General features: G+C 60.7%; 107 protein-coding genes, 1 tRNA gene and 2 pseudogenes (1 of these 110 cut by a window edge). 63 read left to right on the forward strand and 47 right to left on the reverse strand.

Going from position 1 to position 106,831, the window contains the following annotated elements:
- Window positions 1–416, reverse strand: partial view of a LysR substrate-binding domain-containing protein gene (locus K5E37_RS10125; RefSeq protein ID WP_221533731.1) — the 5' end (the start) only. Its footprint begins 478 nt before the window's first position; 416 of the gene's 894 nt are visible here — the first part of the coding sequence; it begins with the start codon at window positions 414–416; the stop codon falls past the left edge of the window.
- A 112-nt stretch (window positions 417–528) separates the two neighbouring features.
- Between K5E37_RS10125 and K5E37_RS10130 the strand changes: the two genes are divergently transcribed.
- Genes K5E37_RS10130 through K5E37_RS10140 form a run of 3 tightly spaced genes read left to right on the forward strand, consistent with a single transcriptional unit; the run spans window position 529 to window position 2,781 of the window.
- Window positions 529–1,551 carry an aldo/keto reductase gene (locus K5E37_RS10130; protein ID WP_221533732.1) on the forward strand — a complete coding sequence of 341 codons (1,023 nt, stop codon included), beginning with the start codon at window positions 529–531 and terminating at the stop codon, window positions 1,549–1,551.
- Complete coding sequence (locus K5E37_RS10135) at window positions 1,548–2,345, forward strand: SDR family NAD(P)-dependent oxidoreductase (RefSeq protein ID WP_007952959.1); 798 nt, start codon at window positions 1,548–1,550, stop codon at window positions 2,343–2,345. The genes K5E37_RS10130 and K5E37_RS10135 overlap by 4 nt, the downstream gene beginning before the upstream one ends.
- A gap of 25 nt (window positions 2,346–2,370) precedes the next feature.
- Complete coding sequence (locus tag K5E37_RS10140) at window positions 2,371–2,781, forward strand: SRPBCC family protein (protein WP_221533733.1); 411 nt, start codon at window positions 2,371–2,373, stop codon at window positions 2,779–2,781.
- A gap of 129 nt (window positions 2,782–2,910) precedes the next feature.
- On the opposite strand, the gene K5E37_RS10145 is transcribed toward K5E37_RS10140, so the two are convergent.
- Both K5E37_RS10145 and K5E37_RS10150 read right to left on the reverse strand, forming a co-directional pair.
- Window positions 2,911–4,305: a HAMP domain-containing sensor histidine kinase gene (locus tag K5E37_RS10145; RefSeq protein WP_221533734.1), complete on the reverse strand. Its 1,395-nt coding sequence runs from the start codon at window positions 4,303–4,305 to the stop codon at window positions 2,911–2,913.
- Window positions 4,283–4,966, reverse strand: coding sequence for a response regulator transcription factor (locus K5E37_RS10150; RefSeq protein ID WP_007952956.1), 684 nt, complete (start codon window positions 4,964–4,966; stop codon window positions 4,283–4,285). Before K5E37_RS10150 ends, K5E37_RS10145 begins: the two co-directional genes overlap by 23 nt.
- Window positions 4,967–5,156: 190 nt before the next feature.
- On the opposite strand from K5E37_RS10150, the gene K5E37_RS10155 reads away from it, so the two are divergent.
- From K5E37_RS10155 to hcnC, 6 genes are all read left to right on the forward strand, one after another.
- Window positions 5,157–5,465: a hypothetical protein gene (locus K5E37_RS10155; protein ID WP_409348063.1), complete on the forward strand. Its 309-nt coding sequence runs from the start codon at window positions 5,157–5,159 to the stop codon at window positions 5,463–5,465.
- Between the two features lie 193 nt (window positions 5,466–5,658).
- On the forward strand, window positions 5,659–6,597 hold the full coding sequence (locus K5E37_RS10160) for a hypothetical protein (protein ID WP_085602646.1): 939 nt from the start codon (window positions 5,659–5,661) through the stop codon (window positions 6,595–6,597).
- 222 nt (window positions 6,598–6,819) lie between these two features.
- Entirely contained in the window at window positions 6,820–7,359 is a 540-nt protein-coding gene (locus K5E37_RS10165; RefSeq protein ID WP_085602650.1) for a hypothetical protein, read from the forward strand.
- Between the two features lie 245 nt (window positions 7,360–7,604).
- Window positions 7,605–7,919, forward strand: a complete 315-nt coding sequence (gene hcnA, locus K5E37_RS10170) for a (2Fe-2S)-binding protein (RefSeq protein ID WP_207983171.1) — start codon at window positions 7,605–7,607, stop codon at window positions 7,917–7,919.
- Window positions 7,916–9,325 carry a cyanide-forming glycine dehydrogenase subunit HcnB gene (gene hcnB, locus K5E37_RS10175; RefSeq protein WP_085602652.1) on the forward strand — a complete coding sequence of 470 codons (1,410 nt, stop codon included), beginning with the start codon at window positions 7,916–7,918 and terminating at the stop codon, window positions 9,323–9,325. The genes hcnA and hcnB overlap by 4 nt, the downstream gene beginning before the upstream one ends.
- Window positions 9,318–10,577, forward strand: a complete 1,260-nt coding sequence (gene hcnC / locus K5E37_RS10180; protein ID WP_221533736.1) for a cyanide-forming glycine dehydrogenase subunit HcnC — start codon at window positions 9,318–9,320, stop codon at window positions 10,575–10,577. Before hcnB ends, hcnC begins: the two co-directional genes overlap by 8 nt.
- Window positions 10,578–10,734: 157 nt before the next feature.
- Here the strand turns inward: hcnC and K5E37_RS10185 are convergent, their stop codons facing one another.
- On the reverse strand, window positions 10,735–12,543 hold the full coding sequence (locus tag K5E37_RS10185; RefSeq protein WP_179694481.1) for a monovalent cation:proton antiporter-2 (CPA2) family protein: 1,809 nt from the start codon (window positions 12,541–12,543) through the stop codon (window positions 10,735–10,737).
- Window positions 12,544–12,706: 163 nt separating this feature from the next.
- On the opposite strand from K5E37_RS10185, the gene K5E37_RS10190 reads away from it, so the two are divergent.
- Window positions 12,707–13,621 (forward strand): LysR family transcriptional regulator, encoded by a 915-nt coding sequence (locus tag K5E37_RS10190; protein ID WP_221533737.1) that lies wholly within the window; start codon window positions 12,707–12,709, stop codon window positions 13,619–13,621.
- Here the strand turns inward: K5E37_RS10190 and K5E37_RS10195 are convergent.
- The 5 genes from K5E37_RS10195 to K5E37_RS10215 all read right to left on the reverse strand — a co-directional run bounded on the left by K5E37_RS10195 (window position 13,611) and on the right by K5E37_RS10215 (window position 18,585).
- Entirely contained in the window at window positions 13,611–14,381 is a 771-nt protein-coding gene (locus tag K5E37_RS10195) for a substrate-binding domain-containing protein (protein WP_221533738.1), read from the reverse strand. The genes K5E37_RS10190 and K5E37_RS10195 overlap by 11 nt on opposite strands.
- 10 nt (window positions 14,382–14,391) lie before the next feature.
- Window positions 14,392–15,684: an MFS transporter gene (locus tag K5E37_RS10200; protein WP_197867573.1), complete on the reverse strand. Its 1,293-nt coding sequence runs from the start codon at window positions 15,682–15,684 to the stop codon at window positions 14,392–14,394.
- 143 nt (window positions 15,685–15,827) lie between these two features.
- Window positions 15,828–16,889: a M48 family metallopeptidase gene (locus K5E37_RS10205; protein ID WP_221533739.1), complete on the reverse strand. Its 1,062-nt coding sequence runs from the start codon at window positions 16,887–16,889 to the stop codon at window positions 15,828–15,830.
- Window positions 16,890–16,917: 28 nt separating this feature from the next.
- Window positions 16,918–17,964: a M48 family metallopeptidase gene (locus K5E37_RS10210; RefSeq protein ID WP_221533740.1), complete on the reverse strand. Its 1,047-nt coding sequence runs from the start codon at window positions 17,962–17,964 to the stop codon at window positions 16,918–16,920.
- 24 nt (window positions 17,965–17,988) lie between these two features.
- Window positions 17,989–18,585, reverse strand: coding sequence for a LemA family protein (locus K5E37_RS10215; protein WP_074688846.1), 597 nt, complete (start codon window positions 18,583–18,585; stop codon window positions 17,989–17,991).
- A 204-nt stretch (window positions 18,586–18,789) separates the two neighbouring features.
- Between K5E37_RS10215 and K5E37_RS10220 the strand changes: the two genes are divergently transcribed.
- Together K5E37_RS10220 and K5E37_RS10225 are read left to right on the forward strand one after the other, a co-directional pair.
- Window positions 18,790–19,098 carry an RcnB family protein gene (locus K5E37_RS10220; protein ID WP_221533741.1) on the forward strand — a complete coding sequence of 103 codons (309 nt, stop codon included), beginning with the start codon at window positions 18,790–18,792 and terminating at the stop codon, window positions 19,096–19,098.
- 100 nt (window positions 19,099–19,198) lie between these two features.
- Window positions 19,199–19,663, forward strand: coding sequence for a hypothetical protein (locus K5E37_RS10225; RefSeq protein ID WP_221533742.1), 465 nt, complete (start codon window positions 19,199–19,201; stop codon window positions 19,661–19,663).
- 3 nt (window positions 19,664–19,666) lie between these two features.
- On the opposite strand, the gene K5E37_RS10230 is transcribed toward K5E37_RS10225, so the two are convergent.
- Entirely contained in the window at window positions 19,667–20,743 is a 1,077-nt protein-coding gene (locus K5E37_RS10230) for a sensor domain-containing diguanylate cyclase (RefSeq protein WP_221533743.1), read from the reverse strand.
- Window positions 20,744–20,903: 160 nt separating this feature from the next.
- Between K5E37_RS10230 and K5E37_RS10235 the strand changes: the two genes are divergently transcribed.
- Window positions 20,904–21,242: an FKBP-type peptidyl-prolyl cis-trans isomerase gene (locus K5E37_RS10235; protein ID WP_007952931.1), complete on the forward strand. Its 339-nt coding sequence runs from the start codon at window positions 20,904–20,906 to the stop codon at window positions 21,240–21,242.
- A gap of 72 nt (window positions 21,243–21,314) precedes the next feature.
- On the opposite strand, the gene K5E37_RS10240 is transcribed toward K5E37_RS10235, so the two are convergent.
- The 5 genes from K5E37_RS10240 to K5E37_RS10260 form a co-directional block, all read right to left on the reverse strand.
- Window positions 21,315–21,623, reverse strand: coding sequence for a hypothetical protein (locus K5E37_RS10240; RefSeq protein WP_240664954.1), 309 nt, complete (start codon window positions 21,621–21,623; stop codon window positions 21,315–21,317).
- A 27-nt stretch (window positions 21,624–21,650) separates the two neighbouring features.
- Window positions 21,651–21,890 (reverse strand): pyocin S6 family toxin immunity protein, encoded by a 240-nt coding sequence (locus K5E37_RS10245; RefSeq protein WP_011334842.1) that lies wholly within the window; start codon window positions 21,888–21,890, stop codon window positions 21,651–21,653.
- A gap of 15 nt (window positions 21,891–21,905) precedes the next feature.
- Window positions 21,906–23,129: a colicin E3/pyocin S6 family cytotoxin gene (locus tag K5E37_RS10250; protein WP_221533744.1), complete on the reverse strand. Its 1,224-nt coding sequence runs from the start codon at window positions 23,127–23,129 to the stop codon at window positions 21,906–21,908.
- A 209-nt stretch (window positions 23,130–23,338) separates the two neighbouring features.
- Window positions 23,339–23,620 (reverse strand): hypothetical protein, encoded by a 282-nt coding sequence (locus K5E37_RS10255; RefSeq protein WP_221533745.1) that lies wholly within the window; start codon window positions 23,618–23,620, stop codon window positions 23,339–23,341.
- A 9-nt stretch (window positions 23,621–23,629) separates the two neighbouring features.
- Complete coding sequence (locus K5E37_RS10260) at window positions 23,630–24,001, reverse strand: DUF6124 family protein (RefSeq protein ID WP_221533746.1); 372 nt, start codon at window positions 23,999–24,001, stop codon at window positions 23,630–23,632.
- 585 nt (window positions 24,002–24,586) lie between these two features.
- On the opposite strand from K5E37_RS10260, the gene K5E37_RS10265 reads away from it, so the two are divergent.
- From K5E37_RS10265 to dmeF, 4 genes are all read left to right on the forward strand, one after another.
- Window positions 24,587–24,910, forward strand: coding sequence for a type II toxin-antitoxin system RelE/ParE family toxin (locus K5E37_RS10265; RefSeq protein ID WP_102687780.1), 324 nt, complete (start codon window positions 24,587–24,589; stop codon window positions 24,908–24,910).
- 3 nt (window positions 24,911–24,913) lie between these two features.
- Window positions 24,914–25,225, forward strand: a complete 312-nt coding sequence (locus K5E37_RS10270; protein ID WP_221533747.1) for a helix-turn-helix domain-containing protein — start codon at window positions 24,914–24,916, stop codon at window positions 25,223–25,225.
- Window positions 25,226–25,407: 182 nt separating this feature from the next.
- Entirely contained in the window at window positions 25,408–25,683 is a 276-nt protein-coding gene (locus K5E37_RS10275) for a metal/formaldehyde-sensitive transcriptional repressor (RefSeq protein WP_221533748.1), read from the forward strand.
- A gap of 11 nt (window positions 25,684–25,694) precedes the next feature.
- Entirely contained in the window at window positions 25,695–26,627 is a 933-nt protein-coding gene (dmeF, locus tag K5E37_RS10280) for a CDF family Co(II)/Ni(II) efflux transporter DmeF (RefSeq protein ID WP_127800933.1), read from the forward strand.
- On the opposite strand, the gene K5E37_RS10285 is transcribed toward dmeF, so the two are convergent.
- Window positions 26,624–27,724, reverse strand: a complete 1,101-nt coding sequence (locus K5E37_RS10285; RefSeq protein WP_221533749.1) for a cytochrome P450 — start codon at window positions 27,722–27,724, stop codon at window positions 26,624–26,626. The genes dmeF and K5E37_RS10285 overlap by 4 nt on opposite strands.
- A 79-nt stretch (window positions 27,725–27,803) precedes the next feature.
- On the opposite strand from K5E37_RS10285, the gene K5E37_RS10290 reads away from it, so the two are divergent.
- Entirely contained in the window at window positions 27,804–28,565 is a 762-nt protein-coding gene (locus K5E37_RS10290; protein WP_221533750.1) for a helix-turn-helix transcriptional regulator, read from the forward strand.
- Here the strand turns inward: K5E37_RS10290 and K5E37_RS10295 are convergent.
- Complete coding sequence (locus K5E37_RS10295; protein WP_221533751.1) at window positions 28,562–29,305, reverse strand: SDR family NAD(P)-dependent oxidoreductase; 744 nt, start codon at window positions 29,303–29,305, stop codon at window positions 28,562–28,564. The two genes, K5E37_RS10290 and K5E37_RS10295, sit on opposite strands and share 4 nt — an antisense overlap.
- A 262-nt stretch (window positions 29,306–29,567) precedes the next feature.
- Here K5E37_RS10295 and K5E37_RS10300 point away from each other — a divergent pair, with 262 nt between their 5' ends.
- From K5E37_RS10300 to K5E37_RS10310, 3 genes are all read left to right on the forward strand, one after another.
- Window positions 29,568–30,788: a putative DNA modification/repair radical SAM protein gene (locus K5E37_RS10300; protein WP_064597572.1), complete on the forward strand. Its 1,221-nt coding sequence runs from the start codon at window positions 29,568–29,570 to the stop codon at window positions 30,786–30,788.
- Window positions 30,785–31,624, forward strand: coding sequence for a TIGR03915 family putative DNA repair protein (locus tag K5E37_RS10305; RefSeq protein ID WP_221533752.1), 840 nt, complete (start codon window positions 30,785–30,787; stop codon window positions 31,622–31,624). Before K5E37_RS10300 ends, K5E37_RS10305 begins: the two co-directional genes overlap by 4 nt.
- A 97-nt stretch (window positions 31,625–31,721) precedes the next feature.
- Window positions 31,722–32,947, forward strand: a protein-coding gene (locus K5E37_RS10310) for an IS3 family transposase (protein ID WP_408980453.1) whose coding sequence is annotated in 2 segments (ribosomal slippage) — window positions 31,722–32,073 and window positions 32,073–32,947 — 1,227 coding nt in all. Because the reading frame shifts where the segments join, the coding sequence is not laid out codon by codon here.
- Window positions 32,948–33,046: 99 nt separating this feature from the next.
- Here K5E37_RS10310 and K5E37_RS10315 read toward each other — a convergent pair.
- Entirely contained in the window at window positions 33,047–33,373 is a 327-nt protein-coding gene (locus tag K5E37_RS10315; protein WP_003178899.1) for an Arc family DNA-binding protein, read from the reverse strand.
- A gap of 389 nt (window positions 33,374–33,762) precedes the next feature.
- On the opposite strand from K5E37_RS10315, the gene phnN reads away from it, so the two are divergent.
- Entirely contained in the window at window positions 33,763–34,332 is a 570-nt protein-coding gene (gene phnN, locus K5E37_RS10320; RefSeq protein WP_221533753.1) for a phosphonate metabolism protein/1,5-bisphosphokinase (PRPP-forming) PhnN, read from the forward strand.
- Here the strand turns inward: phnN and K5E37_RS10325 are convergent.
- On the reverse strand, window positions 34,307–34,486 hold the full coding sequence (locus K5E37_RS10325) for a PA3371 family protein (protein WP_007960291.1): 180 nt from the start codon (window positions 34,484–34,486) through the stop codon (window positions 34,307–34,309). The genes phnN and K5E37_RS10325 overlap by 26 nt on opposite strands.
- Before the next feature lie 20 nt (window positions 34,487–34,506).
- A complete protein-coding gene (locus K5E37_RS10330) occupies window positions 34,507–34,734 on the reverse strand; it encodes a hypothetical protein (protein WP_085701582.1) in 228 nt (75 codons plus the stop codon).
- A gap of 284 nt (window positions 34,735–35,018) precedes the next feature.
- On the opposite strand from K5E37_RS10330, the gene K5E37_RS10335 reads away from it, so the two are divergent.
- Window positions 35,019–35,095 (forward strand) — tRNA-Arg (locus K5E37_RS10335).
- A gap of 56 nt (window positions 35,096–35,151) precedes the next feature.
- Here the strand turns inward: K5E37_RS10335 and K5E37_RS29650 are convergent.
- Window positions 35,152–36,015 carry a methyl-accepting chemotaxis protein gene (locus K5E37_RS29650; protein ID WP_408980479.1) on the reverse strand — a complete coding sequence of 288 codons (864 nt, stop codon included), beginning with the start codon at window positions 36,013–36,015 and terminating at the stop codon, window positions 35,152–35,154.
- A pseudogene (locus tag K5E37_RS29655) lies at window positions 36,010–36,978 on the reverse strand (MCP four helix bundle domain-containing protein); the annotation flags it as partial. The gene K5E37_RS29650 and the pseudogene K5E37_RS29655, both read right to left, overlap by 6 nt.
- Before the next feature lie 178 nt (window positions 36,979–37,156).
- On the opposite strand from K5E37_RS29655, the gene K5E37_RS10345 reads away from it, so the two are divergent.
- Genes K5E37_RS10345 through K5E37_RS10355 form a run of 3 tightly spaced genes read left to right on the forward strand, consistent with a single transcriptional unit; the run spans window position 37,157 to window position 40,746 of the window.
- Window positions 37,157–38,557 carry a cytochrome c gene (locus K5E37_RS10345; protein ID WP_221533754.1) on the forward strand — a complete coding sequence of 467 codons (1,401 nt, stop codon included), beginning with the start codon at window positions 37,157–37,159 and terminating at the stop codon, window positions 38,555–38,557.
- Window positions 38,558–38,560: 3 nt separating this feature from the next.
- Window positions 38,561–39,115: a sugar dehydrogenase complex small subunit gene (locus K5E37_RS10350; RefSeq protein WP_127799415.1), complete on the forward strand. Its 555-nt coding sequence runs from the start codon at window positions 38,561–38,563 to the stop codon at window positions 39,113–39,115.
- Complete coding sequence (locus K5E37_RS10355) at window positions 39,112–40,746, forward strand: GMC family oxidoreductase (RefSeq protein ID WP_039772094.1); 1,635 nt, start codon at window positions 39,112–39,114, stop codon at window positions 40,744–40,746. Before K5E37_RS10350 ends, K5E37_RS10355 begins: the two co-directional genes overlap by 4 nt.
- A 75-nt stretch (window positions 40,747–40,821) precedes the next feature.
- Here K5E37_RS10355 and K5E37_RS10360 read toward each other — a convergent pair whose 3' ends face one another.
- A complete protein-coding gene (locus K5E37_RS10360) occupies window positions 40,822–42,192 on the reverse strand; it encodes a lysozyme inhibitor LprI family protein (protein ID WP_221533755.1) in 1,371 nt (456 codons plus the stop codon).
- Window positions 42,193–42,407: 215 nt separating this feature from the next.
- Between K5E37_RS10360 and K5E37_RS10365 the strand changes: the two genes are divergently transcribed.
- The 4 genes from K5E37_RS10365 (at window position 42,408) to K5E37_RS10380 (ending at window position 47,601) form a co-directional block, all read left to right on the forward strand.
- Complete coding sequence (locus K5E37_RS10365) at window positions 42,408–44,012, forward strand: tetratricopeptide repeat-containing response regulator (protein ID WP_085607434.1); 1,605 nt, start codon at window positions 42,408–42,410, stop codon at window positions 44,010–44,012.
- Window positions 44,009–44,701, forward strand: a complete 693-nt coding sequence (locus tag K5E37_RS10370; protein WP_085745115.1) for a sensor histidine kinase KdpD — start codon at window positions 44,009–44,011, stop codon at window positions 44,699–44,701. Before K5E37_RS10365 ends, K5E37_RS10370 begins: the two co-directional genes overlap by 4 nt.
- Window positions 44,702–44,920: 219 nt before the next feature.
- Window positions 44,921–46,162 carry a glutamine synthetase family protein gene (locus K5E37_RS10375; protein WP_221533771.1) on the forward strand — a complete coding sequence of 414 codons (1,242 nt, stop codon included), beginning with the start codon at window positions 44,921–44,923 and terminating at the stop codon, window positions 46,160–46,162.
- 68 nt (window positions 46,163–46,230) lie between these two features.
- Entirely contained in the window at window positions 46,231–47,601 is a 1,371-nt protein-coding gene (locus K5E37_RS10380; protein WP_085745113.1) for an MFS transporter, read from the forward strand.
- Window positions 47,602–47,659: 58 nt separating this feature from the next.
- Here the strand turns inward: K5E37_RS10380 and K5E37_RS10385 are convergent, their stop codons facing one another.
- The 4 genes from K5E37_RS10385 to flgA all read right to left on the reverse strand — a co-directional run bounded on the left by K5E37_RS10385 (window position 47,660) and on the right by flgA (window position 50,312).
- A complete protein-coding gene (locus K5E37_RS10385; RefSeq protein WP_085607428.1) occupies window positions 47,660–48,394 on the reverse strand; it encodes a flagellar brake protein in 735 nt (244 codons plus the stop codon).
- Window positions 48,395–48,489: 95 nt separating this feature from the next.
- Window positions 48,490–48,957: a flagella synthesis protein FlgN gene (locus K5E37_RS10390; RefSeq protein WP_007960323.1), complete on the reverse strand. Its 468-nt coding sequence runs from the start codon at window positions 48,955–48,957 to the stop codon at window positions 48,490–48,492.
- Between the two features lie 48 nt (window positions 48,958–49,005).
- Window positions 49,006–49,332 carry a flagellar biosynthesis anti-sigma factor FlgM gene (flgM, locus tag K5E37_RS10395; protein WP_007960324.1) on the reverse strand — a complete coding sequence of 109 codons (327 nt, stop codon included), beginning with the start codon at window positions 49,330–49,332 and terminating at the stop codon, window positions 49,006–49,008.
- Between the two features lie 218 nt (window positions 49,333–49,550).
- Window positions 49,551–50,312, reverse strand: a complete 762-nt coding sequence (gene flgA / locus K5E37_RS10400; protein ID WP_221533756.1) for a flagellar basal body P-ring formation chaperone FlgA — start codon at window positions 50,310–50,312, stop codon at window positions 49,551–49,553.
- An 82-nt stretch (window positions 50,313–50,394) separates the two neighbouring features.
- Here flgA and K5E37_RS10405 point away from each other — a divergent pair, with 82 nt between their 5' ends.
- From K5E37_RS10405 to flgE, 6 genes are all read left to right on the forward strand, one after another.
- A complete protein-coding gene (locus K5E37_RS10405) occupies window positions 50,395–51,327 on the forward strand; it encodes a chemotaxis protein CheV (protein ID WP_085607426.1) in 933 nt (310 codons plus the stop codon).
- A gap of 47 nt (window positions 51,328–51,374) precedes the next feature.
- On the forward strand, window positions 51,375–52,202 hold the full coding sequence (gene cheR / locus K5E37_RS10410; protein ID WP_085607424.1) for a protein-glutamate O-methyltransferase CheR: 828 nt from the start codon (window positions 51,375–51,377) through the stop codon (window positions 52,200–52,202).
- Window positions 52,203–52,443: 241 nt separating this feature from the next.
- On the forward strand, window positions 52,444–52,851 hold the full coding sequence (gene flgB, locus K5E37_RS10415; RefSeq protein ID WP_007960328.1) for a flagellar basal body rod protein FlgB: 408 nt from the start codon (window positions 52,444–52,446) through the stop codon (window positions 52,849–52,851).
- Window positions 52,852–52,854: 3 nt separating this feature from the next.
- Entirely contained in the window at window positions 52,855–53,298 is a 444-nt protein-coding gene (gene flgC, locus K5E37_RS10420; RefSeq protein WP_007960329.1) for a flagellar basal body rod protein FlgC, read from the forward strand.
- Between the two features lie 15 nt (window positions 53,299–53,313).
- Entirely contained in the window at window positions 53,314–54,042 is a 729-nt protein-coding gene (gene flgD, locus K5E37_RS10425; RefSeq protein ID WP_007960332.1) for a flagellar hook assembly protein FlgD, read from the forward strand.
- 30 nt (window positions 54,043–54,072) lie between these two features.
- Window positions 54,073–55,386, forward strand: coding sequence for a flagellar hook protein FlgE (flgE, locus tag K5E37_RS10430; RefSeq protein WP_221533757.1), 1,314 nt, complete (start codon window positions 54,073–54,075; stop codon window positions 55,384–55,386).
- A 647-nt stretch (window positions 55,387–56,033) separates the two neighbouring features.
- Here flgE and K5E37_RS10435 read toward each other — a convergent pair.
- A complete protein-coding gene (locus K5E37_RS10435) occupies window positions 56,034–58,928 on the reverse strand; it encodes a ribonucleoside-diphosphate reductase subunit alpha (RefSeq protein WP_179694063.1) in 2,895 nt (964 codons plus the stop codon).
- 735 nt (window positions 58,929–59,663) lie between these two features.
- Between K5E37_RS10435 and K5E37_RS10440 the strand changes: the two genes are divergently transcribed.
- On the forward strand, window positions 59,664–60,386 hold the full coding sequence (locus K5E37_RS10440) for a response regulator (protein ID WP_085745108.1): 723 nt from the start codon (window positions 59,664–59,666) through the stop codon (window positions 60,384–60,386).
- A complete protein-coding gene (locus tag K5E37_RS10445; protein WP_007957745.1) occupies window positions 60,383–61,993 on the forward strand; it encodes an ATP-binding protein in 1,611 nt (536 codons plus the stop codon). The genes K5E37_RS10440 and K5E37_RS10445 overlap by 4 nt, the downstream gene beginning before the upstream one ends.
- Before the next feature lie 115 nt (window positions 61,994–62,108).
- Here K5E37_RS10445 and K5E37_RS10450 read toward each other — a convergent pair whose 3' ends face one another.
- On the reverse strand, window positions 62,109–62,834 hold the full coding sequence (locus tag K5E37_RS10450; protein ID WP_221533758.1) for a 4'-phosphopantetheinyl transferase: 726 nt from the start codon (window positions 62,832–62,834) through the stop codon (window positions 62,109–62,111).
- A 216-nt stretch (window positions 62,835–63,050) separates the two neighbouring features.
- Window positions 63,051–63,842 carry a dienelactone hydrolase family protein gene (locus K5E37_RS10455; protein WP_007957749.1) on the reverse strand — a complete coding sequence of 264 codons (792 nt, stop codon included), beginning with the start codon at window positions 63,840–63,842 and terminating at the stop codon, window positions 63,051–63,053.
- Between the two features lie 140 nt (window positions 63,843–63,982).
- Here K5E37_RS10455 and K5E37_RS10460 point away from each other — a divergent pair, with 140 nt between their 5' ends.
- From K5E37_RS10460 to K5E37_RS10470, 3 genes are all read left to right on the forward strand, one after another.
- Complete coding sequence (locus tag K5E37_RS10460; protein WP_007957751.1) at window positions 63,983–64,588, forward strand: hypothetical protein; 606 nt, start codon at window positions 63,983–63,985, stop codon at window positions 64,586–64,588.
- Window positions 64,589–64,739: 151 nt separating this feature from the next.
- Entirely contained in the window at window positions 64,740–65,417 is a 678-nt protein-coding gene (locus K5E37_RS10465; RefSeq protein ID WP_011335499.1) for a response regulator transcription factor, read from the forward strand.
- Window positions 65,414–66,760, forward strand: coding sequence for an ATP-binding protein (locus tag K5E37_RS10470; protein ID WP_085607411.1), 1,347 nt, complete (start codon window positions 65,414–65,416; stop codon window positions 66,758–66,760). The genes K5E37_RS10465 and K5E37_RS10470 overlap by 4 nt, the downstream gene beginning before the upstream one ends.
- 4 nt (window positions 66,761–66,764) lie before the next feature.
- Here the strand turns inward: K5E37_RS10470 and K5E37_RS10475 are convergent, their stop codons facing one another.
- Complete coding sequence (locus K5E37_RS10475; RefSeq protein ID WP_221533759.1) at window positions 66,765–67,763, reverse strand: AraC family transcriptional regulator; 999 nt, start codon at window positions 67,761–67,763, stop codon at window positions 66,765–66,767.
- 353 nt (window positions 67,764–68,116) lie between these two features.
- On the opposite strand from K5E37_RS10475, the gene K5E37_RS10480 reads away from it, so the two are divergent.
- Both K5E37_RS10480 and K5E37_RS10485 read left to right on the forward strand, forming a co-directional pair.
- On the forward strand, window positions 68,117–69,451 hold the full coding sequence (locus K5E37_RS10480; protein WP_085607405.1) for a dicarboxylate/amino acid:cation symporter: 1,335 nt from the start codon (window positions 68,117–68,119) through the stop codon (window positions 69,449–69,451).
- Window positions 69,452–69,596: 145 nt separating this feature from the next.
- Window positions 69,597–70,778: a CaiB/BaiF CoA-transferase family protein gene (locus K5E37_RS10485; protein WP_221533760.1), complete on the forward strand. Its 1,182-nt coding sequence runs from the start codon at window positions 69,597–69,599 to the stop codon at window positions 70,776–70,778.
- 110 nt (window positions 70,779–70,888) lie between these two features.
- Here the strand turns inward: K5E37_RS10485 and K5E37_RS10490 are convergent, their stop codons facing one another.
- Together K5E37_RS10490 and K5E37_RS10495 are read right to left on the reverse strand one after the other, a co-directional pair.
- Window positions 70,889–71,383 carry a SprT family zinc-dependent metalloprotease gene (locus K5E37_RS10490; protein WP_007957760.1) on the reverse strand — a complete coding sequence of 165 codons (495 nt, stop codon included), beginning with the start codon at window positions 71,381–71,383 and terminating at the stop codon, window positions 70,889–70,891.
- A 159-nt stretch (window positions 71,384–71,542) separates the two neighbouring features.
- Window positions 71,543–72,145 carry a Yip1 family protein gene (locus K5E37_RS10495; RefSeq protein ID WP_007957761.1) on the reverse strand — a complete coding sequence of 201 codons (603 nt, stop codon included), beginning with the start codon at window positions 72,143–72,145 and terminating at the stop codon, window positions 71,543–71,545.
- A 289-nt stretch (window positions 72,146–72,434) separates the two neighbouring features.
- Here K5E37_RS10495 and ttcA point away from each other — a divergent pair, with 289 nt between their 5' ends.
- Window positions 72,435–73,259 (forward strand): tRNA 2-thiocytidine(32) synthetase TtcA, encoded by an 825-nt coding sequence (ttcA, locus tag K5E37_RS10500; protein WP_064598661.1) that lies wholly within the window; start codon window positions 72,435–72,437, stop codon window positions 73,257–73,259.
- 132 nt (window positions 73,260–73,391) lie between these two features.
- Complete coding sequence (locus K5E37_RS10505; protein WP_221533761.1) at window positions 73,392–74,066, forward strand: DNA-3-methyladenine glycosylase I; 675 nt, start codon at window positions 73,392–73,394, stop codon at window positions 74,064–74,066.
- A gap of 153 nt (window positions 74,067–74,219) precedes the next feature.
- Here the strand turns inward: K5E37_RS10505 and K5E37_RS10510 are convergent, their stop codons facing one another.
- From K5E37_RS10510 to arsC, 3 genes are read right to left on the reverse strand one after another with little or no spacing between them, the layout of a single operon-like run.
- A complete protein-coding gene (locus K5E37_RS10510; protein ID WP_221533762.1) occupies window positions 74,220–74,645 on the reverse strand; it encodes a DUF2069 domain-containing protein in 426 nt (141 codons plus the stop codon).
- Window position 74,646: 1 nt separating this feature from the next.
- A complete protein-coding gene (wrbA, locus tag K5E37_RS10515; protein ID WP_085607395.1) occupies window positions 74,647–75,243 on the reverse strand; it encodes an NAD(P)H:quinone oxidoreductase in 597 nt (198 codons plus the stop codon).
- Window positions 75,240–75,593 carry an arsenate reductase (glutaredoxin) gene (gene arsC, locus K5E37_RS10520; protein ID WP_011335489.1) on the reverse strand — a complete coding sequence of 118 codons (354 nt, stop codon included), beginning with the start codon at window positions 75,591–75,593 and terminating at the stop codon, window positions 75,240–75,242. Before arsC ends, wrbA begins: the two co-directional genes overlap by 4 nt.
- A 114-nt stretch (window positions 75,594–75,707) precedes the next feature.
- Between arsC and K5E37_RS10525 the strand changes: the two genes are divergently transcribed.
- Window positions 75,708–76,175, forward strand: coding sequence for a TlpA disulfide reductase family protein (locus tag K5E37_RS10525; protein WP_007957768.1), 468 nt, complete (start codon window positions 75,708–75,710; stop codon window positions 76,173–76,175).
- A 146-nt stretch (window positions 76,176–76,321) separates the two neighbouring features.
- On the opposite strand, the gene K5E37_RS10530 is transcribed toward K5E37_RS10525, so the two are convergent.
- Together K5E37_RS10530 and K5E37_RS10535 are read right to left on the reverse strand one after the other, a co-directional pair.
- The gene (locus tag K5E37_RS10530) at window positions 76,322–76,726 is read right to left on the reverse strand and encodes an META domain-containing protein (protein WP_007957769.1); all 405 of its coding nucleotides are present in this window, start codon (window positions 76,724–76,726) and stop codon (window positions 76,322–76,324) included.
- Window positions 76,726–77,160, reverse strand: coding sequence for a hypothetical protein (locus K5E37_RS10535; RefSeq protein ID WP_007957770.1), 435 nt, complete (start codon window positions 77,158–77,160; stop codon window positions 76,726–76,728). Before K5E37_RS10535 ends, K5E37_RS10530 begins: the two co-directional genes overlap by 1 nt.
- 133 nt (window positions 77,161–77,293) lie before the next feature.
- Between K5E37_RS10535 and K5E37_RS10540 the strand changes: the two genes are divergently transcribed.
- A complete protein-coding gene (locus K5E37_RS10540; protein WP_085607393.1) occupies window positions 77,294–77,734 on the forward strand; it encodes a hypothetical protein in 441 nt (146 codons plus the stop codon).
- 10 nt (window positions 77,735–77,744) lie between these two features.
- Here K5E37_RS10540 and K5E37_RS10545 read toward each other — a convergent pair whose 3' ends face one another.
- Window positions 77,745–78,734, reverse strand: a complete 990-nt coding sequence (locus tag K5E37_RS10545; RefSeq protein WP_085607391.1) for a 2-hydroxyacid dehydrogenase — start codon at window positions 78,732–78,734, stop codon at window positions 77,745–77,747.
- Between the two features lie 83 nt (window positions 78,735–78,817).
- On the reverse strand, window positions 78,818–81,571 hold the full coding sequence (locus tag K5E37_RS10550; RefSeq protein WP_007957774.1) for a response regulator: 2,754 nt from the start codon (window positions 81,569–81,571) through the stop codon (window positions 78,818–78,820).
- A gap of 216 nt (window positions 81,572–81,787) precedes the next feature.
- On the opposite strand from K5E37_RS10550, the gene K5E37_RS10555 reads away from it, so the two are divergent.
- The 7 genes from K5E37_RS10555 (at window position 81,788) to K5E37_RS10585 (ending at window position 90,121) form a co-directional block, all read left to right on the forward strand.
- Window positions 81,788–82,510 (forward strand): response regulator transcription factor, encoded by a 723-nt coding sequence (locus tag K5E37_RS10555; RefSeq protein WP_085607389.1) that lies wholly within the window; start codon window positions 81,788–81,790, stop codon window positions 82,508–82,510.
- Complete coding sequence (locus K5E37_RS10560) at window positions 82,497–83,921, forward strand: sensor histidine kinase (RefSeq protein WP_221533763.1); 1,425 nt, start codon at window positions 82,497–82,499, stop codon at window positions 83,919–83,921. Before K5E37_RS10555 ends, K5E37_RS10560 begins: the two co-directional genes overlap by 14 nt.
- A gap of 172 nt (window positions 83,922–84,093) precedes the next feature.
- Window positions 84,094–84,996 (forward strand): cysteine synthase CysM, encoded by a 903-nt coding sequence (cysM, locus tag K5E37_RS10565; RefSeq protein WP_045121847.1) that lies wholly within the window; start codon window positions 84,094–84,096, stop codon window positions 84,994–84,996.
- The gene (gene rlmD / locus K5E37_RS10570) at window positions 84,996–86,381 is read left to right on the forward strand and encodes a 23S rRNA (uracil(1939)-C(5))-methyltransferase RlmD (RefSeq protein WP_221533764.1); all 1,386 of its coding nucleotides are present in this window, start codon (window positions 84,996–84,998) and stop codon (window positions 86,379–86,381) included. The genes cysM and rlmD overlap by 1 nt, the downstream gene beginning before the upstream one ends.
- An 88-nt stretch (window positions 86,382–86,469) precedes the next feature.
- Window positions 86,470–88,713, forward strand: coding sequence for a GTP diphosphokinase (gene relA, locus K5E37_RS10575; protein ID WP_007957789.1), 2,244 nt, complete (start codon window positions 86,470–86,472; stop codon window positions 88,711–88,713).
- Window positions 88,714–88,718: 5 nt separating this feature from the next.
- On the forward strand, window positions 88,719–89,552 hold the full coding sequence (gene mazG, locus K5E37_RS10580) for a nucleoside triphosphate pyrophosphohydrolase (RefSeq protein WP_045121848.1): 834 nt from the start codon (window positions 88,719–88,721) through the stop codon (window positions 89,550–89,552).
- A gap of 26 nt (window positions 89,553–89,578) precedes the next feature.
- Window positions 89,579–90,121: a DUF2058 domain-containing protein gene (locus tag K5E37_RS10585; RefSeq protein WP_007957793.1), complete on the forward strand. Its 543-nt coding sequence runs from the start codon at window positions 89,579–89,581 to the stop codon at window positions 90,119–90,121.
- Window positions 90,122–90,218: 97 nt separating this feature from the next.
- On the opposite strand, the gene K5E37_RS10590 is transcribed toward K5E37_RS10585, so the two are convergent.
- The 6 genes from K5E37_RS10590 to K5E37_RS10615 all read right to left on the reverse strand — a co-directional run bounded on the left by K5E37_RS10590 (window position 90,219) and on the right by K5E37_RS10615 (window position 97,635).
- Window positions 90,219–90,407, reverse strand: coding sequence for a hypothetical protein (locus tag K5E37_RS10590; RefSeq protein ID WP_007957795.1), 189 nt, complete (start codon window positions 90,405–90,407; stop codon window positions 90,219–90,221).
- A gap of 278 nt (window positions 90,408–90,685) precedes the next feature.
- A complete protein-coding gene (gene fabB, locus K5E37_RS10595; protein WP_007957797.1) occupies window positions 90,686–91,906 on the reverse strand; it encodes a beta-ketoacyl-ACP synthase I in 1,221 nt (406 codons plus the stop codon).
- An 11-nt stretch (window positions 91,907–91,917) separates the two neighbouring features.
- Window positions 91,918–92,433, reverse strand: a complete 516-nt coding sequence (gene fabA / locus K5E37_RS10600; protein WP_003227150.1) for a 3-hydroxyacyl-[acyl-carrier-protein] dehydratase FabA — start codon at window positions 92,431–92,433, stop codon at window positions 91,918–91,920.
- A 247-nt stretch (window positions 92,434–92,680) separates the two neighbouring features.
- Window positions 92,681–94,582, reverse strand: a complete 1,902-nt coding sequence (locus K5E37_RS10605) for an ATP-binding protein (protein ID WP_221533765.1) — start codon at window positions 94,580–94,582, stop codon at window positions 92,681–92,683.
- Entirely contained in the window at window positions 94,579–95,511 is a 933-nt protein-coding gene (locus K5E37_RS10610; protein WP_221533766.1) for an ABC transporter substrate-binding protein, read from the reverse strand. The genes K5E37_RS10605 and K5E37_RS10610 overlap by 4 nt, the downstream gene beginning before the upstream one ends.
- Window positions 95,512–97,635: a TonB-dependent receptor domain-containing protein gene (locus K5E37_RS10615; protein WP_221533767.1), complete on the reverse strand. Its 2,124-nt coding sequence runs from the start codon at window positions 97,633–97,635 to the stop codon at window positions 95,512–95,514. It lies immediately after the preceding gene.
- Window positions 97,636–97,831: 196 nt separating this feature from the next.
- Here K5E37_RS10615 and K5E37_RS10620 point away from each other — a divergent pair, with 196 nt between their 5' ends.
- The 9 genes from K5E37_RS10620 (at window position 97,832) to K5E37_RS10660 (ending at window position 105,705) form a co-directional block, all read left to right on the forward strand.
- Window positions 97,832–98,857, forward strand: a complete 1,026-nt coding sequence (locus K5E37_RS10620; protein WP_007957803.1) for an NAD(P)H-dependent glycerol-3-phosphate dehydrogenase — start codon at window positions 97,832–97,834, stop codon at window positions 98,855–98,857.
- An 18-nt stretch (window positions 98,858–98,875) separates the two neighbouring features.
- Complete coding sequence (locus tag K5E37_RS10625; protein ID WP_007957804.1) at window positions 98,876–99,223, forward strand: DUF4389 domain-containing protein; 348 nt, start codon at window positions 98,876–98,878, stop codon at window positions 99,221–99,223.
- On the forward strand, window positions 99,220–99,672 hold the full coding sequence (gene sixA / locus K5E37_RS10630; RefSeq protein ID WP_007957806.1) for a phosphohistidine phosphatase SixA: 453 nt from the start codon (window positions 99,220–99,222) through the stop codon (window positions 99,670–99,672). Before K5E37_RS10625 ends, sixA begins: the two co-directional genes overlap by 4 nt.
- Before the next feature lie 81 nt (window positions 99,673–99,753).
- Window positions 99,754–101,409 (forward strand): AMP-binding protein, encoded by a 1,656-nt coding sequence (locus K5E37_RS10635; RefSeq protein WP_221533768.1) that lies wholly within the window; start codon window positions 99,754–99,756, stop codon window positions 101,407–101,409.
- A 31-nt stretch (window positions 101,410–101,440) separates the two neighbouring features.
- Window positions 101,441–101,884 carry a hotdog fold thioesterase gene (locus K5E37_RS10640; RefSeq protein WP_221533769.1) on the forward strand — a complete coding sequence of 148 codons (444 nt, stop codon included), beginning with the start codon at window positions 101,441–101,443 and terminating at the stop codon, window positions 101,882–101,884.
- 118 nt (window positions 101,885–102,002) lie between these two features.
- The gene (locus K5E37_RS10645) at window positions 102,003–102,809 is read left to right on the forward strand and encodes an alpha/beta fold hydrolase (RefSeq protein ID WP_085607375.1); all 807 of its coding nucleotides are present in this window, start codon (window positions 102,003–102,005) and stop codon (window positions 102,807–102,809) included.
- The gene (locus K5E37_RS10650; RefSeq protein WP_007957814.1) at window positions 102,806–103,660 is read left to right on the forward strand and encodes an alpha/beta hydrolase; all 855 of its coding nucleotides are present in this window, start codon (window positions 102,806–102,808) and stop codon (window positions 103,658–103,660) included. The genes K5E37_RS10645 and K5E37_RS10650 overlap by 4 nt, the downstream gene beginning before the upstream one ends.
- A gap of 127 nt (window positions 103,661–103,787) precedes the next feature.
- On the forward strand, window positions 103,788–104,594 hold the full coding sequence (locus tag K5E37_RS10655) for a DUF4892 domain-containing protein (protein WP_007957816.1): 807 nt from the start codon (window positions 103,788–103,790) through the stop codon (window positions 104,592–104,594).
- 70 nt (window positions 104,595–104,664) lie between these two features.
- Window positions 104,665–105,705: an AI-2E family transporter gene (locus K5E37_RS10660; protein ID WP_007957818.1), complete on the forward strand. Its 1,041-nt coding sequence runs from the start codon at window positions 104,665–104,667 to the stop codon at window positions 105,703–105,705.
- Between the two features lie 750 nt (window positions 105,706–106,455).
- Here K5E37_RS10660 and K5E37_RS10665 read toward each other — a convergent pair.
- Window positions 106,456–106,831 (reverse strand): annotated as a pseudogene (locus tag K5E37_RS10665) (histidine kinase); the annotation flags it as partial.

Below are 106,831 nucleotides of genomic sequence, written 5' to 3' on the forward strand. Positions count from 1 at the left end.
CGCAGGCCTTCGAGTTGTTCGGCGGAACTCAGGTTGTACAGCGCGACATGCACGTTGGGTCGATCCACTCGCAGCACGCGCAAGGCATTGGGCAAGACCCCGGCGTGCATCGCGTTTTCGATGTAGCCGATGCACAGGCCGCCTTCTTCGCCACGGCCCAGGCGTTTGCCGAGGGATTCCAGGCGATTGGCGTGGGTCAGCAGGGCGCGGGTTTCGGCGAGAAAGGTCTGGCCGTCGCGGGTCAGGCGGATGCGCTGCTGGCTGCGTTCGAACAGGGTCAGGCCCAAGCGCTCTTCGAGCTGGGCGATCTGCCGGCTCAGGGGCGACTGGGAAATGTGCAGGCGCTCGGCGGCGCGGCCGACGTGTTCTTCCTCGGCTACGGCGACGAAGTAGCGCAATTGGCGGATGTCGATCATGTCAGACCTTTTGGGACTCAAGTGCTGCTGATTATGTCTTGGACGGTCTGAGTGGCGCAATCTAGGATCTGCTCAACGGTCAACACCGACTACGAACTACGAGGACAGCATCATGAGCTTGAAAGACAAACTCCCCGGCCAACTCGGCTTCGGCACCGCGCCACTGGGCAACATGTTCCGCGCCATTCCTGAAGACGAAGCCCAGGCCACCGTGCATGCGGCGTGGGATGCCGGCGTGCGTTACTTCGACACCGCGCCGTTCTACGGCTCGGGCCTTTCGGAAATCCGCCTCGGCGAAGCACTGTCCCGCTACAAGCGCGACGACTATGTGCTGAGCACCAAGGTCGGCCGGGTGATTCTCGATGAAGTCGAAGACGCCGCCGCCCGGGATCTGGGCGAGAAAAGCGGGGTGTTCGAGCACGGCCGCCCGAACAAGATCGTCAACGATTACAGCGCCGACGTCACGCTGCGTTCGATCGAAGACAGCCTAAAGCGTTTGAAAACCGACCGCCTCGACATCGTCTGGGTCCACGACATCGCTCAGGATTTCTACGGCGACCAATGGCTGGAGTATTTCAATCAGGCCCGCACCGGCGCCTTCAAAGTCCTGACCCGTCTGCGTGAAGAAGGCGTGATCAAGGGCTGGGGCCTGGGCGTGAACAAGGTCGAGCCGTGCGAGTTGACGCTGGACCTGACCGAGGCGCAGCCTGACGGCTTCCTGTTGGCCGGCCGTTACACCTTGCTCGACCACGACCGCGCCTTGCAGCGCCTGATGGATTCGGCCCGGGCGCAGAACGTTGAAATCGTGGTCGGCGGCCCTTACAGCTCGGGGATCCTGGCCGGCGGTGCGCACTTCGAATACCAGAAGGCCAGTCCTGAAATCGTTGCCAGGGTCGAGCAGATCAAACGCATCGCCGCAGCCCACGGCGTCGATGTCAAAGCGGCTGCACTACAATTCTCGCTGGCCAATCCGGCCGTGGCGGCAGTGATTCCCGGTGCGAGCAAACCGGGGCGTATCGCTGAAGATGTGGCGGCGCTGTCGGCGGTCATTCCGGCCGGTTTCTGGCAGGCCATGCGTGAAGCGAAACTGGTGTCCGAACGTGCACCATTACCCATCGACGAGGTGAAAGCATGAAGATCGATCTGAGCGGAAAACTGGCGATTGTCAGCGGCAGCACGGCGGGCATCGGTTTGGGCATCAGCCAGTCGCTGGCCGAGGCGGGCGCCACGGTGGTGGTGATCGGTCGCGACGCGGCCAAGGTCGAACAGGCGCTGGCGAGCATTCGCGACAAGGTGCCGGGCGCGCAACTGCGCGGTCTGACGGCGGATCTGGGCACGGCCGAAGGCGCGCAGAAACTGTTCGCCGCCGAACCAAAAGCCGACATCCTGGTGAACAACCTCGGCATCTACAACGCCGTGGATTTCTTCGACGCACCGGACGATGAGTGGACCCGTTTCTATGAAATCAACGTGATCTCCGGCGTGCGCCTGTCGCGGCATTACGTGCCGGCGATGGTCGAGCAGGGCTGGGGCCGGGTGATCTTCCTGTCTTCGGAATCCGGCGTGGCCACCCCGGCGGACATGATCAACTACGGCGTGACCAAAAGCGCCAATCTCGCGGTGTCCCATGGCCTGGCCAAACGCCTGGCGGGCACCGGGGTTACGGTCAACGCGATCCTGCCGGGGCCGACCTTCACCGACGGTGTCGAGGAAATGCTCAAGGATGCCGCCGCCGAGTCTGGCCGCAGCCTGCGTGACGAAGCCGACGCCTTTGTGCGCCGGGCCCGTCCGAGCTCGATCATCCAGCGCGTCGCGGATGTCGAAGAAGTCGCGCACCTGGTTACCTACATCGCTTCACCGCTGTCTTCGGCCACCACCGGCGCCGCGTTGCGGGTCGATGGCGGCGTAGTCGACAGCCTGACAATCTGAATTTATCGAGAGAGACTTTTTATTTATGGCAACAGCATCAGCAACGATCGACATCCCGGCTTCGGCCGATCAGGTCTGGCAATTGATTGGCGGCTTCAACACCTTGCCGGACTGGCTGCCGTTCATTCCCAACAGCGAACTGAGCGAAGGCGGGCGCGTGCGCACTTTGCAAACCGCTGACGGTGCAGTGGTGGTCGAGCGTCTGGAAACGTTCGATAACGCGGGCAAAACCTACAGCTATTCGATTCTGCAGGCACCGTTTCCGGCCACCGATTATCTGGCGACGATTCGTGTGGAAGCCCAGGGGCAGGGCGCGAAGGTGACGTGGTCGGGACGCTTCACGGCCAAGGGCGTGAGCGATGAGGAAGTGGTGGCGCTGTTCAGCGGGATCTATCAGGGTGGCCTCGAGGCGCTGCGCGCTAACTACCCAACATAACCCGTAACTGATCGTTCCCACGCTCTGCGTGGGAATGCCTCAAGGGACGCTCCGCGTTCCAGCTCTGGAGGGGACGCGGAGCGTCCCGGGCTGCATTCCCACGCAGAGCGTGGGAACGATCTATGAAGGTCAGGACTGTGAAATCAGGCTCTGCCGACAATCCAGCACCAGCTTCGCCCCGCCCAGATCGCTGCGTCCCACCTCAAGACTGAACCCGTGCAGGTTGACGATCGCCGCGACGATCGACAGTCCCAGGCCAAAGCCATTCTGCAGTTGCCCGCCCTCGGCGCGATAGAAGCGCTGGAACACCGCCTCCCGTTCCGACTCGGGAATGCCCGGCCCGGAATCGTGCACTTCGATCCGCGTATGTCCCGCATCATTGACCCCGCGCAACACCACCGTGCCACCGGCCGGGGTGAACTTGATCGAGTTGCTCAACAGGTTCGCCAGCGCTTCAAACAACAGCGCCCGATCACCGTTCAGCATGGGTAGGGTTTCCGGCATGTTCAGCTCGAAACGCAGCTCGTCGTCTTCAGCCAGCGGCAGATAGAACTCGTGCAGTTCCTGCAGCAACAACACCGGATCGAGCTCGACAAACCCCGAACGCCGCTGACGATCCTCCAGTTCGGAAATCCTCAGCAACCCGCGAAACCGTGCCATCAGCGTGTCGGCCTCAGCCAGCACCAGATCCAGCTGCGCCGCTTCCGGCGAGCCTTCGCCAGCCTGCTGTTGCATGCGATACAACTGCGCGCGCAAACGGGTCAGCGGGGTGCGCAGATCATGGGCGATGTTGTCGCACACGCCTTTGACTTCGTTCATTAAACGTTCGATGCGATCGAGCATGGCGTTGACGATGGCGGCGAGCATGTCCAGTTCATCGCGGCGATTGGACAGCGGCAAACGGTGAGTCAGGTCGCCAGCGACAATCGACTGGGCGCTGGCCTGGATCGCCCGGATTCGCCGCAGCGGCCGACGACGCAGCAAATGCCAGCCGACGATTCCCGGCACAATCGTCAGCGAAACGCCCCAGAGCAAGGCATGCAGAATGATCTTCGTCACCGCGAACAGCGAGCCGTTGTCACGCAGCAACACCAGCCAGCGACCGTCGCGGGTCGGGGTGGCTACCGCGTCGCAGCTGTCGGTGGGCAGAGTCGGGTCGTCGGAGTCGGCGCATTCGCTGAGCATGTGGATCTTGCCGTCCAGCGGCAGGCCCTCGGGGATTTTCTGCAACGCGCCACCGAGGTAGCGGTGCTGGGCGTCAAACAGGCCGTAGGCGTCGATGCCGCGAATGTCGAAGGTCATGCTGGCGGCGAGCGCGTCTTCCAGCTGATCGCCGCGAAAGTGCGAAAACAGATGCTGACGTTGCATCAGCGAGTGTTTGGCCAAATTGTCGAGATAACCGGACACCTCGAAGTACATGACCCCCATGAGGATCGCACTCCAGGCCACGAACAACGAACTGTACAGCGCCAGCAAACGGCTGCTGGAAGAGCGCCAACCGTCAGACGGGTTCGGCAATGACATAACCCGAGCCTCGCACCGTGCGGATCAGCGGGACATTGCCCGGCGGGTCGATCTTCTTGCGCAGGCGGCCGATGTGCACGTCGATCAGGTTGGTGCCGGGGTCGAAGTGATAGCCCCAGACCTCTTCGAAAATCATCATCCGCGACAGGATCTGGCCGCTGTTGCGCATCAGGAATTCAAGCAACTTGTACTCGGTCGGCAACAGCGTCAGCACCTGCTCGGCGCGGCGGGCTTCGTGGCTGATCAGGTCGAGTTGCAGATCCGCCACCTGCAACGTGGTCGGCTGCGCGCCGTTGCTGTTCTGGCGGCGCAGCAACACTTCGACCCGGGCAGCCATTTCGTCGGTGGCGAACGGTTTGGTCAGGTAGTCATCGCCGCCGGCGCGCAAGCCGCGCACACGCTCGTCGACATCGGAGAGGGCGCTGATCATCAGGATCGGCGTCGCCACGCCCATGGTGCGCAGGGTGGTGACGATGGCCAGGCCATCAAGCTCCGGCAGCATGCGGTCGAGGGTAATCAGGTCGTAGTTGCCGCTGACAGCGCGGTCCAGGCCTTCACGGCCGTTGTCGACCCAGTCCACGTCGAGGCCGTGGCTGCTCAGTTCGGCGACAATTTCCCGGGCGGTCACGGCGTCGTCTTCGATGGTCAGGATGCGAGTCATGGTGGGCCTGCTGGTCTGTTCAAACGCAATGGCAGCATTTTGCCAAGATTTTGCGCGGGCGCTTTAAATTAACTTTCATGTTTTAGCCGTCATTAGTCGCAGTCGCCGAATTATTTTGTGAAACGTTGATATCATCTGGCCACATTTTTCAAGGAGTGAAGCCGTGAGCCGGTTGATTCGTGGTGGCTGGATGCCGATGGCCGGGATGTTGCTGGCGCTGCTGAGCGCTTCGGCACTGGCCGCCAACACCCCGTGTTCCGGGAAGAAGGGCGGCATCGATCGCTGCGACGGCGATCTGTTCCTGTGCAATGACGGCTCCATCAGTGGCTCGAAAAAGAGCTGCGCTGCCATGTTCGGCAGCCGCGAACAGGCGCGACCGCAACAATTTCTGCAAAGCAACGACGCCTGTGATTGCGGCACCGGCTCGTTCTGCACCGGGCCGCGCGGCGGCGTGTATTGCCTGACTCCGATTGGCAAGAAAAGCTACAAACGCAAATGACCGGGCTTTTGTGCCAATGCATAAAACCCGCTGTTATCGACCCGTTGTTGCAATTTGCATGGTCTTAGGAAGTTCAGACTTTTTAAGCGATTGAATTCAAACGATTTATTTAATGTTGGCGACTGGCACGGTCACTGCAATTCCTCTGATGACGAGTTGTAACACCATTTTTCATGCCTGGAGCACTACCACAATGAATAGATCCTCTGATGGGTTTTATCCTGCCTACGAAGGAGAGTCGAGCAACGTCTCAGGGGTGTCCTGGGGCGCGATCTTCGCAGGGGCTGCCGCTGCAGCGGCACTGTCGCTGATTCTGGTGCTGTTGGGTTTCGGTCTGGGCTTTTCCGCTGTTTCACCGTGGGCCGGGGAGGGCGTCAGCGCCAAGGGCCTGGGCATTTCAACGATCATCTGGCTGGCCGCCACACAAATCATCGCCTCGGGACTGGGTGGCTACATCGCCGGTCGCCTGCGGGTGAAATGGGCCAACATGCACGGTGACGAGGTGTATTTCCGCGACACCGCTCATGGCTTCCTCGCCTGGTGTGTGGCGACGCTGGTCACCGCGACGCTGGTGGTTGGCTCGGTCAGCAGCATCGTCAGCGGTGGTGTACAGGCCGGTGCAAGCGTTGCCGGTGGCGCAGCCAGTGCGATGACACAAGCAGCCGGCACTGCAGCGGCCAACACTGACAGCGATCAGTACGGCTACTTCGTCGACAGCCTGTTCCGCGACGATCGTCCCGCCGCCGTCAGCGATGACGCCGCTCGTGGCACCGTGACCCGAATCTTCGCCCAGAGCCTGGCGAACGGTCAGCTCAGCGCCGAAGACCGCACCTACCTAGCGCAACTGGTCGCTCAGCGTACCAACCTGACCCAGGCCGACGCCGAACGTCGGGTCGATGAAATCTACGCCCGCACCCAGAAGGCAATCGCCGACGCCAAGGTTAAAGCGCAACAAGCCGCCGACACTGCCGCCAAAGTCGCTGCCCTGACCTCGCTGTGGATGTTCATCGCGCTGCTGGCCGGTGCGTTCTTCGCCAGCCTCTCGGCCACCTTCGGCGGTCGCCGCCGGGATGCGGTCGAGTACGTAGAAGTCGAAACCTACACCACGACCACGCTGCCGCCAGTCCGTTAATCAAGGAGAACCACCATGCGCTCACTACTGCTGTTTTTCCTCGGCGTTCCAATCCCGATCATCATCCTGATCGCCCTGTTCGTGCACTGATTCCTTGAGGCACATGCCTTGGCCGCTTCCACCTTCGGGTTGAAGCGGCTTTTTGCTTTCTAAGAGGCCAGCGGCCAGAATCCGTGCGGGAAGTGGATCGGCCACTTCGAACCCTGTTTAAGGATGAAGACGTTGGACAAGAAGGAAATCAAACGCCAGCTGGATGAGATGCTCGATGCAGGACGCTCGAAAAACGAAACCTTCAAGGCGTTTTCCGGTGGAGCGGTCAAGGATCGGGTTCTGGCTTACTGGATAGGTTCGCGGATTGATCCCCAGTTGCGTCGGCAGCATGCGCGCAAGGTCACGATCCTGATCGTCCTGACCTGTATTCAGGCACTGCTCGGCGCGCTCGCCGGTTTTTTCATGGGGCTGGACATCGGTGTCGGATTTGCCCTGGTATTCACGCTGATCGCCGCCGGTATTCCGCTGCTGTTTGCCTGGGGCTTCTATAAATATTCCGCTCAGGCTTACACCATTTACGTGATCCTCACGCTCAGTCAGATTTCTCGCCTGTTCAAAGGCTATTCCGAGGATCCGGTATCCACCCTGATCGGTGCAGGCCTGACCTTGGCCATGGTGTTTTTTGTGGCGTGGCTGAAAACCAAACTGTTCCCCGACCTTGGTTTCATCGGGTCGAAAAAGATCAAGGGCCAGTTCGTCTTCTCCAACTGATCGGCGGCAGAACCGTACAGTCATTTCCATGGCCTGGATCAATATTCGTCGGCGCAATATCCCCTACCGTGAAATTTCCAGGCCCTTGCCGCTGGATCGACTACATTGCTTGCGCGCACTTTGCTGCGCGAGCGGAACCAACCTGCCGGCCCGATAGAGAGCGATAACCCCCACGAGCCGGCGAGGTGTAGTGCAGCAAGGAGCTGTTTCAACCTCACCTGAACTTTTCACGGATGATCATCGCAATGCACTGCCTAGAAAGAACCTTCGATATCCAGCCTTTGGCGCAGGCGGATATGACTGTCCACATCAACGGCCAGCCGGTCACCGCCGCCATCGGCGAAACCGTGCTCAGCGTCATTCAGTCCCTCGGCGTGCGCCAGGTCGCGCGCAACGATCACAACCAGGTCAGCGGTGCCTATTGCGGCATGGGCGTGTGCCAGTGCTGCCTGGTGAAAATCAACGGCCGGCACAAGCGCCGCGCCTGCCAGACCGTGGTGCGCGAGGGCATGCTGATCGAAACCCAGGTCAACCGTATTCACGGGCAGGAGGTGGTATGAGCCTGCATCCGGTGATCGTCGGCGGTGGCCCGGCGGGAATGGCCGCGGCCATCGAACTGGCCCTGCACGGGGTGCGCTGCACCTTGCTCGAAGAGGCCTCGCGTTTGGGTGGAGTGGTCTATCGCGGGCCGCTGCGTGACGGTGTGCAGCTGGATTATCTGGGGCCGCGCTATTCCGAGGCGTTGGGCAAACTGCACGGTGATTTCCAGGAGCAGTCCGGGCTGATCGACGTGCGCCTCAACCATCGCGTGGTCGGCGCCGAAGGCACGCGCTCGCTGGTGGTGCTGGACGGTGACGAGCGTCTGCACGAAATCGAATACCCGCAGTTGCTGCTGGCCGCCGGTTGCCACGAACGCAGCGTGCCGTTTCCCGGCTGGACCTTGCCCGGCGTGATCATGCTCGGCGGCCTGCAATTGCAGATCAAAAGTGGCGTGGTCAAACCGCAGGGACCGGTGGTGATTGCCGGCACCGGGCCGTTGTTGCCGCTGGTGGCGACCCAGTTGCATGCGTCGGGCGTGAGTGTGGCCGGGGTCTACGAGGCCTGCGCATTCGGCAAGATCGCCAAGGAAAGTCTGGCACTGCTGAACAAGCCGCAGCTGTTCCTCGATGGCTTGAGCATGCTCGCCTACCTGAAACTGCACGGCATCCCGATGAACTACGGCTGGGGCGTGGTCGAAGCGCACGGCGAAGGCGAACTGAAAAGCGTCAGCGTGGCGCCGTACTCGGCAACGTGGGAACCGGACATGAGCCGCGTCGAACGCTTCGAAGCAAAGACCCTCGCGGTCGGTTACGGCTTCATTCCGCGCACGCAACTGAGTCAGCAGATGGGCCTGGATCACGGCTTCAGCGACGACGGTTACCTGCGCGCCAACGCCAACATCTGGCAGCAAAGCAGCGAGCCCCACGTGCATCTGGCCGGTGACATGGGCGGGATTCGTGGCGGTGAAGCGGCGATGCTGGCCGGCAAGATCGCCGCCACTTCGATCCTGCTGCAACGCGGTGTGCTTGAAGAGGAACTGGCGCGCGTCCGTCGCGACCGTTACCTGGGCAAACTCAAAGCCATCGTGCGTTTCCGTGCGGCGGTGGACCGCTACACCGAACGCGGCGTCGGGCAAACCGCATTGCCGGCTGCCGACACAGTGATCTGTCGCTGCGAACACGCGACCCGCGCCGACATCGACCGCGCGCTGGAGCAGGGCGTGCAAGACATCGCCAGCCTGAAAATGCGCACTCGCGTGAGCATGGGCGACTGTCAGGGGCGGATGTGCGTCGGCTATTGCAGCGACCGCTTGCGACAGGCCACCGGGCGCAAGGATGTCGGCTGGCTGCGGCCGCGTTTCCCGATTGATCCGATTCCTTTTTCCGCGTTCCAGTCCCTCGGCACGGAGGCCGTTTCCCATGAGTAAGTTCTACGACGTGGTCATCGCCGGCGGCGGTGTGATTGGCGCGTCCATCGCCTATCAACTGTCCAAGCGCAAAGGGCTCAAGGTCGCGTTGATCGACGCCAAGCGCCCGGGCAACGCGACCCGCGCCTCGGCCGGTGGTCTATGGGCGATTGGCGAGTCGGTGGGCCTCGGTTGCGGGGTGATTTTCTTCCGCATGATGTCGGCCAACCGCAAGCGCGAAACCCAGGGCGCGGCGGTGGCGGTGGACTCCAGCACGCCGCACATCCTGCCGCCGTCATTCTTCGATTTTGCCTTGCAGTCCAACGCGCTGTACCCGGCGTTGCACCGTGAGCTGCGCGACAACCACGGGATGGATTTCAAGTTCGAAAAGACCGGGCTCAAATTCGTGATTTATGACGATGAAGACCGGTTGTACGCCGAGCATATCGTCGGCTGCATTCCGCACCTGGCCGATCAGGTTTGCTGGCTCGATCAGGCTGCATTGCGCGAGTCCGAGCCAAGCGTCAGCCATGAAGCGCGCGGCGCGCTGGAGTTTCTCTGCGACCATCAGGTCAGCCCGTTCCGCCTGGCCGACGCCTACACCGAAGGCGCCCGGCAGAATGGCGTGGACATGTACGTCAACACCAACATCACCGGAGTGCTGCATCACGGCACGCGGGTGACTGGCGTGCAAACGGCCGAAGCCGGGGTGTTTCACTGCAAGACCCTGATCAACGCCGCTGGCGCCTGGGCAGCGGACTTGAGCGAGTGGGCCACGGGCATCCGCATTCCGGTGAAACCGGTGAAAGGCCAGATCCTGCTGACCGAACGTTTGCCGAAAATCCTCAACGGTTGCCTGACCACCAGCGATTGCTACATGGCGCAGAAGGACAACGGCGAGATCCTGATCGGCAGCACCACCGAGGACAAGGGCTTCGACGTCACCACCACCTGGCCGGAAATCGCCGGGCTGGTGCAGGGCGCCGTGCGTTGCCTGCCGGAACTGGCGGACATCAACCTCAAGCGCACCTGGGCCGGGCTGCGGCCGGGCTCGCCGGATGAGCTGCCGATTCTCGGGCCGATGGCCGGGGTGGAGGGTTATCTCAACGCCTGCGGGCATTTCCGCACCGGCGTGCTGACGTCGGCGATCACCGGGGTGTTGCTGGACAAACTGGTCAACGATGAACCGCTGCCGCTGGACATCACGCCGTTTCTGGCGGACCGGTTTGAAGTGGCGCCCGTGCAGGAAGAGCGGGCGCTGGAGATGGCCTGAACCTGTGGGAGTTTCCCACCTGATCGTTCCCACGCTCTGCGTGGGAATGCCTCAAGGGACGCTCCGCGTTCCAGCTCCGGAACGGACGCGGAGCGTCCTGGGCTGCATTCCCACGCGGACGGTTCGACGCCTCGACGTGGGAACGATCAGCAAGAACTCAGGACTTGCCCGATTGTTCTTCCAGTTGATCCGACTCGAACAATCGGGCCAGTTCCGCCCGCGCTTCCTGAGCGGTCTGCAGCACTTTGGCCGCGTCGTCGTACACCGCGTGTTGAGCCTCGAGCACCTGTTCGTCATGGTGCTTGAAGCGCTTGATCCGCGCATCGGCCTGGGCCTGGGTCAGACCGAGGCCAACCAGCGTGCGGCGGCTCATTTCCAGACTTGAGTAATAGGTCTCCCGGATCGGATCGGCGCCGACATCCACCAACCGATGAACATGCTGCCGGTTACGCGCCCGGGCGATGATCTTCATGTGCGGGTAGAGCTTGCGCACGATCTCGGCGGTCTTGATGTTGGTCTCCGGATCGTCCGTGGCAATCACGAAATATTCCGCCTCACCGACCTTGGCCGCGCTTAGGATTTCCGGCCGCATCGGGTCACCGTAGAACACCGGCACACCACCGAAACTGCGCGACAGTTCAATGGTTTCCACCGAGGTGTCCAGCGCCACGAACTTGATGTTCTGCGCCCGCAGAATCCGCGCCACGATCTGACCCATCCGGCCCATGCCGGCAATCACCACCCGTGGGGTTTCGGTCTCGATCTGGCGGAATTTCTCCGGCACTTCCACCGGCTGCACCTTCGGGCTGACCAGTCGTGCGCAGATCAGCAGCAACAACGGCGTGACCGCCATCGACAGGGTGATGGTGAGTACCAGCAGGTCATACAGACGCGGTTCGAACAGGCCCTGATCGCGGCCGATCTTGAACACCACGAACGCAAATTCACCGCCCGCCGCCAGCACGATGCCGAGGCGAATTGCACTGACCTTGTTCAATCCACCGGCCAGACGCCCGACTACAAACAGCAGCGGCAACTTCAGGGCGATCAACAACAGCGTCAGTCCCAGCACCGTGATCGGCGCGCTGAGCAGCAGACTGAGGTTGGCGCCCATGCCGACGCTGATGAAAAACAGCCCCAGCAGCAGGCCCTTGAACGGCTCGATCTGCGCTTCCAGCTCATGGCGATATTCCGAATCCGCCAGCAGCAACCCGGCAAGAAACGCACCCAGCGCCATCGACACGCCAACCATATCCATCAGCCAAGCAGTACCGATCACCACCAGCAACGCGGTGGCGGTAGACACTTCCGGCAGACCGGTTTTCGCCACCACGCGGAACACCGGACGCAACAGATAACGTCCGCCAATCACCACCACGGCGATGCTGCCCAGCACCTGCAAACTGTGACGCACGTCGTCGGCGGTGCTGGTGTGGTGATCGACGCCCGCGAGCATCGGCACCAGGGCGATCAGCGGAATCGCCGCGATGTCCTGGAACAGCAGAATCGCAAACGCCAGACGACCGTGTGGGCTGGTCAGTTCCTTGCGCTCGGCGAGGCTTTGCAGTCCGAACGCGGTGGACGACAGCGCCAGGCCAAGCCCAAGCACAATCGCGCTGTTCAGCGGCTGGCCGAACACCGACAACGCCAGCACACCAATCACCGAACCGGTCAGCAGCACCTGCGCCAGACCCACGCCGAACACCGATTTGCGCATCACCCACAAGCGTCGCGGCGACAGTTCAAGGCCGATGATGAACAGCAACAACACCACGCCCAGTTCCGAAATGTGGCTGACACTTTGCGGATTGCCGATCAGGCCCAGCACCGACGGGCCGATGATGACCCCGGCAAACAGATAACCGAGCACCGCGCCCAGTTGCAGGCGCTTGGCCAGGGGAACGGTAAGCACGGCGGCCAGAAGAAAGACGACAGCGGCTTGCAACAGATTGCCTTCATGGGGCATGAGCGGAACTCCAGTAACGCGGTACGGCGGGGGGCGACAAGGATAAAGGCTGAAATGATTGCAGATCCAGCGCACAGCCTGCTTGAGCAGATGTGCTTCTGTAATAATTTGCATCAATTGGTTACATTTATAACCTCAACGAATCAATTCCCTCGAGTCTTCCATGGCCATCAACTTCGACCTCAACGACCTGCAAGCCTTTCGCGCCGTGGTCGAGCAGGGCAGTTTCCGCAAGGCCGCCGACACCGTGCGCCTGTCGCAACCGGCCCTGAGCCGGCGCATCGAAAAGCTCGAAGACGCCCTCGGCGTGAAGCTGTTCGAACGCACAACGCGCAAGGTCAGCCTGACCCAGGCCGGACGCGGTTTCATGCCCAGCGTCGAACGCTTGCTCGACGATCTGGACGTCGCGTTGCTCGGCATCAGTGAAGTCGCCTCTAATCGGCAGGGCCACGTAACCGTCGCTTGCGTGCCGTCGGCGGCGTATTACTTCATGCCGAGCGTAGTCGCCCGTTATCACCAGCAGTTCCCGCGAATCAAAGTCAAAGTCCTCGATTCCAGCGCCCACGACGTGCTGAGCGCGGTGGTCAATGGCGAGGCGGATTTCGGCCTGAGTTTCATGGGCACCCAAGAGGCGGGCGTGGATTTCGAACCGTTGGTGCAGGAGAGCTACGTGGTCGCCTGTCGTCGCGATCATCCGCTGGCCGGGCGCAGCAGCGTGACCTGGGACGAGTTCTACCGGCAGGATTACATCTCGCTCGACAAGACCTCGGGCAACCGGTTTCTGCTGGATCAGGCCCTGGCCAAAGTGGTGCCGCAGCGCCCGAGCATCTGCGAGACGCGGCATGTGACGACAATGATCGGCTTGGTGGAAGCGGGGTTGGGCGTGGCGGCGGTGCCATTGATGGCGATGCCGCCGGCGGATCATCCGATTCTGACGCGGGTGCCGCTGACCGATCCGCAAGTGATGCGCAGCGTCGGCATCATCAAACGCCGGGGTCGTACGCTGACCCCGGCGGCACTGGAACTGGAGCGGCTGGTGGTGGAAATGAAAGTCCAGCCGCCTACGGTCAGCGCTTGACCGAGTCCAGCCCGGTGGCCTGCACGTCAGCCTGGGCAGCGGGGGCGGCGAGATAAGCGAGCAGCGCCTTGGCTTCCTGCGGGTGCTGCGCACCCACCGGAATCCCTGCTGCAAACCGGGTCACGGACTGCACCGATTCCGGAATCTTCGCCACAAAACTCACCCCCGGCACCGGCAGCAATTCGCTGACCTGCTGGAAGCCCAGTTGATAGTCGCCAGTGGCAACCACCGAGCCCACCGGGATTTTCGGGATCATCTTCGCCTTGGGTTTCAGCTGATCTTCGATGCCGAGTTTCTTGAACAGTTGCTGCTCGATGTACACGCCACTGGCGCTGTCGGAGTAGGCAACCGATTGGGCGTCGAGCAGGGTTTTCTTCAGGGCATCGACGTTGCTGACGTCCGGTTTCGGCGCGCCTTCGCGCACCACCAGGCCGATTCGCGAGTCTGCCAGCTCCACCCGCGACGCCGGATCAACCTTGCCTTGCTTGATCAGATCATCGAGGGCGTAGCCGACCATGATCACCACGTCGGCCTTTTCACCACGGGCGAGGCGATTGGGGATCGCTTCCGGCGCCTTGCCCATCGACGGGCCGAGTTGGGTGTCCAGCGTGTTGCCGGTGGCGGCGGCGAATTTCGGCCCGAGGATCTTGTAGGCGGCGGTGAAGCCGCCGGAGGTCATGACTCGCAGTTCTTCGGCCTGGGCCGCAACGTTGAACGCAAGACCGGCGAGCAGGGCTGTAACGGTAAACAGTTTTTTCATGGTGATGTTCTCAGGCAGTAACAGGTTGCAGACGACCGCCGGCCCGGCGATACAGATAGAGCGTCGCGCCCAGTGCGCAGAGCGCGCCGATGCTCATCCAGTAACCCGGTGCGGCTTTGTCGCCGGTGTACTGGATCAGGAAGGTCGACATCGCTGGAGTGAATCCGCCGAACACGGCAGTGGCGAGGCTGTAAGCCAGGGAGAAACCGGCCACCCGCACTTCCACCGGCATGATCTCGGTCAGCGCGGGAATCATCGCGCCGTTGTACAGGCCGTAGATAAACGATAGCCACAACAGCGACAGCAACATGTGACTGAAGCTCGGCGCCTGCACCAGATACGATAGCGCCGGATACGTGGTGGCCAGGGCCAGCAGCGACATGGCGATCAACACCGGACGCCGCCCGATACGATCGGACAGCGCGCCGCCAATCGGCAGCCAGAAAAAGTTGGAAACGCCCACCAGCAGCGTCACCAGCAACGCATCGGACGTGCTCAGGTGCAGCACGGTTTTGCCGAAGGTCGGTGCGTATACAGTGATCAAGTAAAACGCGGTGGTGGTCAGGGCAACCATCAGCATTCCACCCAGCACCACACCCCAGTTCTGGCCGAGGGTGCGGAACACTTCCTTCATGCTCGGGCGATGTTTACGAGCGGCGAACTCCTCGGTTTCCGCGAGATTGCGCCGCAGAAAGAAAATGAACGGTACGATCATGCAGCCGACGAAAAACGGAATCCGCCAGCCCCAATCGGCGACCGCTTCCGGCGCCATCCACTGGTTCAAGCCATAACCCAGTGCGGCTGCGACGACGATGGCCACCTGCTGACTGGCCGACTGCCAGGCGGTGAAAAAGCCTTTGCGACCCGGCGTGGCGATCTCCGAGAGATACACCGAAACCCCGCCCAGCTCCGCACCGGCGGAGAAGCCTTGCAACAACCGCCCGATCAACACCAGCGCCGGGGCGAACAGGCCAATGGTTTCGTATCCGGGCACCAGCACAATCAAGATCGTGCCGCTGGCCATGATCGACAGGGTGACGATCAATCCTTTGCGCCGGCCCACATCATCGATGTACGCGCCGAGCACGATAGCCCCCAGCGGACGCATCAAAAAGCCTGCGCCGAACACCGCAAAAGTCATCATCAGGGACGCGAACTCACTGCTCGCCGGAAAGAACACCGCCGCGATCTGCGTGGCGTAGAAACCGAACAGAAAGAAGTCGAACTGTTCGAGGAAGTTACCCGAGGTCACCCGGAAAATGGCGCCGGCCCGCGAGCCGCCGTGTGGGATTGAGGCTGTCATCGAAAAATACTCCACCGCTTTTATGACGTGCGCGACGGGGAGGCGGCGCACGGTTCTTATTGGGGCGGATAGTGGCGCGCAGGGATCGATTTGTTAATTGCATTGTTGGCATGGATTGATGTGTCAAGCGGATCAATGGCGTGCTATGGCAGCTCCTTGGTCGGCGCTGCCCGCACGGTTCTGGCTACCATCGAGTCTTGCGCAGGTGCGGCGATGTTCACAAAAATCCCGTCCCAGTCAGGGTCTATCCTGCGAATGCGTTCACGCAGATCCGGATGACCCGAGAGCAGATGAGAGCTTGTAGTGCCAGGGCCGAAAAACAGGTGGCTGAACTCGGCGGCGCGGGCGGCCTTGAGGGTCGAGCCCATTTTGTACCCGCCGATTTTCTTCAGTGCCCCGGCGATACTGTCGGGGTTGCGGGTGTATTGCACGGCGGTCGCATCGGCCAGGAATTCGCGTTGCCGGCTGACCGCAGCCTTGATCAGGTTGCCGAAGAACGTCCCGGAGAATCCGACAATGCACAGCGCGGTGCCAAACATGCTGACCAGAATGGTCGGCTGCTTACGATTGGCAGATGGGTGTGGTGTGTCCTCAAGACCGCGCAAGAGATGGTTTCCCGCCAACCCGATCACCATGATCCCGTGAACGATCGCGACCAGTTGAGTGTTCAGGCGCATGTCGCCGTTATAGATGTGGCTGAATTCGTGGGCGATAACGCCTTGCAGTTCATCGCGTGACAACAGGCTTATCGCACCTTGAGTGACGCCGATCACTGCATCCTGAGGGGTGAAACCGGCGGCAAATGCATTGATGCCCTGATCCGGCAACAGATACACGCAAGGAACGGCGGTGCCAGACGCCAAGGCCATTTCCTCCACTACGTTGACCAAGCGACGCTCTTCCAGAGTCCGCGCGTCATGGTTGATCAGACGACCACCCAAACGGCGCGCGACCACTTTTCCGCCCCCTGTCAGTTCGACGTATTTGAACAGTCCGCCGAGCAACACAACAGCCGTTACCAGCGCTGCAATGATCGCGAAAAACTGCCAGTTTTCCGCCAGATCCTCGAGCGTTTTGCCGTACGAGATCGGCAGAATCAGGAGCATGAAGGACACGAGAATCAAGCCGAGTACGGCGAGAAACATCAAGATCACGAGCTGCACCGAGCGACGTTTGGCCCGGCACTGTTGTTCAAAGAAATTCATCTGACCATCCGTGGACGTGGAGGCTGAATCAATCCGCGGTTGCCGCCATCTGATCTGGCACCGGTTTGCCCGCTGCGGCAGCCGTCGTAAAACTCCCGTCCCACTGCGGATCGATCCGACGAATCCGCACGCTCAGATCAGGGTGGGTCGCAAACATCCGGCTCAGCCAACCTGATCCGCCCGTGCTGAAAAACAGATGACTGAACTCGGCGGCACGTGGGGAGTTGATGATGGAGCCTTGTTTATGGGCGCCGATTTTTTTCAGGGCGTCGACAATGCTTTGCGGATTGCGCGTGTATTGCACCGCGCTCGCATCGGCGAGGAATTCACGCTGACGACTGACAGCCGCCTTGATCAAATTGCCATAGAGATTTCCGATAAATCCGGCCACGCACAGTGCGAAACCGAGCGCAAAAACCACCAGCATCAACCGCACGTCGCGTTTGTCGCGCTTGAGCAGGCTGGCCATTATGTAAGTGCCAGCCAGCCCCAACACCAACAGGCCGTGCACCACTGCCACCAGTTGCGTGTTGAGGCGCATGTCACCGTTGAAGATGTGGCTGAATTCGTGAGCGATCACCCCTTGCAGTTCTTCCCGGGTCAGTAGTTTCACTGCGCCACGGGTCACACCAATGGCCGCGTCCTCCGGTTTAAATCCGGCTGCGAAGGCGTTGATGCTTTCGTCGGGTAACAGATACACCGCTGGCATGCAGGTGCCGGAGGCAATCGCCATTTCTTCGACGACGTTCATCAACCGCTGCTCGTCCAGGGTTCGCACATTGCCATTGAGCAGGCGACCACCCAGTTTCTCCGCGACGACTTTGCCGCCCGCGCGCAGTTGCCGGTATTTCAGCAGACCGCCAATCACCACGATGCTGCTGATGAACGATGCGATAACGGCCATCGCCAGAAACGCGTCCGCCAGCGTGCCAGTCCCGCTCAGGTAATCCTCAAAACCATTGAAGACGAAGGGCAGGCTGGTTATCCCGATCAGCATGACAATCGCCAGAATCATCATGCACACCAGCCGTTGCGTCTGGTTTCGGGCCTGGGTTTGTCGTTCGAAAAAGTTCATCGAGCCATCCATGGAGAGAAGAAGTCAGAAAGAAACGTTGGGCGCGGTCTTGATGGCCAGCGTATCGGCAAACTTCAACGGAACCGCATCCTCGCGATGGCCAAAACTGGCCGCCAGCAGCACCGCCGGAAAGCTCTGCTTGAGCGTGTTGTAGGTCATCACCGCGTCGTTGAACGCCTGCCGCGCGAAGCTCACCTTGTTTTCGGTGCTGCTCAGCTCTTCGCTCAGTTGTTGCATGTTCTGCGAAGCCTTGAGTTCCGGATAAGCCTCCAGCGTCAGGTTCAAGCGACCCACCGCGCTGCTGAGTGCGCTGTCCGCCAGCCCTAATTGCGCGATGTTCTGGGCGCTGCCCGGTTTCGCCTGTGCAGCTTCAAGTCCGGCCACGGCGGCATTGCGTGCGGCGATCACCGCTTCAAGGGTTTCGCGCTCATGGGCCAGATAACCCTTGGCGATGCTGACCAGATTGGGGATCAGGTCATAGCGGCGTTTAAGCTGCACTTCGACCTGGGCAAATGCGTTCTTGATCTCGTTGCGCCGGGCAACAAGTTTGTTGAAAAGACTGACAGCGTAGAGCCCCAGAAGCGCCAGCAACACCAGATTGACGATGAGATAGATTTTCACGGTGATGTCCTTGTTCACTCTGTGGGGGCGCGCGATCTTATCGCAAATGGATGCCGTTGACTGTATTCACCCGGTGGCGGGCGAGCCCGGATCGCGTTTCGGGGCACGGCTACAATCTCCGGTTCAGCATCATCAAAAAACAAGGAATGATTCCAGAACCCCGCAGTCGGAGTTCAGGTATCACAAATCTCAGGAGGTTCACCGATGAACAACAAGACCCTAATCGCCAGCCTGGCCCTCGTCGCCGGCATCGCCGGGATCAGCCCCCTCGTTCAAGCGGCGCAAACCTCGACCTCTACCGTCGAACAATCACCGACCGGCAACCGCGAACTGAACGTCAACGACCGCGCCCCGGATATCTACCAGCGCAGCGAAAAAGCCATCAAAAACTGGAAACAGAAAGGCCTCAAGCAGCCGGAACCGCAGGCGCAGTGGGTGCAGATCAATGACAAGTACGTAATGGTGATGATCACCAACGGGACGATTGTGGCGATTCAGCCGGTGGAGCGCTGACCTCAAGCAACAAATGGCCATGGACGGTTGATTGCATTCGAGCGCCGTTCCGGTAAAACGCGAGGGGCGTTTCGAGTGACTGGATGTCAGGAGCAATTCGTTGGACAAGAAACCCCTTTATCGCAAAGAAAACACCACCGCCCATAACGTTTGGCGCAATAACCCGGGCGGGCATTACCGGCATCAGCGAAACACCAAGGCTGAAATCCACAGCGAGGCTACTCGCGGTTCGATGCATGGCATCAAGCATCATGGCTACGATTACACGCCGTTGTTTCGCTTTCTGTTGTCGCGTGTCGGCGGTGATTGGGACGAGATTTTCAGTGAAGCGGTGTCGCGGCTGGATCGGCAAGAGCCGGTGTTCTGGATGGTCGCTCTGCATGAACATGAGCGAAGGGATGTGGTGGGGGTGGGTGAGTCCAGTATCTACAGCGGGTTATACGTCGATGAGAACAAGCGCCTGCAAATCGTCAATCCCGCCCTCAAAGCCGAAGACATGACGCCCAGTTGCCAGTGCTGCACGCATACCTTCAATGGCGTTGTATTCGGTACGCCCGAGCGCTGAAATTCAATCAGCCCGGCCATGACTGAGCGTCTGCCCGCCGCCCAATCGATACTGATTGTTCCCGCTGCGCTTGGCCTCATACATCGCCAGATCCGCAATGTGCAGGAGCCGATCCATGGTCGGCGCGTGGTCGGGGAAGACGGCGACGCCGAGGCTGGTGCCGATGTGGCGTTGTTCGTTGCCGATGGGAATTGGCGGGGACAGTTCGATGAAGATTTTCTGGCAGATGCTGCGGGCTTCGTCCTGCAGGTTCAGGCCGGGGGCGAGGCCTTGCAGGATGACCACGAATTCGTCGCCGCCGATCCGCGCGACGGTGTCGCTGACCCGCAGGATGCGTTTCAGGCGCGTGGCGGTGGTGATCAGAACGCGGTCGCCGGCGGCGTGACCGTAGCGGTCGTTGATCGCCTTGAAGCCGTTGAGATCGATAAATACCAGCGCCACCCGCGTCTCGGTCATGCGCGCATGTTCGAGTGCTTCCGATAGCCGCTCTTCCAGCACCAATCGATTGGGCAGGCCGGTCAACGGGTCGAAATGAGCGAGGTGCTGGAGGTAGCTGGCCGAGGCCTTTTCTTCGGTGATGTCGCGCACCACGCCCATCATCTTGATCACCGCGTCGTGATCGTTGCGCACCACATTGCCGGTTTCCCGCAGCCAACGAATCGTGCCATCGGGCCAGACCACGCGGTATTCCTCATCGTGGTTTTCACCGGTCTCCAGACAGCGCAATTCCCCGGCGCGCACCCGGGCGCGGTCGTCGGGGTGTACGCAGGAGCAGAACAGGGCGTAGGAGGGCGTCACTTCGCCGATCTTGAAGCCGAACATGCCGAAGATCGCGTCCGACCAGTAGAGCCGGTCAGTGTCGACCTCCCAGTCCCAGGTGCCGATCCGGGCGAAATACTGGCTGCGCTTGAAACGGTCAGCGTCACCATCCTGACGGATGTTCTGGCCCTCGGCGGCGCGGGTGAGCAATGCGCGATACTCGGCGAGTTGCTGACGAAGCTCGCGCACTCGGCGGATCAGAACGGCGATCACGACCATCAGCACGACGACAATGGCGAAGCTGATCCAGAGTTGAGTCATTCAAGCGTCGCTGTCATGGCGTATCGATCCGGGAGTGATGGCGTGTCGCTATCTTAATTCACGGCCAACGCCGGAAACAGCGGCAACCTTGGGTCAAACGGTTGCCAATGGCCGGCATTTCTGGGAAAACGGCGGCCAGCGGAACAATAGAGCGAATGTTATGAATGATGAACTGCAGATAATCGATCTTCAGCCCGGTGACGGAAAAGCCGCCGTCAAAGGCGCGTTGATCACCACCCAATACACCGGTTGGCTGGAAGACGGCACCGAATTCGATTCGTCCTGGAGCCGGGGCAAGCCGTTTCAGTGTGTGATCGGCACGGGCCGGGTTATCAAGGGTTGGGATCAAGGGATCATGGGCATGCAGGTGGGCGGCAAGCGCAAGCTGCTGGTGCCGGCGCATCTGGGTTACGGCGAGCGCACGATGGGCAAGATTCCGCCGAATTCGAATCTGGTGTTCGAGATTGAGTTGCTTGAGGTTTTGACGCGGGAGGATTGAAGCTCGTGGGGGAGTACGTTGTGATGAGGGGCGTTCCTGATCACAACGTCCTGCATGCAAGGGCCCGATGAATCAGGTAAATGCCTCAATGTCGTCAAGCGTGTCTGCGATCACGCCTTCCAGGGAGGGGAATCTTGTCTTTGCTTCTTCCAGGGCCGCGAAGGCAATGTCTTTGTCCAGTTTGCCGTGCCTTCGAGCAATGTGGCCCAAAGCGGTAATGGCAGATGCGACAACCGACTCATTGCTGCTGGCGAAATACTTCAGGCAGGTTTGCTGAGCCCAAATTCTGTCTGATTCGTTCAAGCCAATAGAAATCAATCCAGCGACAACATTCCTTTCCACGCCGCTTTCAAGAATCCTCACTGCTTCATCGTGGTTCACTGTTGGTTCTTGATAGAAAAGACTCAACTATTCCCGAACCCCGATAAAAAGATCTAGTTCAGTTGGTAGGTGTTCATTAAGGACTGACGCAATTTGCCGGACCTGACCGTCATTCAATAACCATTCTCCGGCCTCGCTTTCTTCCAGGCTTTCCCAACCCAGCAACGCTAAAACCGCAGCTTCTGCCTCAGGCTTCACCGTCAGTTCAAACTTCAAAGAGTCGTCCTCTTCATCACCTTTCAAAAAGCCACTTATCCATAAAAACATTAAAAGCCTCCTGTATTACTTCGGGGTAGATCTCTCGGGGTCTGCGGGATCTATTTGTTCACCGGTTTCGTGGTTGAATTCACCAAGGTGTTTGCCTTGTTTGTTGTAAAGCTCAATAGCGCCAGTCTTGCTATCCCATTCATATATTCGCCCCTTCCGGTCCTTCCAGCGGCTTCGCTTGCCTCCTCCACCCTGAACGCTGCTTTTTGATTTGACTGGTTGGGCATCCGGGAATGCGGGCAGTGTGCGTGGGGGCCTGTGGTATTTGATATCACCGCCCAGTGCTGGCCTGGAGAGCACAACATACAGAGGCTGCCCCCCGGAGTCAGCCGGAAACACAAGGATGAAATCCTCGTACTCCGGCGGATAGATCGGGTTGACGATGATTTTGTCTGCTTGCTCAGTCGGCGGATAAATCCAGATAGTCGGAGTTTGTGGGGCACCTTCCAGCGGTGGGATACCCGAGGTGCTGGATGAATCGACGGCAGGCGTCCAGGTCAACGTGACGCCATTGCCAAAGTCAGCCACTTGGCGAGAGCCTTGGGCTGTGAACTGCACAACCGGAATCATTTCCCAGTCAGGGCGCTTTTGAGTGTTGTACCCGTACCCTTTGAGACTGCCATCGGGCTGTTGCTCTACCTGTAGTCGAATACGTGTTCGGCCTTCCTTCAGCGATCTGAGCTGTTCTTCGGTATAGAGTGAACTGTCACCAAGATTGGATGGCCACAAAAGTGCAACCATGCCCGCCAAAGCACCTGCGGCAACACCGCCCGTGATTGCGCCCACACTGGATATGGCGCTTGTGCTGGTGCCAATAGAAGCCGAGCCTCCCAAGAGAAGCGTGCCTATAGCAGACGGTAACTTGGCACCACCTATTCTTTTGAGGGTGATATTTCCCGCCGCGTCTAATTCGCGGCCACCGAGCAAGGTGAATGCTCCAAAGTCAGCCAGTCGTTCGACCGGGATAAACCCTGCGGGGCTTTCATGGTTGATGACGCCGTCGGGGAGGTTGCAGCTCTTGGTAAATACACACCCTAGGGCGCTGTGTTGATTCGGTTGTTGAGACTGCCGAAGAAAGCGATCTTCGTAGTCTTGTTGCCTGGCCTGCATCTCGTCGTACTTTTTTTGTCTGGCGTTCTGCTCTGCCAGTTCGGTAGCAGTCATGTAGCGGGTAGTGATGTGGTGCCCGTCGCCTGAGGGGGGATTTTGTATTCGGGGAATATCTGATTTTCGAGCCATGAGCGTCCTTGTTCCAACTTTTAAAGCGTTGGGAACGCTATCTGAATGTGCATTTGAAAGATGTAGGACGGTTCTGAAGCTCAAGCGGTTGTTACAAAATGACGCTCTCGGCAAGATCCGTGGAGCGATTTCTTATGAGTTGTAAACACAAAACCCGCTGCCTCCCTCAACGGAGGCAGCGGGTTTTTTCTTGCCTTATGCCCCAGGTGTTACGCAGCCATCGCCATCTGATCCAGCGTCGCGGCGACCGTGCCGGTCAGGCTTGGAAACCTGCGTTTTACGCTGGTGAGTGCCGGCAGCAGGCGGTTGCGATCCAGTTCGCCATGGTCACGGGCGAGTTGGGTGAGGGCGGTGAGTGCGGCGCTGACGATGGATTTCCGTTCGCTCTCGAGCAGTAGCAGACAGGCCTTTTGGGCCCATTGGCTGTCTTTCTCATTGAGGCCGATGGAGATCAGGGCGGCGACGATGTGTGCATCGGATTTGCTTTCCATGGGTGTTCCTCAGGTCGTGGCATCGAGAGTGTCCAGCGCCCGGTTCACCGCAAGTTCGCCACACATCACCACTTGGGCGATGCCCAGCACGGTGCTGCGGTAGGGCGGGTCCAGCAGTGCGGCGAAGTCGCTGAGCATCACGCTGGCCGAAGTCATCGATTCGCAGGCGTGGGCCAGCAGGGCATGTTGATCCAGGTCGGGGGCGACGTGGAACATGCGGCCGGGGCAGTGTTGTTTCGGGGCGGTGGGTTTCAGGTAATGGTCGAGGGCGCGCTCGGCGGCTTCGTGGAGTTTTTTTGAGTCTGTTGTGGAGTAAGGAGAGGTTGGGTCGGACTCGTTGGGTACGTCAGTTTCGGGTGGATCGGGAACGTATTTGAACATTTGCTGGGTAACCTCAAAATGAGGCTGACACGTTCTTGCGACTAAACAATAGGTGGCAGCTGTACGCAGGTTAGTCGACCAGTACCCAAGCATTACCGGCGCACCCGAAGGCGCCCTGCGCACAGCTACCATTGAGTACAGGCGTAGAGATACCTGACTGAATGACAGTTTGCGAACTTGAGAAAAAGCACCGAGCGACTAAACCCGTTCACTGACCATTCAGTGATGCGAATCAAGTTACTGGCAGGCCCCAAGCTGCACAAGCCGGCGGATTCTGGCGTAGTTGTAGGCAAAGGCGCAAGGCGATGTAGCCTCTCGGATGAGGGCAAAATGATGCTTCATTTTTCAGTCCGCCATCGCGAGCAAGCTCGCTCCCACAAGGGTTCTGCGTCGGCATATCAGGTGCGCTGGCTCGCGAATTTCTACTTTGTGATACCAAATGTCAGATAAGCCAATTCAAACTTGATTTATATCGGTTTCGATATAGTCTGCTGGTATGTGATCGCTGCCATTCCTTGCAACACACCTGTGCAACACGATTCCGTCCGGGCTATTACGCTTTTCCTTCCAACACAGGAGAAGCCAATGCCAAGACACAAGGACGTGGTATTTGTCGGGAGTGCGCTAAAGGATCTGAGAGCTTTTCCCCTCGATGCTCGCAGAGCTGCCGGATTCCAATTGGATCTGTTGCAGCAGGGTGACGAACCCTTTGACTGGCGCCCCATGAAGACCGTCGGGCGGGGCGTCAATGAAATCCGAATCACCGAGGATTCAGGAGCGTATCGAGTGTTTTATGTGGTCAACCGGCCTGACGCGATTTATGTGCTGCACGCCCTGCAAAAGACCACGCGCAAAACCGAGACGCGAGACATAGAACTGGCACGGGCCAGATACCAGGAAATAGGTTGAACCATGACGGATCATCAAAACTCTTCCCAGCGTTTCGCAAGCGTCTGGGATGCACTGGAAGACACGCCGCAGGAAGCGGCCAACATGCGCCTGCGGGCCAAGCTGATGCGCACGTTGTGCGAAACGATTCGTGCCTGGGAGCTTCCGCAGAAGGAGGCGGCCAAGCGTCTAGGCATCACCCAGCCGCGCCTCAACGACGTACTCAACGGCAAAATCGACAAGTTCTCTCTGGATGCGCTGGTCAACCTGTCGGCTGCAGCGCAACTGGACATAGACCTCTGCTTCTCGTCGTCCTCGCCACTGCAATGGGCCTGACAGACGAGGGTTCCCAACGATCCTGCCTCTGAAACACCTTCCAGAGGCGGTTGCCGACTGACGCTCCGCCTCAATCCTTTCACGTCAAAAATTCAAGCTGCGACGGATGGTCGAAAACAGGCCTTGCCCCTCTCGATCGGAACAGCGACTATGCTCGCCATATAGGGATAGGGGGTATAGGTATGTCGCATACACACGAACACAAAGGCGAGTTGCTCAACCGGGTTCGGCGCATTGCCGGGCAGGTTCAGGCTGTTGAAAGAGCGCTGGAATCCGAGGCCGATTGTGCCAAGACGTTGCACCTGATGGCGGCAATTCGCGGCGCGGTCAATGGCTTGATGGAGCAGTTCATCGAGGCCCACACCCGCGAGCATGTCGCCCGTCCCGACCTCAGCGATGAAGCCCGCGCCCAGGGCGTGGAAGAGTTGCTGCTGGCCATCCGCCGATATTCCAAGTGAGCGCCGACATCATGACCCTCAAGGTTGATGACTTTTCCCACAACCACCAGTTTCTCGGTGCTTCGCACGATGAAAACGCCCGCCGCACCCTGTGGGTGGTGGCGCTGACCTTCGTGATGATGATCGGCGAAATTGCCGCCGGTTATCTCACCGGTTCCATGGCATTGCTGGCCGACGGTTTCCATATGGCGACCCACGCCGGCGCCTTGGGCATCGCGGCGGCAGCCTATGGTTTTGCCCGGCGTAACGCCAACAACCGACGCTACAGTTTCGGCACCGGCAAGGTCGGTGATCTGGCGGGTTTTGCCTCGGCGATGGTGTTGGGGCTGGTGTCGCTGGGGATTGCCGGGGAATCGGTTTTCCGTCTGTTCCAGCCAACCAGTGTGGCGTTCGGCGAAGCAACCTTGATTGCCGTGGTCGGCCTGGGCGTCAACCTGCTCAGCGCTTTTCTGCTGGCCGGTCACCACAGCCATCACGACCACGGCCATAGTCACGACCACAGCCACGATCATGGCCATCACCACCATCACGACAACAACCTGCGTTCAGCCTACGTGCACGTATTGGCGGACGCGTTGACGTCGGTGCTGGCGATTGCCGCGCTGCTGGCCGGGCGCTATCTGGGCTGGGTGTGGATGGACCCGGTGATGGGCATCGTCGGTTCCATCGTCATCGCCAAATGGGCCTGGAACCTGATGCGCGACAGCGCCGCCGTGTTGCTCGACACCACCGATGAACCCGTGGCCGAGGAGATCCGCGAACTGCTGGAAACCTCCGATGATGTGCGCATCAGCGATTTGCACGTCTGGCAGGTCGGCCCGCAGGCGCGGGCGGCGATTGTCAGTGTGGTCGCGGTGGGGGGCGTGACTGCCGACGCGATCCGTGAGCGCCTGGCGCCGGTGCATGAACTTTCGCACCTGACCATCGAATTGCGCAACGCTTAAGGCTGCACCTCGCTGAACATCGGAACTCGTCCATTCAGCGAAGGCCGGTAGTGCCACGCGAATCTTCCCGGATCAATGTTGCGGGCGAGGATTTCAGTGAGCGTGGCGCGGGCGATCGTCATCGCCAGCGTCTGTCCGGGACATTGATGCCGACCGCTGCCGAACGAGAAGCTGCGGCGGTTCGGGCGATCCGGCATGAAGCGATCCGGGTTTTCATTTAGAGCCGGGTCTCGATTGGCCGACGCCAGCAACACCAGAATCACATCGCCGGCTTCCAGCCGCACGCCGTCGATTTCACAGCTGTTCGCCACAAATCGACGGGTGTTCTGTACCGAAGGATCGAAGCGCTGGACTTCAGCCAGCAACGAATCCACTGACGCCGCGCGTAATTCAGTCTGACGCTGCAACGCCACCAGAGCATTACCGATAAGCCCGGCGGTGGCCTCGTACGTCTGCGAACAGAGGCCGATCAGGTTGGCGAGCAGCACGTCCTCATCGCCGACGAATCGCTGTTGGATGTCGGCGAGAAACGGGTTCGGATCCGCCAGCAATTCAATGAAGTATCCGCGCAATTGCTCCGCCGCCCGATGGGCTGCCGCCAGCTGCAGTTCATTGCTCAGCGGCGACAGGCATGCTGCGAAATCCGCCGTCAGTTCACTGATGACCCGCGCCTGTGCCGGGGTGAACCCGAGCAGCGAGGCGACCACGCACACCGGGCCGCGAAACATGGCTTTATAGAGGCCGTCGGCGTCGTTCGTTATCAGCCGCGCGGACACCAAAGCGCCGACTTCTTCCCGATCAAACAGCCCCAACGGCGGCTCGATGGCCGAACGTGGGCAGCGCTGAGCTTCGCCATCGTTCATGCGCATCAATTGGCCAAACACCTTGCCCGCCATTCCAGCGACGATAGCTTTGGGCACCGGCTCCTGCACCGGACGCACCCGGCAATCCGGATGCGCCAGCACCGCGCAGACCGCGCGGGCGCTACTGGCAACCCACAGTTTCAGTTCTTGGTGAAAGGTCAGCCCACCCGCCGCGCGCAGTTCGGCGTAGTAGGGGTAGGGATCGGCGTGAGTCGCAGCGATGATCGGGTCCATGGATCGCAACCTTGTCGGTGGGGAAAGTGTTGCTACTATCTCCAGTCCTTGAGGGCGATGATTCGTCCGGGAGCGAAATATGCACGCAGAACATCAAGACATCGGCGTCTCGCAAGTGGCCGCCGCCATCGCGGAACCGGCGCGAACCAAAATGCTGTGCTCGCTGATGGACGGCCACGCCCGCACCGCCACGGAGCTGGCGACCCTCGCCGACGTCAGCGCCTCGACCGCCAGCGCGCACCTGGCCAAGCTCAAGGATTTGGCGCTGGTGCGCCTGCATGTGCAGGGTCGCCACCGTTATTACAGCCTCGCCGACAAACGCGTGGCCCAGGCGCTGGAAGCGCTGATGGTGATCGGCCAGAACCCCGCGCCGACCTTCAAGCCGCACACGCCGGATCGCCTGCAATTCGCCCGCACCTGCTACGACCATATGGCCGGGACGCTCGCGGTGTTGCTGCATGACCGCCTGCTGGAGAGCGGTTGGCTGGTGGAAACCGACGAGCAGGTTTATCGCCTCAGTGACAGCGGCGAGGCGTTTTTTGAGGGGCTGGGCATTGAGGTCAAGGATCTGTCGACGATGCGCCGACGGTTCGCCTGCCCGTGTCTGGACTGGAGCATGCGTCGGCCGCATCTGGGCGGTTCGCTCGGGGCGGCGTTGTTGCAGGCGGCGTTGAAGCGCAAATGGGTGACGCAGGATCTGGACAGCCGCGCGCTGACATTCACGGTGCAAGGGCGCCGAGAACTGGCGTCTCGATGGGGTCTGGTTGTGCCCGAGTCCGGGCGGGATTCGTCAGGTCGCCAGCTGACGGATTCCGCGCCCGGAGCGCTGCATGCGCGTTAGCTCAGGGTGTATCCGCTATCGACCACCCAATCCTGACCGATGACGCCGCGTGCGCCATTGCCCAGCTGGAAAAGAATGACGTCGGCCACTGCCGCAGGTTCGAGAAACTGCCCGCTCAAAAGACGTTTGTTGACGCCTTGGGCGACGTCCCCGAGCGCTTCGTCACTCAGGCCCAATGTCGACCAGATCGGCGTTGCCGTCGGGCCTGGGGAGACGCAATTGATGCGCACGCCATGGGGTGCCAGCTCGACCGCGAGGGTCCGGGCATGGGCGATCAACGCCGCTTTTGATGCGATGTAGGCGGCCAGCCCCGCGAAACTGATTTGGGCCAGAAAAGTACCGATGAACACCACCGAAGCGCTGTCTGCAAGGTGCGGGCGCAGGGCGGCCAAGGTGTTCAGGGCACTTGCGCCGTTCACCGCCCATTGGCGATCGAACGCCGAGCTGTCGAGCCCGTCGGCGAGTTCTGCGATACCGGCATTGGGCACCACGAAACTCGCTGGGCCCAGACTCGCAGCCTGCTCGGCCAAGGAGGCAAGGTCAGAGGCTTGAGTGACATCGCCGGGATGCCAGACCAGTTGTTGCGGATACCGCTCAAGCAGTTCGGCCAGTGCGCCGAGTTTTCGCGACATGGCCAATACGCGCGCGCCTTGATCGAGCAGGCGCTCGGTAGCGGCCAGGCCTATGCCTGAACTGGCACCGGTGATGACGGCAAGCTTGCCCTGAAAAACATGATCCATGTTCGACTCCCGTTTTTGGTCTTCAGCCAAATGGCTACGGGGAGTCAGTCAATTTTCGGGCCATGCCGGACAGCCTTTAATATCAAGGGGTGCGCAGGGTTGATAGTCATTATGACGCTTGTGTAATCGAGTCAATCTGACTGCCTTTGAGTCAAATTGACCTGACTGCTGCGGCGCGACATTCCGACGAAGAGCGGCATTGCGCCTTGTGTGAGCCAATCGCTGTCTATACTGTATATGCGAACAGTATCGAGTCCGTGCCATGCAAATCATCGACAAGCTCAGCATCCTCGCCGACGCCGCCAAGTACGACGCCTCCTGCGCCAGCAGCGGCGCGCCCAAGCGCAGCTCCGAGGGCAAAAGCGGGCTGGGATCGACCGATGGCATGGGCATTTGCCACAGCTACACGCCGGACGGCCGTTGCGTGTCACTGCTCAAGGTCCTGCTGACCAATTTCTGCCTCTACGACTGCCAATACTGCGTCAACCGCCGCTCCAGCGACGTGCCGCGTGCGCGTTTCACGCCCGAGGAAGTGGTGACGCTGACGCTGGATTTCTACCGGCGCAATTGCGTCAGCGGGTTGTTCCTCAGTTCGGGGATCATCCGTTCGGCGGACTACACCATGGAGCAACTGGTGCGTGTCGCGAAGCTGTTACGCGAAGAGCATGAATTCCGTGGCTACATTCACCTCAAGACCATTCCCGATGCGGATCCTGCGCTGATCGAAGAGGCCGGACGTTATGCCGATCGTTTGAGCGTCAACATCGAATTGCCCACCGATGCCAGCCTGCAAACCCTGGCGCCGGAGAAGCACATCGGTTCGATCAAGCAGGCGATGAACACCATCTACACCGGTGTGCAGACCGTGCTCAACGAACCCCGCGCACCAAAGTTCGCCCCGGCCGGGCAGAGTACGCAGATGATTGTGGGTGCCGATGACACCGACGACAGCACCATCCTGCACAGCGCGCAGGCGCTTTACGGCAACTTCCGTCTGCGCCGGGTCTATTACTCGGCCTTCAGCCCGATTCCCGACAGCCCGAAAAGCGTGCCGCTGGCCGCACCACCACTGATGCGCGAGCACCGCTTGTATCAGGCGGATTTTCTGTTGCGCGGTTATGGCTATACCGCTGGTGAATTGCTTCAGGGGCCGGGCAATCTGGCGCTGGACATCGACCCGAAACTGGCCTGGGCGCTGCAGAATCGTGAGGTGTTTCCGCTGGACCTCAATCGCGCTGAACCGGCGCTGATCTCACGTATCCCCGGCATCGGCCTGCGCACCACCGAACGTTTGGTGGAGCTGCGTCGGCAGCGGCGCATTCGCTACGAGGACGTGGCCCGCATGCGCTGTGTGCTGGCCAAGGCCAAGCCGTTCATCATCACCAGCGATTACCACCCGCAGCAGGCCGAGGTCACCAGCCAGATGCTCTATCAGCAGTTGCGCGACCGGCCGATGCCACAGCAGATGGGGCTGTGGGGATGATCAATCTCGATTGCGACGACCTGTTCGACAGCTGGCGCCAACAGGCGCGCTGGCTGCTCAGCCATGAAGTCGATCCGAGTCTGGTGAGCTGGGCGTCGGAAGGGGTGAGTGATCTGTTTGCCAGTGATGTGTCGGTGCCCGAAGGGCAGGGGCCGTTTCAGGCGCGCATCCCGCGTGCGTTGCTCGACACCCTGGAACAAGCGTCGCGATACCGAGGCGATCAGCGCTGGAGTCTGCTGTATGAAGTGCTGTGGCGAGTCAGCCATGGCGATCGCACGGCAATGATGGCCGGCGACAGACTGGGCAGCGAGTTGCAGCGGCGGATCAAGCAGGTGCAGCGCGAAGCACATCATCTGCATGCGTTCGTGCGTTTCATCGAGCGCCCGCCAGAGTTGCCGGGCCCGCAATACGTCGCGTGGCACGAACCGGCCCACGACATCCTGCACAGCGCCAGCGAACACTTCATCGGGCGCATGGGTCGGCATCGCTGGCTGATCGCTACGCCCCGCGACGGGGTTTATTACGATGGCGAGCAATTGATCCATCAGCGTCAGTGCCCGGTGGAATGGCAGCAACTGGCGCAGAACGTCGATGATCCCCACGGTGATTTATGGCTGACGTACTACAGCCACATCTTCAACCCGGCGCGTTTGAACGAGAAAGTCATGCAAGGGCATTTGCCGACGCGGTTCTGGAAGAACCTGCCGGAGGGGGAACTGATTCCCGGATTGATTACCCAGGCACGAATGGGCAAGCAGCAGAACGGGCAGGCGAGCGGGATTGCCAGTCGTGCGGGCAAGCGGATTGCCATGAAGGCCAGTGATCGAGGCGAATAAAAAAGCCCCCATCGATTTCTCGATGGGGGCTTTTGTATTTCTGGTGTCTCGTCCTGAATAAGGTTTACACCTTCTGGCTTCTTATCAGGAGTGTGCAATGGATTCGGGCGCAAAACGCAGTCAACGCGATTACACGCTGACTTTTAAATTGTCGGTTGTCGACCAAGTCGAAAAAGGCGAGTTGAGTTATAAAGAGGCTCAACGGCGCTACGGAATTCAGGGTCGATCGACGGTGTTGGTTTGGTTACGCAAGCATGGTCGGCAAGACTGGAGCCAAGGCGCCTCCATTCGTTCCCAAAGGACCCGACCGATGGACGAGCCCACTTTGCCCTTAACACCCGAGCAGAGAATCAAAGAACTTGAGGAGCAGTTGGCGCTGGCGAATCAGAAAGCCAAGTTTTTTGAAGACGTGGTGGATGTACTGAAGAACGACTACGGCGTCTCTGTCGTAAAAAAGCGGCCCGGCAAGTCGTTGCGCAAACCCAAACCCTGAGTGTCAGCAGGGCTTGCCAGTTTATGGGGATCAGTCGCCAAGCCTTTTACAAACGTAATCGCGTCTATCGGGCTCGCATCGAGCAAGATCAGAAACTCATCCAGTTTGTGCAGACAATCCGAGTACGCCAACCCTGCATTGGCGCCCGCAAATTGCACTCGTTGATGCACGCGGAGCGTGAGAAACAGGAGCTGCATGTCGGCCGCGATCGGTTATTGGCGGTCTTGCGTGATTACCGCCAACTGGTCCGCAGGAAGCGGGCTTATCACAAAACGACCGACAGTCATCATCACTTCCGCTGCCATCCCAATCTGCTCAAACCAGGCCCGTCGCAAGTTGTCGCTACCGGTCCGGAACAGGTTTGGGTGGCCGATATCACTTATCTGTCCACCAAACGTGATGATCCGGTCTATTTGAGTCTGGTGACGGATGCCTTCTCAAGAAAGATCGTCGGCTATCACGTGCATGGCAGCTTGCATGCCGACTCAGTGGCTCAAGCCTTGCGTATGGCCTTGAAGACGCGTCGAACACGCCAGAAACTGGTTCATCACTCGGATCGAGGTGTGCAGTACTGCTCGGCGCTATATCAAAAGCTCCATGTCAAACATGGCATCACGTGCTCAATGACTGATGGCTACGACTGCTACCAAAACGCCTTGGCAGAGCGAGTCAATGGCATCTTGAAGACAGAGCTCTTGCTCCACCGACCGACAGACTTGGCGCAAGCGGAGCAAATGGTGCGGGAGGCGATCTTGATCTACAACCAGGAGCGCCCGCACCTGTCCTTAAAATACAAAACGCCCGATGCGGTGCATCGGGCGTTAGGGTGAAACAGGTGTAAACCTATTTCAGGACTAGACACTTGGAAAACTCAAATTGCAGGCAAAAAAAAGCCAGCATTCATGCTGGCTTGAGATGTTCGGTTTGACTCAGGATGCGTCTGCGGCCATTTCGGCGTCGTGGGCGATCAGAGAAACCAGCGCGTTCTGCTGGCGGTGGGAGAGCTGGCGGAAGCGTTGCAGCAGCTCGCGTTCGTGCAGCGACAGCTCCGGGCTGTCCAGGCGCATGCTCAGCTCTTCGCCCAGTGCACCTTCCTGAATAAGACTCTGCTCAAGGCGCGCAATGATCTCGGAGTTCATGCTGCGATGATGATTGCGAGCCACCTCGGCAATGCGTTCACGCATTCCGTCTGGCAGACGTACGACGAACTTGTCAGCCGTACGGCTGGAATAAATTGCCTGTTTCAATGGGCGCATATATTTAACCGGTTAGTTCAGGGGAGCGGTTCTCGGGATTGGCCGCAGGATGTGTGGTAGGACAAGCATCCGCGCCAAATGGTTCAACCTGAATTGTTAAGAGGCGCGCATCATGCCTCAAAATTGCCAGATCATTGGCGTCAATTCTGTGACAAATATTGATCCGGGTAAAGGCGTAATGCCAGCACCAATTATCAGAAATGCGGACTGGTTTGAAAAGAAAGCATCGGTCCATATCGCTGACCGCGTCCTGAAACACGTCGACTGATGCCCGAAGGCGTCAGAACGTGCATGCTATGCGGGTTGAATCGTTGTTCCTTACCTTGTACAGGATAGTGGCAAATGGCCGATTTACTAGGGGCAAATGCCCGCCGGAGGGCGTTTTCAGGATGGATGGCAGGCTGATTTACCTGATGGGACCTTCCGGCTCAGGCAAGGACAGTCTGATCGAGGCTGCGCGGGAACCCTTGCGGGCGTTGAACTGCGAAATCATCAGACGAGTGATCACCCGTTCGGCCGAATCCGTGGGTGAGGATGCGATCGGCGTGACGCCCCAGGAGTTCGAGCAGCGTCAGCGCGCCGGCGAGTTTGCACTGGCGTGGGAGGCCAATGGTCTCGCCTACGGGATTCCGGTGGAAATGGACCAATGGTTGAAAGCTGGTAAACACGTCTTGGTGAACGGCTCTCGGGCGAACCTCCGGCAGGCGCTGGAAAGCTATCCGACACTGGTGCCGGTGTTGCTGACGGTTCGAGATAACGTCTTGCGTGAGCGCCTGCTCCGGCGTGGCCGGGAGACGCTTGAGCAGATCGATGCGAGGCTGGCCCGCAACACGCTATTCAAGGACAGGCGATCAACCGATAGCCCTGTGTATCTGATCGACAACTCGGGCGACCTGGCCGACGCCGTCCATCATCTGCTGGAGCTGGTCAGGCTTAGCGCAATACCGGATCAAACTTGATCTTGCGACCGGCCACCAGCGCCAATACGAACAGCGCCGAGAAGACGCCGCAACCGATCAGCGGCAGGGATATTTCGGTTTCCTCGAACAGCGAAAAATGCCCGAGGCCACTCAATAAGGCGAGGATCAGAAATCCTGCAGCTGACTTGGACATGCTGTACTCCTGAAGATATTTCAAAACACCAGACGTTCAGTCGAATGCGCCGGCAACGCCTGTTCAGACTCGCTGACCGCTTGCGGGGCGAAGCTCTGATCGCTCAACACCGCCCATTGCGGCGCCTTCTGCACTTGCAGGTAATGCGGCATGCGCCCGGCCACTTTCTCGTTGTCCTCGGGGACGAAGTGAAAGCCCACCAGGACGGCCAGTGCGATTGCGTTTGCGAACACGAGGGCGCTGTTCATGAGACGAGTCTCCGATTGTTCTTGTATAAGAACCGGTAAAGCAGCCGTCGTGCCAATAGTCTAACCGCTGTTAAGTCCTTTAAAAACAAGCATTTAACAGGGTTTTTCGGAGAGGGCGCATTGCATTCTGCAATGATGGCTTTTTGCGGTGATGCAAATTGCACGGTAAAACATCCGGCCCCCTTGCGAGGCGCCTGCCTACACTTAAAAAGCCCTGCGGACGACATGACAAATCAGGGCCCGGCCGTTAACATGCACGCCGTCTGTCGCACTGACAGTCCTGTGTCCCAGTAGCTCAATTGGATAGAGCATCCCCCTCCTAAGGGGAAGGTTGGCAGTTCGAACCTGCCCTGGGACACCATCTATTGAAAAGCCCCGCGCAGAGTGATCTGCGCGGGGCTTTTTGTTTTCACGAATTTATAAGCGGAAGCGACTGACCATTGTGTTGAACGACGCCGCCAGGTTGGAGAGTTCCTGAGTCGAGGCGCTGGTCTGATGCGCGCCTGCCGCTGTCTGGGTGGAAAGATCCTGAATGTTGACCAGATTTCGGTCCACTTCACGAGCAACGTGTGCCTGTTCTTCCGAGGCTGTCGCGATGACGAGGTTGCGGTCATTGATCTGCGAGATGCCGTCGGCAATCAGCTCCAGGGCCTGGCCGGTCGCTTGCGCCAGTGACTGGGTTTCGCTGACCAGTGCCTGACTTTTCCCCATGGCGCCAACGGCTTCGTCTGCACTGTTGCGAACGTCGTTGATCATGCCTTCGATTTCCCCCGTCGAAGCCTGGGTTCTCGCCGCCAGGGCTCTTACCTCGTCGGCAACGACGGCAAAACCTCGACCTTGCTCACCCGCGCGTGCAGCCTCGATGGCGGCGTTAAGCGCCAGCAGATTGGTTTGCTCTGCTATCCCCCTGATGACATCCAGAACCTTGCCGATGTCCCGTACTTTCTCTGCCAGATCCTTGACCATGGTCGTGGAGGTAGCGATTTCCGTGGTTGCATGGTTGATCGCGGCAACGGCGTTTCGCGCCTGGTCGCGGCCGTTGCTGGCTTCCCGGCTGGTGGTCTGGGAGGCCTCGGAAGTGGATACCGCGTTGCGCGCAACCTCCTCCACAGCGGAGGTCATCTCCGTGACGGCGGTCGCAGCCTGCTGGATCTCGTCATTCTGACGTATCAAGCCACGGCTTCCATTGTCAGTGACGGCGGTGAGTTCTTCTGCAGCTGAAGCCAGTTGATCTGCCGCGCTGGCGATCTGCTGGATAGTGCTTTTCAGACTGCCCTGCATCTCGGCCAGGGCCGTGAGCAACTGGCCGGCCTCGTCGCGGCCGGTGCTGACGATCTGCTGAGTCAGGTCGCCCCCAGCGATGCTTCGGGCGCTTTCAACGGCTTTGGAGATGGGGCGGCTGATCAGTCGGCTGATGAACAGGCCAAGCAAAATCGCAGCGACGAAGGCCAGCACGATGCCAATGTACAGCGACGTCTTGGCGGAAGACTCCGTCAGAACCGATCGTTTTGCGGCTTCGCTGACTTGCATATCGTTGGAGTTGGTCATGATGGTCAATTCGTCCATGACGACGCGGTAGTTTTTCTGCAGGTCGCCGAGCAGCAATTCGCGGCCGTTTTCCAGGTCCCCGGCCTTCATCAGGGCCAGATACCTTTGCACGATCGCCTGGTAAACGGGCCAGGCTTTTTCCATTCGGTCACCGGCCGCACGTTCGTCGTCGGCAAGCTCGGTTTTTCGGTATTCGGCAAAGGCTTTTTCGCTCGCCAACTGGTTGGCGCTCATCGAGGCGAGGAATTCGTCCTTGGTGCTCTGTGGCAGGTTGGCGGCTGTGGCGACGTAAAGCCGATACATGTCACGGGTCTGTCCGACAGCCTTGATTTTGGTCTGCGCAATGTTGGCGACGGCGACCAGGTTGTTGCCGAACACCGATCTGAGGCTCGTCGAAAGCTCGGTCACTCCCCGGCTTCCCAGCAGGCCCACCCCCAAAGTAATGAAGGCGCACGCCGCGAAGGCCGTGATCAATTTCGTGGAAAGTCTTGCGTCATTCAACCAACTCATAAGGGGCATCCTGCTGACATGTGGGGGCGGGTCAATATCGAGCGCAGCTCGTAGGTAAATGGCGTGTCGTCGTACATCTTTCGGCTGCGGAGTCCACAACTGTAGGGTTACTAGTTGTTTCTCATCTAAATATATTCTGCATAAAACCCCTTGTAACCATTGGTTTAGAGCATTCAGCACATACATACAAAAGATGGCACTTGGCCTTTTCTATTTATTGCAAAGTGTTACATTATGTGGAATATTCCAAAAATACGTACGACATCGTACCTCTTCGTCCTCGGCTTACGAGATGGCGAGGATGCCGTGTTCGTGCTTGCCGGAACCGTGAAAAAAAAGAACGAAGCAGCCTAGGGTAGGACTCATGTCGCGTCGCATTGATAAAGGGAAACGCAGGGGGTACGCCTTTGCCGGATTGGTTACGCTGTTGATCGCCGCGGCTGGAACTGCGCATGGCGAGGCGCTCGACAGCACCGCGTCGGTGGGCAAGCGTCTGGCGGTAGCGGCTGACTGTGTGGCTTGCCACACGGCGCCAGGCGGCAAGGCTTTTGCGGGCGGCTATCCGCTCGGCTCACCGATGGGCACCATTTATTCGACCAATATCACGCCTTCGAAAACGGCCGGTATCGGCAATTACACGTCAGAGCAATTCGCCCGTGCGGTGCGTGACGGGGTGGCGGCCGATGGCACTCGGCTTTACCCGGCGATGCCCTACACCTCTTATTCGAAGATGACCGACAGCGACATTGCTGCGCTCTACGACTACTTCATGCATGAGGTGACGCCGGTCGATACGCCGAACCAGAAAACCGCTCTGGATTTCCCGTTCAATATCCGTGCATCGATGATTGGCTGGAACGCGCTGTTCCACAGCAAAACACGCTTCACACCGGATCCGGCCAAGTCCGCCGAGGTCAATCGTGGCGACTATCTGGTCAACGGCCTGGCTCACTGCGACACCTGTCATACACCGCGCAATGTCCTGATGGCGGCCGACAGCGCAAAGCCGTTGGCCGGCGGATCGCTGGGCAGTTGGTATGCCCCCAATATCACTTCCGACAAAGTCAGCGGCATCGGTGCCTGGTCGAGCGACGAGATCGTGGCCTATCTGCGTACCGGTCACGTCGAGGGCAAGGCCCAGGCAGCGGGGCCGATGGCCGAGGCGGTGGAGAACAGCCTGCAGCATCTGAGCGATGTGGATCTCAAGGCCATCGCGGCCTATCTGTTGCAGACCGCGCCGATCAAGACCGGGGAGAGCAAGGCCCGGCACGAGTACGGTCAGGCTTCGGTCGATGAATTGACGCTGCGCGGAGGCAAACCGGGGGACAACCCGGGCTGGCACATTTTCAGTGGCACTTGCGCCAACTGTCACCAGCCTGACGGTCAAGGCACGCGGGAATATCCATCGCTGTTTCACAACACCGCCACCAGTCGCAGCGACAACCTGATTGCGGCCATCGTGTATGGCGTGCACCGCGAAGTCGACGGTGTGGCCATCGACATGCCGGCATTCGGCCCGGACGCGCTGTTCACCGACCGCCTGAACGACCAGCAGATTGCCGACGTCAGCAACTACGTGCTGTCGCGCTACGGCAATGCCGACACGATTGTCACCGCCGCCGATGTGGCGCAGGTACGGGAAGGTGGTCCCAAGGCACCGCTGGCAGTGATGGCGAAGTTTACGATCCCGGTCATCATTCTCGTGTGCTTGTTGATCGGCCTGGGCGCATGGGCCTTGATTGCACGTCGGCGCAAGGAGGCCTGAGCAATGGACACTTCAATGACGCACAAACACGTAAAAACTCAAACCGAAGGCTCGACGGGGCTCACTCGCCGCAACCTGTTGCGCGGTTCCGTGACACTGGGGCTGGCGGCGATGATCGGTGGTGCGCTGCCCTGGCAGTCTGTGCTGGCAGCCCAGGTTTCCAGCGACGATTTCATTGCGCTTTCCCGGTTTCTGGTCAGTCGTGCGGTCAATCCGGTTCTGGCCGGTCGTTACTACGCCGCACTGGACAAGCGCGCGCCGAATTTCTCGACCAATGTAATTGCCCTGAAGCAATTGATCGGCGCACAGGGGTACAGGCATGTCGACGAATACCTGGCGCAGCCGAATCCGGATCCATCGCTGCGAGCCACGGCCACCAGCATCATTTCCGCCTGGTATCTGGGCATTGTCGGTGAGCCGGCGGATGCCGAGCTGATCAGCTATTCCCTCGCCATGATGTATCAGCCCACTCACGGCATTCTCATCATTCCAACCTACGGTGGCGGCCCGGATTCATGGGGTCCCAAACCAGCAGTCAATCAGGACTCGACAGTATGAGCAGCGATCAATTCGATGCCGATGTGGTGATCATCGGCTCCGGTGTCATGGGCGGCCTGATCGCCACGGGCCTGGCCAAAGCGAACAAGTCGGTGATCGTGCTCGAGGCCGGTCCTCGGGTGAATCGCCGTGATGTGGTGGAAACGTTCCGCAATGCTCCGGTGAAACTCTCGCTGGCCAATGCGAAGCTGCAGGGTGCCGGGTCGCCTTATCCGAGCCTGCCCCATGCGCCCTCTACCTATGGCGACTATCTGCAGCAGGTAGGGCCGGTGAAATACAACACCTCTTATCTGCGTGTGGTGGGCGGCACCACCTGGCATTTCGGGTCATCGCTGTGGCGCATGCTGCCCAACGATTTTCGTCTCAAGTCGTTGTATGGCCGTGGTCGTGACTGGCCCATCAGTTATGACGAACTGGAACCGTATTACGCTCGAGCTGAAATCGAACTGGGCGTTTCCGGCGTCGACGGCCAGGACGAAAGCGGGCAGGGCGGAGACGCCTATCCACCGCGCTCGATTCCCTATCCGATGGAAGGCCTGAAACCGAGCTACATGTTCAAGCGCCTTTCCGAATTGCTCAGCAAGGGCGGGTATAACCCGATCCTCGAGCCGAATGGCCGGGCAACCCGCCCCTATGGCAAACGGCCTCCCTGCGCCGGCAACAACAACTGCAACCCGGTGTGCCCGATCGCGGCGAAGTACGACGGTTCGATGCATATCGATGAAGCCGAGCGTCATGGCGCCAAGGTGCTGGACAACTCCGTGGTCTACAAGATCGAGGCGGGCGACGATGGAAAGATCACCGCGATCTGGTACATGCGCCCCGACAAGTCCAAACACAAACTGACCGCACGGGCCTTTGTGCTGGCGGCTTACGGTATCGAGTCGCCGAAGCTGCTCTTGATGTCGACCTCGGAAAAGTATCCGAACGGGATTGCCAACTCGTCGGATCAGGTCGGGCGCAACCTGATGGATCACACCGGCATCAGCATGAACGTCATGACCAAGGAAGACATGTGGCCGGGCGAAGGGCCGACGCAATTGCTGGTTTATCTGAACAGCCGCGATGGCGCGTTTCGCAACGATTATCCGAGCTACAAGATCAAGGTGCGCAACACCGTGCCGACGTCGCAGATCACTTCGAACCTAATTGCCAAAGGCGTGCTGGGCTCGAAGCTCGATGAGCAGATCCGGCTGCAATCGGCGCGCTCCCTGAACTGGGCTGTCGACTTCGAAACCTTGCCACTGCCGGAAAACCGGGTCACCCCGAGCAAGACCAAGTTCGACGCAATCGGTCTGCCGGTTCCCGAGATCTACTACAGCGTTCCCGACTACTGGCACGCCGGCAAAGAGAAGGCTCTGGAGGACTTCAAACAGTTTGCGAAACTGCTCGACGCCGACATCCTCAGCACCGACACGGGCTTCCAGAATCGGCAGCACATCATGGGCACCACCATCATGGGCGATGACCCGAAAGACTCCGTGGTGGACCGCGATTGCCGCAGTCACGACCATTCCAATCTGTTCATCGCGGGCACGAGCGTCATGCCATCGTCCTCCTGCGTGAACCCGACGCTGACAGGTGCGGCGTTGAGTATCCGGATTGCCGATGTGTTGGTGGCGGAGGTCTGAGAAGCGCCCTGAATTGAAAAGCCCCATGCAGAGAAAACTGGTGGGGCTTTTTTGTATTTCGAAGGGCGCGAAGCTTTAGAGACTTTCAGCTCCGCCTTTGGTTTTGCCGACTGATGTGCTGACCTGGGTGATATGTCGGCGCCCGTTCACTGAATAACTGCGCTGCGGATCTTCGGACTCCGGCTTGCGCATCAACAGTAACGCAGGAAGACCGTTTTTTTCGTCGTAGGTACCGAACCAGTTGATCAGTCTTGCGACATAACAATCATCACCAATGATCACGGGGAAGTCGGCGACAGGTTCGACCGCGTAGTAGCTCGCACCATAGCCGTAGTACTCCTCAATGTCCTTGGCGGATTGGGGGATGGGGCAGAGCGGCTTTTTCTGCTGTCCCGTCATCCCCGCATTTGCGTCCAGACCGGTCACAGCTTTGGCGAGCACCTTCTGCAGGGACGGTTCCAGTTCGTAGGCTTTATCGCTGTCCTCGATGTACTGAGTGTGTGGAACCGTCAGTTGGTAGTCATAGCGCACGCTGACCGTCGGCACCTGCCTGTTGATCTTCAGGGGATTGAGCAGGTAGACCTGATCTTCGCCGTAGCTGCCGTTTTGGTAGGCGAAATAGATTTTTCCGTGAGTGCCGATCAAGTATGCGGACTGATTGGCACCGCGGTCATTGGTATAGAAAAGGACGCTGTCGTTACTGTTCTGAGAGGAAAACTCAGCAGTTCTCCTGATAAATCTGCTGTCGCTCCGACGCCAGGTTTCCGTGTAATGAAACATCCCGGTTCCGCCGGCGTAGGTTTCCACGATGAGGTCGCGCTGGCCGTCACCATCCAGATCCATCAGGGTGTACGAGGTTTGGCCGGACTCTGCGGCTCCCTTGATGTCGGATGCTTGCAGTGCTTTCCACTCGTCTTGCGTGACTTCTTTGGGGATGGTCGTGGGGAAGAGCGGTTGCTCATCTTCATCCAGCTCGGCTGAAAACGAGCTGCCGACGTAGCCAAGGGTCATAGAATTCAGCGCCCGCTCCAGCGCAAACTCCGGATTCTCCTTGCTCATCTCCCGAATCCGCTGCTGCAGATCCTCCATGACCTGTTTATCGATCTCGTCCGGTTTGTAGGCCACTGCGTCGATCCACTGCGCGTGCAACACCTGCAAACGATCCTGATAACGCTGGCTCAGACAACTGACCTCCTCACCACACCGATCACGCTCCTTCAGCCACTGACGCTGAGCCTTTTTCACTTCGGCCTGCGCCGGTGCAGCCTTCATCAACTTCCGGTAGGCCGCCCCCATCCGCGCATCCAGCTCATACAACGGCTTGTCCGCGCAAATCGCCTTCTCCACAACACTCGCCGCCTTTGTACAGTCCATTCCGCTCGCCAGTGCCTGCTGAAAAAACAGCAGAGCACAGGTCGACACGATGTAGCGTCCCTTGATGTACACGATGAATCCTTTGCCGTTGGAAGGTGAGAACCGCCGCGCAGGGTAATCCTTGCGCAACGAATCTTGAACCCTCGCTTCAAGAGAACCGCTGATCCGGCCGATAACCCATTCGGTGACTTCAGAGTCGCGCGAAATCGCTTGATAGCATTTGGCCGGCAGCTATCATCTGCGCGCCTGGAAATGGTCCATCCTCTTCAATTGCCTGGAAATCCTCGATGCTGTCGTATCACCAAAAGAGTTTTCTGATCGTCGATGATTTCTCGGATTTCCGCAGTTCCGTGCGTTCGATGTTGCGCGAGTTGGGCGTCAAGGATGTGGATACCGCCGACACCGGTGAGCAGGCGCTGAAAATGTGTGCGCAGAAGTCCTACGATTTCATCCTCCAGGACTTCCACCTCGGTGACGGCAAGAAGAACGGTCAGCAGGTGCTGGAAGACCTGATGATGGAGAAGCTGATCAGCCACGAAGCGGTGTTCGTGATGGTCACGGCCGAGACCAGTCAGGCGATGGTGCTCAGTGCCCTGGAGCACGAGCCGGACGCGTACCTGACCAAACCGTTCAACCGCTCCGGCCTCGCTCAGCGGCTGGAGCGTCTGGAGCAGCGCAAGACCCTGCTCAAGCCGATTCTGCAAGCTCTCGACCGTGGCAAACCGGTCGAAGTGCTCAACGCCTGCATCGCCCTGTGCAAACAGGACATCCGCTATTCGCCGCTGTGCCTGCGCTATCGCGCCGATGCGCTGCGCGACATGAACCAGAACGAAGCGCTCGAGCGCCTATACGACGGCATCATCGCCGACCGGCCGTTGCCGTGGGCGTTTGCCGGGTTGGGCAAATTGCTGTTCAAGCGCGGGCAGGTCAGTCAGGCCAAAGGCGTTTACGAAAAAGCCCTGAAGGTCTTCCCGATGATGCCGGCGCTGTATGACGGCATGGCTGACGTGCTGGTCGCCGAAGGCGATACCAAAGGCGCGCAGCAAGTGCTGGAGGAGGCGATTCGCCTGTCGCCGCTGGCCGTGCGCCGTCAGGCGTTGCTGGGCAAGCTGGCGATGGCCAACGAAGATTTCGACACCGCCTCCCGGGCTTATCGCCAGGCAGTGAATCAGGGCGCGCAATCGCGCTTCAAGGATCCAGAAAGCAATCTCGGCCTGGCTCACGCGCTGATCAGCAAGGGCAGCGAACGCGGGCTCGACACCCGCACGCGTCTGGAGATCAACACCACACTGAGTGCGGTGGCGAAAGAAAACCCGACCGATCCGGGCCTGCAGATTCGGGCGCGCCTGATGAAGGCCACGAGCCTGTTGCTCAACGATGCCGAGACCGCCGAGAAGCTCACCGAACAAGCGCTGATGCGCCTCGACGGCATGGAACAGTTCATGAGCCCCGAGGCCGCGTTGCTGGTCGCCAAGCAATTGCAGATGCTCGGCCAGGCCGAGGCGGGCACTTCGATGCTCAAGAGCTGTGCGGAAATCTACGGCGATGACCCGACGGTGATGAAAGACATCGCCAAGCTGACCGACGACCCGACTATTCTCAGCTCCAGCAACGCCGCCGCCGACCTCAACCGGCAGGGCGTGCGCGTGTACAAGACCGGCAACCTGGTGGAGGCCCGCGAGGTGTTCCGCAAGGCGCTGAAGATGCAACCGAAGAACATCAGTATCGCGCTGAACATGGCCCAGTCGCTGCTGCACGGCACCGACACCAATGTGCCGTCGGCGGAGCTGGAAGAATGTCGGGCCTGCCTGAAACTGGTGGGCATGATGCCCGATACCGACGCGCGTTATCCGCGTTATCAGAAGCTGAAAAGCAAGGCGTTTGGCGAATGAACCAAGACGAGCAGGCACTGGATTTTTCCACGGTGATCGCCTCCACCGTGCACGACATGAAGAACTCTCTGGCGATGCTGATGCAGGCCCACAGCCAATGGCTGGCGCGTCTGCCCGAGACGCAGCGCCAAGGGGCGGAGCAGGGCGTGATCGACTTCGAGTTCGCCCACCTCAACGGCATGCTGGTGCAGTTGCTCGGGCTGTACAAGCTTGGGGTGAATCAGATGCCGTTGCAGCCGGCCTATCACGAGCTGGACGATTTCATCGAAGCGCAACTGGCGGCGCATCAGGAAGTGTTCGCCAGTCGTGGAATCATCGCCACTTACGAAGTCGATCCGCTCAGTCCGCTGGGTTTCTTTGATCGCGAACTGATCGCCTCTGTGCTGGGCAACTGCATCAACAATGCGATCCGTTACGCCCGTGAATCGCTGCTGATCACCGTCAGCGACGAAGCCGGGCAACTGGTGCTGAGCATCAATGACGACGGCGACGGTTACCCGGCCGAAATGCTCGAGCGTCAGTCCGATTACGTGCAGGGCATCAATCACAGCAGTGGCAGCACCGGCCTCGGTCTGTACTTCGCCGGGCGCATTGCCGCGCTGCATCAGCGCAACGGTGTTGGCGGCCGGACCGAGATTCGTAATGGCGGCCCGCTGGGCGGCGGCGTGTTCAGTATTTACCTGCCCTGAATCACTGATTCATTGACCGGAATTCTTTTTGTTGGCTGCTGCTTGATATTCCGAACAGCCGAAGCCTATTTTGTCCGGGTCGCCGTTCGCGGCTCGCACAATAACAAGGATTGCGTCATGACAACCGATGGCCAGCGTTCACTCGCGCAGCGATTGACGGGCATTGATGAGATTGAATGTGTCACGCCGGATTTGAACGGTGTGCCACGTGGCAAGGTAATGACCGCCGAGGGCTTCCTCGAAGGGCGGCGTTTGCAGTTGGCCCGGGGGGTGCTGCTGCAATGCATCATGGGCGGTTATCCCGCCGCGAAATTCTATGGCAGCGATGACGGCGATCTGGCGCTGGTGGCCGATCCTGCGCAGATCCATCCGTTGCCATGGAGCGAAGAACCGCGGGCCTTTGCAATCTGTGATGCCGACGAGTTGACCGGCGAAAGCTCCAACCTGTCGACCCGTGGTCAGCTCAAGAAAGTCATTGCCCGCTACGCAGCTCTCGGTCTGGCGCCGGTGGTAGCGACCGAACTCGAATTCTTTGTGTTCGCCCCGAACACCGACCCGACCCAGCCGTTCCAGCCGCCAGTCGGTTTCGACGGCCGTCGCGAGGACGGTCATTCGGCGTTCAGCGTCAGCTCCAATAACGGTCTGCGGCCGTTCTTCAGTGAAGTCTATAAATGCATGGCGGCTCTGGGCCTGCCACGCGATACCTTCATGCACGAAATGGGCGTCAGCCAGTTCGAGATTAACCTGCTGCACGGTGATCCGCTGTTGCTGGCCGACCAGACCTTTCTGTTCAAGCACCTGCTCAAGGAAGTCGCGCTCAAGCACGGCCTGACCGTTGTGTGCATGGCCAAGCCGCTGGCGCACACGCCGGGCAGTTCGATGCACATTCACCAGAGCATCGTCGAAATCGGCAGCGGCAAGAATGTGTTCAGCGATGCGGACGGTCAGCCGACTGCGATGTTCCGCCACTTCATCGGCGGGCAGCAGGCGGGCATGGCTGACTTCACCGCGCTGTTCGCGCCGAACGTCAATTCCTACCAGCGCCTGTGCCATCCGTTTGCGTCGCCGAACAATGCCTGCTGGTCCCACGACAATCGCGCCGCCGGGCTGCGCATTCCGGCCAGTTCGCCGGTTGCGCGTCGGGTCGAGAACCGCTTGCCGGGCGCCGATGCGAACCCGTATCTGGCCATCGCTGCGAGCCTTGCCGCCGGCTTGTACGGCATCGAGCATGAGCTGGAGCCAAGCGAAGCGATTCAGGGCGAGTTCGACGTGCCGGACCATCTTTCGCTGCCGTGTACCTTGCACGCGGCGCTCGAACGTCTGAAACGCAGCCAGCTTGCAAAGGAACTGTTCGGCACGGAGTTCATCGAAGGCTACATCGCTTCGAAGACCATGGAGTTGACCAGTTTCTTTGATGAAATCACTCCCTGGGAACGCCGTGTTCTAGCAGCCCAGGCCTGACGACATGTCGCCGTCGGGCTATCGTTTGATAGCCCGATACTTACCGCAAGGAGCCGCTCGGAACGCCGATGCGCCAAATCTGGAAATCCTTTCGAGCGCTGTATTTCGCCTCGCTGATGATGTTGATCGGCTCGGGCCTTCTTTCTACTTATCTGGCTTTGCGTCTGGCTGCCGACCATGTCGACGGGTTGTGGGTCGGTGCGTTGATGGCGGCCAACTATTTCGGTCTGGTGCTGGGCGGCAAGATCGGTCACCGCCTGATCGCCCGGGTCGGGCATATCCGCGCCTACTCGGCGTGTGCCGGGATCGTCGGTGCGGCGGTGCTCGGTCATGGGCTGGTGGACTGGCTGCCGGCCTGGCTGGTGCTGCGGACCATCGTCGGCCTCGGCATGATGTGCCAATACATGGTCATCGAGAGCTGGCTGAACGAGCAGGCTGACGCCAATCAGCGCGGTCTGGTGTTCAGCGGCTACATGATCGCGTCGTACCTGGGGCTGGTGCTCGGTCAGCTGATTCTGGTCATGCACCCGGGCCTTGGCCTGGAACTGCTGATGCTGGTCGCGCTGTGCTTCGCCCTGTGTCTGGTGCCGGTGGCGCTGACCCGACGGATTCACCCGGCGCCGCTGCACCCGGCGCCGATGGAGCCGCGCTTCTTTATCAAGCGTGTGCCGCAGTCGCTGAGCACGGTGCTCGGGGCGGGGCTGATCATCGGTTCGTTCTACGGTCTGGCGCCGCTGTATGCCTCGCAGCAGGGGCTGTCCACCGAGCAGGTCGGTCTGTTCATGGGTAGCTGCATTTTTGCCGGGCTGGTGGTGCAATGGCCGCTGGGCTGGTTGTCCGACCGCTATGACCGGGCGCTGCTGATTCGCTGCTTTGCGTTGTTCCTCGCGATTGCCGCGTTGCCGCTGGCGATCCTGCCGCAAGTGCCGTTGGAGGTGCTGTTCGTGGTCGGCTTCCTCTGCTCGCTGGTGCAGTTTTGCCTGTACCCGTTGGCGGTGGCGTTCTCCAACGACCACGTCGAAGGCGAGCGCCGGGTGTCGCTGACGGCGATGCTGCTGGTGACTTACGGCGTAGGCGCCAGTATCGGGCCACTGGCGGCCGGGGTGCTGATGAAGCTGTTCGGGCCGCAGAGCCTGTATGCGTTCTTCACCTTTTTCGCGTTGGTGCTGGTGTGGCGGATCCGCCCGAAAGCCGTGACCAATCTGCACCAGGTCGACGATGCACCGCTGCATCACGTGGCGATGCCGGACAGCATGTCCAGTTCGCCGCTGGTAGCAGCGCTTGATCCGCGGGTTGACGAGCAGGTGGTGCAGGAGCAGATGCAGAATACGGTCGCTCCTGAACCGGAGCCAGAACCTGAACCAGAGCCAGAATCTGCCGCGCCCACCGACTCGACAGTCGAAGACGAGGGGCCGGACATCACTCCCGCCAAGCCGTGATCCGGGCATAAAAAACGGGCAGTCACCGCAGTGACTGCCCGTTTTTTATGCCTGCCGATCAGAGATCGTCTTTATCGAACCGACGCGCTTCGCGCTGCAGTTGATAAACGAAACGCTCGACGTTGCGGGCCGCCGGGCCGCTGATGTTGTGAAAGCGCAGGCCGGCGAAGGTGATGTTGAGCTTTTCTTCGAAGTGCAGGTAACGCAGCTCGACCGATACCGGTTGGTTGCCGAACAGCGGCGCGGCGATCAGGCGATCATAGACCTGGCCCAGTTGCAGGCGGTCAGTGATGTCGCCTTCGAAACGCAGCTTGCAACCGGTGGCAGAGATATCCAGCAGTTTGCCGCCGATCGGCGACTTGAGCTTTTCGCCACCCAGTTCGACGCTGACCAGGTCGGTCAGCTTCAGGGCGGCGCGAAAGGCATTGCGGCGCTGGTGATAAACCACTTCGGTGGGCAGGTCGCCGGTGTAGAAGCGGTCGCCGTCGGAATCCTTGATGCTCAGCGTTCCTGTACATTCCCAGGCGATGCGCACGCCATCATGAAAGCCCTCAACCTTGAACGGTTCGCCTGCTTCCAGAAAACGTTCGCCGTCGCGCGGGATCATTTCATCAAGCTTGATCGAACCGTTTTCGCGATCGACTTCAATCAGGTAGCTCTGGAAGCGCTGGCTACGCTCGTGGAAGGTGATGATCAGCGGATCGTGGCTCTCTTGCAGCTGGCGCAGATTGCTGGAGATCTCCAGGGGCGTGGTGAGCACCTTTGGGGGCTGCGGAGCGTCATCGTTGGACACGTTAAATCAATCTCCAGACAAAATTTGACTACGGCTGGCCAGTATTTTGCCAGCATGTTTCGCACGTTGATAGGGCGCAAGCATAGAAGAAAGCATCACGCCTGGCTGAGCGCGCGCGGTTTCTGCAGTTTGGAGAAGGTGCCACTGGCATCGTAGAGCGCGGGAGGCTCGCCGCCGGTGAGGATTTTCAGTTGATTGGCCGTGGCGGCCTGCTGCATGATGATCGACTGGCCGTTCTTGACGTTGGCTGCCTGGCACTGGGCAATCAGGTCGGTCAGGACATCGCTCTGGCTCAGCAACTGGTCGCCGATGCTCGACTGGCTGGCCAGTTGTTCCAGACCTGCGCGGTCGAGGGACAGGTTGAGACTGGCGAGGATTTCGCTGCGCTTGCGGCCATGCTGTTCGAGCAGAATGATCAATGCCTGTTTGCGCGCCAGAATTTCTTCCAGCAGAGGCATGTCGCGACCGTGCAAGGCGAGGGACTCGGTTTGCAGTAACTCCAGCAATTGTTGAGCTGGAGCAAAGTCGTCGGTGATCAGTTGCAATAAATTAGTGTCGTGCATGGCTGGCCTTGGGTTTTAAGCGTCCAAAAGCCTGGCGCTGACCGAGGCCTAGCGCTGGGCTTCGAAATTGAGCAGTTTGCTGGCTACACGGTTGCTGTCGACTTTGTAGCTGCCATCGGCAATCGCTGCTTTCAACTCGGCCACGCGGGCTTTATCGACGGCAGGCTGATCGCGCAGCTTGTCAGTGACCTTCTGCAACTGTTGAGCCTCATTGCTGAGGTGTACCGATTCCCCGCTTTTTGCGGTACTGGCCTGTTCGGCCGGGGTATTCAGCGGCGCGGAGGTGCCGGTTTCGGCGGTTTCCTTGGCGTTGCTGGTACGCGTACTGCCCGTAAGTGACGAGGAGCTGTTCAAACGGCTGAAATCGATGACCATGTTAAAAACCTCTGGGAATTTGGACGCTTGCCATGTTCTCGGCCATCCCCTGGAAAACTTTAGGCTCATTTAGCAATGAGCTTGCATGCGCCGTTGCAGAACCTGCTGCGGCACAGTTTAGGGAACAGCTCTGGTCAGCGCCAGTTTTCTGCTTGAGTACTCAGGGGCTTTTCAAATATCCGTTCATACAGCCGCTCACATCACCGCTACATGGCCGTTCACATGGCAACTTCCACCTGGCCGGGCGCGATAACCTGCGCCTTGATAACCCGTTGGGAATTGAGGTTTTTCACCCGAATCTGTTCTTTCAGGCCACCGTTCGACAGGGCTTCGCCCGGCATGCGGACGGCGAGGGTGCCGCTGCGGGCGGTGATCACCACTTGATCGCCCTTGCGAACCACTTCCGCCTGTTCCAGATGCACCAGGGTGATGACTTGATCGGCTACCGTTGGTCGGGTCAATTTCTGCCCGATGGCTTCATCCACCGACGTCAGAAAACCCTGATTGATCGTGCTGACGTCGCGCTCGCGCAAGGTCACGTCCTGAGGCTCGATGATGCCGGCGCGTTTGAGTGGCCGCGTGGTGGTGACAATCTCGCGAAACAGGCGGACTTGAGCGGGCACGAACACCGTCCAGGGGGAGGCGCCTTCGCAGCGGACCTTGACCGTGACACGGCCCAGAGGGCGTGCCGGACTCTCCAGTGTCGCTGTCAATTCCTTGTCGCACATAGGCATGCGCATGCGGGGATCGAGCTGGTTGACCTCGATTTCATAACGGCCTTCCGTTTGACTGGTAGCCAGATAGTCTTCTACGGTGAATTCAAGAAAGCCCTGAGTGACGCCGATAAGCATGTCAGGCAAGGTAACCGCATCAGCACCGGCAGGGCTGCCAGCGAAAAAAAGGCAAACGGCGGACATCGCGCAAAGCCCTCTGTGGAGGGGAGATGTCAGGCGTCGGAAAAATGTCGTTTGAGCGTTCATACGAGTTAAAAAGCAAGCGCCGTGCCGTTTAGCAATGAATGTGCGTCGCAACAACACTTGGCGTTGGTGTAGGAGTCTGGGCATGGCTGGTGTAATGGATTCGGTGAACCAGCGCACGCAACTGGTGGGGCAGAATCGCCTGGAGCTGTTGTTGTTCCGTCTCGACGGCCAGCAGCTCTACGGGATCAACGTGTTCAAGGTTCGGGAAGTGCTGCAATGCCCGCAACTGACGGTGATGCCCAAGTCCAGTCCTGTCGTGTGCGGGGTGGCGAATATCCGGGGGGCGACCATTCCGATCCTTGATCTGGCGATGGCGACCGGCTCCGGTGCTTTGAAAGACAAGAACAGTCCGTTCGTGATCATCACGGAATACAACACCAAGACCCAGGGTTTCCTGGTGCGCTCGGTGGAACGTATCGTGAACATGAACTGGGAAGAGATCCATCCGCCGCCCAAGGGCACCGGGCGCGATCATTACCTGACCGCTGTGACTCGGGTCGACAATCAGTTAGTCGAAATCATCGACGTCGAGAAGGTGCTGGCGGAAGTTGCGCCGACCCCGGAAGCGATTTCGGTCGGCGTGGTGGATGTCGAGACCCAGAGCAAGGCGTTGTCGCTGCGGGTGCTGACGGTCGATGACTCGTCGGTGGCGCGCAAGCAGGTGACGCGTTGCCTGCAGACGGTCGGTGTCGAAGTGGTGGCGTTGAACGACGGCAAGCAGGCGCTGGATTACCTGCGCAAGCTGGTCGACGAGGGCAAGAAGCCAGAAGAAGAGTTCCTGATGATGATCTCCGACATCGAAATGCCGGAGATGGACGGGTACACCCTGACGGCCGAGATCCGCAGCGACCCTCGCATGCAAAAGCTTCATATCATCCTGCATACTTCGTTGTCGGGTGTGTTCAATCAGGCGATGGTCAAGAAAGTCGGTGCCGATGACTTCCTGGCCAAGTTCCGTCCTGATGACCTGGCATCCCGGGTAGTCGACCGGATCAAAGCAGCAGATATCAGCTAAGGGCCTTCTGCCCCTGGCGTTCAACACGATTTAAGAGGCGGCATCATTTGTCTACGGGTAATTTGGATTTCGAACAGTTCCGGGTCTTCCTGGAAAAAGCCTGTGGCATTTTGCTCGGTGAAAACAAGCAGTACCTGGTGTCGAGCCGTCTCAACAAACTGATGGAGCAGCAAGGCATCAAGTCCCTGGGTGAGCTGGTACAGCGCATCCAGACCCAGCCGCGCAGCGGTTTGCGCGAGCAGGTGGTCGATGCCATGACGACCAACGAAACCCTGTGGTTTCGTGACACCTATCCGTTTGAAGTCTTGAAGAACAAGGTGCTGCCCGAGGCCATCAAGGCCGCTCCCAACCAGCGTCTGCGGATCTGGTCGGCGGCCTGCTCGTCGGGTCAGGAACCCTATTCGCTATCGATGTCGATCGACGAGTTCGAGCGGACCAACATCGGCCAGTTGAAGATGGGCGTGCAGATCGTTGCCACGGATCTGTCCGGCAGCATGCTGACCAACTGCAAGACCGGCGAGTACGACAGCCTGGCGATCGGTCGCGGTCTGTCCGCCGATCGTCTGCAGCGCTACTTCGACCCGAAAGGGCCGGGGCGCTGGGTGATCAAGGCGCCGATCAAGAACCGGGTGGAATTTCGCTCGTTTAACCTGCTCGACAGCTATGCAGCGCTGGGCAAGTTCGACATCGTGTTCTGCCGCAACGTGCTGATCTACTTCTCCGCCGAGGTGAAGAAGGACATCCTGTTGCGCATTCACAGCACGCTGAAGCCGGGCGGTTATCTGTTCCTTGGCGCTTCCGAGGCGCTGAACGGTCTGCCGGATCATTACCAGATGGTTCAGTGCAGCCCGGGGATCATCTACCAGGCGAAGTGATCAAGACCGGCAACACAAGAAACGGGAGTCCTCAGGGGCTCCCGTTTTTTTATGCCTGAAGGTTTTGCCGGTGGCAGGTGGCGGCAGAAAAGCGGCATCCGGCGGAAACCGGTTGCCGCTTTTCTGGCATTGCCGCGTTGCCGGTTCCGCGCAAAGCCCCGTAATCCGGGGGTTTCTCAAACTGGCACGCCGCTTGCTATAACCCTGTTACGAAAAATCCGGTCACCTGAAGGTTCCCGACATGAGCATCAGCTTCGATAAAGCGCTCGGCATTCACGAAAAGGCTCTGGGCTTCCGCGCCCAACGCGCCGAAGTGCTGGCCAACAACATCGCCAACGCCGACACCCCGAACTACAAGGCGCGGGATCTGGAGTTCTCCAAAGTGCTCGAAGCACAGAGCCAGAAGAACGCCAACGGCACCATCGCCCTGAACATGACCAACAGCCGTCACATCGAAGCTGAAGGCCTGGGCAATGGCGACGAGTCGCTGATGTATCGCACGCCGATGCAGCCGTCGATCGACCAGAACACCGTGGACGCCCAGCTGGAACAGTCGAACTACGCGGAAAACGCGGTCGGCTTCCAGGCCAGCTTCACCCTGCTCAACAGCAAATTCAAAGGGCTGGTCTCAGCCCTGCGCGGAGAGTAATCCATGTCCCTGTCCAGCGTTTTCAACATTGCCGGCAGCGGCATGAGCGCCCAGACCACCCGTCTCAACACCGTGGCGTCGAACATCGCCAACGCCGAGACCGTCTCGTCGAGCATCGACCAGACCTACCGCGCCCGTCACCCGGTATTCGCCACCATGTTCCAGGGCGGCCAGAGCGGCGGCAGCAATTCGCTGTTCCAGAACCAGGACGCAGCCGGCCAGGGCGTGCAGGTCATGGGCGTGGTCGAAGACCAGAGCAACCTCGAAGCGCGCTACGAGCCGAACCATCCGGCGGCCGACGCCAAAGGCTACGTCTACTACCCGAACGTCAACGTGGTGGAAGAAATGGCTGACATGATTTCCGCGAGTCGGTCGTTCCAGACCAACGCCGAAATGATGAACACCGCCAAAACCATGATGCAGAAGGTACTGACCCTCGGTCAGTAATAAGGGGCGACTGCCATGAGTGTTACCGATACCACCAGCAGCCTGACGATGAACGACATACTGGCCAACTCTTCGAAGAAGACCAGTAGCACGACCACCGGCGGCATCGCTTCGGCCACCAACAGCTCGACCGGCGGCCAGGCCCTGGGCAAGGACGCGTTCCTGCAACTGCTGGTCACCCAGCTGAAAAACCAGAACCCGCTCGACCCGCAGGACAATAGCGCATTCGTTGCCCAGTTGGCACAGTTCAGCAGCCTTGAGGGGATCACCACTCTCAACAGCACCGTCAGCTCACTGGCCGGCAACTACAACTCGTCGCAAGCCCTGCAGGCTTCGTCGCTGGTTGGCCGCAACGTGATCGTGCAGACCAACACGGTTCAGCTGGACGATCCGAGCAAAGGCATGACCGGTTCGGTCACTGTTCCTTCGTCGATTGCCGGCGGCACCGTCTCCATCACCGACAGCAGCGGCACCGTTGTTCGCACCATCGATCTGGGCAGTCGCGCCGCAGGCGACGCGAGCTTCACCTGGGACGGCAAGGACAAGGACGGCAACTTGGTGAAAACCGGTACCTACACCGTTAAGGCCAACGCCTCGATCAACGGCACCGCGACCGACCTGGCGACCTACCTGCCAGCCACGGTCACCAGCGTGACGATCAGCCAGACCGGTGGCGAGCTGATGCTCAACCTGTCCGGCAAGGGCACCGTTGCCCTGTCCAAAGTACAAACCATTGGTATATAGAGCCGACTAACCGGCACAAAGGAGTGGAATATGTCTTTCAATATCGGCCTTAGCGGTCTCTATGCAGCCAACAAGCAACTGGACGTGACCGGCAACAACATCGCCAACGTCGCGACCGCCGGTTTCAAATCGTCCCGTGCAGAATTCGAAGACGTCTACTCGGCCACTCGCCTGGGTAGCGGCAGCAAGGTCATCGGTAACGGTGTGCGCCTGGCCAACGTTTCCCAGCAGTTCACCCAGGGCGACATCAACAACACCGGCAACGTGCTGGACATGGGCATCAACGGTTCGGGCTTCTTCACCCTGAGCAACAACGGCTCGATCTCCTACACCCGTGCCGGTACGTTCAAGGTCGACAAGGACGGCTTCATCACCAACACCGACTACACCTCGCGTCTGCAAGGCTACGGTGTGGACTCCAACGGCAAGGTCATCAACGGCGTGTTGACCGATCTGAAGATCGACACCTCGAACCTGGCGCCGAAGTCCACCTCGCTGGTGACCTCGACCATCAACCTGAACTCGACCGCTCCGGTGATCGACGACACAGTGGCGGCCGGCAAGTTCGACCCTAGCAAGACCGAGACTTACACCAAGTCGTTCAGCACCCCGATCTATGACAGCCAGGGTAACGCCCACGTCATGGACCAGTACATGGTGAAAACCGGTGCCAACACCTGGAAGGTCTACACCCTGGTGGACGGTCGTAACCCGGATGCTACCGGTAGCGATCCGAAAGTCACCGCACCTGTTGCTTCGACCATGACCTTCGACTCCACCGGTCAACTGACTCAGGTCAGCACGCCGCCTGCCGTGATCAGCAGCGACCTGAAACTCACTGGCTGGGTGCCGGGCACTGTTACCAACGGCGTGTGGAAGGCCAACGGCGCTTCGGCGAACCCGGCTGGCATCACCATTTCGATGGCCAAGACCACTCAGTTCAACGCTGACACCGCGCGTTCGATCCCGACTCAGGATGGTTACGCTACTGGCCAGATCACCAACCTGACCATCGACGGTACCGGTACGCTGTTTGCCAACTTCAGCAACAACCAGAGCAAGGCCATCGGCCAGGTTGCGCTGGCGAGCTTCACCAACGAGCAGGGTCTGCAGCCGATTGGTGGTACCAGCTGGAAAGAGACTTACGCTTCGGGTATTCCGGGCTACGATGCGCCGGAGACCGGTACGTTGGGTTCGGTTGTTTCGAACTCGCTGGAGGAGTCGAACGTTAACCTGACCAATGAGCTGGTTGATCTGATCAAGGGTCAGAGCAACTATCAGGCGAACGCCAAGACCATTTCGACTCAGAGCACTATCATGCAGACCATTATTCAGATGACCTGATTTCTGGGTTTTGGCTGGTTAAGGAGCCCCTCTTTTTGAGGGGCTTTTTTTTGGCTTGGGTTTGGGGGTGGATCCGTTGCTTCGGGTGTTGCGGATTATGGTTCCGCCCTTACGGCGGGTCACTTTGGCAAACGCCCCAAAGTAACCAAAGGTCTGGACCCCGGCGTTCGGCCCCTCGCTTTGGCTCGGTGTTCCTTCGTTCCGGGATTCATCCGGGGGCATCGCCTACGGTTTGCTTCGCTGCACCTCCTCTCGATGCATGCGGCTTCGCCGCACGGTCGCTGCGCTCCCACCCCCGGATAAATCCCTCCACTCAGCCTTCCGATGGGGCCGGCACGTCAAAAGCGGTACTCGAGCTAACGCTCATCGTGTTGAGTGGTGGGAAGCCAAAGCCAAAGCAGAAGAAGCAGCAGGAGTCGAGTTGCATGCTTTTTAAAACCCGAGTTCAAATCGGTATTTCACGTCGGCGTACCTCCCCAAAACACCTCGGTCAGTTCCCTCTCCCTCTGGGCGGTCCGACGTTTCGGGAGGGTTAGGGTGAGGGCGGCTTTTGCTTTTTGCGCGGGCAAAAGAAAACCCCCGACAAACCAGAAGTCTGTCGGGGGTTTCTCGGGTCAGGCGTTTTGCAACGCCCGATTCAGCTCAGCTTATTGGCAAGCTTCGCAATCCGGCTCGTCGATGGCGCAAGCCTTCGGTACTGGAGCAGGGCCGGCAGGGGCTGCCAGGACCGAGTCGTCGCCGTGGTTGCCGCCGCTGGATACAGCGTTCAGCTTGCCGGTGTTGATGGTCGACTTCTCGGTGCTGGTCGCGGCCAGGGCACGGAGGTAGTAGGTGGTTTTCAGACCACGGTACCAGGCCATGCGGTAGGTCACGTCCAGCTTCTTGCCCGATGCGCCGGCGATGTACAGGTTCAGCGACTGGGCCTGGTCGATCCACTTCTGACGACGACTGGCGGCGTCAACGATCCACTTGGTGTCCACTTCGAACGCGGTCGCATAGAGCTCTTTGAGTTCTTGCGGGATGCGCTCGATCTGCTGAACCGAACCGTCGTAGTACTTCAGGTCGTTGATCATGACCGAGTCCCACAGACCGCGAGCCTTCAGGTCGCGAACCAGGTACGGGTTGATCACGGTGAATTCGCCCGACAGGTTCGATTTCACATACAGGTTCTGGTAGGTCGGTTCGATCGACTGCGATACGCCGGTGATGTTGGCGATGGTTGCGGTCGGTGCGATGGCCATGATGTTCGAGTTACGGATGCCTTTCTGTACACGGGCGCGAACCGGTGCCCAGTCCAGGGACTCGGTCAGGTCGACGTCGATGTACTTCTGGCCACGTGCTTCGATCAGGATCTGTTGCGAATCCAGCGGCAGTACGCCTTTGGACCACAGCGAACCCTGGAACGTCTCGTACGAGCCGCGCTCGTCAGCCAGGTCGCAGGAAGCCTGGATCGCGTAGTAGCTGACCGCTTCCATCGACTTGTCGGCGAACTCGACGGCAGCGTCGGAGCCGTAAGGAATGTGCTGCAGGTACAGCGCGTCCTGGAAGCCCATGATGCCCAGGCCGACCGGACGGTGGCGGAAGTTGGAGTTCTTCGCCTGCGGTACCGAGTAGTAGTTGATGTCGATCACGTTGTCGAGCATGCGCACGGCTACATCGATGGTGCGCTTGAGCTTGGCGGTGTCCAGCTTGCCGTCGACGATGTGGTTCGGCAGGTTGATCGAGCCCAGGTTGCAGACCGCGATCTCGTCCTTGTTGGTGTTCAAGGTGATCTCGGTGCACAGGTTCGAGCTGTGAACAACGCCGACGTGCTGCTGCGGGCTGCGCAAGTTGCACGGATCCTTGAAAGTCAGCCATGGGTGGCCGGTTTCGAACAGCATCGACAGCATCTTGCGCCACAGGTCTTTGGCCTGGATGGTCTTGAACAGTTTGACCTTGCCTGGGTACTCGGTCAGGGCTTCGTAGTACTCGTAGCGCTCTTCGAAGGCCTTGCCGGTCAGGTCGTGCAGGTCCGGTACTTCGGACGGCGAGAACAGGGTCCACTTGCCGTCATCGAAGACGCGCTTCATGAACAGGTCAGGGATCCAGTTGGCAGTGTTCATGTCGTGGGTACGACGACGGTCATCACCGGTGTTCTTGCGGAGTTCGATGAACTCCTCGATGTCCATGTGCCAGGTTTCCAGGTAGGCACACACAGCGCCTTTGCGCTTGCCACCCTGGTTAACGGCAACGGCGGTGTCGTTCACCACTTTCAGGAACGGAACCACGCCTTGCGACTTGCCGTTGGTGCCCTTGATGTAAGAACCCAGTGCACGCACCGGAGTCCAGTCGTTGCCCAGGCCGCCAGCGAATTTCGACAGCATGGCGTTGTCGTGGATCGCGTGGTAGATGCCCGACAGGTCATCCGGCACGGTGGTCAGGTAGCAGCTCGACAGCTGTGGACGCAGGGTACCGGCGTTGAACAGGGTCGGGGTCGAAGCCATGTAGTCGAACGAGGACAGCAGGTTGTAGAACTCGATCGCACGGTCTTCTTTCTGCTTCTCTTCGATCGCCAGGCCCATGGCCACGCGCATGAAGAAGATCTGCGGCAGTTCGAAGCGCACGCCATCCTTGTGGATGAAGTAACGGTCGTACAGGGTCTGCAGGCCCAGGTAGGTGAATTGCTGGTCGCGCTCGTGGTTGATCGCCTTGCCCAGTTTTTCCAGGTCGAAGGAGGCCAGCACAGGGTTCAGCAGTTCGAACTCGATACCTTTGGCGACGTAGGCCGGCAGGGCCTTGGCGTACAGGTCGGCCATTTCGTGGTGAGTGGCGCTCTCGGCCACGCCCAGGAAGCCCAGGCCTTCGGCACGCAGGGTGTCCATCAGCAGGCGGGCGGTCACGAACGAGTAGTTCGGCTCGCGCTCGACCAGGGTACGCGCGGTCATTACCAGCGCGGTGTTGACGTCGTTCAGGGCCACGCCGTCGTACAGGTTCTTCAGGGTTTCGCGCTGGATCAGGTCGCCGTCGACTTCAGCCAGGCCTTCGCAGGCTTCGGTGACGATGGTGTTCAGGCGGCCCATGTCGAGCGGCGCGAGAGTGCCGTCGGCGCGGGTGATGCGGATCGACGGGTGAGCGTTGACTGCGGCTTCGGCCGGAGCGTGGGCAGCGCGTTCTTTCGAACGACCGTCACGGTAGATCACGTAGTCGCGAGCGACTTTTTGCTCGCCGGCACGCATCAGGGCCAGTTCGACCTGGTCCTGGATTTCTTCGATGTGGATGGTGCCGCCCGACGGCATGCGACGCTTGAAGGTCGCGGTGACCTGTTCGGTCAGACGGGCAACGGTGTCGTGGATTCGCGACGAAGCGGCAGCGGTGCCGCCCTCAACTGCGAGAAACGCTTTGGTGATAGCGACGGTGATCTTGTCATCGGTGTAAGGAACGACAGTGCCATTACGCTTGATCACACGCAGTTGGCCAGGCGCGGTGGCAGCCAGATCCGAATTCGAATCGGCGGCCTGCGGCAAGGTGCCCTGCGGGTTCTCGCGAGTTGTGTCGGTTTGCATGGGTGTCTCCACGTTCTCTATGTTTGTTTGGGCACCATCACGGTGCCCACCGTTCCGTCCTGAAGCACTACGACCGGCAGTTGCCGGGTAACGACTTCGGGACAGTTCAGGAAGGGGGCCTTGTGGGCGCCGCTTCCATGCCGAAGTCTTCGGTTCGCGCGATACGCGTGAAACCGCATTCCTTTCGGGGAGCAGTTTGGGACTGCAACACCCGTACCGTTTACGCCGTGATCGGCTGAAAAACGGTAGCCATCCGCAGGCGCGGTTTGGGCTTCTGAAAATACGTTTGGTTCAACCCGACAATGGCAATAAAAAGCCTTGAATTCACTGTCCGGTTTGTGTTTGGTTTTTTGGCCTCAACCCCTACATGTAGGGTTTTTTCAAGCGCGGGCTACAAGATAATGCGTTTTGGGGGAGGATTGCAACGGACAGCCTGTGGATAACCCTGTGCGTAAATTGTGTGCGAAATGTCGAATTCACGTGTAGGCCGCGAACCTGCTGAGCTAGACCGTTTGTCACTGTTTTCCACCGCAAAAAAATGCCGCGGCGGAATTTTGAGGGCGCGAACCCTATCACAAAAATCCGCCTTGTCCGAACGCATTTACCGACTTGTGTTCTGGCTGTACGCCGTTTATACAATCGGCCCATGCGCACGCATTCTTATCCTCCTAAAAGATGACAAAAAGACGGGAGGATCCTTCCTTTATAAGCAGCATCGGCAAGCAGAGGTCACCCGTGGAGCAAGAAGCCTGGCAGGTATTGATAGTCGAGGACGACCAGCGTCTGGCCGAACTGACCCGTGAATACCTGCAAGCCAACGGATTGCGCGTGGAGATCGAAGGCAACGGGGCGCTGGCGGCGGCGCGGATCATCAAGGAACAGCCGGACCTGGTGATCCTCGACCTGATGCTCCCCGGCGAAGACGGCCTGAGCATCTGCCGCAAGGTCCGTGACCGTTACGACGGGCCGATCCTGATGCTCACCGCGCGCACCGATGACGCCGACCAGATCCTCGGCCTGGATCTCGGCGCCGACGACTATGTCTGCAAACCGGTGCGCCCGCGACTGTTGCTGGCGCGTATCCAGGCGCTGCTGCGACGCAGTGACACACCGGAGGCGCCGGCCGGCAATCCGCGTCGGCTGCAATTCGGCCCGCTGGTGGTGGACAACGCGTTGCGCGAAGCCTGGCTCAGCGACAGTGGCATCGAGCTGACCAGCGCCGAATTCGATCTGCTCTGGCTGTTGGTGTCCAACGCCGGACGGATCCTGTCCCGGGAAGAAATCTTCACCGCACTGCGCGGCATCGGTTACGACGGCCAGGATCGCTCGATCGATGTACGCATCTCGCGCATCCGCCCGAAAATCGGCGATGACCCCGATCACCCGCGCCTGATCAAGACCGTGCGCAGCAAAGGTTATCTGTTCGTGCCGGAAGCCTGCGTAGAACTGCCGCTGTGAATTCGATCTTCCTGCGCATCTATGGCGGCATGTGCGCGGCGCTGATTCTGGTGGCGGTGCTCGGCGTGCTGGCGCTGCACCTGCTCAACCAGGTGCGCAGCGAGCAATACCGCGAGCGTCTGGCCCACGGCACGTTTTCGCTGATGGCCGACAACCTGCAACCGATGAACGAAACCGAGCGTCATCGCGCCTTGCTGGTGTGGGAGCGCCTGCTCGGGATTCCGCTGGCGCTGAAGACCTTTGCCCAGACCGATCTCGACCTGACCCAGCGCACCCGGGTGCAGCGCGGCCAGGCGCTGGTCGAACAGACCGGCCCGCACGCGGCCAAGGTCTATCGGCTGGTCAGCGACAAGGATCAACTGGTGCTGGTAGGCGAGGTGCAGCAGATCAGCGAGCAGCTGGCCCGGGCGACCATTTACCTGTTGGCCGATGAACTGGTGCGGGTGCCCGTGGGCGAGCAGCCCAAACGACTGGCGCAGTTGAAAGAAGACAAAGGCTTCGGCTTCGATTTGCGGCTGGTCACGGTCAGCGATGCCGACATGGACGAAGACCAGAGCCGTCGGGTGTCCGAGGGCGATACGGTGATGGCGCTGGGCAAGGGCGGCGATTCGATCCGGGTGTTCGCCGGCATGGTCGGCACGCCGTGGGTGCTGGAAATCGGGCCGCTGTATCAGATGAACCCGTACCCGCCGGAATGGCTGGTGCTGATCGCCGCCCTCGGCCTGACTCTGATCGGCCTGATTGTCTATCTATTGGTGCGTCAGCTCGAACGGCGTTTGCGCGGGCTCGAAGCCGCCGCCACGCGCATCGCCAAAGGCAGCCTGGAAACCCGGGTGCCGGCCCGTGGTGCCGACTCGGTGGGCAAGCTGGCGGCGGCGTTCAACGGCATGGCCGAGCACTTGCAGCAGTTGCTCGCGATCCAGCGTGAACTGGTGCGCGCGGTGTCCCACGAATTGCGCACGCCGGTGGCGCGCCTGCGTTTCGGTCTGGAGATGATCGGCTCGGCCACCACCCCGCAGGCGCTGGAAAAATACCGCGAGGGCATGGACCACGACATCGAGGACCTCGACAAGCTCGTTGATGAAATGCTCACGTACGCCCGGCTGGAGCAGGGCTCGCCGGCGCTGACCTTCCAGCGCATCGATCTGGATGCACTGGTCAATCAGGTGATCGAAGAGCTGGCGCCTCTGCGCGCCGAAGTCACGGTACAGCGCGGTCTGTGCCTGTCGGCGGCGGATTGCGATGACGCCTGGGTCGAGGCCGAGCCGCGTTACCTGCACCGGGCCCTGCAGAACCTGGTGAGCAACGCCATGCGCCATGCACGCTCGAAGGTCACGGTCAGTTATCAGGTCGGGCAGATGCGTTGCCGGGTGGATGTTGAGGACGACGGCCCCGGCGTGCCGGAAACCGCCTGGGAGAAAATCTTTACGCCGTTCCTGCGCCTGGACGACAGTCGCACCCGGGCGTCCGGCGGGCACGGGCTGGGCCTGTCGATCGTGCGGCGGATCATCCACTGGCACGACGGCCGGGCGCTGATCGGCAAGAGCAAGAGTCTGGGCGGAGCGTGCTTCAGCCTGAGCTGGCCGAGGAATCAGGAGCGGCGCTGATCTCGCATTGCTCAATGCTGACCCATTCGCGAGCAAGCTCGCTCCCACCCGCAAGCGCGCAGACCTGTGGGAGCGAGCTTGCTCGCGATAGGGCCATTCCAAACAGTACAAACCTTCAGGCAGGAATGCTGACCAGACTCAGCAACTGCCCGTCCTGCACGCCGAATTGCGCATCGAGCTCCGTGCCGTTGCGCCATTCGCTGGACAGGTCCGTCAGCAACCGCAGCCGTACCTGACCCTGTTCATTCCACTCCAGCACCTCGGCGTGTTCGAAGTAGAAGCGCTGCTGCACGATCGGGTACAGCGCCTTGAACAGGCTTTCTTTCACCGAAAAGGTCAGGGTCACCCAGAGCGCGATCTGATCCCGGGAACCGGCGGCCATGCGCTGCATTTCCGGCGGGGTCAGGATTTCTCCGGCCAGCCGCTCGGCGCGTTCGGCGTTGAGCAGGTTTTCCAGATCCATGCCCAGCCCGCGCCAGTGCTGTTTGTTGGCGACAATCGCTGCCGCACGGCCGGTGCTGTGGGTGATCGAGCCGCAGATGTGCGCCGGCCAAATGGGCGCGCGATCCTCGCCAATCGCCGGAACAGTGCTCGAGCCTTCCAGCTGCTGCAACGCCGCCCGGGCACAAATCCGCCCGGCAAGGAATTCCGCCTGCCGCTTGGCCACCGAACGCTGAATGCTCGGCGGCGTCTCGATGGCGCTGCGCCGGAAGTCATCGCCCAGCAGTAGCGACGGATCGAAATGGGTGCTCAGAAACACGGTGTCGGGCAACACCGTCGGCAGCGGCCAATGGGCATCGAGCGGGGTACAGCAGGCGGGGAGGAAAGGGCTGGCAGTCATGTCGGGCATTTTGCCGGGTTGTCTTCGGGCTGGATAGTGCAGAGGAAGTGATCGTTCCCACGCCGAAGCCTCGATCCATGATCGTTCCCACGCTCCGCGTGGGAATGCATACAGTGACGCTCCGCGTCACACAGCGAAGGGACGCGGAGCGTCCCGGGCTGCATTCCCACGCGGAGCGTGGGAACGATCAGCATCAGCGCGAGGGGGCGACCGGGTTCAGCCAAAGATCTTCTTGAAGAACGCCTGCATGTCCGCCCAGGATTTTTCATCGGCAGCCTTGTTGTAGCCGATATCCGGGCCACCGTGATCGCCGTGGCTCAAGCGATCCGCGTCAGGATTGCTGAACCCGTGCTTGGCACCGTCGAGGCTGACGAATTGATAGTCGGCGCCGGCCTTGTCCATTTCCGACTTGAACGCCGTGACGTTGTCCGGGGTGACCATGCTGTCCAGCGCGCCGTGTTCGACGAGGACTTTCGCCTTCACGCTGCCCGGCGTAGCCGGAGTCTTGGTGGCCAGCGCACCGTGAAAACTCACCACGCCGGCCAGCGGCACACCCTGACGTGCCGCATTCAGCACCACGCCACCGCCGAAGCAGTAACCGATGGCGGCGATTTTATCCTTGTCGGTCTGCGGCTGTTTCTTCAACAGATCCAGCCCGGCCTGAAAGCGTTTGCTGGCCGCATCGGCGTTCTGCGTGGCGGCTTGCATGAACGCCATCGCGTCTTTCGGGTGCTCGGTGTTCTTGCCTTCACCGTACATGTCGATGGCGAGCGCGCTGTAACCGAGCCCGGCGAGATCCCGGGCGCGGCGCTTGGCGTAGTCGTTCAGGCCCCACCATTCATGCACCACCACCACGCCGGGGCGCGGGCCCTTGATCGCGTCGTCGTAGGCGTAGTAACCGATCAGCTTCGTGCCGTCGGCACTCTGATAGGGAATTTCCTCGGTCTTGATCGCAGCCTGGCTGAGGCCGCTGAAGACAAGGAGGGCGAGGGTTAGAAGCAGGCGCATGATCGGGTCTCCGGACAATAAGGGGTCAAAACAGCCTAGTTCATTTCATTCAGGCGAGGTTCAGAGAGCGTTCAGGGGCGGTACAGGGGAGGGTCAGTAACCTTGCGCCATACCCGAAGAGCACAACTGAGGAACACTCAATGACTCGTTTGAACAAACTGCTGCTGGCTTTCACCGTCATGAGCGCAAGCATCGCCGCCCATGCCGACACCACCACCAACTTCGCCGGCCTGACCTTCGGCCAGACCAGCGACAAGATCAAGAAATCCAACGCCCTGAACGACAACCTCGGCCACCCGGACGCCACCGCGGCCATCGACGGCAACAACACCTACGGCCTGCGCCTGGGTCAGCAAAACAGCCAGGGTCGCTACTACGCCACCTACGACAACGTGTCCGGCTCGCACAATGGCATTAAACTGCGCCAGGAAAACCTGCTGGGCAGCTACGATCTGTTCTACCCGGTGGGCAGCAGCACCAAGCTGTTCGGTGGCGCCACGGCCGGTCTGACCAAGTTGACCCAGGATTCGCCAAGCTACAGCCGCGACAGTGACATCGGTTACGCCGTCGGCGGCCAGTTCGGTGTGCTGCAGCAAGTCTCGCAGAACACCTCGGTAGAACTCGGTTACCGTTACCTGCGCAGCAACGCCAGCACCGAGATGAAAGAGAGCGGCGGCAGCAAGCAAGGCTCGCTGGATTTGACCAGCAGCGCCCAGACTTACCTGTCGGCCAACTACGCTTTCTAAAGCACGGCTTGCACTAGCCCCTGTGGGAGCGGGCTTGCTCGCGAAAGCGGTCTGTCAGTCGACAACAATGTTGGCTGATACATCGCCTTCGCGAGCAAGCCCGCTCCCACAGGTGGTTGTCTGGAGATTTCGTTTTACCCGGGAGAAGGTTATGAAACTGTTGGTCGTCGAAGATGAAGCGCTGTTGCGCCATCACCTGCAAACCCGCCTGACGGAGAGCGGTCACGTGGTCGAGTCCGTGGCCAATGCCGAAGAGGCGTTGTACCAGACCGGGCAATTCAACTTTGACCTGGCGGTGATCGACCTTGGCCTGCCGGGCATGAGTGGCCTTGATCTGATCCGCCAGCTGCGCTCGGGCGGCAAGACGTTTCCGATCCTGATCCTCACCGCGCGCGGCAACTGGCAGGACAAGGTCGAAGGTCTGGCAGCCGGGGCTGACGATTATCTGGTCAAACCGTTCCAGTTCGAAGAACTCGAAGCGCGGCTCAATGCCTTGCTGCGCCGCTCCAGCGGTTTTACCCAGTCGACCATCGTCGCCGGCCCGCTGTTGCTGGACCTCAATCGCAAGCAGGCGACCCTCGACGAGCAACCGCTGGCGCTGACCGCCTACGAGTACCGGATCCTCGAATACCTCATGCGCCATCACCAGCAGGTGGTGCCCAAGGATCGGTTGATGGAGCAGCTGTACCCGGATGACGACGAGCGCGATCCGAACGTGATCGAAGTGCTGGTCGGCCGTCTGCGCCGCAAGCTCGAAGGCCCGGCCGGGTTCAAGCCGATCGACACCGTGCGCGGCCTCGGCTACCTGTTCAATGAGCGCTGCACTTGATCCGTTCCCTTCGCGTCCGGCTGATGCTCGCCGCCACCACCCTGGCGGTGTTGTTCATGCTCGCGTTGCTCCCGGCGATGCAGGGCGCGTTCAGCCTGGCGTTGCAGGACTCGATCGAGCAGCGGCTGGCGTCCGACGTCACCACGCTGATCTCCGCCGCGCGGGTTGAAAACAACCGCTTGATGATGCCGGCACAGTTGCCCGACGAGCGCTTCAACCTCACGGACAATCGCCTGCTCGGCTACATCTATGACCGCGAAGGGCATCTGGTCTGGCGCTCGAAGGGCACCCAGGAAGAGAAGATCAACTACACGCCGCGCTACGACGGCCTCGGCAACGAGTTCGCGCGGATCCGCGAAGCCAACGGGCAGGAATTCTTCGTCTATGACGTCGAAGTCAAACTGCTCGGCGGCAAAAGCGCAGCCTTCAGTATCGTGGCCCTGCAACCGGTGCGCGAATACGAAACCACCCTCGAAGGCCTGCGGGAAAATCTCTACCTCGGTTTCGGTGCGGCGTTGCTGGTGCTGCTGGCGCTGCTGTGGATCGGCCTGACCTGGGGCCTGAAAGCCTTGCGCCGGCTCAGCCAGGAACTCGACGAAATCGAAGGCGGAACCCTCGAAAGCCTCAGCGAACAGCACCCGCGTGAACTGTTGCGCCTGACCGGTTCCCTCAACCGCCTGCTGCACAGCGAGCGCCAGCAGCGCAGCCGTTACCGCGACTCCCTCGACGATCTGGCCCACAGCCTGAAAACCCCGCTGGCGGTATTGCAAGGCGTCAGCGAAGACATGGCCCAGCGCCCCGAAGACCGCGATCAAGCCTGGGTGCTGCAAACCCAGATCGAACGCATGAGCCAGCAGATCGGCTACCAGTTACAGCGCGCCAGCCTGCGCAAAAGCGGTCTGGTGCGCCATCAGGTACGCCTGCGCCCGGTGCTGCAAAGCCTGTGCGACACGCTGGACAAGGTTTACCGCGACAAACACGTGCGCGTCGCCTTCGATCTGCCGGAGCACTGTTACGTGCCGATCGAGCAGGGCGCCTTGCTGGAAATGATGGGCAACCTGCTGGAAAACGCCTATCGCCTGTGCCTGGGCGAAGTGCGCATCAGCGTGCGCGAAGGCCTGGACGGAATTGAACTGTGCATCGAAGACGACGGCCCCGGCGTACCACCGGATCAGCGCGCACGGATTCTCGAACGCGGCGAACGCCTCGACCGCCAGCACCCGGGGCAGGGCATCGGGCTGGCAGTGGTCAAGGACATCATCGAGAGCTACAGCGCCAAGCTGACTTTGGGGGATTCGCCGATGGGCGGGGCGGCGTTCAGAATTCATTTTCCGGCGGTGTGACGGTCTACTGCTCCTGCGCCCGATAAGCCCCCGGCGTCAGCCCCGTCCATTTCTTGAACGCTCGATGAAACGCCGACGGCTCGGAGAACCCGAGCTGTTCGGCGATCTGTTGCAACGACAGATCGGCCCGCCCCAGGTGATAAATCGCGATGTCCCGCCGCAGCTGATCCTTCAATTCCTGAAAACTGGTGCCTTCCTCGCGCAAATGCCGGCGCAGGGTTTGCGGGCTGATGTGCAGGTGCGCGGCCACCGCTTCCAGGTCCGGCCAGCGTGCGCTGTCATGACTAAGCAAACGACGTAGCCGGCTGCTCAGGCTGTTGCCGTCGTCCGGACGGGACAGCAGGTCGGCGGGGGAACGTTCGAGGAAGTGCTTGAGGGTGCGTTCGTCCTGCAACAGCGGCATGTGCAGATAACGGCTGTGAAATACCAGGCTGCTTTGCTTTGCAGAAAATTCCAGCGGACAGGAAAACAGCAGGTCGTATTCCGCCCCGTGCGCCGGTTTCGGGTAGCTGAAGCTGGCCTGTTCCAAGCGAATCCGCTGGCCGATCAGCCAGCTGCCGAGGCGATGCCAGATCACCAGCAGGCTCTCGCTGAGAAAGTGATCCGGGTCCCACAATTGCGCATCGTCGAGGCTCAGGCGCACCCATTCGTCTTCATGGGTCAGGGTCAGGCGCGGGGCTTCGGGGAATAGGCTATAAAACAATAAGCCGCGTTGCAGAGCCTTCTCCAGGCTGCGGCAATGAATGATGGCATGGCACATCATGGCGAAGCTGCCGGGTTTGCTCGGAGCGTTGCCAAAACCCAGGTATTCGTCGTCCAGGGCCAGCCACAGGTTCTGGATCAGTTGGGTGAATTGCTCCGGGGCGATCCGCGCGCGCGGCTCGTCAAGCAGTTCGGGGCTGATGCCCAGTTGCTGCAGCAGGTCCGAATAGTCGTAACCCGAGCGCCGCGCGCCACCGAGGGCGGCGCGGGCAAAGTGACTGGCGATGGTGCGTTCGCGCATGAGCGGCAGATCCTTCCTCTGGCGACCGATGGTAGCGGCTGCCTTTGATCGGTAACAAGGCGGATTTCCGCCAAATTGTAGGACGAGGTCGGGCGAGTTGGCGGAAATCCGCCACACTTGAGTAACCGAACGGTGACACGGAAAAAGCCGTATCCCCTGATATCAAAAGGCTTGCAGCGATTTGCACCAAAGTGGCACGACGTTTGCGATAAGAGCGACAGAAGCGTGCGCCGAGCCGGTCCGGAAAAGCGCCGTTCGACACAACAAATCCCTCCAGTGCAGGAGGGTTCGCAATTCAAGTGTCGCGTACAACAGATGGATGTTGCCACGCGGGACTCTTGAGGAACTTTGCAATGACGACTCGTCAGCCACTGTACAAATCCCTGTATTTCCAGGTGATCGTCGCAATCGCCATCGGCATCCTGCTCGGTCACTTCTACCCTCAGACCGGTGTGGCGCTCAAGCCACTGGGTGACGGGTTCATCAAACTGATCAAAATGGTCATTGCGCCGATCATCTTCTGTACCGTTGTCAGCGGCATCGCCGGCATGCAGAACATGAAATCCGTGGGCAAGACCGGCGGCTACGCGCTGCTGTACTTCGAAATCGTTTCTACCATTGCCCTGCTGATCGGTCTGGTCGTGGTCAACGTTGTGCAGCCGGGCGCCGGCATGCACATCGACGTCACCACCCTGGACGCCTCGAAAATCGCCACCTATGTGACGGCCAGTAAAGACCAGAGCATCGTTGGCTTCCTCCTCAACGTGATCCCGAACACCATCGTCGGCGCGTTTGCCACCGGTGACATTCTGCAAGTGTTGATGTTCTCGGTGATCTTCGGCTATGCACTGCATCGCCTGGGTTCGTACGGTCGTCCGCTGCTGGACCTGATCGATCGTTTCGCCCATGTCATGTTCAACATCATCAACATGATCATGAAACTGGCGCCGCTGGGTGCGCTGGGTGCCATGGCCTTCACCATCGGTGCCTACGGTGTCGGCTCGCTGGTGCAGTTGGGCCAGTTGATGATCTGCTTCTACATCACCTGCATCCTGTTCGTGCTGGTGGTCCTGGGCGGGATCTGCCGGGCCCACGGTTTCAGCGTACTGAAGCTGGTGCGCTACATCCGTGAAGAACTGTTGATCGTACTGGGTACGTCCTCGTCCGAATCGGCGCTGCCACGCATGCTGATCAAGATGGAGCGTCTGGGCGCGAAGAAATCGGTGGTGGGTCTGGTCATCCCGACCGGCTACTCGTTCAACCTCGACGGTACTTCGATCTACCTGACCATGGCGGCCGTGTTCATCGCTCAGGCGACCGACACCCACATGGACATCACCCATCAGATCACCCTGCTGCTGGTGCTGCTGCTGTCCTCCAAAGGCGCAGCCGGTGTGACCGGTTCGGGCTTCATCGTACTGGCGGCCACCCTGTCGGCCGTAGGTCACCTGCCGGTGGCCGGTCTGGCACTGATCCTGGGTATCGACCGCTTCATGTCCGAAGCCCGTGCCCTGACCAACCTGGTCGGCAACGCCGTTGCCACCATCGTTGTGGCCAAGTGGGTCAAGGAGCTGGACACCGATGTGCTGCAATCCGAGCTGGCCTCGGGCGGTCGCGGTATCTCCGACGAGCGTGAAGAAGATGACCTGGGCGTGGCCGAAGGCCCGACCCCGAGCAATGTGAAGTAAGCATCGCTTGAATGGAAAAACCCGCTTCGGCGGGTTTTTTCTTGCCTGCTGTTTGAGCGCAACGGTCAGCGCAACTGATGGATCCGGTAATTGCCCCATCGCCGCTGGCTGCCTAGGCTGCATGCATCGTTGATGGAGATCGCCCATGTCTGCACCGCTGGCCTCACTGAAGATTCTGGATTTCTCGACCCTGCTGCCGGGGCCGTTCGCCTCGCTGCTGCTGGCGGACATGGGCGCCGAAGTGCTGCGCATCGAATCGCCGACCCGTCTCGACCTGTTGCGGGTGTTGCCGCCGCACGATCACGGCGTCTCGGCCAGTCACGCTTATCTCAATCGCAATAAACGCAGTCTGGCGCTGGACCTCAAGCGGCCCGAGGCGCTGGAGCTGGTCAAGCAATTGCTGGCGGATTACGACATCGTGCTGGAACAGTTTCGCCCCGGTGTGATGGAGCGGCTGGGGTTGGGTTACGAGGCGCTGAAGGCGATCAATCCGAAGCTGATTTATGTGTCGATCACCGGTTACGGTCAGACCGGACCGTACAAGGATCGCGCCGGCCACGACATCAACTATCTGGCGCTGGCCGGGCTCTCCAGCTACACCGGGCGCGCCGACAGCGGGCCGTTGCCGCTGGGCATGCAGGTGGCGGATATCGCGGGTGGCTCGTTGCACGGGGTGATCGGCCTGTTGGCGGCGGTGATTTCCCGCCAGCAGACCGGGCAGGGCACCCATCTGGACGTGAGCATGACCGACTGTGCATTCAGCCTGAATGCCATGGCCGGTGCCGGGTATCTGGCCTGTGGCGAGGAGCCGGGCTGGGAAGAGCAGATGCTCAATGGCGGCAGCTTCTACGATTACTACCGCTCCCGCGACGGGCGCTGGATGTCGGTGGGCAGTCTGGAACCGGCCTTTATGCAGCAACTGTGTGCGGCGCTGGGTCGGCCGGAACTGGCGGCGCAGGGCTTGTCACCCAGACCCGAGCAACAGCGGGCGCTCAAGGACGCCTTGAAGGTCGAGTTCGAGAAGCATGATTTTGGCGAATTGTGCGAGCTGTTCGCCGGGATCGATGCCTGTGTCGAACCGGTGTTGAACCTGGGCGAGGCTGTGCGGCATCCGCAATTGCAGGCGCGGGAACTGGTGACGCAAGTGCCGCGTGGGGATGGCTCGGCGCAGGCGCAGATCGCTTGCCCGCTGAAGTTTTCCGAAGCGTTGCCGGCGCCGCGACATGTTGGCGCGGCGCTGGGGCAGCATACGGATCAGGTGTTGGCGGAGTTGGGGTTGAGCCCTGAGCGAATTGCCGAGCTGCGTGCCGCGAAAGTGGTTTTGTAACTCGTTCCCACGCTCTGCGTGGGAATGCCGCCATGGACGCTCCGCGTCCACTGTGACGCAGAGCGTCACGGGATACATTCCCACGCAGAGCGTGGGAACGAGATGGGGACTTACTCGACCCGCATCTCGCCACTGAACACCAATGTGTTGCGGCATCGGCGGCACAGATAGCGCCGCCCCTGCCTGACCAGGCTATGGCGCTGGGCCGAAAACGGAAAATCGCTATCCGCACACGGGCATTTATAGATGTAGCGGGTCACGCTGCGCCGTTTGACTTCATAGGTATGGCAACGGTCCGGCGGCAATTCGTAAACGCCGCGCATGATCAGTTGCCACTCCTCGCCGTGGGGCTGGATGCGGTCGCCGAAGAGTTGATGGGCGATCAGGTGCGCGACTTCGTGGGCCACGGTCTGCTTGAGGAAATGTTCGGTGTTTTCCCGGTACAGCTGCGGATTGAAGCGCAGCAGGTTCTCGTGCAGATGCGCGACCCCGGCTTTTTGCCCGCGCAGCTTGAGGCTCACCACGGGGCGTTTGAAGGGACGTTTGAAAAAGGATTCAGCGAGTTGGAAACAGTCTTCGACGCGGGTATTGAGTTGCTCGGGCATGCTTGATGGATCTCCAGAGGCGTCGAGTATGCCGCAACGCCGGGACGTTGCGAATCGTCGAGCTGCCGAATGGTCGTCGCTCTTTTTCAACCGGCACGAGAAGGCCGCCTCGCGGCGGCCTGTGTTGGCGGATCTTGTTCTTCTCGGCCTTGCGGCTATCTAATTCGTGTAGACGGGCCCCACGCCCAGACCCCAGACAATCACGGTAAACGCCATGATGGCGACCAGCACCACCAGACCCACCGCCAGTACCGAGCTGGAAAACAGGAAACCCTCGTCGGACGGAATGTTCATGAAGGTCGGCAGCCCCACATACAACAGGTACACCGTGTAGCAGATGGCCGCCGTGCCGACGATCATCCCCAGCCACATGTGCGGATAGAGCGCCGCCAGCCCGCCGACGAACAACGGTGTCGCGGTGTAGGTGGCAAATGCCACGCAACGGGCCAGGCTCGGGTTGGCGTCATAAGTGCGGGCCATCCAGTGCACGAAGGCACCCATGACCGCGACCCCGCCGAGCATTGCCAGATAAGACATGATCGTCATCCACAACGCGCTTTCGACGGTGAGCATCACCGGTGCGCGGTTGCCGATCACCCAGCCGACCTGAGTCGTGCCGATAAATGCCGAAACAGCGGGGATCGCCGCCAGAATCAGCGTGTGCGTCAGGTACATGTGGCTGATGCTTTCTTCCTGGTCGCCACGGATTTCCTTCCATTCCTGATCGGGGTGGGTAAAAAGTCCCACTACGTGATGGATCATGCCAGTCACTCCTCTCGTTATTGCCATCGCCCCCCAGCGGAGCGCCTACGGGCCAATGCGGCCGAGCAAATACAGGTCTTCAGATTGTGTGCGACCTTATGTCGCAGTATAGAAAGGTCTTAACCGCACAGGTGATAGGGGCTTAGAGCAAATCGCGCTGTAAAACCTCGGGGTAATCGCGTCGGGGTCTGTGCAGACGGGCGCTGCAAGCGGCGACAACCTGTGGCCACAAGCCAAGTGTTTTTGCGTAAAATGCCCGCCTTTCGTCACACCTCACGGATTTCGCGTCATGGGCACTCTTACGGTCAACCAGAACAAACTGCAAAAGCGCCTGCGCCGCCTGGCCGGCGAAGCCGTCACCGACTTCAACATGATCGAAGACGGCGACAAGGTCATGGTCTGCCTGTCCGGGGGCAAGGACAGCTACACCATGCTCGACGTGCTGATGCACCTGCAGAAGGTTGCACCGATCAAGTTCGAGATCGTCGCCGTGAACATGGACCAGAAGCAACCGGGCTTCCCCGAGCACGTGCTGCCTGCTTACCTGAAAGAGCTTGGCATCGAGTACCACATCGTCGAGAAGGACACCTACTCGGTGGTGAAGGAGCTGATCCCGGAAGGCAAGACCACCTGCTCGCTGTGCTCGCGCCTGCGTCGCGGCACGCTGTACACCTTCGCCGACGAAATCGGCGCGACCAAAATGGCCCTCGGTCATCACCGCGACGACATCGTCGAGACGTTCTTCCTCAACATGTTCTTCAACGGCAGCCTCAAGGCCATGCCGCCGAAGCTGCGCGCCGACGACGGCCGCAACGTGGTGATCCGTCCACTGGCCTACTGCAACGAGAAAGACATCCAGGCCTACTCGGACTTCAAGCAATTCCCGATCATCCCGTGCAACCTCTGCGGTTCCCAGGAAAACCTGCAGCGTCAGGTGGTCAAGGAAATGCTGGTGGACTGGGAGCGCAAGACCCCGGGCCGTACCGAAAGCATCTTCCGCAGCCTGCAGAACGTGATCCCGTCGCAACTGGCTGACCGTAACCTGTTTGACTTCACCAGCCTGAAGATTGATGAGACCGCCGCTTCGCGATTCGTCAACGTCGTAAACCTGTAAACACAATCCAAGTGGGAGCGGGCTTGCTCGCGAAGGCGGCGTACCAGTCGATGCATGAGTCGACTGACACTCAGTCTTCGCGAGCAAGCCCGCTCCCACATTGGTTTTTCGTTTCATTCAAAAGGAGAGGGCATGCGCGACTACAAGTGGCTGCACGAATACTGTCTGAACCGCTTCGGTTCGGCGGCTGAACTGGAAGCCCATCTGCCCGTTCCCAAGACCCCGGCGCAACTGCGCAAGATCAGCGACGACCGTTACCTCTCGACCATGGCCCTGCGGGTGTTCCGTGCCGGGCTCAAGCACAGCCTGGTGGATGCCAAGTGGCTGGCCTTCGAGGAAGTGTTTTTCAAGTTCGACCCGGAAAAGGTCGTGCTGATGAGCGCCGAACACCTTGAGCGGCTGATGCAGGATGCGCGGATCATCCGTCACCTGGGCAAGCTCAAGAGCGTGCCGCGCAATGCGCAGTTCATTCTGGACGTCGAGAAAGAGAAGGGCAGTTTCGGCGCGTTGATTGCCGATTGGCCGGTGACCGATATCGTCGGTTTGTGGACCTATCTGAAAAAGCACGGGCATCAATTGGGCGGGCTGTCGGCGCCACGGTTCTTGCGGATGGTTGGCAAGGATACGTTCGTGCCGAGCTACGACGTGGTCGCGGCGTTGAATGCACAGAAGATCGTCGACAAGGTGCCGAGCAGTCTGCGGGATCTGGCGACGGTGCAGAACGCGTTCAACCAGTGGCATGAAGAGAGTGGCGGACGGCCGATGAGCCAGATTTCGATGATGCTGGCGTATACCGTCAACCATTGAGCCTAGGGTGATCGTTCCCACGCTCTGCGTGGGAATGCCGCCCGGGACGCTCTGCGTCCCTGAGACGCGGAGCGTCTCTTTATGCATTCCCACGCAGAGCGTGGGAACGATCCCGAAACCTGTGGGAGCTGGCTTGCCAGCGATAGCGGTCTGTCAGGCGACGGAGACTTCGCCTTCGCCCGCCAGTTTGCGATTCAACTGATACCGCCACCGCACATACAGCAAAGCCGAACAGAACACCGCCAGACTGGCGATCATCTCCAGCACACCGAACAGCTGCCGGCTCGGGTCATACGCCGCCAGTGCGCCCTTGATGAAATACAGATTCACCACAAAGCACATCCATGAATGCCCGCGTGCGCTGCCCATGATCATGCCCGGTGCGAGCACGATCCACGGGATCAGCTCGATCAGCAGAATCACCCACGGCCGCGCGCCGTGCAGGTCGGCGAACACCAGGTAATACGCGGCGAGCAGTCCGGCCAGGCCCCAAAAGCACAGCAGACTGATCACCCGCATCGCCCGCACCCGTGGCTCGAGCCATTCGACGGCGGGCAGGACTTTCGGCTTTCTGGCCATCTCAGTTCCCCAGTTTCTGGGCCGTCTTGGCCAGGCGTGCGCCGAGGGCGCGGCACAGCGCCACTTCGTGTTGATCGAGACCGCTTTTACCGTCGGCCCCGGCGTGATGGCTGGCGCCGTACGGCGTGCCGCCGCCCTGGGTTTCCAGCAGCGCCGATTCGCTGTAAGGCAGGCCGGTGATCAGCATGCCGTGGTGCAGCAGCGGCAGCATCATCGACAGCAGGGTAGTTTCCTGACCGCCGTGCAGGCTGGCGGTGGACGTGAACACCCCGGCCGGTTTGCCGACCAGCGCGCCGGTCAGCCACAGGTTGCTGGTGCCGTCGAGGAAGTACTTGAGCGGCGCGGCCATGTTGCCGAAACGGGTCGGGCTGCCGAGGGCCAGGCCGGCGCAGTTCTTCAGGTCATCCAGCGTGGCGTACAGCGCTCCTTCATCAGGAATGTCCGGCGCCACGGCTTCGCACTCGGTGGAGATCGCCGGCACGGTGCGCAGTCGCGCTTCGAGGCCGGCCTGCTCGACGCCACGGGCGATCTGCCGGGCCATCTCGTTGGTCGAACCGCTGCGGCTGTAATACAGAACCAGAATGTACGGCGTACTCACGGCAACAGCTCCAGGATCTGCTCCGGTGGACGGCCGATGACGGCTTTGTCGCCGGCTTCGAGAATCGGTCGCTCCATCAACTTCGGATGCGCCGCGATCGCTTCGATCAATTGTTTCTCGGTGAGACTGGCATCGGCCAGGTTCAGCGTCTTGTACTCGTCTTCGCCGGTGCGCAGCAGTTGCCGTGCACTGATTCCCAGCTTGCCGAGCAAGGCCTTGATCTGCGCGGCGTCCAGCGGGGTTTCGAGGTAGCGCACCACGTTCGGCGTCAGGCCACGGGCTTCGAGCAGTTCGAGCGCACCGCGGGATTTCGAGCAGCGCGGGTTGTGATAAAGCGTCAGATCGGTCATGGGCGGGTCGCTTCTTGCGTAGAGTGGCGGCTATTCTAACTGTGCAGCGCGCAATCCAGAACCTTGAGAGGCGATGGGTCGCAGGCGCATTCAATTTTTCACAAGGAACACGACATGACACGGGCACTGGCAGCGGCATTGACGATCATCGGGGCGTTGATGCTGGGGGGCTGCGGTAACGACTACGGCATCGACCAGAACGGGCAGAAAGTGGCGTCCGAGCGCCTCGACAAACAATGGGTCGTGCTCAACTACTGGGCCGAATGGTGCGGCCCGTGCCGCACGGAAATCCCGGAACTCAATCACCTGGCCGACGAGCTCAAGGGCAAGAAGATCGGCGTGTTCGGGGTCAACTTCGACAACGTGCAGGGTGAAGAGCTGAAGAGCGCCAGCGAAAAACTGGGCATCAAGTTCACCGTGCTGGCGCAGGATCCGTCGGAATTGTTCGAACTGCCGCGCAGTGAAGCCTTGCCGGTGACTTACATCATCGACAACAAGGGCAAGGTGCGGGAACAGTTGATGGGCGAGCAGACGGCGGCAGGGGTGATGGCGAAGCTTGAGGCGTTGCAGGCTACCAACTGATTCGCCTTGGCTGATCGTTCCCACGCTCTGCGTGGGAATGCATCCCGTGACGCTCTGCGTCACAGCGGACGCGGAGCGTCCGGGGCGGCGTTACCACGCAGAGCGTGGGAACGATCACGCGCTGTGCGTGGGAACGATTCGAAGGATCAACCTTCTTCCAGCCACCAGCGCAACGGCTTGCCTTCAGCAGGCCAGAAGCGCATCTGCTCGATCGGCGAGATGTCCCAGCGTTCCACGTGTTCCAGGGCCTGGAGGAAGCGTTGCTCCTGCTCCATCAGCGCCGGGGCACACAGTTTGCGGGTCTTGCCGATCTTGCCGAAGCTCAGCTTGTCGCCTTCCAAAGTGTAAGGCGCGAACCAGTGGTTGCAGCCGCCATTACCATAGGCCCGGCCATCATCGCCGAGGGTCACGGTCAGGTGGCTGTAGTCCATCAGCGGACGCTCGCCGATCCATTCCAGAATGTAACTGCGGTTCTGTTGCAGTTGCACAGGCTCCGCGGCGCAACCCATCAGGCCGGCGCCGACAGCGGCGGTCAGGGCCAGGTGTTTCATCACGCCGGCTCCTGGCATTTCGGGCACAGGTGCTTGTCGCCGACGGCTTTCCAGCCCAGTTCAGCAATACGTGCGGTGGCGGCCGGTTTTTCAGCAGGCTTGCCCAGCTTGGCGTCCACCGCGAATTCGAAGCTCAGCTCCTTGGCGCAGCTGTCGCAGTTGACCTGCCAGGTGTGGATCGCCAGTTCACCGAACACCGGGCCGGTGGTCATGGCAGTCCATTGACCCGGCGGGTTGATCAGGTGGCGGACGGTGTCGACGGTCAGGCGCATGGACAAGTCCTTGCTGCCTTTGAGGGTCACGACCAGCACGTCGCCGATGCGGATCGAGCCACCGTTGCCGGTGACCTGATAACGGCCCGGAACCAGGGCGCGGCATTCGGTGAGGGTGTGTTGCGGGTTCATCAGGGTGTAGCGGAAATCGTGTTCGACCATGGGTCCTCCAAATATGCGCGACATGCTAGCACGGGCTTGATTGCAGAATGATGCGCGCGTGCGACCTTCGATCAGGTTCAAATCGACACCGCAGTCGTGGCAAACTGCCGCCTTCATTTTCAAGGAACGGAACATGGCGCTGATCGAATGTTATGAATGCAAGCGGAGCATCAGCTCCGAAGCCACGGCGTGCATTCATTGCGGGGCTCCGCTGGCAGATGCACAGGCTCCTCACGCCGAAAAGGGCGCGTCGACGATTTCCTTTGGCAGCCTGCCGCGTAACAAGGCAGTGCCCGAGGCCTTCGTTCCGCCGCCGGCTCCCGAGCGGCCGAAGATCATGCCGGCCGCGGCGGGGCGACGCCGTCGTTCGCAGCCTGTCGAACCGGTGTTGAACCCGGACGGTTCGCGCCCGGTGGAAGGCTGGCTGAAGATCATGGCGTTTCTGATGCCGCTGGTGTTTGTCTGGTTCCTGCTGCGCAGCGGCCACTCCCTCAAGCAACGTTTGCTGGGGTTCGGCTGGCTGGCGCTGTTGATCCTGTGCGTGGCGATTACCCCGACGCCGCCCCCGGTCTGAGTCCGATCCCTCAGCCTTCGACCTGGTTCTGCGGCGTACCTGCCGCCCAGGTCGCGATGTTGTGCAAGGTGGTCGCGGCAATCGCGCCCAGCGCCTCATGGGTCAGGAATGCCTGATGCGCAGTGACGATCACATTCGGGAACGTCAGCAGCCGCGCCAGCACGTCGTCCTGTAGCGGCAGATCGGAGCGATCTTCGAAGAACAGCTGCGCCTCCTCTTCATATACATCCAGTCCCAGATAACCGAGCTGGCCGTCCTTCAGGGCGTCGATGAGCGCCGGCGTGTCCACCAGACCGCCGCGCCCGGTGTTGATCAGCATTGCCCCCGGTTGCATGTGCGCCAGCGAATCGCGGTTGATCAGGTGACGGCTCTGTTCGTTGAGCGGGCAGTGCAGGCTGATGATACGTGCTTGCGCCAGCAGGTCCGGCAGGCTCAGGTAGCGCGCGCCCAACGCTTCGACGGCAGGGTTCGGATAAGGGTCGTAAGCCAGCAGTTCACAGCCGAAACCGTGCATGATCTTCGCAAAGGTCGCGCCGATCTGTCCGGTGCCGACGATGCCGACCGTTTTGCCCACCAGATCGAAACCAGTAAGCCCGTGCAGGCTGAAATCGCCTTCGCGGGTGCGGTTGTAGGCGCGGTGCAAGCGACGGTTGAGGGCGAGGATCAACGCCACCGCATGTTCGGCCACCGCATGGGGCGAGTAGGCCGGTACGCGCACGACAGCCAGCCCCAGACGTTTGGCGACGGCCAGATCCACATGGTTGTAGCCGGCCGAACGCAAGGCGATCAGGCGTGTGCCGCCAGCGGCCAGACGTTCCAGCACCGGCGCGCTCAGGTCATCGTTGATGAACGCGCAGACCACTTCGTGATGTTCGGCCAGCGCTGCGGTATCGAGGCTGAGCCGGGCTGACTGGAAGTGCAGTTCGATCCCGGCCGGGCAGTCGGCGGCGAGGAAACTGTCGCGGTCGTAGGTCTGGCTGCTGAAAACGATCGTGCGCATGAAATCCTCCTGGAGCATCGACGCGGGCGCAAATCACCCGCGACAACTTTAGCTGCGTCGGCGTTGACCGGCATTGCCGTGGATCAGGCGCTGATCTTCGCCTGGGCCGCCAGACGATTGATCGCCCGTTCCAGCTCGTCCAGCGCGGTCGAGGCTTTGGGATCCTGTTGCTTGAGCAGGGTTTCGCTGCGCTGGCAGGCGGCGCGCAATTGCGGCACACCGCAGTAACGCGTGGCGCCGTGCAGGCGGTGCACCCGTTCGAGCAGACTGTTCTGATCCTGATTGTCGCGGGCCGTGCGGATGGCTTCGCGATCGGCCTCGAGGGAGGCCAGCAGCATCGCCAGCATGTCCGCCGCCAGATCCGCCTTGCCGGCGGCCAGGCGCAGACCTTCCTCGTGATCGAGAATCGGCAGTTCCTGATTACCCAGCAGACTTTCGCCGCCACGGTCCGGCGCCTGATTGCGCAACGCCAGCCCAGTCCACTTCAGCACCACCTGCGCCAGTTGCCGCTCGCTGATCGGCTTGGTCAGGTAGTCGTCCATGCCGCTTTGCAGCAGCGCGCGTTTTTCATTGGCCATGGCGTGGGCGGTGAGGGCGACGATCGGCAACGGCGTGCAGTGCCGCTCGCTTTCCCACTGGCGAATCGTTTCGGTGCTCTGGCGTCCGTCCATGCCGGGCATCTGCACGTCCATCAGCACCAGATCGAAGGTTTCGTTCTGCACCGCTTTGACCGCCGCGTAACCGCTTTCCACGGCCAGCACCTTGGCGCCCATGTCTTCGAGCAGCGTCTGCACCAGCAACAGGTTGGCCGGATTGTCATCGACGCACAGCACTTTCGGCGCGCGGCTCGACAACGGTTCGCCCGGTTCGCTGCGCGGCTGGCGCGGGTTGACCATGTCCGACAAGGCCCGGCGCAGTTTGCGGGTGCAGGCCGGTTTCGATTGCAGCTGACTGTGAGGGTTGGGCACCGACAGGTGATACAGCGTCAGCTCGGTGGTCGGGCACAACACCAGCACCCGGCAACCGAGGTGTTCAAGGTCCCAGATGTGCTGGTTGAGGCGTTCCGGCGGCATGTCGTTGCTGGTGATACCGAGCACGGCCAGATCGATGGCCTGTTCGGTCTGATGGGCGCCAGTAACGCCATTGGTCAGGCTTTCCAGGGTATTGAACGGCGTGACGTCGAGGCCGCAGTCTTCCAGTTGATGCTGCAGGGCCTGACGCGCCAGTTCGTGGTTTTCCAGCACCGCCACCCGGCGCCCGAGCAACGGCGCGGAAGGCAGGTCTTCGGCGTCGTCGCGGGTCTTGGGCAGGTTCAGGCTGATCCAGAATTCCGAGCCTTCCCCCGGCGTGCTGTCGACGCCGATCTCGCCGCCCATCTGCTCGATCAGACGCTTGGAAATCACCAGCCCCAGACCGGTGCCGCCGGGTTGGCGCGACAGCGAGTTGTCGGCCTGGCTGAACGCCTGGAACAACGCGCGCACGTCCTGGTTCGACAAACCGATGCCGGTGTCCTGAATGCTGATGCGCAACTGCACGCTGTCGTCGTTTTCTTCTTCGAGCATGGCGCGGGCGACGATGGTGCCTTCGCGGGTGAACTTGATCGCGTTGCTCACCAGGTTGGTCAGGATCTGCTTGAGCCGCAGCGGATCGCCGACCAGCGACAACGGCGTGTCGCGGTACACCAGACTCACCAGTTCCAGCTGCTTGGCGTGGGCAGCGGGGGCGAGGATGGTCAGGGTGTCCTGCAACAGGTCGCGCAGGTTGAACGGGATATGGTCGAGCACCAGTTTGCCGGCCTCGATCTTCGAGAAATCGAGGATCTCGTTGATGATTCCCAGCAGGCTGTCGGCGGATTTTTCGATGGTGCCCAGGTAGTCGAGCTGGCGCGGGGTCAGCTCGCTTTTCTGCAACAGATGGGTGAAACCGAGAATGCCGTTGAGCGGCGTGCGGATTTCATGGCTCATGTTGGCGAGGAATTCGGATTTGATCCGGCTCGCTTCCAGCGCTTCCTTGCGGGCCAGGTCCAGCTCGATGTTCTGGATCTCGATGGTTTCCAGGTTCTGGCGCACGTCTTCGGTGGCCTGATCGACGCTGTGCTGCAATTCTTCGCGGGCGTTTTGCAGGGTGCCGGCCATGCGGTTGATGCCGGACGCAAGTTCATCCAGTTCCTGACTGCCCAGCGGTGGCAGACGGGTTTCCAGGTGACCGTCCTTGAGCTGCGCGACGGCCTGTTTGATCTGGCTCAGCGGGCGGTTGATCGTGCGGCCCATGCGCAAGGCCAGCAACGCGGCGCCGGCCAGTCCCGCGCCGATCAGCAGCAGGCTGGCGAACAGGCTTCGATAGCCGCGCAACAACATGCCGTTGTGCGACAGCTCCAGTTCGACCCAGCCGAGCAGGCGGTCGGACTCTTGCGGGATCAGCTCGCCGGCAAGGTTGCGGTGTTTGCCGAAGACCGGCAGCAGATAGCGCGTGGCATCGTTGCCGCTGCGTCGCAGCAAGTGCGCGCTGTCGCCGCTCGGCGCCTGATTGAGCATGGTCGGGCCGGCGTGGGCGAGGGGAGTGCGGTCGGGCGCGAGGAAGGTGACGGCGCGCACGTCCGGTTGTTCGAGGGACTGGGTGGCGATGCGCTCAAGCAGTTCGGCATCGCCGTGGCCCATGGCCGGTGCCACCAGCGGAGCCAGTTGCTCGGCGATCATTTCGCCGCGCTGCATCAGTTGGGTTTGCAGGTCGGACTGCTGCGTCCAGGTGAAATACCCGCCCAGCACCAGTGCCATCAGGCTGGTCGGCAACAGGGTCAGCAACAATACGCGACCTTTGATTCCCAGTTTCTTGAGCACGCCTTTCTCCTGCATCCCGCTGATCGTTGACTCACACGTGCGTCCGGCACGCGGTATCGGCGCAGTGTAGCGATTTGCTTGCGGGCAATCTTGGGAAAAATGATGTCGTCGTCCTTCGCTTGGGGAGCGGTCATCTGTCCGACAGGTCAAGCTTGGGTTGCCGGGCGCCGGGCAATCTTGAATAATCGCCCAACTGAGAATTATTTGCAGATAGTCATGACTCCTGTCTCTATTGGCCAGCCCCGCATTCTTTCCATCGAAGACGATCCCGTCCTCGGTGCCTATGTCCATGAGCAACTGGGCCGCAGCGGCTTCCAGGTCACCTGGTGCCAGAACGGCAGTGAAGGCCTGAGCATCGCCCGGCGCCAGCCGTTCGACGTGGTGTTGATGGACATTCTGTTGCCGGGGCTCGACGGATTGAATGTCCTGACCCAACTGCGTCAGAGCCATTCCACGCCGGTGTTGCTGATGTCAGCCCTCGGTGCCGAAGCCGACCGCATCAGCGGGTTCCGCCTCGGCGCCGACGACTACCTGCCCAAACCCTTCAGCATGGCCGAGCTGCATGTGCGGATCGAAGCGATCCTGCGCCGGGTCGCCCTCGACCGTCGTCCGGCTGCCGTCACCCCGGTAGTGCCGGTCGGCGGGCTGCGTTTCGACGACGAGCAGTGCGACGTGTTCTACCTCGACCAGCCCGCCGGCCTGACTCGCAGCGAATACCGTCTGCTGGAAACCCTCAATCGCAACGACGAGGAAGTGCTGAGCAAGGCCTTCCTTTATCAGCACGTTCTTCAGCGCGGTTATGCGGCCCATGACCGCAGCCTCGACATGCACATCAGCCAGATCCGTCGCAAACTCAAGTCGGTCGGCTACACCGAGCGGGAAGTGCGCACGGTGTGGGGCAAGGGTTACGTCCTGAGTGCCGTCGATGAAAGTGTCTGACCTGCCGGGCCGGCACTCGCTGTTCTGGAAACTCGCTTGTCTGCTGGTGGCGTTCTGTCTGCTGATGATCTGGCTGAGCTGGTCCTGGGGCCGTTACATGGAACAGCGCAACCAGTTCCTCTCCGACGACGCCCGTCGCACCCTGAGCCGTTATGCCGCCGAGGCCGAGCGCGCCTGGCAGCAGGGCGAGCGTGACGGCATCGATAGCTGGTTGCAGAGCATGGAGTTGCGCGAGGCCGGCTGGGTCGGCGTGATCGGCGGCAATCTGCAGTCGCTGGGCAGCCAGCCGTTGAATGCTCAGGAGCTTCAGCACCTGACCTTCCTGCGAGGCCTCGACTGGCCGATTCACAAAAAGGGCCGGCCGTGGTTGCGCGTACCGTTCCCCATTGACCCGACGGCCGGCAGTCTGGTCATCGAGTTGCCTGAGCGATTCCTGCCAGGCAAATACCGGGTGTTCTGGCGGGTCATCACCAACGGTGTGATTCCCGGTCTGTTCACCTTGCTGCTGTGCGTCGGCCTGTATCGCCTGCTGGTGGTGCCGCTGAACAATCTGCGCGAGCAGGCCAATGCCTGGCGCGCCGATCAATTGAATGTGCGGTTGTCGAGCGGCATCACCCAGCGCCCCGATGAACTCGGTGAACTGGCCCGTGCCTTCGACTCGATGTCCGAACGCCTGCAATCCACTGTGGCCCTGCAACAGCAACTGCTGCGCGACCTGTCCCACGAACTGCGCACGCCTCTGAGCCGGTTGCGGGTCGCCAGCGAAAGCGAGCAGCAACTGCAACCGTTGCGCGAGCGCATCGGTCGCGAAGTCGACGTGATGCAGCGATTGGTGGAAGACACCCTGCAACTGGCCTGGCTCGACACCGAACGCGCACCGTTGCCGGACGAAGCGATCCAGGTTCAGGCGCTGTGGGAAATGCTCACCGAAAACGCCTGCTACGAAAGCTGTTGTCCGGTCGGGCAGTTGCAGTGCGGGGTGGAAGCTTCCTGCTGGGTACGCGGCAATCTCAACACCCTGGCCCAGGCCCTGGAAAACATCCTGCGCAACGCCATTCGCCATTCGCCACCCGGCGGCATCGTGCGGCTCGACGGTCGGCGAGATGGCGATTACTGGCACCTGTGGCTGGAGGACGAGGGCGGCGGCGTGGCCGAGGCGGATCTGGAACGGATCTTCTCGCCCTTCATCCGCCTCGACGGCTCGCGGCCGGGGGACGGTGGATTTGGTCTGGGACTGAGCATCGCGAGGAACGCGGTGCAACGCCAGGGCGGAACCCTGTGGGCCGAGAACGGACCGTCGGGATTGCGACTGAATCTGCGGTTGGTGGCGGATGACAGTGCTGCCAGTCCCGACGTCTTCGCTGGCAAGCCAGCTCCCACCGTGGACATGAGCCGCCCGCAGATTGTGTGAGCGGCACAGGAAAGTGTCAGCACTGCTGACACTCTTTTAAAAAAGTCTCACCACTGGTGAGACTTTTACTGCTTATTCCAAGAAACCATAAGCACCACACTTTGCGTGATATGGCCTGCGCAGGTTTGCCGGTATGATAGGCGCCCCCGCAGTCCGGATTGCGAAAAACGCCATGACCTTGCAGTACCCAACCATCGCCGATTGCGTCGGCAACACGCCGCTGGTGCGTTTGCAGCGCCTGCCCGGTGTCACCAGCAACACCCTTTTGCTCAAGCTCGAAGGGAACAACCCGGCGGGTTCGGTCAAGGATCGTCCGGCGCTGTCGATGATCACCCGTGCCGAGTTGCGCGGGCAGATCCACGAAGGCGATACGCTGATCGAAGCGACCTCGGGCAACACCGGGATCGCCCTGGCGATGGCCGCCGCGATCAAGGGTTACAAGATGATCCTGATCATGCCGGACAATTCCAGCGCCGAGCGTAAAGCGGCGATGACCGCGTACGGCGCGGAGCTGATTCTGGTCAGTCAGGAAGAGGGCATGGAAGGCGCTCGTGATCTCGCCCAGCGGATGGAAGCCGAAGGCCGTGGCAAGGTGCTGGATCAGTTCGCCAACGGCGACAATCCTGAAGCGCACTACACCACCACCGGCCCGGAAATCTGGCGTCAGACCCAGGGCTCCATCACCCATTTCGTCAGCTCCATGGGCACCACCGGCACCATCATGGGCGTGTCGCGCTACCTCAAGGAGCAGAACGACAACGTGCAGATCGTCGGCCTGCAACCGATGGAAGGCTCGGCCATTCCCGGCATTCGCCGTTGGCCGCAGGAATACCTGCCGAAGATCTATCAGGCCGAGCGCGTCGACCGCATCGTCGACATGGCGCAAAGCGAAGCCGAAGACGTCACCCGGCGTCTGGCCCGCGAAGAAGGCATCTTTTGTGGCGTGTCCTCGGGCGGTGCAGTGGCAGCGATGCTGCGCCTGTCCAAAGAGGTTGAAAACGCGGTGATCGTCGCGATCATCTGCGACCGTGGCGACCGTTACCTGTCGACCGGCATTTTCGACGCGCCCAACTGATGGCCAAGCACGAGAGAGGCCTGCGCTTCCAGCCCACCGGCGGCAGCAAGGCCCCGCAAATCCCGACCGGCAAAAAGCAGCGCTTGAGCATCGAGCGCCTGGCCAATGACGGTCGTGGCATCGCGTTTTTTGAAGGCAAAACCTGGTTCGTCCTCGGCGCCCTCGCCGGTGAAGAGGTCGAGGCGCGGGTGCTCGGCGCCCACGGCAAAGTGGTCGAGGCGCGCACCGAGCGCGTATTTACCGCCAGTGAATTGCGCCGTCCAGCACCTTGCCAGCACGCCGGCCGCTGCGGCGGTTGCAGCGTTCAGCATCTGCCCCACAACGAACAGCTTGCCCTGAAACAGCGCATGCTCGCCGAGCAGTTGTCGCGAGTCGCCGGTGCCGAACCCGAGGCGTGGGCGGCGCCGTTGACCGGTCCCGAATTCGGCTACCGTCGCCGCGCCCGGATCGCCGTGCGCTGGGACAGCAAAGCCAAAAAGCTTGAGGTCGGTTTCCGTGCCGCCGGCAGCCAGGACATCGTCGCGATCAGCGAATGCCCGGTGCTGGTACAGCCCTTGCAGCCGATCATGACCCGCTTGCCGGAGATGCTTCGTCGCTTGAGCAAACCTCAGGCGCTGGGGCATGTCGAATTGTTCAGTGGCTCGTCACTTGCCGTTCTGCTGCGTCACATGGCGCCGCTGTCCGAAGCTGATCTGACGATCCTCAAGGATTTCTGCGCGTTCCATGAAGCGCAACTCTGGCTGCATGGCGAAGGCGAACCGCAGCCGGTGGATGATGCACAGTCGCTCGGTTACCGCCTGGAACAATGGGATCTGCAACTGGCCTACCGGCCGGGGGATTTCATTCAGGTCAACGCCGGGGTCAACGAGGCCATGGTCGCGCAAGCGCTGGACTGGTTGAAACCGACGAGCGATGAACGCGTGCTCGACCTGTTTTGCGGTCTGGGCAACTTCGCACTGCCGCTGGCGAAAGCTGCGCGTGAAGTGGTGGCGGTCGAAGGTGTGCAGACCATGGTCGATCGCGCGGCGGCGAATGCCGCTAGCAACAATTTGCATAACACAAAGTTTTTTCAGGCCGATTTATCCCAGCCTTTGACCGATGCTCAGTGGATCGGAAACGGCTTTTCTGCGGTACTCTTGGACCCACCGCGCGACGGTGCTTTCGAGGTGGTGCGCAAGCTGGCGACCCTGGGCGCCAAACGGTTGGTGTACGTGTCGTGCAACCCTGCAACTCTGGCGCGCGACACGGTCGAATTGATCAAGCAGGGCTACCGGTTAAAACGTGCCGGGATTCTCGATATGTTTCCTCAGACGGCACATGTCGAGGCCATGGCGTTATTTGAAGCGAGCCAGGATGGCTCGTCTGATCCGACTGGTCGTCCGTAGCGCTCGCATTGGCCCCGCGAGCGCGAACGGGCATTGAAGGTCAGTGATTTGACGCATTGAATCTGCGTCGTAGGGAAGGTAAAGCAAGATGGTACAGGTGAGAGCACACCAGCCGATCAACACTGACGGCAGTATCAATCTCGAGGCTTGGCTCGATCATGCGGTCAGTGTCGATCTGGCACTGGATCGCGAAGCCTTGAAAGAGGCCTGCGAGTACGCTCGCCAGGCCGAGCAACAATCCAATGCGGCGAAGAATCTCTGGTCCGAAGGCAGCGGCAGTTTCAGCACGGGCCTTGAGATCGCCGAGATCCTCGCCGACCTCAAGCTCGATCAGGATTCGCTGGTGGCTGCGGTTCTCTATCGCGGCGTGCGCGAAGGCCAGATCGAACTCGCGGCGGTCAGCCAGCGCTTCGGCCCGGTGGTCGCCAAGCTGATCGACGGCGTGCTGCGCATGGCGGCGATCAGTGCCAGCCTCAGCCCTCGCCAGTCGATGGTCCTCGGCACCCAGGGCCAGGTGGAAAACCTGCGCAAGATGCTGGTGGCGATGGTCGACGACGTGCGTGTCGCGCTGATCAAACTCGCCGAACGCACCTGCGCGATCCGCGCGGTGAAAACCGCCGACGACGAAAAACGTAACCGGGTCGCCCGGGAAGTGTTCGACATCTATGCGCCGCTCGCGCATCGACTCGGCATCGGTCATATCAAATGGGAACTGGAGGACTTGTCCTTCCGTTACCTGGAACCCGATCAGTACAAACAGATCGCCAAGCTGCTGCACGAGCGGCGGCTGGATCGCGAGCGTTTCATCGCCGACGTGATGACCCAGCTCAAGGACGAATTGCAGGCCACCGGCGTCGAAGCCGACATCAGCGGCCGGGCCAAACACATCTATTCGATCTGGCGCAAAATGCAGCGCAAGGGTCTGGAATTCAGCCAGATCTATGACGTGCGTGCGGTGCGCGTGCTGGTGCCGGAAATGCGCGACTGCTACACCGCGCTCGGCATCGTCCACACCCTGTGGCGGCACATCCCGAAAGAGTTCGACGACTACATCGCCAACCCGAAAGAGAACGGCTACCGCTCGCTGCACACGGCGGTGATCGGTCCGGAAGGCAAGGTGCTGGAAGTCCAGATCCGTACCCATTCGATGCACGAAGAGGCCGAGCTCGGCGTCTGCGCGCACTGGCGCTACAAGGGCACCGACGTCAAGTCCGGCTCGAACCACTACGAAGAGAAAATCTCCTGGCTGCGTCAGGTCCTCGAGTGGCACGAAGAGCTGGGCGACATCGGTGGTCTCGCCGAACAGCTGCGAGTCGATATCGAGCCGGACCGGGTCTACATCTTCACCCCGGACGGTCACGCCATCGACTTGCCGAAAGGCGCGACGCCGCTGGACTTCGCCTACCGCGTGCACACCGAAATCGGTCACAACTGCCGTGGCGCGAAGATCAACGGGCGCATCGTCCCGCTCAACTACAGCCTGCAGACCGGCGAGCAGGTCGAGATCATCACCAGCAAGCACGGCACCCCGAGCCGCGACTGGCTGAACCCGAACCTGGGCTACGTCACCACGTCCCGGGCGCGGGCGAAGATCGTGCACTGGTTCAAGTTGCAGGCGCGCGACCAGAACGTCGCGGCGGGCAAGACCCTGCTCGAACGCGAACTCAATCGCCTCGGTCTGCCGGCGGTGGATTTCGACAAGCTGGCCGACAAGGCCAACATGAAAACCGCCGAAGACATGTTCGCCGCCCTCGGGGCTGGCGACCTGCGTCTGGCGCAACTGGTCAACCTGGCGCAACAGCTGGTCGAGCCGGAACGCGGCAACGAACAGCTGGAACTGATTCCGCGCAAGGCCACCGGCTACAAACCGGGCAAGCGCGGCGACATTCAGATCCAGGGTGTCGGCAACCTGATGACCCAGATGGCCGGCTGCTGCCAGCCGTTGCCGGGCGATGCGATCGTCGGCTACATCACCCAGGGCCGTGGCGTGAGCATTCACCGTCAGGACTGCGCCTCGGTGCTGCAACTGGCCGGGCGCGAGCCGGAGCGGATCATCCAGGTCAGCTGGGGCCCGGTGCCGGTGCTCACCTATCCGGTGGACATCGTCATCCGCGCCTACGACCGTTCCGGTCTGCTGCGTGACGTTTCGCAGGTGCTGCTCAACGAGCGGATCAACGTGCTGGCGGTCAACACCCGCTCGAACAAGGAGGACAACACTGCGCTGATGTCCCTGACCATCGAGATTCCGGGTCTGGACGCGCTGGGGCGGTTGCTGGGGCGGATTTCCCAGTTGCCGAACATCATCGAAACGCGGCGTAACCGGACTCCATGAAACCGATCTACAGCCTTGAAGACCTGCTGCACCTGATGAACCGTCTGCGCGACCCGCAGTACGGTTGCCCGTGGGACATCAAGCAGACTTACGCGACCATCGTCCCGCACACCCTTGAAGAGGCCTACGAAGTCGCCGACGCCATCGAGCGCGGCGACTTCGACCACTTGCAGGGCGAGTTGGGCGATCTGCTGTTTCAGGTGGTGTATTACAGCCAGCTGGCGCGGGAGGAGGGGCGGTTCGAATTCGCCGGCGTGGTCGACAGCATCACCCGCAAACTGATTCGTCGTCATCCGCACGTGTTCCCCACCGGCGATCTGTATGCGCCGCTGGACGTGCCGCGTCTGAACGAAGAGCAGGTCAAGCAGCGCTGGGAGGAGATCAAGGCCGAAGAGCGCGCCGAGAAATCCGCCGAGCCGCAGCAACTGTCACTGCTCGACGATGTGCCGGCTGCATTGCCGGCCCTGTCCCGCTCGGCCAAGTTGCAGAAGCGCGCCGGGCAGGTCGGTTTCGACTGGCCGGATGCCTTGCCGGTGCTGGACAAGGTCCGTGAAGAGCTCGATGAAGTGCTCGAAGCCATGTCCGAAAATGACCCGCAAGCGGTGGCCGACGAGATCGGCGATCTGCTGTTTTCCGTGGTCAATCTGGCCCGGCATCTGAAGGTCGATCCGGAAACCGCGTTGCGTGGCGCCAACGGCAAGTTCGAACGACGTTTCCGTTTTATCGAACAGGCATTGCGCGACACCCACCGACCCATAGAAGATTGCACCCTCGAAGAGTTGGACGCCCTGTGGGGCGAAGCCAAACGTCAGGAAAAGAATTTGCCCAGCTGCGGCTGAGCCGTTGCCTAAGTGAGTAAGCATCAATGAGCCTTTCCCTTCGCGACCAGTTGCTCAAAGCAGGGCTGGTCAACCAAAAGCAGGCCAAGCAGGTCAGCAAAGACAAACAGAAACAACAGCGCCTGGCCCACAAGGGTCAGATCGAGCTGGACGACTCCCAGCAGCGTGCTGCCCAGGAAGCCCAGGCCGAGAAGGTCAAGCGCGACCAGGAGCTGAACCGTCAGCAGCAGGAGAAGGCGGAAGCCAAGGCCCGCGCTGCACAGGTCAAGCAGTTGATCGAAGTCTCGCGTCTGCCGAAGCTGACGACCGAGGACTACTACAACTTTGTCGACGACAAGAAGGTCAAGCGCATCTCGGTCAACACGCTGATGCGCAACAAGCTCAGCAGCGGTTCGTTGGCGATCGTGCACCACGCTGGCGGTTACGAAGTGATTCCTCGTGAGGCGGCCCTGAAGATCCAGGAGCGCGATCCACAGCGCATCGTGCAGCTCAACGAGAAGGTCGAAGAGGTCAATGCCGAGGACGATCCGTACGCGGCCTATGTGATCCCTGATGATCTGATGTGGTAATCGGGTCTCGCCGGGCTGCGAAGCGGCCCTGAAGCAGCCAACAACGACAAACCCCGCTCATGGCGGGGTTTGTCGTTTTCAATGCTGTGGTATTGATTCAGGCGGATTTCAGATCCCGCTGGCGTTCTTGCAGTTCCAGTTCGGCCTTGTAGTTGTGGGCGTCGATCTCGTTGTGGAACATGCCGACCAGTAAGTCTTGTTGGTGCACATCCCAGATCCGTACGCCGGCGGCTACGCCTTCATGGGACATGTGTGAATCGTCGCGTTCAGTTACTTTTACAGTCATCTGCTAGCTCCAAATCTCAAGTTATCTGCAGCAAGGCGTGTGCAGGACTCTGTTATAAATTTTGTTAGCCTGCTAAGTAAACGCTCGATTTGTGCAATGTATTCTTGCGAAATCTGCAACAGCGCTGGAGCCCGCTGAATCCGCGACATTCAGTCGCAGGGCGGTAAGTTGCATGACAAACGTTTCATCTTGGCGCCGCTGAAAATGCTTTTCTCCAGGCGAAAAAAAACGCCCCGAACCAGTCGGGGCGTTTTCATGTGCGGCTCAGCGGGAGGGAATTACTTGCCTTCCCAGCGCTTCAGCACGAGGGTGGCGTTGGTGCCACCGAAGCCGAAGCTGTTGCTCATCACGGTGTTGATGGTGGCGTTCTCGCGGGTCTTGGTCAGCACCGGCAGATCGGCCACTTCAGGGTCCAGTTCGTCGATGTTGGCGGAACCGGCGATGAAGTTGCCTTCCATCATCAGCATGCAGTAGATCGCTTCGTGAACGCCGGCGGCGCCCAGGGAGTGACCCGACAGGCTCTTGGTGGAGCTGATGGCCGGGGCCTTGTCGCCGAACACTTCACGCACACCTTTCATTTCCGCGACGTCGCCGACCGGAGTCGAAGTGCCGTGGGTGTTCAGGTAGTCGATCGGGGTGTCGACGGTGGACAGCGCCTGCTGCATGCAGCGGATTGCGCCTTCGCCGCTTGGTGCCACCATGTCGTAGCCGTCGGAAGTCGCGCCGTAGCCAACGATTTCCGCGTAGATCTTCGCGCCACGGGCCAGAGCGTGTTCCAGCTCCTCGACCACCACCATGCCGCCACCGCCGGCGATGACGAAACCGTCACGGTCGGCGTCGTAGGCGCGGGAGGCTTGCTCAGGGGTGTCGTTGCGCTTGCTGGACAGGGCGCCCATCGCGTCGAACAGGAACGACTGGCTCCAGTGCTCCTCTTCACCGCCACCGGCGAAAACGATGTCCTGCTTGCCCATCTGGATCTGTTCCATGGCGGTACCGATGCAGTGAGCACTGGTGGCGCAGGCAGAAGCGATGGAGTAGTTCAGGCCCTTGATCTTGAACGGTGTGGCCAGGCAAGCCGAAACGGTGCTGCTCATGGTCCGCGTTACACGGTATGGGCCGACGCGCTTGACGCCTTTCTCGCGCAGGATGTCCAGCGCTTCCATCTGGTTCAGGGTCGACGCGCCGCCGGAACCTGCGATCAGGCCGGTACGCGGGTTGGACACCTGCTCTTCGGTCAGACCGGAGTCAGCGATGGCGTCTTTCATGGCCAGGTAGGCGTAAGCCGCTGCGTGGCCGACGAAGCGATAGATCTTGCGATCGATCAGCTCTTCAAGGTTGAGGTCGATGGAGCCGGAAACCTGGCTACGCAGACCCATTTCGGCGTATTCCGGGTTGAACCGGATGCCAGGGCGGCTTGCACGCAGGTTAGCGGAGACGGTCTCTTTGTCATTGCCCAGGCACGAAACAATGCCCAGACCAGTGATAACGACGCGGCGCATGCGAATAACCCTTAGAAGTTGTCAGTGGAGGTGAACACGCCGACGCGAAGGCCTTCGGCGGTGTAGATTTCGCGACCGTCGACAGTCACCGAACCGTCGGCGATGGCCAGGTTCAGCTTGCCCTTGAGGACGCGCTTGATATGAATGTTGTAGGTGACTTTCTTGGCGGTCGGCAGGACCTGGCCGAAGAATTTCACTTCGCCCGAACCCAGCGCACGGCCACGGCCCGGCAGGCCTTGCCAGCCCAGGAAGAAACCGACCAGTTGCCACATGGCGTCCAGACCCAGGCAGCCCGGCATCACCGGATCGCCTTCGAAGTGGCACGCGAAGAACCACAGGTCAGGGTTGATATCCAGCTCGGCGACCAATTCACCTTTGCCGTACTTGCCGCCTTCTTCGCTGATCAGGGTGATGCGATCCACCATCAGCATGTTCGGGGCGGGCAGTTGCGCGTTACCTGGGCCGAACAGCTCACCGCGACTGCAGCGCAGCAGGTCTTCCCGAGTAAAGGCGTTTTGTTTGGTCATGCGAGCTCCTCAATAATCCCATGCGGCAGGTGGGGCAAATCTTCCCGGCCGATCGACGCGTTTATGCCTCGAACCGGCAGCCTACTCATAGACTATTGCGTTGTGGTGAAAGTCACAGCACCAAGGACATGAATGTACACTTGTGCACTGAAATTTTTAATCAAGCCCCTTTTGAGGCCCGTTCGGGTGCCTAAGACTGCCGCACTTTCGCTTTTCACGCCAGTCGCAGATGCTCGAAAGGGCCCCGTTACTGCACCCAGCGCTGCAGAATCTGCTGCAGATCATTGCGTTTGAATGGCTTGGCCAGGTAATCGTTCATGCCCGCCGACAGGCAGTTTTCCCGGTCGCCCTGCAATGCATTGGCGGTCAGGGCGATGATCGGCACATGGCCGCAACCGGGCAGGCGGCGGATCTGGCGGGTCGCCTCGTATCCGTCGATGAGCGGCAGGCGGCAATCCATCAGGATCGCTTCGAAACGGCTGTCCCCGGCGCTGCGTACCGCCTGCACGCCATCGGTGGCGACGCTGACGGTAAAGCCGAGGCTGCGCAACATGGCTTCGATCACCGTCTGGTTGACCGGGTTGTCCTCCACCAGCAGCACATTGCGCCCTTCGCCGTGACCGTCGCCGTTCAACGTGCGCGGTGCCGCCAGCGCGGGCAGGGCCTGCTTATATAAAGCCAGCGGTATTTCCAGGGTGAAGACCGATCCGCGACCTTCTTCGCTCTGAGCGCGCAAAGTACCGCCCATCCGTTCGGCGAGGGTGCGGGCAATCGGCAGGCCCAGGCCGGTGCCGCCATAACGACGGGAAATCGAGCTGTCGGCCTGCTGGAACGCGTTGAACATAAGCTCCAGGCTCTCCGGCGAAATGCCGATGCCGCTGTCACGTACCGCGCAGGTGAACCACAGCAACTCGTGATCCAGCGACTGCCACTGCGCCTCGATGCTGACGCGCCCCTGTTCGGTGAACTTCAGCGCATTGCCGACCAGGTTGACCAGAATTTGCCGGATCCGCGTCGGATCGCCCTGTACCTGCAAGTCGCGCATGTCTTCGGGGATTCGCAGTTGTAGGGCCAGCCCGCGTTGCGCCGCGCTGTGCTGGAACGACTGGGCGCAGGCGCCGATCACTTCGGCGAGGTTGAACGGAATGTGCTCCAGCTCCAGTTCCGAACGCTCGATGCGCGAAAAATCCAGAATGTCGTTGATCACCTTGAGCAAATGCTCGGTGGACTCGGAAGCCAGCGCCGCATACTCGACCTGCTCCTCGGTCATGTCGGTGGTTTCCAGCAATTGCAGCATGCCCAGCACGCCGTTCATCGGGGTGCGCAGTTCATGGCTCATCATCGCCAGGAAATCCGATTTGGCGTTGTTGGCCTTCTCCGCCTCTTCGCGGGTCTGGATCAGTTGCGCCATCGCCTGATGCTGTTCGCGGCTGGCCTGTTCCAGCGCCTGGGCCAGGTTGTTGATGTGCTGGGACAGGGCGCCCAGCTCGGTGTCATCGACAATCGGCAGCGGGGTCTTGTAGTCGCCGTCCTGAATCGCCTTGACCGCATTGCCGATGTCGCGGATCGGCTGCGAAAGGCTGCCGGCCAGTCGCCGCGCCAGCACAAACGTGAAGAGCAGGGCGAACAACGCCAGAATCCCGGCCTTGAGCAAAATCTCCTGTTGGCGCTGGCTGAAGGCGTCATTCGACAGCCCGACGATCACCCGCCCCAGATAATCCTCGCTGGCCACGCCGGGGCTGCTTTTACCGTCCTGAAAGAAATCGTTGTGCAGGGCAATGCGTTGCAGTCGCACCGGCGCCTGGAACACCTCGACCTGATGCGGACGGTTGTGCGCATCCGCCGGCTGTTCGACGTAGGCCAGAATCCGGTTGGCGCTGTCCTGCACTTCCAGAAACCGCACGTTCGGCGTGGCCAGCGTGGCCTTGAGGAGGCTTTCCAGCACTTCGTTGTTGCCGGAAATCACCCCGTACTCGGTGGCCGGTGCGAGCTGGTTGGCGATCAACTGGCCGGTGTGGTTCAGCTCCTGACGCAAATCCTGAATGCGCACGAAGGTGAAAAAGCTGATCAGCAGCAAGGTCAGCAACAGCGCAGGGCCCAGGCTGATCAACTGGGTGCGGGTGTTGATGTCCCAACGGCGGAAAATCATGGGCGGCGCTCTCCTTCGGCCAGCTCTGCGGCGACAGACGCTTCATTCATCGGTTCTATCCCTAAGGAACGAGCCACCTGCGCATTACTTGAGACTTTAAAACGCCCGGGGTAGAGCGTGCGTGGCCAGGTGCTCGGTGGCCGGTCCAGCAACTCGTCGAGGACGGCCAGCCAGTCGTTCTGATCGCTGTAGGTACTGGCCAGACTGCCGGCACGGACGAAAGCGACATTCGGCCCGACCAGCGCCAGTTGCCGAGAGTAACTGCTGAGCAACAGGTTCTTCGCGGTTTTCGGGTTGTACAGGTCAGGGTCGTCGAGGCCCAGCAGCACGTCGCTGTTTTTCAGCACGGTCTGCAAGGGGCGGCCGTCGTGGGTGTTGTCCCAGCGTTGCGGGACGATTTGCAGATTCAGCGGCTGGGCGGCCGATTGCAGTTCCTTGAGCAGGAACTCGCTGTGCTGATCGAACAGCACGCCGACTCGCCCGGCCTGGGGCAGGATCCGGCGGATCAGTTGCAACTGACGACTCAGCGGCGGATCGGCCCAGAGCAGACTCAAGTGGGGCGGTTGCGCGTCGCCGAAGCGTTGCCGGGCTTGCAGGCGGCTGATGCGCAGGACCAACGTCGCCGGGCCCTGGCTTTCCTGCATGCGCCAGTCGAGGCTCGGCAGATCCAGCAGAATCAGGCGCAGGCTCGACGGCAACTTGCCCGGCGCCGGCAAACTGGCCAGCGGCTGGAAATGCACGCGGTCGGTCGGGCGCAGTTCGCTCAGGGCCTGAACGAAGGACTGCACGCCGGGACTTTCTTCCGCGCCGGTCAGCAAAATGTCGGCCGCCTGCACCGCCACGCCATGCAGCCACGCTGTCAGGAACAGACACAGCCCGGCCAGCCATTGGCCGAGTGTTGGCATCTTCCGTGACATGGCGTAGCGCATCTAGAACTCCAGCTCGGCGCTGAAATACACCACGCGGCGTTCGTCGTAATTGTTGTCGACGAAGGTGGTCGGCTCATGGTCGAGGCGTTGTTGCAGCACGCCGGCCAGTTGCAGTTGGGCCTTGCCCAGGGCGATGCGTTTGGCGATGCGCGTGTCGACCCGCTCGAAGCGGTAACCGTTGAGCGCGTTGTCACCGTAATAGAAGAGGGCGCTGTTCCAGCCGTGGCCCCAATCGCGCAGCCAGCCCGCCGAACCGCTGTTGCGCGCGGTGAATTGCTGGTCCAGCGGATTGCTCGCCTCGGCGTCGACGAAGGCGTAGGTCAGGCGCAGGCGGTCGGCCGCACTCAGGCGCCAGTCCAGTTGCGTCTCGGTGCCGCGAAAGCGCGAATCGTTGGCGTTGCTGGCGATGTACTGATTGTTGCGCAGCGGCTCGCTGATCATCCCGGTGATTTCGTCGTAGAACAGCTTCACGTCCAGCGCCAGGCCCCATTCCGGAAAATAGCCGTTGTAGCCCAGTTCCCGCGAGCGCATGTGCTCCTGGTCCAGATCGCCGGGGCCCCGGGTCTTGACGAAGTAGCGGGCCGAAGACTGGCCATAGGCGGCGGGCCGCAGGTTGGTCACCTGATAACTCCAGTTGACGTTGTTCTCGAACATATCCGGCGAACGGATGGCTTCCGAATACACCGCGCGCAGGCTGTGGCGCGGATTGAACAGGTAGTTGACCGCAAACCGGGGCGTCAGCGAGCTGCCGATCAATTGCGTGTCTTCGAACATGGCGCCGCCCTGCAACAACCAGTGTTCGCTGGCGCGCCATTCCAGTTGGCCGAATGCGCGCCAGGTGGTGTCGTCGAGCGTGCCGTTGAAATAGGTCTCGGAATCGGCACGGTCGTAACGATAGTTCAGGCCGCTGACCAGACGCAGGCTATCGGACAGGCTGAGGGTGTCCTGCAACTCCAGGTCGTAGCGCGATTCCCGGGCACTCTGGTCGATGTCGCCGCACAGGGTCTGGCGCGCACCGTTGCGCCACTGGTCCAGCACCTGATTGGCCAGGGCCATTTCCTGCGGCGTGCCGGCGGGTGCGCCGGGGCCGGTGAACATTGTCATGTTGCGGGCCAGGCGTTCGGTGTAGTTCGGGTTGAGCTGCCACAGTTCCGTCAATTGCGGGCTGAACGAGACTTCGGCGTCACAGGCGCGCCAGGTCTGCTGGCGGTCCCAGTGTTGCGCCGAGCCTTGCACATAAAGGCTGTGATCGGGATTGAGGTCGAGGTTCCAGCGCACCGAACCGGCGTAGTCCTTGGCAACCACGTCGGAATTGTTCCCGGCAGCGGTAATCCCGGAGAACACCGGTCGGTAGGTGTAAGGTCGCTGATTGGTCCCGTCCTTGGCATTGACCTGCCAGTCCAGGCTCTGGTTGTCGCTCAGGGTCTGGCTGACGGAGAGACTGAAGCGGTTCAAGCGGCGGCTATCGCGGTAGTCGGCGCCGGTGCGGTCGCTGTCAAAGCCGTCGTCTTCCTGGCCGGACAGCGACAGACGCAGGTCGCCGCCATTCCAGCCGGTGCTCTGGCTGGCATAGAAGTCGTTGATGCCGCGTTGGCCGCGCGTCAGCTTCAGCCGTGTGCCGTGGCTGTCCGCCGGGTTGCGGGTGATGATGTTGACCACCGCCATCAACGCGTTGGCGCCGTAGCTGACGGTGTTCGGGCCGCGAAAGACTTCGATGCGCTCGATGTCTTCCATCGCCACCGGGATGTCACTCCAGTCCACGGTCGCGAGACCGGCGCGGTACACCGAACGGCCGTCGATCAGCACCTGCATGCGCCGGGCTTCAGTGGCGTTGGTCCCGTGATAATTCACCACGGCCTGATTGCCGCTGATGTTGCCGACCATCATCCCCGGCACCAGACGCAGCAGTTCGCTGATGTCCCGGGCGCCGCTGGCGCTGATCAGTTCGCTGTCCAGTACGGTCATGCTGCCCGGGACTTCCGCCGGCGACTGTTTCAGGCGCGTGGCGGTCAGGATCTGCGGCAAGGCCTCACTGTCGACAAACAGGTCGTCCGCCAGCAGCACCGGGCTGAACAGCAGCGCCAGCAGCAGGGACGAACGCGGGGAAGGGGGGCCAGAAAACACGACGCAGCCTTGATAGCAAAGAATTGGCGCGCATGTTAACCGAGGACGACCACTTTTCCAGTCACGTTGCAGGCATTTTCCTCGGTTTTATTGGTCTTCTTCCTACAAGTGCGGGTAATTGACGCCGGGGCTGTCCGAGAAGGGGACGCTCCGTATAATGCCGGCATCGCCACTGGTATGGATTAACGGATTACATATGACTGAACAGCGCCCGATTGCGGTCCTGGGAGGCGGAAGTTTCGGTACCGCCGTGGCCAATCTGTTGGCCGAGAACGGCCATCAAGTCCGGCAGTGGATGCGTGACCCCGAGCAGGCAGAGGCCATCCGGGTCAATCGCGAAAACCCGCGTTACCTCAAAGGCATCAAGATTCTGCCGGGCGTGACTGCGGTCACCGACCTGCAGGAAACCCTCGACGCCTGCGATTTGTGTTTCGTCGCGTTGCCGTCCAGCGCGCTGCGCACGGTGTTGGCGGCGCACGCCGAACGCTTGAGCGGCAAGATGCTGGTCAGCCTGACCAAAGGCATCGAAGCCCACACCTTCAAACTGATGAGCCAGATTCTCGAAGAGATCGCCCCGCAAGCGCGCATCGGCGTGCTGTCCGGGCCGAACCTCGCGCGGGAAATCGCCGAGCACGCGCTGACCGCCACCGTGGTCGCCAGCGAAGATGAAGAGCTCTGCAAAGCGGTGCAGGCCGCGTTGCATGGCCGCACTTTCCGCGTCTACGCCAGCGCCGACCGTTTCGGCGTTGAACTGGGCGGCGCGCTGAAAAACGTCTACGCGATCATTGCCGGCATGGCGGTGGCGCTGGAGATGGGCGAGAACACCAAGAGCATGCTGATCACCCGCGCCCTGGCCGAGATGACCCGGTTTGCGGTGAATCAGGGCGCCAACCCCATGACCTTCCTCGGTCTGGCCGGGGTCGGCGATCTGATCGTTACCTGCTCGTCGCCGAAAAGCCGCAACTATCAGGTCGGTTTTGCCCTCGGTCAGGGCTTGAGCCTCGACGAAGCGGTGTCGCGCCTCGGTGAAGTGGCCGAAGGGGTCAACACCCTGAAAGTACTCAAGGCCAAGTCTCAGGACGTCGGCGTGTACATGCCGCTGGTCGCCGGATTGCATGCGATTCTGTTCGAAGGGCGCACGCTTGAGCAGGTGATCGGTCTTCTGATGAGAGGCGAGCCGAAAACCGACGTCGACTTTATTTCCACCAGTGGTTTCAACTGATTCAGCAGGGAGCAGGGCATGAACGATCCGAAAACCGAAGCCAAATATGAATCCATCCTCCTGCGGGTGTTGTGGATGATCGTCTACGTGCTGGTCTGGCAGGTAGCGCAGTTCATCCTCGGCGCGGTGGTGCTGGTGCAGTTGATCTATCGTTTGATCTATGGCGCCCCGAGCGCCAGCCTGATGAATTTCGGCGACAGCCTGAGCCAGTTTCTGGCGCAGATCGGTCGTTTCGGCAGTTTTCACAGCGACCAGAAACCCTGGCCGTTCGCCGACTGGCCGACGCCGCGTACTCCGGAAGGTGAAGCGCCACACGTTGTCGCGCCGGCACCGCATCCGGCCCGGGATGAGGAACCCAAGCTATGAAACTCTGGGTATTGCGTCACGGTGAGGCCGAGCCCTATGGCTCGCGCCCCGACTCCGAGCGTGAACTGACCGCCCACGGTCGCAAGGAAGTGTTGAGCAGCGCAGCCCGTTTGATGGGCCAGCCGCTGACCGCCATTTACGCCAGCCCTTACCTGCGGGCGCAGCAGACCGCGCAACTGGTGCGCGAAGCTCTCGGCTTCGAGCCGGAGATCCGCACGGTCGAGTGGCTGACCCCGGAAGTTGATCCGGACCGCGTGGCCGAGCAACTGGTGTCGGTGAGCAACGTGCTGCTGGTCAGCCACAATCCGCTGGTGGGCAATCTGCTCAGCTACCTGCAACACGGTGCGGGCTACCCACCGGAAAAGGTCAGCACCGCCGGGCTGGCAGAGCTTGAACACAGCGAATTGCTGATCGGTTCGATGACGCTCAACAGCCTTAAACATCCCTGAAATTTTTTGTACGAAATAGTCAACCAAGCACTTGCTTGGTTGACTACGCTTGCTCCAGACCAAAAAACAGGAGCGAGTCGAATGTCTTCCGCCTTCCGTTTGCCGCTGGACGTGTTTTACGAACGCGAGGCCCGGCACCCGCGTCAGCGTTTTCTGGTGCAGCCGATCGGCGGCGGGCAGGTCGAGACACTGACCTGGGCCGACGTCGGCCATCAGGCCCGCTGCGCCGCGCATTGGCTGCGCTCCCGGGAGTTGCCGCAAGGCAGCCACATCGCCCTGATCTCGAAAAACTGCGCGCACTGGATCATCGCCGATCTGGCGATCTGGATGGCCGGGCATGTCTCGGTGCCGCTCTATCCGAACCTCACTGCCGAATCGGTGAATCAGGTGCTGACCCACTCGGAAAGCGTGCTGGCGTTCATCGGCAAGCTCGATGACTGGCCGGGTATGTCGCCAGGTGTGCCGGCGGGCCTGACCACCGTCAGCCTGCCGCTGCACCCACCGGGCACATTCGATTTCAACTGGGATGATTTGCAGCGCAGCTCGCCGATCCAGGACGACCCGCGTCCCGCCGCCGAGCAACTGGCGACCATCATTTACACCTCCGGCACCACCGGCCTGCCCAAGGGCGTGATGCACAGCTTCGCCAATCTCGGGTTCGCGACGACGCACGGCACGCAGCTGTTCGGTCTCAATGAGAACGACCGGCTGCTGTCGTATCTGCCGCTGTGTCATGTCGCCGAGCGGATGTTCGTCGAACTGGCGTCGATCTATACCGGGCAGACGGTGTTTTTCGCCGAGAGCCTCGACACCTTCCTCGCCGATCTCAAGCGGGCGCGGCCGACGGCGATGTTCGGTGTGCCGCGGATCTGGACCAAGTTCCAGATGGGCGTCTACAGCAAGATCCCGGCGAAACGTCTGGATTTCCTGCTCGGTCTGCCCTTTATCGGCAAACGGATCGGCCACAAGGTATTGGCGGGATTGGGGCTGGATGCCTTGCGCGTCGCGCTTTCCGGTGCGGCGCCGGTGCCACTGACCCTGTTGCGCTGGTATCAGAAACTCGGGCTCGACGTGCTGGAGGTCTACGGCATGACCGAAAGCTGCGGTTATTCGCACATCTGCCTGCCGGGGCAATACAAGGAAGGCTGGATCGGCCGGCCATGCCCCGACGTGGAAGTGCGCATCGATGAGTCCGGCGAAGTGCAGGTGCGCAGCCAGGCGAACATGCTTGGTTACTTCAAGGAGCCGCAGAAAACCGCCGAGACCCTCACCGAAGACGGTTTCCTGCGCACCGGCGACAAGGGCGAGCAAGACGCCGAAGGGCGTTTGCGCCTGACCGGGCGGCTCAAGGAAATCTTCAAGACCAGCAAGGGCAAGTACGTCGCCCCGGCGCCGATCGAAAATCGGCTGGCGGTGCATTCGCGGATCGAGCAGGTCTGCGTGGTCGGCGATGGCCTGAGTGCGCCGCTGGGGTTGTGCGTGCTGTCGGCCGTGGGCCGGGAGGAGGCCCGCGCGCCGCTGCATTCGAGCCTGGAAAAACTGCTGGAGGAGGTCAACGCCGTGCTCGACAAGCACGAGCGTCTGCGCCGGCTGGTGGTGGTCAAGGACAGCTGGGCGGTGGAGAACGGGTTCCTCACGCCGACCCTGAAAATCAAACGCAACATCATCGAAGACACCTACGGAGCACGCTTCGAAGAATGGAGCGAGCGCAGCGAGGCGGTGCTGTGGCAGGATTGAGCGTCGATCAAAACAACAAAGGAAGCCTGCGATGACCTTGTGGCGCACCACTCCGAACATCGAGCAGTTGAACGCAATCCAGAAAAACACCATCGGCGAAGTGCTGGACATCCGCTTCGAGTCATTCGACGAAGAATCGCTGACGGCCAGCATGGTCATCGACCATCGCACCCACCAGCCTTATGGCCTGTTGCACGGCGGCGCCTCGGTGGTGCTGGCGGAAACGGTCGGCTCGATGGCCAGTTACCTGTGCATCGACGCCAGCAAGTTCTATTGCGTCGGCCTGGAAATCAACGCCAACCACTTGCGCGGACTGCGCAGCGGACGGGTGACGGCGGTGGCCAAACCGATCCACATCGGCCGCACCACCCATGTCTGGGACATCCGCCTGACCAGCGATGAAGGCAAGGCCAGTTGTGTGTCGCGCCTGACCATGGCAGTGGTGCCGCTGGGACAACAACCGCCGGCGCGTTGATGGCCGAAACGTCATAGCCCTGACCGGACTGTCATCATTCCTGGCAGTTACGGTCATTGCTGTGGGACGCGGTCTTACGGACAATCAACGCCTGTTTTCCGCTCATGGATTTGCCGGTATGTCGCAACCGATCTTCTTCGCCCACGCCAACGGTTTCCCTTCGGGCACCTACGGCAAACTGTTCGCGGCGCTGGCGCCCGAGTACCGGGTCGCGCATCTGGAACAACACGCCCATGACCCGCGTTTCCCGGCGGGTGACAACTGGTACCACCTGGTCGACGAACTCATCCATCATCTTCAACAGCAAGATGAACCGGTGTGGGGCGTGGGCCATTCCTTCGGCGGCATGCTGCATTTGCACGCCGCACTGCGTTGCCCTGAACTGTATCGGGGCGTGGTGATGCTCGATTCGCCGGTGCTGACCCGCACCGATCAATGGGTGATCCGCGCCGCCAAGCGCTTTGGTTTCATCGACAAACTGACTCCGGCCGGCCGCACGCTGGGGCGGCGCGAAGAGTTTGCCGATCTGGACAGTGCCCGCGGTTATTTTGCCGGCAAGACGTTGTTCCGCAGCTTTGATCCGGAATGTTTCGATGCCTACCTGCAACACGGTCTGCACAAGGTTGGCGACAAGCTGCGCCTGCGCTTCGATCCTGCGACCGAGATCAGCATTTATCGCGGCGTGCCGCACACCAGTCCTGCGCATACCCGGCAATTGAAAGTGCCGCTGGCGGTGGTGCGCGGGCACAAGAGCCGTGTGGTGATGAACCATCACACCCGCTTCGTCGGGCGCCTGCCTCAGGGCGAGTCGCTGACCGTGCCTGGCGGGCACATGTTTCCGCTTGAGCGCCCACAAGACACCGCGCAATTACTGAAAAGCCTGTTCGATCGCTGGGAGCGCCGGCAAGACAAGGATTGCGCATGAACCCCGCCGTCGAAGAAGTGCGCCTGAGCCTGCCGCATATCGAACTGGCCGCGCACCTGTTCGGCCCGGAAGACGGGTTGCCGGTGATCGCCCTGCACGGCTGGCTGGACAACGCCAACAGCTTCGCGCGCCTGGCGCCGAAGCTCAAAGGCTTGCGAATCGTGGCGCTGGACATGGCCGGTCACGGGCATTCCGGGCACCGGCCGAACGGCGCCGGTTACGCACTGTGGGACTACGCCCATGACGTGCTGCAGGTCGCCGAGCAACTGGGCTGGAAACGTTTCGGCCTGCTCGGACATTCGATGGGCGCGATCGTGTCGCTGGTGCTGGCCGGGTCGTTGCCCGAACGCATCACCCATCTGGCGTTGATCGACGGGGTGATTCCTCCTACCGACAAAGGCGAAAACGCCGCCGAGCGCATGGGCATGGCCTTACAGGCGCAGCTTGATCTTCGGGAAAAGCGCAAACCGGTCTACAACACTCTCGACCGGGCGATCGAGGCGCGGATGAAAGGGCTGGTGGCGGTCAGTCGCGAAGCCGCCGAACTGCTGGCGCAGCGCGGTCTGATGCCGGTGCCCGGTGGTTACACCTGGCGCACCGACAATCGTCTGACGTTGCCGTCGCCGCTGCGTCTGACCCAGGAGCAGGCGATGGCGTTCGTGCAGCGCATTGCCTGCCCCGCGCAGTTGGTGGTCGCTGCCGACGGCATGCTGGCCAAACATCCGGAGCTGCTGGAACGTCTACCCTTTGACCGGGAACAGCTGCCGGGCGGGCATCATCTGCACCTGAACGATGAAGCCGGGGCCGACCTTGTCGCAGACTGTTTCAATCGGTTCTTCGCCATTCCTTGACTTGCTCCCGGCAACTGTCGAGGCTGGGCAGGTTGAAATGGGAGACAACCAAGATGGATTTCTACACCGCTGCGACTTCGAACTGCCCTCAAGGCACCCAGGCCATGCCCCTGCGATGAGCCTGTCCATGCGATCTATCAGTCTGCTGGCGCTGTGCTGTTTCAGTCCCTTTCTATTCGCTGCCGACCTGCCGGGCAGTCAGGACCTGCCGATCGTGCCGCGTGTGGCCGATGCGCAGATCGTCGACTATCGCCCCGCCGTGGAGCTGGAGCGGATCTACCCGCTCGGCTCGATCCGCAAGATCAGCGGCCAGTTGCGTTTCGACGGCCAGGTCAGCGCCCGGGGGCAAACCACCTCGGTGACCTACGAATTGCCGCCGGAACATTCCGCCACCGAAGCCTTCACTCTCGCTCGCGAAGCCCTGCAAAAGCAGGACGCGCAGCTGTTGTTCTGGTGCCAGGCCCGGGATTGCGGCGAGAGCAGCCTGTGGGCCAATGAGGTGTTCGGCAACGCCAAGCTGTACGGTGCCGACGAGCAGCAGGCCTATCTGCTGCTGAGGCTCGCGGCCCCGCGCGACAACACGCTGGTGGCGCTGTACAGCATCACCCGGGGCAATCGCAAAGCCTATCTGCACGTTGAACAGTTCGAGGCGCTGGCACCGCTCGGTGACCTGCTGCCGACCTCGGCCACGCTGCTGCGGGAACTGAAAAGCACCGGCGAACTGGACTTTCCCAAGCTCGCTGGCGATCCGGATGACACCTGGCTGCGCTTGTTGTCCCGTGGCCTGAACCTCGACACCACGTTGCGGGTGACGGTGTCCGGGCCGAAAGCCGAGGCCTGGCGGCAGGCGCTGATCGGGCAAGGCGTGCGCGCCGCGCGAATGGAAACCGGCAGTGTCGACGGCGAAGGCCTGCGCATCGATCTGTTGCGATAAGGTGTCTTTGGCGGACACGCTCGACGTGTTCGCCTACTCTTTGCCTGACTGATTTTTTTCGAGATTTCACATGCCCAATAATGATCGTCTGCTGGTGCAGATCCTGTTGCTGGTGCTGTTTGGTGCCAGTTTCTGGGTGATGGCGCCGTTCTGGTCAGCGCTGTTCTGGGGCGCGGTGCTGGCGTTTGCCAGCTGGCCGCTGATGCGCCTGCTGACCCGCTGGCTCAATGGCCGGGAATCCCTCGCGGCGCTGTTGCTGACCATGGGCTGGATGTTGCTGGTGGCGGGGCCGCTGGTGTGGCTCGGCTTTAACCTGGCCGATCACGTGCGCGATGCCACGGCGTTTATCAAGGATGTGCAGGTCGACGGACTGCCCGAGGCGCCGAGCTGGCTGGGCGGCGTGCCAGTGGTGGGCGAACGGCTTGTCGGGATCTGGAACAGCATCGATCAGCAGGGCGCGGCCCTGATGGTGACGGTCAAACCTTATCTGGGGCAGGTCGGCAACTGGTTGCTGGCGCGCAGTGCGCAGATCGGCAGCGGGATTCTCGAACTGACCCTGAGCATTGTCTTCGTGTTCTTTTTTTACCGTGACGGACCGCGATTGGCGGCGTTCGTGCACAGTCTGCTGGAGCGCTTGATCGGTGATCGGGCCGGGTATTACATCGATCTGGTGGCCGGTACGGTGCAGCGGGTGGTCAATGGGGTGATCGGTACGGCGGCAGCGCAAGCGGTGCTGGCGCTGATCGGGTTCCTGATTGCCGGGGTGCCGGGTGCGCTGGTGCTGGGGATTGTGACGTTTTTGCTCAGTCTGATTCCGATGGGGCCGCCGCTGGTGTGGATTCCGGCCACGGCTTGGCTGGCCTGGAAGGGTGAGTACGGGATGGCGGTGTTTCTCGGGATCTGGGGGACGTTCATCATCAGTGGCGTGGATAACGTGCTCAAGCCGTATCTGATCAGCCGGGGCGGGAATCTGCCGTTGGTGATTGTGTTGCTTGGGGTGTTTGGCGGGTTGATTGCGTTTGGGTTTATCGGGTTGTTTATTGGGCCTACGCTTTTGGCTGTTGCTTATAGTTTGTTGACGGATTGGAGTAAGAGTCAGGCTCGGGTTTGAGGCTTTGGACTTGGCGGCCTTTGGGCCGACCGGGTTTTGGGTTGACTGTGTACATATCCGTTTCTTCGGTAACGGCGGCTTATGGTTTCGCCCTTACGGCGAGTCCCTTTGGCAAACGCCCCAAAGGAACCAAAGGTCTGGGCCCCTGCGTTCGGCGCCTCGCTGTGGCTCGGCGTTCCTTCGCTCCGGGATTCATCCGGGGGCATCGCCTACGGTTTGCTTCGCTGCACCTTCTCTCGATGCATGCGGCTTCGCCGCACGGTCGCTGCGCTCCCACCCCCGGATAAATCCCTCCACTCAGCCTTCCGATGGGGCCGGCACGTCAAGAGCGGTACTCGAGCTAACGCTCATTGTGTTGAGTGGTGGGAAGCCAAAGCAAAAGCGAAAGCAGAAGTTTATGTGGAAGCTGGTGCTGGTGCTGGTGCGGAAGTGGACGCTGCCGCCGATGCTGATGCCGATGCCGATGCCGATGCCGATGCCGATGCCGATGCCGATGCCGATGTTGGTTTTGGTGTTGGTGTTGGCGCGTAGGTATGAGTGGACTTATGTGCTTCAAAACCCGAGTTCACCTCGGTATCTCACGTCGGCGTACCTCTCACATTCTCCTCGGTCAGTCCCCTCTCCCTCTGGGAGAGGGCTAGGGTGAGGGCCGCTTTGATGACACACCGCAGAGCCAAAGCAAACCACTCACCCAGCCAGAGTTAATCGCCCCTCAAGTCTTGACCCGAAAGCGATCCTCTTCACCCAATCTCAAGTCGCCACATTCAAATACTTGCCCACCGACGCAGTGCTTTCTAGCGAGTACTGCTTGCTCAGATTGGCAATCATCCGGCTCAGCGCTTCGGTGGTGGTTTGAGTATTGCTGGCAGTCTGTTCGTCATCCGGGCGTTCGCGACCTGCATGCAGTGCAGCTTTCAGTTCGTCGCTGCTGACGCCTCCGCTGCTGTCGCTGTCCAGCACTTTGAGCAGTGCGGTGGCGGTGTCGGTGTTGTTTGAGGAGGTGCTGTCGCTGGTCTGCAGCGCGCTGTTCAGTTCGGTGGCGGTAACAGTGCCGTCGCCGTCTGCATCGAGTTGGCTGAAGAGTTCGTCGCTGGAGGCTTGCGGCGGTGGGGGTGGCGGTGGGGTG

Source organism: Pseudomonas sp. RIT778, assembly GCF_019718735.1.
GTDB classification, from domain to species: domain Bacteria; phylum Pseudomonadota; class Gammaproteobacteria; order Pseudomonadales; family Pseudomonadaceae; genus Aquipseudomonas; species Aquipseudomonas aphyarum.

Bases quoted from the DNA above. Each gene is read 5' to 3' on its own strand.
- K5E37_RS10160 (WP_085602646.1), top strand. From the start codon at position 5,659: ATGAATAGATCCTCTGATGGGTTTTATCCTGCCTACGAAGGAGAGTCG.
- K5E37_RS10195 (WP_221533738.1), bottom strand. From the start codon at position 14,381: ATGAAAAAACTGTTTACCGTTACAGCCCTGCTCGCCGGTCTTGCGTTC.
- sixA (WP_007957806.1), top strand. From the start codon at position 99,220: ATGAAACTCTGGGTATTGCGTCACGGTGAGGCCGAGCCCTATGGCTCG.
- K5E37_RS10545 (WP_085607391.1), bottom strand. From the start codon at position 78,734: ATGCGCACGATCGTTTTCAGCAGCCAGACCTACGACCGCGACAGTTTC.
- K5E37_RS10155 (WP_409348063.1), top strand. From the start codon at position 5,157: ATGCCGATGGCCGGGATGTTGCTGGCGCTGCTGAGCGCTTCGGCACTG.
- K5E37_RS10325 (WP_007960291.1), bottom strand. From the start codon at position 34,486: ATGTCCAAGTCAGCTGCAGGATTTCTGATCCTCGCCTTATTGAGTGGC.
- K5E37_RS10405 (WP_085607426.1), top strand. From the start codon at position 50,395: ATGGCTGGTGTAATGGATTCGGTGAACCAGCGCACGCAACTGGTGGGG.
- K5E37_RS10135 (WP_007952959.1), top strand. From the start codon at position 1,548: ATGAAGATCGATCTGAGCGGAAAACTGGCGATTGTCAGCGGCAGCACG.
- flgM (WP_007960324.1), bottom strand. From the start codon at position 49,332: ATGGTCATCGATTTCAGCCGTTTGAACAGCTCCTCGTCACTTACGGGC.
- K5E37_RS10505 (WP_221533761.1), top strand. From the start codon at position 73,392: ATGCGCGACTACAAGTGGCTGCACGAATACTGTCTGAACCGCTTCGGT.
- K5E37_RS10375 (WP_221533771.1), top strand. From the start codon at position 44,921: ATGACCGCCGAGGGCTTCCTCGAAGGGCGGCGTTTGCAGTTGGCCCGG.
- K5E37_RS10140 (WP_221533733.1), top strand. From the start codon at position 2,371: ATGGCAACAGCATCAGCAACGATCGACATCCCGGCTTCGGCCGATCAG.
- K5E37_RS10355 (WP_039772094.1), top strand. From the start codon at position 39,112: ATGAGCAGCGATCAATTCGATGCCGATGTGGTGATCATCGGCTCCGGT.
- K5E37_RS10555 (WP_085607389.1), top strand. From the start codon at position 81,788: ATGACTCCTGTCTCTATTGGCCAGCCCCGCATTCTTTCCATCGAAGAC.
- K5E37_RS29650 (WP_408980479.1), bottom strand. From the start codon at position 36,015: ATGCAGGGCAGTCTGAAAAGCACTATCCAGCAGATCGCCAGCGCGGCA.
- K5E37_RS10345 (WP_221533754.1), top strand. From the start codon at position 37,157: ATGTCGCGTCGCATTGATAAAGGGAAACGCAGGGGGTACGCCTTTGCC.
- flgC (WP_007960329.1), top strand. From the start codon at position 52,855: ATGTCCCTGTCCAGCGTTTTCAACATTGCCGGCAGCGGCATGAGCGCC.
- cysM (WP_045121847.1), top strand. From the start codon at position 84,094: ATGACCTTGCAGTACCCAACCATCGCCGATTGCGTCGGCAACACGCCG.
- K5E37_RS10635 (WP_221533768.1), top strand. From the start codon at position 99,754: ATGTCTTCCGCCTTCCGTTTGCCGCTGGACGTGTTTTACGAACGCGAG.
- K5E37_RS10130 (WP_221533732.1), top strand. From the start codon at position 529: ATGAGCTTGAAAGACAAACTCCCCGGCCAACTCGGCTTCGGCACCGCG.
- K5E37_RS10265 (WP_102687780.1), top strand. From the start codon at position 24,587: ATGCCAAGACACAAGGACGTGGTATTTGTCGGGAGTGCGCTAAAGGAT.
- K5E37_RS10525 (WP_007957768.1), top strand. From the start codon at position 75,708: ATGACACGGGCACTGGCAGCGGCATTGACGATCATCGGGGCGTTGATG.
- K5E37_RS10590 (WP_007957795.1), bottom strand. From the start codon at position 90,407: ATGACTGTAAAAGTAACTGAACGCGACGATTCACACATGTCCCATGAA.
- K5E37_RS10485 (WP_221533760.1), top strand. From the start codon at position 69,597: ATGTCTGCACCGCTGGCCTCACTGAAGATTCTGGATTTCTCGACCCTG.
- ttcA (WP_064598661.1), top strand. From the start codon at position 72,435: ATGGGCACTCTTACGGTCAACCAGAACAAACTGCAAAAGCGCCTGCGC.
- K5E37_RS10365 (WP_085607434.1), top strand. From the start codon at position 42,408: ATGCTGTCGTATCACCAAAAGAGTTTTCTGATCGTCGATGATTTCTCG.
- dmeF (WP_127800933.1), top strand. From the start codon at position 25,695: ATGACCCTCAAGGTTGATGACTTTTCCCACAACCACCAGTTTCTCGGT.
- K5E37_RS10535 (WP_007957770.1), bottom strand. From the start codon at position 77,160: ATGGTCGAACACGATTTCCGCTACACCCTGATGAACCCGCAACACACC.
- K5E37_RS10455 (WP_007957749.1), bottom strand. From the start codon at position 63,842: ATGCGCCTGCTTCTAACCCTCGCCCTCCTTGTCTTCAGCGGCCTCAGC.
- K5E37_RS10205 (WP_221533739.1), bottom strand. From the start codon at position 16,889: ATGAATTTCTTTGAACAACAGTGCCGGGCCAAACGTCGCTCGGTGCAG.
- K5E37_RS10210 (WP_221533740.1), bottom strand. From the start codon at position 17,964: ATGAACTTTTTCGAACGACAAACCCAGGCCCGAAACCAGACGCAACGG.
- flgE (WP_221533757.1), top strand. From the start codon at position 54,073: ATGTCTTTCAATATCGGCCTTAGCGGTCTCTATGCAGCCAACAAGCAA.
- K5E37_RS10300 (WP_064597572.1), top strand. From the start codon at position 29,568: ATGCAAATCATCGACAAGCTCAGCATCCTCGCCGACGCCGCCAAGTAC.
- K5E37_RS10435 (WP_179694063.1), bottom strand. From the start codon at position 58,928: ATGCAAACCGACACAACTCGCGAGAACCCGCAGGGCACCTTGCCGCAG.
- K5E37_RS10350 (WP_127799415.1), top strand. From the start codon at position 38,561: ATGGACACTTCAATGACGCACAAACACGTAAAAACTCAAACCGAAGGC.
- K5E37_RS10510 (WP_221533762.1), bottom strand. From the start codon at position 74,645: ATGGCCAGAAAGCCGAAAGTCCTGCCCGCCGTCGAATGGCTCGAGCCA.
- K5E37_RS10640 (WP_221533769.1), top strand. From the start codon at position 101,441: ATGACCTTGTGGCGCACCACTCCGAACATCGAGCAGTTGAACGCAATC.
- K5E37_RS10200 (WP_197867573.1), bottom strand. From the start codon at position 15,684: ATGACAGCCTCAATCCCACACGGCGGCTCGCGGGCCGGCGCCATTTTC.
- K5E37_RS10620 (WP_007957803.1), top strand. From the start codon at position 97,832: ATGACTGAACAGCGCCCGATTGCGGTCCTGGGAGGCGGAAGTTTCGGT.
- rlmD (WP_221533764.1), top strand. From the start codon at position 84,996: ATGGCCAAGCACGAGAGAGGCCTGCGCTTCCAGCCCACCGGCGGCAGC.
- hcnB (WP_085602652.1), top strand. From the start codon at position 7,916: ATGAGCCTGCATCCGGTGATCGTCGGCGGTGGCCCGGCGGGAATGGCC.
- hcnC (WP_221533736.1), top strand. From the start codon at position 9,318: ATGAGTAAGTTCTACGACGTGGTCATCGCCGGCGGCGGTGTGATTGGC.
- K5E37_RS10660 (WP_007957818.1), top strand. From the start codon at position 104,665: ATGCCCAATAATGATCGTCTGCTGGTGCAGATCCTGTTGCTGGTGCTG.
- K5E37_RS10645 (WP_085607375.1), top strand. From the start codon at position 102,003: ATGTCGCAACCGATCTTCTTCGCCCACGCCAACGGTTTCCCTTCGGGC.
- arsC (WP_011335489.1), bottom strand. From the start codon at position 75,593: ATGACCGATCTGACGCTTTATCACAACCCGCGCTGCTCGAAATCCCGC.
- flgA (WP_221533756.1), bottom strand. From the start codon at position 50,312: ATGAACGCTCAAACGACATTTTTCCGACGCCTGACATCTCCCCTCCAC.
- K5E37_RS10270 (WP_221533747.1), top strand. From the start codon at position 24,914: ATGACGGATCATCAAAACTCTTCCCAGCGTTTCGCAAGCGTCTGGGAT.
- flgB (WP_007960328.1), top strand. From the start codon at position 52,444: ATGAGCATCAGCTTCGATAAAGCGCTCGGCATTCACGAAAAGGCTCTG.
- K5E37_RS10480 (WP_085607405.1), top strand. From the start codon at position 68,117: ATGACGACTCGTCAGCCACTGTACAAATCCCTGTATTTCCAGGTGATC.
- K5E37_RS10145 (WP_221533734.1), bottom strand. From the start codon at position 4,305: ATGTCATTGCCGAACCCGTCTGACGGTTGGCGCTCTTCCAGCAGCCGT.
- K5E37_RS10190 (WP_221533737.1), top strand. From the start codon at position 12,707: ATGGCCATCAACTTCGACCTCAACGACCTGCAAGCCTTTCGCGCCGTG.
- fabA (WP_003227150.1), bottom strand. From the start codon at position 92,433: ATGACCAAACAAAACGCCTTTACTCGGGAAGACCTGCTGCGCTGCAGT.
- K5E37_RS10275 (WP_221533748.1), top strand. From the start codon at position 25,408: ATGTCGCATACACACGAACACAAAGGCGAGTTGCTCAACCGGGTTCGG.
- K5E37_RS10585 (WP_007957793.1), top strand. From the start codon at position 89,579: ATGAGCCTTTCCCTTCGCGACCAGTTGCTCAAAGCAGGGCTGGTCAAC.
- K5E37_RS10315 (WP_003178899.1), bottom strand. From the start codon at position 33,373: ATGCGCCCATTGAAACAGGCAATTTATTCCAGCCGTACGGCTGACAAG.
- K5E37_RS10380 (WP_085745113.1), top strand. From the start codon at position 46,231: ATGCGCCAAATCTGGAAATCCTTTCGAGCGCTGTATTTCGCCTCGCTG.
- phnN (WP_221533753.1), top strand. From the start codon at position 33,763: ATGGATGGCAGGCTGATTTACCTGATGGGACCTTCCGGCTCAGGCAAG.
- K5E37_RS10235 (WP_007952931.1), top strand. From the start codon at position 20,904: ATGAATGATGAACTGCAGATAATCGATCTTCAGCCCGGTGACGGAAAA.
- K5E37_RS10330 (WP_085701582.1), bottom strand. From the start codon at position 34,734: ATGAACAGCGCCCTCGTGTTCGCAAACGCAATCGCACTGGCCGTCCTG.
- K5E37_RS10560 (WP_221533763.1), top strand. From the start codon at position 82,497: ATGAAAGTGTCTGACCTGCCGGGCCGGCACTCGCTGTTCTGGAAACTC.
- K5E37_RS10220 (WP_221533741.1), top strand. From the start codon at position 18,790: ATGAACAACAAGACCCTAATCGCCAGCCTGGCCCTCGTCGCCGGCATC.
- K5E37_RS10285 (WP_221533749.1), bottom strand. From the start codon at position 27,724: ATGGACCCGATCATCGCTGCGACTCACGCCGATCCCTACCCCTACTAC.
- K5E37_RS10540 (WP_085607393.1), top strand. From the start codon at position 77,294: ATGGCGCTGATCGAATGTTATGAATGCAAGCGGAGCATCAGCTCCGAA.
- K5E37_RS10290 (WP_221533750.1), top strand. From the start codon at position 27,804: ATGCACGCAGAACATCAAGACATCGGCGTCTCGCAAGTGGCCGCCGCC.
- K5E37_RS10610 (WP_221533766.1), bottom strand. From the start codon at position 95,511: ATGCGCTACGCCATGTCACGGAAGATGCCAACACTCGGCCAATGGCTG.
- K5E37_RS10150 (WP_007952956.1), bottom strand. From the start codon at position 4,966: ATGACTCGCATCCTGACCATCGAAGACGACGCCGTGACCGCCCGGGAA.
- K5E37_RS10245 (WP_011334842.1), bottom strand. From the start codon at position 21,890: ATGTTTTTATGGATAAGTGGCTTTTTGAAAGGTGATGAAGAGGACGAC.
- K5E37_RS10465 (WP_011335499.1), top strand. From the start codon at position 64,740: ATGAAACTGTTGGTCGTCGAAGATGAAGCGCTGTTGCGCCATCACCTG.
- K5E37_RS10260 (WP_221533746.1), bottom strand. From the start codon at position 24,001: ATGTTCAAATACGTTCCCGATCCACCCGAAACTGACGTACCCAACGAG.
- K5E37_RS10475 (WP_221533759.1), bottom strand. From the start codon at position 67,763: ATGCGCGAACGCACCATCGCCAGTCACTTTGCCCGCGCCGCCCTCGGT.
- fabB (WP_007957797.1), bottom strand. From the start codon at position 91,906: ATGCGCCGCGTCGTTATCACTGGTCTGGGCATTGTTTCGTGCCTGGGC.
- flgD (WP_007960332.1), top strand. From the start codon at position 53,314: ATGAGTGTTACCGATACCACCAGCAGCCTGACGATGAACGACATACTG.
- K5E37_RS10655 (WP_007957816.1), top strand. From the start codon at position 103,788: ATGCGATCTATCAGTCTGCTGGCGCTGTGCTGTTTCAGTCCCTTTCTA.
- K5E37_RS10495 (WP_007957761.1), bottom strand. From the start codon at position 72,145: ATGATCCATCACGTAGTGGGACTTTTTACCCACCCCGATCAGGAATGG.
- K5E37_RS10185 (WP_179694481.1), bottom strand. From the start codon at position 12,543: ATGCCCCATGAAGGCAATCTGTTGCAAGCCGCTGTCGTCTTTCTTCTG.
- K5E37_RS10625 (WP_007957804.1), top strand. From the start codon at position 98,876: ATGAACGATCCGAAAACCGAAGCCAAATATGAATCCATCCTCCTGCGG.
- K5E37_RS10390 (WP_007960323.1), bottom strand. From the start codon at position 48,957: ATGCACGACACTAATTTATTGCAACTGATCACCGACGACTTTGCTCCA.
- K5E37_RS10230 (WP_221533743.1), bottom strand. From the start codon at position 20,743: ATGACTCAACTCTGGATCAGCTTCGCCATTGTCGTCGTGCTGATGGTC.
- hcnA (WP_207983171.1), top strand. From the start codon at position 7,605: ATGCACTGCCTAGAAAGAACCTTCGATATCCAGCCTTTGGCGCAGGCG.
- K5E37_RS10650 (WP_007957814.1), top strand. From the start codon at position 102,806: ATGAACCCCGCCGTCGAAGAAGTGCGCCTGAGCCTGCCGCATATCGAA.
- K5E37_RS10295 (WP_221533751.1), bottom strand. From the start codon at position 29,305: ATGGATCATGTTTTTCAGGGCAAGCTTGCCGTCATCACCGGTGCCAGT.
- relA (WP_007957789.1), top strand. From the start codon at position 86,470: ATGGTACAGGTGAGAGCACACCAGCCGATCAACACTGACGGCAGTATC.
- K5E37_RS10305 (WP_221533752.1), top strand. From the start codon at position 30,785: ATGATCAATCTCGATTGCGACGACCTGTTCGACAGCTGGCGCCAACAG.
- K5E37_RS10370 (WP_085745115.1), top strand. From the start codon at position 44,009: ATGAACCAAGACGAGCAGGCACTGGATTTTTCCACGGTGATCGCCTCC.
- K5E37_RS10490 (WP_007957760.1), bottom strand. From the start codon at position 71,383: ATGCCCGAGCAACTCAATACCCGCGTCGAAGACTGTTTCCAACTCGCT.
- K5E37_RS10255 (WP_221533745.1), bottom strand. From the start codon at position 23,620: ATGGAAAGCAAATCCGATGCACACATCGTCGCCGCCCTGATCTCCATC.
- K5E37_RS10250 (WP_221533744.1), bottom strand. From the start codon at position 23,129: ATGGCTCGAAAATCAGATATTCCCCGAATACAAAATCCCCCCTCAGGC.
- K5E37_RS10460 (WP_007957751.1), top strand. From the start codon at position 63,983: ATGACTCGTTTGAACAAACTGCTGCTGGCTTTCACCGTCATGAGCGCA.
- K5E37_RS10450 (WP_221533758.1), bottom strand. From the start codon at position 62,834: ATGACTGCCAGCCCTTTCCTCCCCGCCTGCTGTACCCCGCTCGATGCC.
- K5E37_RS10530 (WP_007957769.1), bottom strand. From the start codon at position 76,726: ATGAAACACCTGGCCCTGACCGCCGCTGTCGGCGCCGGCCTGATGGGT.
- K5E37_RS10605 (WP_221533765.1), bottom strand. From the start codon at position 94,582: ATGATTTTCCGCCGTTGGGACATCAACACCCGCACCCAGTTGATCAGC.